At 72.5% G+C, this 86029-nt stretch carries 88 protein-coding genes, 1 tRNA gene, 1 rRNA gene, 1 pseudogene and 1 riboswitch (1 of these 92 only partly in view); of the genes and pseudogenes, 57 read left to right on the top strand and 34 right to left on the bottom strand.

Annotated features, from left to right (window positions below):
- Together rrf and ASG94_RS18665 are read left to right on the top strand one after the other, a co-directional pair.
- Nucleotides 1-101, top strand: a 5S ribosomal RNA gene (gene rrf, locus ASG94_RS18670); the annotation flags it as partial.
- A 208-nt stretch (nucleotides 102-309) separates the two neighbouring features.
- A complete protein-coding gene (locus ASG94_RS18665; RefSeq protein ID WP_056928003.1) occupies nucleotides 310-678 on the top strand; it encodes a single-stranded DNA-binding protein in 369 nt (122 codons plus the stop codon).
- Here ASG94_RS18665 and ASG94_RS18660 read toward each other — a convergent pair.
- Nucleotides 638-1768, bottom strand: coding sequence for a DUF1015 family protein (locus ASG94_RS18660; RefSeq protein WP_056927968.1), 1131 nt, complete (start codon nucleotides 1766-1768; stop codon nucleotides 638-640). The genes ASG94_RS18665 and ASG94_RS18660 overlap by 41 nt on opposite strands.
- A 47-nt stretch (nucleotides 1769-1815) precedes the next feature.
- Between ASG94_RS18660 and ASG94_RS18655 the strand changes: the two genes are divergently transcribed.
- The 8 genes from ASG94_RS18655 (at nucleotide 1816) to ASG94_RS18620 (ending at nucleotide 10499) form a co-directional block, all read left to right on the top strand.
- Nucleotides 1816-2838, top strand: coding sequence for an HAD-IIA family hydrolase (locus ASG94_RS18655; protein WP_056927967.1), 1023 nt, complete (start codon nucleotides 1816-1818; stop codon nucleotides 2836-2838).
- Nucleotides 2839-2848: 10 nt separating this feature from the next.
- Entirely contained in the window at nucleotides 2849-3034 is a 186-nt protein-coding gene (locus ASG94_RS18650) for a hypothetical protein (RefSeq protein WP_156411700.1), read from the top strand.
- A 5-nt stretch (nucleotides 3035-3039) separates the two neighbouring features.
- On the top strand, nucleotides 3040-3879 hold the full coding sequence (locus tag ASG94_RS18645; RefSeq protein WP_056927965.1) for a TlyA family RNA methyltransferase: 840 nt from the start codon (nucleotides 3040-3042) through the stop codon (nucleotides 3877-3879).
- On the top strand, nucleotides 3876-4868 hold the full coding sequence (locus ASG94_RS18640) for an NAD kinase (RefSeq protein WP_056927964.1): 993 nt from the start codon (nucleotides 3876-3878) through the stop codon (nucleotides 4866-4868). The genes ASG94_RS18645 and ASG94_RS18640 overlap by 4 nt, the downstream gene beginning before the upstream one ends.
- Nucleotides 4861-6612: a DNA repair protein RecN gene (gene recN / locus ASG94_RS18635; RefSeq protein ID WP_056927963.1), complete on the top strand. Its 1752-nt coding sequence runs from the start codon at nucleotides 4861-4863 to the stop codon at nucleotides 6610-6612. Before ASG94_RS18640 ends, recN begins: the two co-directional genes overlap by 8 nt.
- A 100-nt stretch (nucleotides 6613-6712) precedes the next feature.
- The gene (steA, locus tag ASG94_RS18630) at nucleotides 6713-7912 is read left to right on the top strand and encodes a putative cytokinetic ring protein SteA (protein ID WP_056927962.1); all 1200 of its coding nucleotides are present in this window, start codon (nucleotides 6713-6715) and stop codon (nucleotides 7910-7912) included.
- A complete protein-coding gene (locus tag ASG94_RS18625) occupies nucleotides 7912-8787 on the top strand; it encodes a copper transporter (RefSeq protein WP_056927961.1) in 876 nt (291 codons plus the stop codon). Before steA ends, ASG94_RS18625 begins: the two co-directional genes overlap by 1 nt.
- An 11-nt stretch (nucleotides 8788-8798) precedes the next feature.
- A complete protein-coding gene (locus tag ASG94_RS18620) occupies nucleotides 8799-10499 on the top strand; it encodes a CTP synthase (RefSeq protein ID WP_056927960.1) in 1701 nt (566 codons plus the stop codon).
- 44 nt (nucleotides 10500-10543) lie between these two features.
- On the opposite strand, the gene pepN is transcribed toward ASG94_RS18620, so the two are convergent.
- On the bottom strand, nucleotides 10544-12991 hold the full coding sequence (gene pepN, locus ASG94_RS18615) for an aminopeptidase N (RefSeq protein ID WP_056927959.1): 2448 nt from the start codon (nucleotides 12989-12991) through the stop codon (nucleotides 10544-10546).
- Nucleotides 12992-13017: 26 nt separating this feature from the next.
- Here pepN and ASG94_RS18610 point away from each other — a divergent pair, with 26 nt between their 5' ends.
- The 4 genes from ASG94_RS18610 (at nucleotide 13018) to ASG94_RS18595 (ending at nucleotide 18400) form a co-directional block, all read left to right on the top strand.
- Nucleotides 13018-13662, top strand: coding sequence for an NUDIX domain-containing protein (locus tag ASG94_RS18610; RefSeq protein WP_056927958.1), 645 nt, complete (start codon nucleotides 13018-13020; stop codon nucleotides 13660-13662).
- A gap of 81 nt (nucleotides 13663-13743) precedes the next feature.
- Nucleotides 13744-14859 carry an alanine dehydrogenase gene (gene ald, locus ASG94_RS18605; protein WP_056927957.1) on the top strand — a complete coding sequence of 372 codons (1116 nt, stop codon included), beginning with the start codon at nucleotides 13744-13746 and terminating at the stop codon, nucleotides 14857-14859.
- 41 nt (nucleotides 14860-14900) lie between these two features.
- The gene (xerD, locus tag ASG94_RS18600; RefSeq protein ID WP_200958196.1) at nucleotides 14901-15803 is read left to right on the top strand and encodes a site-specific tyrosine recombinase XerD; all 903 of its coding nucleotides are present in this window, start codon (nucleotides 14901-14903) and stop codon (nucleotides 15801-15803) included.
- The gene (locus ASG94_RS18595; RefSeq protein WP_056927956.1) at nucleotides 15800-18400 is read left to right on the top strand and encodes a DEAD/DEAH box helicase; all 2601 of its coding nucleotides are present in this window, start codon (nucleotides 15800-15802) and stop codon (nucleotides 18398-18400) included. The genes xerD and ASG94_RS18595 overlap by 4 nt, the downstream gene beginning before the upstream one ends.
- Nucleotides 18401-18508: 108 nt before the next feature.
- Here the strand turns inward: ASG94_RS18595 and ASG94_RS18590 are convergent, their stop codons facing one another.
- Nucleotides 18509-19033, bottom strand: a complete 525-nt coding sequence (locus ASG94_RS18590) for a gluconokinase (protein ID WP_235537327.1) — start codon at nucleotides 19031-19033, stop codon at nucleotides 18509-18511.
- A gap of 24 nt (nucleotides 19034-19057) precedes the next feature.
- Here ASG94_RS18590 and ASG94_RS18585 point away from each other — a divergent pair, with 24 nt between their 5' ends.
- Nucleotides 19058-19744: a FadR/GntR family transcriptional regulator gene (locus ASG94_RS18585; RefSeq protein WP_056928000.1), complete on the top strand. Its 687-nt coding sequence runs from the start codon at nucleotides 19058-19060 to the stop codon at nucleotides 19742-19744.
- Between the two features lie 26 nt (nucleotides 19745-19770).
- Here ASG94_RS18585 and ASG94_RS18580 read toward each other — a convergent pair whose 3' ends face one another.
- Nucleotides 19771-21159 carry a GntP family permease gene (locus tag ASG94_RS18580; RefSeq protein ID WP_056927955.1) on the bottom strand — a complete coding sequence of 463 codons (1389 nt, stop codon included), beginning with the start codon at nucleotides 21157-21159 and terminating at the stop codon, nucleotides 19771-19773.
- 410 nt (nucleotides 21160-21569) lie between these two features.
- Here ASG94_RS18580 and ASG94_RS18575 point away from each other — a divergent pair, with 410 nt between their 5' ends.
- The 12 genes from ASG94_RS18575 (at nucleotide 21570) to der (ending at nucleotide 32456) form a co-directional block, all read left to right on the top strand.
- On the top strand, nucleotides 21570-22496 hold the full coding sequence (locus ASG94_RS18575) for a ParA family protein (RefSeq protein WP_327152785.1): 927 nt from the start codon (nucleotides 21570-21572) through the stop codon (nucleotides 22494-22496).
- Nucleotides 22481-22828 (top strand): hypothetical protein, encoded by a 348-nt coding sequence (locus tag ASG94_RS22245; RefSeq protein WP_056927954.1) that lies wholly within the window; start codon nucleotides 22481-22483, stop codon nucleotides 22826-22828. The genes ASG94_RS18575 and ASG94_RS22245 overlap by 16 nt, the downstream gene beginning before the upstream one ends.
- Nucleotides 22825-23745 (top strand): segregation and condensation protein A, encoded by a 921-nt coding sequence (locus ASG94_RS18565; RefSeq protein ID WP_082624348.1) that lies wholly within the window; start codon nucleotides 22825-22827, stop codon nucleotides 23743-23745. Before ASG94_RS22245 ends, ASG94_RS18565 begins: the two co-directional genes overlap by 4 nt.
- Nucleotides 23742-24494 carry an SMC-Scp complex subunit ScpB gene (scpB, locus tag ASG94_RS18560; protein ID WP_056927953.1) on the top strand — a complete coding sequence of 251 codons (753 nt, stop codon included), beginning with the start codon at nucleotides 23742-23744 and terminating at the stop codon, nucleotides 24492-24494. Before ASG94_RS18565 ends, scpB begins: the two co-directional genes overlap by 4 nt.
- Nucleotides 24491-25291 (top strand): pseudouridine synthase, encoded by an 801-nt coding sequence (locus ASG94_RS18555; protein ID WP_056927952.1) that lies wholly within the window; start codon nucleotides 24491-24493, stop codon nucleotides 25289-25291. Before scpB ends, ASG94_RS18555 begins: the two co-directional genes overlap by 4 nt.
- Before the next feature lie 53 nt (nucleotides 25292-25344).
- Nucleotides 25345-25779, top strand: coding sequence for a Fur family transcriptional regulator (locus ASG94_RS18550; protein WP_056927951.1), 435 nt, complete (start codon nucleotides 25345-25347; stop codon nucleotides 25777-25779).
- A gap of 29 nt (nucleotides 25780-25808) precedes the next feature.
- A complete protein-coding gene (gene katG, locus ASG94_RS18545; protein WP_056927950.1) occupies nucleotides 25809-28082 on the top strand; it encodes a catalase/peroxidase HPI in 2274 nt (757 codons plus the stop codon).
- Nucleotides 28083-28204: 122 nt separating this feature from the next.
- The gene (aroH, locus tag ASG94_RS18540) at nucleotides 28205-28591 is read left to right on the top strand and encodes a chorismate mutase (RefSeq protein ID WP_056927949.1); all 387 of its coding nucleotides are present in this window, start codon (nucleotides 28205-28207) and stop codon (nucleotides 28589-28591) included.
- Nucleotides 28581-29654 (top strand): prephenate dehydrogenase, encoded by a 1074-nt coding sequence (locus ASG94_RS18535; protein WP_056927948.1) that lies wholly within the window; start codon nucleotides 28581-28583, stop codon nucleotides 29652-29654. Before aroH ends, ASG94_RS18535 begins: the two co-directional genes overlap by 11 nt.
- Nucleotides 29655-29665: 11 nt before the next feature.
- The gene (cmk, locus tag ASG94_RS18530) at nucleotides 29666-30340 is read left to right on the top strand and encodes a (d)CMP kinase (protein ID WP_056927947.1); all 675 of its coding nucleotides are present in this window, start codon (nucleotides 29666-29668) and stop codon (nucleotides 30338-30340) included.
- Complete coding sequence (locus ASG94_RS18525; protein ID WP_235537326.1) at nucleotides 30337-31098, top strand: lysophospholipid acyltransferase family protein; 762 nt, start codon at nucleotides 30337-30339, stop codon at nucleotides 31096-31098. Before cmk ends, ASG94_RS18525 begins: the two co-directional genes overlap by 4 nt.
- Nucleotides 31095-32456 carry a ribosome biogenesis GTPase Der gene (der, locus tag ASG94_RS18520; protein WP_056927946.1) on the top strand — a complete coding sequence of 454 codons (1362 nt, stop codon included), beginning with the start codon at nucleotides 31095-31097 and terminating at the stop codon, nucleotides 32454-32456. Before ASG94_RS18525 ends, der begins: the two co-directional genes overlap by 4 nt.
- A 130-nt stretch (nucleotides 32457-32586) precedes the next feature.
- Here the strand turns inward: der and ASG94_RS18515 are convergent, their stop codons facing one another.
- Both ASG94_RS18515 and ASG94_RS18510 read right to left on the bottom strand, forming a co-directional pair.
- Complete coding sequence (locus ASG94_RS18515; protein ID WP_056927945.1) at nucleotides 32587-33282, bottom strand: M23 family metallopeptidase; 696 nt, start codon at nucleotides 33280-33282, stop codon at nucleotides 32587-32589.
- A 133-nt stretch (nucleotides 33283-33415) separates the two neighbouring features.
- Complete coding sequence (locus ASG94_RS18510) at nucleotides 33416-33631, bottom strand: hypothetical protein (protein WP_056927944.1); 216 nt, start codon at nucleotides 33629-33631, stop codon at nucleotides 33416-33418.
- Nucleotides 33632-33759: 128 nt separating this feature from the next.
- Here ASG94_RS18510 and ASG94_RS18505 point away from each other — a divergent pair, with 128 nt between their 5' ends.
- Together ASG94_RS18505 and ASG94_RS18500 are read left to right on the top strand one after the other, a co-directional pair.
- On the top strand, nucleotides 33760-34587 hold the full coding sequence (locus ASG94_RS18505; protein ID WP_056927997.1) for a universal stress protein: 828 nt from the start codon (nucleotides 33760-33762) through the stop codon (nucleotides 34585-34587).
- A 147-nt stretch (nucleotides 34588-34734) separates the two neighbouring features.
- Nucleotides 34735-35235, top strand: a complete 501-nt coding sequence (locus ASG94_RS18500; RefSeq protein WP_056927943.1) for a hypothetical protein — start codon at nucleotides 34735-34737, stop codon at nucleotides 35233-35235.
- A gap of 45 nt (nucleotides 35236-35280) precedes the next feature.
- Here ASG94_RS18500 and ASG94_RS18495 read toward each other — a convergent pair whose 3' ends face one another.
- Together ASG94_RS18495 and glsA are read right to left on the bottom strand one after the other, a co-directional pair.
- Nucleotides 35281-36792: a leucyl aminopeptidase family protein gene (locus ASG94_RS18495; RefSeq protein ID WP_162260841.1), complete on the bottom strand. Its 1512-nt coding sequence runs from the start codon at nucleotides 36790-36792 to the stop codon at nucleotides 35281-35283.
- 117 nt (nucleotides 36793-36909) lie between these two features.
- The gene (gene glsA, locus ASG94_RS18490) at nucleotides 36910-37902 is read right to left on the bottom strand and encodes a glutaminase A (RefSeq protein WP_056927942.1); all 993 of its coding nucleotides are present in this window, start codon (nucleotides 37900-37902) and stop codon (nucleotides 36910-36912) included.
- Between the two features lie 253 nt (nucleotides 37903-38155).
- Here glsA and ASG94_RS18485 point away from each other — a divergent pair, with 253 nt between their 5' ends.
- Complete coding sequence (locus ASG94_RS18485; protein ID WP_056927941.1) at nucleotides 38156-38647, top strand: DUF1269 domain-containing protein; 492 nt, start codon at nucleotides 38156-38158, stop codon at nucleotides 38645-38647.
- Nucleotides 38648-38682: 35 nt separating this feature from the next.
- Here ASG94_RS18485 and ASG94_RS18480 read toward each other — a convergent pair whose 3' ends face one another.
- The 5 genes from ASG94_RS18480 to ASG94_RS18460 form a co-directional block, all read right to left on the bottom strand.
- Entirely contained in the window at nucleotides 38683-38955 is a 273-nt protein-coding gene (locus ASG94_RS18480) for an SHOCT domain-containing protein (RefSeq protein WP_056927995.1), read from the bottom strand.
- A gap of 1 nt (nucleotide 38956) precedes the next feature.
- On the bottom strand, nucleotides 38957-39424 hold the full coding sequence (locus ASG94_RS18475) for a DUF6325 family protein (RefSeq protein ID WP_056927940.1): 468 nt from the start codon (nucleotides 39422-39424) through the stop codon (nucleotides 38957-38959).
- A gap of 42 nt (nucleotides 39425-39466) precedes the next feature.
- The gene (locus tag ASG94_RS18470) at nucleotides 39467-40069 is read right to left on the bottom strand and encodes an HdeD family acid-resistance protein (protein ID WP_056927939.1); all 603 of its coding nucleotides are present in this window, start codon (nucleotides 40067-40069) and stop codon (nucleotides 39467-39469) included.
- A 94-nt stretch (nucleotides 40070-40163) separates the two neighbouring features.
- Entirely contained in the window at nucleotides 40164-42851 is a 2688-nt protein-coding gene (locus ASG94_RS18465; RefSeq protein WP_056927938.1) for a helix-turn-helix transcriptional regulator, read from the bottom strand.
- A 102-nt stretch (nucleotides 42852-42953) separates the two neighbouring features.
- Complete coding sequence (locus ASG94_RS18460) at nucleotides 42954-43157, bottom strand: hypothetical protein (protein WP_056927937.1); 204 nt, start codon at nucleotides 43155-43157, stop codon at nucleotides 42954-42956.
- 281 nt (nucleotides 43158-43438) lie between these two features.
- Here ASG94_RS18460 and ASG94_RS18455 point away from each other — a divergent pair, with 281 nt between their 5' ends.
- Genes ASG94_RS18455 through ASG94_RS18445 form a run of 3 tightly spaced genes read left to right on the top strand, consistent with a single transcriptional unit; the run spans nucleotide 43439 to nucleotide 46121 of the window.
- Complete coding sequence (locus tag ASG94_RS18455) at nucleotides 43439-44515, top strand: M4 family metallopeptidase (RefSeq protein ID WP_056927936.1); 1077 nt, start codon at nucleotides 43439-43441, stop codon at nucleotides 44513-44515.
- A gap of 1 nt (nucleotide 44516) precedes the next feature.
- Nucleotides 44517-45278, top strand: a complete 762-nt coding sequence (locus ASG94_RS18450; protein WP_056927935.1) for an MBL fold metallo-hydrolase — start codon at nucleotides 44517-44519, stop codon at nucleotides 45276-45278.
- Nucleotides 45279-45308: 30 nt separating this feature from the next.
- Nucleotides 45309-46121: an LLM class flavin-dependent oxidoreductase gene (locus ASG94_RS18445; RefSeq protein WP_056927934.1), complete on the top strand. Its 813-nt coding sequence runs from the start codon at nucleotides 45309-45311 to the stop codon at nucleotides 46119-46121.
- An 11-nt stretch (nucleotides 46122-46132) separates the two neighbouring features.
- On the opposite strand, the gene ASG94_RS22575 is transcribed toward ASG94_RS18445, so the two are convergent.
- From ASG94_RS22575 to ASG94_RS18410, 8 genes and pseudogenes are all read right to left on the bottom strand, one after another.
- Complete coding sequence (locus ASG94_RS22575; protein WP_268788630.1) at nucleotides 46133-47101, bottom strand: amidase; 969 nt, start codon at nucleotides 47099-47101, stop codon at nucleotides 46133-46135.
- Nucleotides 47102-47186: 85 nt separating this feature from the next.
- Nucleotides 47187-47627, bottom strand: a pseudogene (locus ASG94_RS22680) (amidase family protein); the annotation flags it as partial.
- A 72-nt stretch (nucleotides 47628-47699) separates the two neighbouring features.
- The gene (locus ASG94_RS18435; RefSeq protein ID WP_156411698.1) at nucleotides 47700-48137 is read right to left on the bottom strand and encodes a DUF6069 family protein; all 438 of its coding nucleotides are present in this window, start codon (nucleotides 48135-48137) and stop codon (nucleotides 47700-47702) included.
- Nucleotides 48130-49119, bottom strand: coding sequence for an RNA polymerase subunit sigma-70 (locus ASG94_RS18430; RefSeq protein ID WP_235537325.1), 990 nt, complete (start codon nucleotides 49117-49119; stop codon nucleotides 48130-48132). Before ASG94_RS18430 ends, ASG94_RS18435 begins: the two co-directional genes overlap by 8 nt.
- A gap of 112 nt (nucleotides 49120-49231) precedes the next feature.
- Nucleotides 49232-49897 carry a Type 1 glutamine amidotransferase-like domain-containing protein gene (locus tag ASG94_RS18425; RefSeq protein WP_056927932.1) on the bottom strand — a complete coding sequence of 222 codons (666 nt, stop codon included), beginning with the start codon at nucleotides 49895-49897 and terminating at the stop codon, nucleotides 49232-49234.
- 136 nt (nucleotides 49898-50033) lie between these two features.
- Nucleotides 50034-50315 (bottom strand): hypothetical protein, encoded by a 282-nt coding sequence (locus tag ASG94_RS18420; RefSeq protein ID WP_156411697.1) that lies wholly within the window; start codon nucleotides 50313-50315, stop codon nucleotides 50034-50036.
- Nucleotides 50316-50331: 16 nt separating this feature from the next.
- Complete coding sequence (locus ASG94_RS18415) at nucleotides 50332-50559, bottom strand: hypothetical protein (protein WP_156411696.1); 228 nt, start codon at nucleotides 50557-50559, stop codon at nucleotides 50332-50334.
- Between the two features lie 133 nt (nucleotides 50560-50692).
- On the bottom strand, nucleotides 50693-51667 hold the full coding sequence (locus tag ASG94_RS18410) for a DMT family transporter (protein WP_056927929.1): 975 nt from the start codon (nucleotides 51665-51667) through the stop codon (nucleotides 50693-50695).
- Between the two features lie 76 nt (nucleotides 51668-51743).
- Between ASG94_RS18410 and ASG94_RS18405 the strand changes: the two genes are divergently transcribed.
- The 6 genes from ASG94_RS18405 (at nucleotide 51744) to ASG94_RS18380 (ending at nucleotide 58336) form a co-directional block, all read left to right on the top strand.
- Nucleotides 51744-53405 (top strand): bifunctional 3'-5' exonuclease/DNA polymerase, encoded by a 1662-nt coding sequence (locus ASG94_RS18405; protein WP_056927928.1) that lies wholly within the window; start codon nucleotides 51744-51746, stop codon nucleotides 53403-53405.
- 137 nt (nucleotides 53406-53542) lie between these two features.
- Complete coding sequence (locus ASG94_RS18400) at nucleotides 53543-54625, top strand: ABC transporter ATP-binding protein (RefSeq protein WP_056927927.1); 1083 nt, start codon at nucleotides 53543-53545, stop codon at nucleotides 54623-54625.
- Nucleotides 54610-55830: an ABC transporter substrate-binding protein gene (locus ASG94_RS18395; protein WP_056927926.1), complete on the top strand. Its 1221-nt coding sequence runs from the start codon at nucleotides 54610-54612 to the stop codon at nucleotides 55828-55830. The genes ASG94_RS18400 and ASG94_RS18395 overlap by 16 nt, the downstream gene beginning before the upstream one ends.
- Nucleotide 55831: 1 nt before the next feature.
- Nucleotides 55832-56713, top strand: a complete 882-nt coding sequence (locus tag ASG94_RS18390; RefSeq protein WP_056927925.1) for an ABC transporter permease — start codon at nucleotides 55832-55834, stop codon at nucleotides 56711-56713.
- The gene (locus ASG94_RS18385) at nucleotides 56710-57519 is read left to right on the top strand and encodes an ABC transporter permease (protein WP_056927924.1); all 810 of its coding nucleotides are present in this window, start codon (nucleotides 56710-56712) and stop codon (nucleotides 57517-57519) included. The genes ASG94_RS18390 and ASG94_RS18385 overlap by 4 nt, the downstream gene beginning before the upstream one ends.
- An 85-nt stretch (nucleotides 57520-57604) precedes the next feature.
- Nucleotides 57605-58336, top strand: coding sequence for a class I SAM-dependent DNA methyltransferase (locus tag ASG94_RS18380; RefSeq protein WP_056927993.1), 732 nt, complete (start codon nucleotides 57605-57607; stop codon nucleotides 58334-58336).
- Nucleotides 58337-58343: 7 nt separating this feature from the next.
- Here ASG94_RS18380 and ASG94_RS18375 read toward each other — a convergent pair whose 3' ends face one another.
- Nucleotides 58344-59594 (bottom strand): sulfatase-like hydrolase/transferase, encoded by a 1251-nt coding sequence (locus tag ASG94_RS18375; protein ID WP_162260840.1) that lies wholly within the window; start codon nucleotides 59592-59594, stop codon nucleotides 58344-58346.
- Nucleotides 59595-59619: 25 nt separating this feature from the next.
- On the opposite strand from ASG94_RS18375, the gene ASG94_RS18370 reads away from it, so the two are divergent.
- Entirely contained in the window at nucleotides 59620-59961 is a 342-nt protein-coding gene (locus ASG94_RS18370) for a DUF2200 domain-containing protein (RefSeq protein ID WP_056927992.1), read from the top strand.
- An 18-nt stretch (nucleotides 59962-59979) separates the two neighbouring features.
- On the opposite strand, the gene ASG94_RS18365 is transcribed toward ASG94_RS18370, so the two are convergent.
- Complete coding sequence (locus ASG94_RS18365; RefSeq protein WP_056927922.1) at nucleotides 59980-60636, bottom strand: SDR family oxidoreductase; 657 nt, start codon at nucleotides 60634-60636, stop codon at nucleotides 59980-59982.
- Between the two features lie 34 nt (nucleotides 60637-60670).
- On the opposite strand from ASG94_RS18365, the gene ASG94_RS18360 reads away from it, so the two are divergent.
- Complete coding sequence (locus ASG94_RS18360; protein ID WP_056927921.1) at nucleotides 60671-61597, top strand: NAD-dependent epimerase/dehydratase family protein; 927 nt, start codon at nucleotides 60671-60673, stop codon at nucleotides 61595-61597.
- A 27-nt stretch (nucleotides 61598-61624) separates the two neighbouring features.
- Here the strand turns inward: ASG94_RS18360 and ASG94_RS18355 are convergent, their stop codons facing one another.
- A complete protein-coding gene (locus tag ASG94_RS18355; RefSeq protein WP_056927920.1) occupies nucleotides 61625-62227 on the bottom strand; it encodes a hypothetical protein in 603 nt (200 codons plus the stop codon).
- A 198-nt stretch (nucleotides 62228-62425) separates the two neighbouring features.
- Nucleotides 62426-63040, bottom strand: coding sequence for a maleylpyruvate isomerase N-terminal domain-containing protein (locus tag ASG94_RS18350; protein WP_056927919.1), 615 nt, complete (start codon nucleotides 63038-63040; stop codon nucleotides 62426-62428).
- 64 nt (nucleotides 63041-63104) lie between these two features.
- Here ASG94_RS18350 and ASG94_RS18345 point away from each other — a divergent pair, with 64 nt between their 5' ends.
- On the top strand, nucleotides 63105-63863 hold the full coding sequence (locus ASG94_RS18345; RefSeq protein ID WP_056927918.1) for a DinB family protein: 759 nt from the start codon (nucleotides 63105-63107) through the stop codon (nucleotides 63861-63863).
- 4 nt (nucleotides 63864-63867) lie between these two features.
- On the opposite strand, the gene ASG94_RS18340 is transcribed toward ASG94_RS18345, so the two are convergent.
- Complete coding sequence (locus ASG94_RS18340; RefSeq protein WP_056927917.1) at nucleotides 63868-64170, bottom strand: MmcQ/YjbR family DNA-binding protein; 303 nt, start codon at nucleotides 64168-64170, stop codon at nucleotides 63868-63870.
- Nucleotides 64167-64676, bottom strand: coding sequence for a GNAT family N-acetyltransferase (locus tag ASG94_RS18335; protein WP_200958188.1), 510 nt, complete (start codon nucleotides 64674-64676; stop codon nucleotides 64167-64169). Before ASG94_RS18335 ends, ASG94_RS18340 begins: the two co-directional genes overlap by 4 nt.
- A gap of 83 nt (nucleotides 64677-64759) precedes the next feature.
- On the opposite strand from ASG94_RS18335, the gene ASG94_RS18330 reads away from it, so the two are divergent.
- Together ASG94_RS18330 and ASG94_RS18325 are read left to right on the top strand one after the other, a co-directional pair.
- Nucleotides 64760-65965, top strand: a complete 1206-nt coding sequence (locus tag ASG94_RS18330) for an acyltransferase family protein (RefSeq protein ID WP_056927916.1) — start codon at nucleotides 64760-64762, stop codon at nucleotides 65963-65965.
- A gap of 27 nt (nucleotides 65966-65992) precedes the next feature.
- The gene (locus tag ASG94_RS18325; protein WP_056927915.1) at nucleotides 65993-68884 is read left to right on the top strand and encodes an ATP-binding protein; all 2892 of its coding nucleotides are present in this window, start codon (nucleotides 65993-65995) and stop codon (nucleotides 68882-68884) included.
- Nucleotides 68885-69362: 478 nt separating this feature from the next.
- Here ASG94_RS18325 and ASG94_RS21465 read toward each other — a convergent pair whose 3' ends face one another.
- Nucleotides 69363-69887: an Ltp family lipoprotein gene (locus tag ASG94_RS21465; RefSeq protein ID WP_082624342.1), complete on the bottom strand. Its 525-nt coding sequence runs from the start codon at nucleotides 69885-69887 to the stop codon at nucleotides 69363-69365.
- Nucleotides 69888-70370: 483 nt separating this feature from the next.
- Here ASG94_RS21465 and ASG94_RS18315 point away from each other — a divergent pair, with 483 nt between their 5' ends.
- Entirely contained in the window at nucleotides 70371-70727 is a 357-nt protein-coding gene (locus tag ASG94_RS18315; RefSeq protein WP_056927914.1) for a hypothetical protein, read from the top strand.
- Between the two features lie 388 nt (nucleotides 70728-71115).
- Here ASG94_RS18315 and ASG94_RS18310 read toward each other — a convergent pair whose 3' ends face one another.
- The 5 genes from ASG94_RS18310 to ASG94_RS18290 form a co-directional block, all read right to left on the bottom strand.
- On the bottom strand, nucleotides 71116-71298 hold the full coding sequence (locus ASG94_RS18310) for a hypothetical protein (protein WP_056927913.1): 183 nt from the start codon (nucleotides 71296-71298) through the stop codon (nucleotides 71116-71118).
- 282 nt (nucleotides 71299-71580) lie between these two features.
- Nucleotides 71581-71654 (bottom strand) — tRNA-Pro (locus tag ASG94_RS18305).
- A 100-nt stretch (nucleotides 71655-71754) separates the two neighbouring features.
- Nucleotides 71755-73005: a DUF1501 domain-containing protein gene (locus ASG94_RS18300; protein ID WP_056927990.1), complete on the bottom strand. Its 1251-nt coding sequence runs from the start codon at nucleotides 73003-73005 to the stop codon at nucleotides 71755-71757.
- A 5-nt stretch (nucleotides 73006-73010) separates the two neighbouring features.
- Complete coding sequence (locus tag ASG94_RS18295) at nucleotides 73011-74492, bottom strand: DUF1800 domain-containing protein (RefSeq protein WP_082624340.1); 1482 nt, start codon at nucleotides 74490-74492, stop codon at nucleotides 73011-73013.
- A gap of 64 nt (nucleotides 74493-74556) precedes the next feature.
- On the bottom strand, nucleotides 74557-76086 hold the full coding sequence (locus tag ASG94_RS18290; protein WP_082624339.1) for a sulfatase family protein: 1530 nt from the start codon (nucleotides 76084-76086) through the stop codon (nucleotides 74557-74559).
- A gap of 209 nt (nucleotides 76087-76295) precedes the next feature.
- Here ASG94_RS18290 and ASG94_RS18285 point away from each other — a divergent pair, with 209 nt between their 5' ends.
- The 11 genes from ASG94_RS18285 to ASG94_RS18235 all read left to right on the top strand — a co-directional run bounded on the left by ASG94_RS18285 (nucleotide 76296) and on the right by ASG94_RS18235 (nucleotide 84561).
- Nucleotides 76296-77687: a hemolysin family protein gene (locus tag ASG94_RS18285; RefSeq protein ID WP_056927910.1), complete on the top strand. Its 1392-nt coding sequence runs from the start codon at nucleotides 76296-76298 to the stop codon at nucleotides 77685-77687.
- Nucleotides 77680-78744 carry a hemolysin family protein gene (locus ASG94_RS18280; protein WP_056927909.1) on the top strand — a complete coding sequence of 355 codons (1065 nt, stop codon included), beginning with the start codon at nucleotides 77680-77682 and terminating at the stop codon, nucleotides 78742-78744. Before ASG94_RS18285 ends, ASG94_RS18280 begins: the two co-directional genes overlap by 8 nt.
- Nucleotides 78745-78801: 57 nt before the next feature.
- Nucleotides 78802-79422: a CDP-alcohol phosphatidyltransferase family protein gene (locus ASG94_RS18275; RefSeq protein ID WP_056927908.1), complete on the top strand. Its 621-nt coding sequence runs from the start codon at nucleotides 78802-78804 to the stop codon at nucleotides 79420-79422.
- On the top strand, nucleotides 79415-80293 hold the full coding sequence (locus ASG94_RS18270) for a DUF881 domain-containing protein (protein WP_056927907.1): 879 nt from the start codon (nucleotides 79415-79417) through the stop codon (nucleotides 80291-80293). Before ASG94_RS18275 ends, ASG94_RS18270 begins: the two co-directional genes overlap by 8 nt.
- Entirely contained in the window at nucleotides 80290-80622 is a 333-nt protein-coding gene (locus tag ASG94_RS18265; protein WP_056927906.1) for a small basic family protein, read from the top strand. Before ASG94_RS18270 ends, ASG94_RS18265 begins: the two co-directional genes overlap by 4 nt.
- The gene (locus ASG94_RS18260) at nucleotides 80615-81424 is read left to right on the top strand and encodes a DUF881 domain-containing protein (RefSeq protein WP_082624338.1); all 810 of its coding nucleotides are present in this window, start codon (nucleotides 80615-80617) and stop codon (nucleotides 81422-81424) included. Before ASG94_RS18265 ends, ASG94_RS18260 begins: the two co-directional genes overlap by 8 nt.
- Nucleotides 81425-81460: 36 nt before the next feature.
- Nucleotides 81461-81847, top strand: a complete 387-nt coding sequence (gene gcvH, locus ASG94_RS18255; RefSeq protein WP_056927905.1) for a glycine cleavage system protein GcvH — start codon at nucleotides 81461-81463, stop codon at nucleotides 81845-81847.
- A gap of 133 nt (nucleotides 81848-81980) precedes the next feature.
- Nucleotides 81981-82508 (top strand): FHA domain-containing protein, encoded by a 528-nt coding sequence (locus ASG94_RS18250; RefSeq protein WP_056927904.1) that lies wholly within the window; start codon nucleotides 81981-81983, stop codon nucleotides 82506-82508.
- 3 nt (nucleotides 82509-82511) lie between these two features.
- Nucleotides 82512-83273, top strand: a complete 762-nt coding sequence (gene ftsR, locus ASG94_RS18245; protein ID WP_327152784.1) for a transcriptional regulator FtsR — start codon at nucleotides 82512-82514, stop codon at nucleotides 83271-83273.
- Between the two features lie 43 nt (nucleotides 83274-83316).
- Nucleotides 83317-83790 (top strand): bifunctional nuclease family protein, encoded by a 474-nt coding sequence (locus tag ASG94_RS18240; protein ID WP_082624337.1) that lies wholly within the window; start codon nucleotides 83317-83319, stop codon nucleotides 83788-83790.
- A gap of 204 nt (nucleotides 83791-83994) precedes the next feature.
- Nucleotides 83995-84561, top strand: a complete 567-nt coding sequence (locus ASG94_RS18235; RefSeq protein WP_056927988.1) for a MerR family transcriptional regulator — start codon at nucleotides 83995-83997, stop codon at nucleotides 84559-84561.
- 65 nt (nucleotides 84562-84626) lie between these two features.
- On the opposite strand, the gene ASG94_RS18230 is transcribed toward ASG94_RS18235, so the two are convergent.
- Nucleotides 84627-85487, bottom strand: coding sequence for a carbohydrate kinase family protein (locus tag ASG94_RS18230; protein ID WP_056927987.1), 861 nt, complete (start codon nucleotides 85485-85487; stop codon nucleotides 84627-84629).
- Nucleotides 85488-85550: 63 nt separating this feature from the next.
- Nucleotides 85551-85651, top strand: a riboswitch (glycine riboswitch).
- A 70-nt stretch (nucleotides 85652-85721) separates the two neighbouring features.
- Between ASG94_RS18230 and gcvP the strand changes: the two genes are divergently transcribed.
- Nucleotides 85722-86029, top strand: partial view of an aminomethyl-transferring glycine dehydrogenase gene (gcvP, locus tag ASG94_RS18225; protein WP_056927901.1) — the 5' end (the start) only. It continues 2542 nt past the right edge of the window; 308 of the gene's 2850 nt are visible here — the first part of the coding sequence; it begins with the start codon at nucleotides 85722-85724; the stop codon falls past the right edge of the window.

Below are 86029 nucleotides of genomic sequence, written 5' to 3'. Positions count from 1 at the left end.
ACGCTCTTCCGATCTGTCCCATACCGAACCCGGAAGTTAAGCCTTTCAGCGCCGATGGTACTGCAACCGAGAGGTTGTGGGAGAGTAGGACGCCGCCGGACATACATTGGGAGAGGGGCCGCCACCAGGCGGCCCCTCTTTCCCATTTCGCCACCCTGTCAGCTCTGCCGGTCCGTTGCGCGGTGTCGCGGCCCGCGGGCCACTTCGCGTCCACAAGCGTGCGTGTGCGCGGTGTCGTGCACAGGGCGCGGCGCCACACCTTCGCGTCGTCGGTGGGTTGCTCCAGGCTGAGTGCTGGAGGTGATGTGCATGTCGAAACGTGCAACGAGCGGGTCCGGTGCGGTCCGTGAGGACGACGTCAACGTCGTCCGGCTGGTGGGGCGCCTGTCGGCGCCGCCGGAGGAGGTCGTGCTTCCCAGCGGGGACAGGCTGTGTTCGTTCCGGGTGGTCGTCGGACGTCCCGAGACGCATCCGTCGTCCCAACGGGTCGACGCCCTCGAGTGCTCCACGTCGGTGGCGCGGGTGCGCCGCTCGGTCCTGGCGTGGCAGCGGGGAGAGGTCGTCGAGGTCGAGGGTGCGATCCGCAGACGCTTCTTCCGCACCGCCACCGGGAGCGCCTCCCGGGTCGAGGTGGAGGTCAGCTCTGCTCGACGGGTGCGACGTTCAACGACCGCATGAGCACGCCGAGGCTCGGCTTGGGCTGGAAGGAGGTCGCCTTCTCCGGCAACAGTCGGCCACGGTTGATGACGCGGACCACGTCGGCGAAGTCGGGCGCCGGCAGCAGCACCGCACTCGTGCGGGCCTCCGCGAGGAGCAGCGCCTCCTCGACGCTGTGGTGGTAGGCCACCTGCGACGCGGGGAGCGTCGGCACCAGGTCGAGGTGCAACCACTCCACCGGCAGCAGCCCTCGCTCCGGGACCTCGATGACGGCCCACTCGTCGCCATCGGTGACGGTCAGCCTGCCCGGGGCGAGCGCGCCGAGCGCCGTACCGGCGTGCACCGTCCGCACCGACCCGCCCGCAGCCCGTGCGGCCGAGAGGAGGTCGTCGAGGGCGACACCCCGCAACGTCCGGTGGATCGCGCCCAGGAACAGGCCGGTGTCGCCCTGGTCGACGAGCATCGCGAGGCCGCTGTCCCAGGCGGTCCCGGGGCGCTCCTGCTGGAGCCGGAGGTAGGCGGCGTACCGGTGGTGACCGTCGGCGATGAGGGCGGAGCTCGGGGCGAGCGCGTCGTTGAGCATCTCGACGTCCTCGGGTGCATCGATGCGCCACAGTCTCTGGTGCTGACCGGCGCGGTCGGTGTACTCGCGGTGCGGCGGTGTGGTGACCAGGCGGCGGACGAAGGCCCGCACGGCCGCCGGGCCGTCGTGCACGAGCAGGATGGGAGCGGGGTTCATCTCCATCTCGAGCATCCGGTCCGCGAGCTCGTCCACCTGGACGGGATGGATGCCCTCGTGGGGCCAGATGGCCCGGTCGTCGAGGCGGGTCGCGCGGCGCGACAGGTCCAGCGCCCCGACGAGCCCACGGACGGTGAGCCCGCCCGCGGTGTACTCGTGCAGGTACAGCGCCGGGTCATCATCCGTGACGACGTGTCCGCGGCGCTCCCACTCCTGCAGCCTGCCGGCGACCGAGCGATAGGGTCGCGCGAAGGCGCGGGCAGACGCCGGGTCGCCGATGCGTGCGGGCGACAGCATCATCGCCCTGAAGGCAGAAAGTCGGAGCGGCTTCGCGACGTACGGCGGCGTGACCACTGTGGCGTCGAAGTCCATCGAAGCATCGTAGGGGCCGGGAGCACCCGGTCCGCGGGAGGGTGAGAGTGCTGAAGTCCTGTGACGGCTCGCTGCTGGAGTCGTACGACCTGGCCATGTTCGACCTGGACGGTGTGGTCTACGTGAGCGGGGCTGCCATCGACGGCGTGCCGGACCGGTTGCGTCGGGTGCGCGAGGCCGGGGTCCACCTGGCCTTCGTGACCAACAACGCCAGCCGCACCCCCGAGAAGGTCGCCGCCAACCTGGACAGGCTCGGCATCGAGGCACAGCCGACCGACGTGGTCACCTCGGCGCAGGCGGCCGCGCGGGTGGTCCGCGAGCGCTTCGGGGCAGGCGCGCACGTGCTGCTGCTGGGTGGGGCGGGGCTCGAGGCGGCGCTCGAGGCCGAGGACCTGGTGGCCCAGTCCGAGCCGGACGACGACACCGTCGTGGTGGTCAGCGGCTACGGACCGGACGTCCTGTGGAAGGACATCATGCGGGCTGCGACCCTGGTCAAGGGCGGCCTCCCGTACGTCGCGAGCAACACCGACATGACCATCCCCACCGACTACGGCCAGGCGCCGGGACACGGGATGCTGGTCCGCGCGATCTCCGAGTTCGCGGGCATCGAGCCGGTCGTCGCGGGCAAGCCCTCGCGCCCGCTCCTGGACGAGACGGTACGCCGGGTGGGTGGGCAACGGCCGCTGATGGTCGGTGACCGGCTGGACACCGACATCGAGGGCGCGCACGCGGTGGAGGTCGACTCGCTGCTGGTGATGACCGGGGTGACGCACCTCGCCGAGCTGGTGGCGGCCGGCCCGGGGGAGCGACCGACGTACGTCTCCGCCGATCTGGAGGGCCTCTTCGAGCCCCACCGGGTCCCGGAGGCGGCGGACGGCACCGTCGAGCTCGGCGGGTGGACGGCCCGGGTCCTCGACGGGCGGCTGCAGGTCGACGGCGACGGCGCGGCGTCGGACTTCTGGCGTGCGGTGGCCGTCGCCGGGTGGACGCACCTCGACGAGACCGGGGAGGCGGCGTCGGTCGATGGTGTGTCGGTGCCGGAGGTCCCCGGCCCGGGGGAGCACCGGTAGCGTGCGCGGCATGAACCAGCAGCACACGGACGAGCCCGGCACGGACGGCACGGACGGCACCACCGGCGTGGCCGAGGTCGACGCGGTGCTCGCCTCGCTCGACGGCCTGGCGGACCTCCCGGTCGCCGAACACGTCGCGGTGTTCGAGCAGGCCCACGAGCGACTCCGGCGTGCGCTCGACGCGCCCTCGGGCTGAGGGCAATGCCTCCCCGCCGGCTCCGGCTCGACGCCGAGCTCGTCCGTCGTGGTCTCGCCCGTTCGCGTGAGCACGCCAGCGACCTGATCGCCGCGGGACGGGTCAAGGTGAGCGGTGTGGTGGCCACCAAGCCGGCCACCGGGATCACGACCGACGTCGCGATCGTCGTACGCGAGGATCCCGACCGACCCGAGTATGTCTCCCGAGGTGGGCACAAGCTCGCCGGGGCGCTGGCGGCGTTCGCTGCGCACGGGGTGGACGTCGCGGGCAAGCGGTGCCTCGACGCCGGTGCCTCCACGGGAGGCTTCACCGACGTCCTGCTGCGACACGGCGCGCGGGAGGTGGTGGCGGTCGACGTGGGCTACGGCCAGCTCGCGTGGTCGCTGCAGAGCGACGACCGGGTGGTCGTGCACGACCGCACCAACATCCGCGAGCTGACCCTCGACCTCGTCGGCGAGCCCGTCGACCTCGTGGTAGGCGACCTGTCGTTCATCTCCCTCGAGCTCGTCCTCGACCCGCTCATCGCGGTCACCTCGCCGCAGGGAGAGCTGGCACTGATGGTCAAGCCGCAGTTCGAGGTCGGTAAGGACCGGGTCGGCAAGGGCGGTGTGGTGCGGGACCTGGCACTGCGTGCCGAGGCGGTGACGACGATCGCCGAGGCCTCGGCGCGCCGGGGCTGGGGGGCCGTCGCGGTCACCACGAGCCCGCTGCCGGGACCCTCCGGCAACGTCGAGTTCTTCCTCCTGCTGCGCCAGGGCCCGGCGGCCATCGGCGGCGACGAGATCGCTGCGGAGGTGCAGCGCTCCGGCTCGCTGGGGGTGCCGGGTGAGAGGGTGGACGAATGACCGAGACCACCGCCCCCGCGCCGACCACGGACGACGTACGCCGGGTGCTGGTGCTGGCCCACACGGGCCGGCAGGAGGCCCGGGAGGTGGCCCGTGCGTGCATCGCTGCCCTGACCGCCCACGGCATCGTGGTCCGGCTGCTGGCCGAGGAGGCCGCCGACCTCGACCTGCCCCCGGGGTGCTGTGAGCCGGCCGTCGAGCGCGTCGACGCCGCCCAGGAGGCCGGGGAGGGCTGCGAGCTGGCCCTGGTGATCGGCGGTGACGGCTCCATCCTGCGCGCGGCCGAGATGACGCACACGAGCGGCACCCCGCTGCTCGGCGTCAACCTGGGCCACGTCGGCTTCCTGGCCGAGGCCGAGCAGGACGACGTGGAGTCCACCATCGACGCGATCGTGGCCCGGCGCTACGCGACCGAGGAGCGCCTGACGATCGACGTCAGCGTCTACCGCGACAACCAGCTGGTCGCCCAGACCTTCGCGCTCAACGAGGCCAGTGTGGAGAAGGCCTCCCGGGAGCGCATGCTCGAGGTGGTCGTCGAGGTCGACGGCCGCCCCCTGTCCCGTTGGGGCTGCGACGGGGTCGTGTGCGCGACCCCGACCGGCTCCACGGCCTACAACTTCAGCGCTGGAGGACCCATCGTGTGGCCCGGCGTCGAGGCCCTGCTCATGGTGCCGATCAGCGCCCACGCGCTCTTCGCGCGGCCGATGGTGGTCTCACCCACGAGCGTCCTGGCGGTCGAGCTGGTGGGCACGACCGACGGCGCCGGCGTGCTGTGGTGCGACGGACGACGACCCGTGGACCTCCCGCCGGGGGCGCGCATCGAGGTCCGGCGCGGCAAGCGTGCGGTCCGCCTCGTGCGGCTGCACCAGGCTCCCTTCACCGATCGCCTGGTCGCGAAGTTCGACCTGCCGGTCGAGGGGTGGCGCGGTGCGGCCGAGCGTCGCCGGCGCGACGGGATCCCCCTCGAGGAGGGCAGCGTCGATGTTTGAGGAGATCCGCATCAGCTCGCTCGGGGTGATCGAGTCCTCGACCCTGGAGCTCGGTCCCGGGCTGACCGTCATCACCGGGGAGACCGGTGCGGGCAAGACGATGGTCGTTACGGCGCTCGCGCTGCTGCTGGGAGGCCGCGCCGACACCGGCGCCGTGCGCTCGGGCTCCCCGCACGCCCGGGTGGAGGGCGTGGTCGACGCGAGCACGCTGCCGGGCTTCCTCGCCGCCGTCGACGAGCTCGGGGGCGACACCGAGGACGGTCGGGTCGTCGTCGCGCGCAACATCGCCGCGGAGGGACGCTCCCGCGCCTGGGTCGGAGGCGCGTCGGTGCCCGTGTCCCGGATGGCCGAGGTCACCGAGCCGCTCGTCGCCGTGCACGGTCAGTCCGACCAGCACCGGCTGCTGCGGGCGGGCGCCCAGCGCGACGCCCTCGATCGCTTCGCCGCGGACCGGGTCGACCCGCTCCTGGCCCGGTGGCAGCGCCTGCACGCCGAGCTGGTCGCCGTCGAGCGCGACCTCGACGACGTCGTCACCCATGCCCGTGAGCGCGCCCTCGAGGCCGACCGGCTCCGCTTTGGCCTCGGGGAGATCGAGGCGGTCTCCCCGGAGCCCGGGGAGGACACCGCCCTGGCTGCCGAGGAGTCGCGGCTGGGCTACGCCGACACCCTGCGCACCGCGGCAGAGCAGGCGCGCGAGGCGCTGTCCAGCGACGAGGACGCCCCTGACGCGCTGGCCACCACCGCCACGGCGCGCACCCTCCTCGAGGGCGTCCGCGACCACGACCCCGAGGCGGGGGAGCTGGCCGACCGGTTGGCCGAGCTGACCTACCTGCTGTCCGACGTGGCGGCCGACGTGGCGTCGTACGCCTCCCGGCTCGACGTCGACCCCGCGCGCCTGGCGGCGGTCAGCGAGCGCAGGGCGGCGATCACCGCCTTGATGCGCAAGTACGGCGAGACGGTGGAGGACGTGCTGGCCTGGGCCCAGGAGGGCTCGCTGCGGCTCCTCGACCTCGACGACGCCGACGGCCGGATCGCGACCCTGCGGGCCGAGCAGGAGCGCCTGCGCGGCGAGCTGGCCCGCACGGGGGCCGACCTGTCGGCCGCCCGGACGGCGGGAGCCGCCTCGCTCGGCACGCAGGTGAGCGCCGAGCTCACCCAGCTGGCGATGCCGCACGCCGTCGTCACCGTCGCCGTCACCCAGCACGAGGTGCCTGAGCCCGAGCGCCTCACCTCGGGTGCGCTGCAGGTGGGGGACCGCTGGCTGCGGGCGACGGCGAGCGGGCTCGACGAGGTCGAGTTCCTGCTGGCCGCCAACACGGGGGCCGATCCGCGCCCCCTCCACAAGGGTGCCTCCGGCGGTGAGCTGTCCCGGGTGATGCTCGCGCTGGAGGTGAGCCTTGCCGGGTCCAACCCGGTGCCCACGTTCGTCTTCGACGAGGTCGACGCCGGAGTCGGGGGCAAGGCGGCCATCGAGATCGGCCGACGGCTGGCGGTGCTCGCCAAGCGGGCCCAGGTGCTCGTGGTCACCCACCTCCCGCAGGTCGCGGCGTACGCCGACCGGCACGTGGTGGTGCACAAGCAGAGCGACGGGACGGTGACGACGTCGGGGCTCGTCGTGCTGGACGACGCGGCCCGCGAGCAGGAGCTGTCCCGGATGCTCGCCGGGGTCGAGGAGTCCGACGCTGCCCGGGCGCACGCGCGCGAGCTGCTCGAGAGCGCGGCGCCCGCCCGCGCCGGCGCCTGAGGCGCGGATCGTGCCGGTGACGGGGCTCACCCGGCCGGCCTGACACGCCGCGTCCGGCGTCCCGCGAGGGGTCCCTCCCGGCTGACACCATGAGTCGGTCATGAGGATCACCACGCGGCAACGCTCCGCCCCCGCCCTGCCGGGCCTGTCCGGCACCGCCCGCGTCGACCGTCGTACCGTCCACCTGCTGTCGCGGGTGCGGCCCGGCGACATCGCCGTGGTCGACCACCAGGACATGGACCGCTCGACGGCGCAGGCCCTCGTCGACGCCGGCGTCGGCGCGGTCTTCAACGTCTCGCCGATGATCTCCGGGCGCTATCCCAACCTCGGGCCCCAGGTGCTGGCCGCGGCCGGCGTCGTCGTGGTCGACACGTGTGGTCCCGACGCGCTGAGCGCCGTCAAGGACGGCTCCCAGGTCCGGCTCCACGAGGGGGCACTGCACGTCGACGAGCGGCAGGTGGCCGCCGGGCGCGAGGTCGACCTCGACCTCGTCGAGTCGGAGATGGAGTCCGCCCGGCTGGGCCTGCGCGCCCAGCTGGAGAGCTTCACCCACAACAGCACCGAGTTCCTCCGGCGCGAGCAGGACCTCCTGCTGCACGGCCGCGGGGTCCCGCGCACCGCCACCGAGATGGCGGACCGTCCGGTCGTCGTGGTCGTGCGCGGCCACGACTGGGAGGCCGAGCTCGCCGGGATCAAGGCCTTCATCAAGGAGCAGAAGCCGATCCTGATCGGAGTCGACCTCGGCGCCGACGCGCTGCGCGACGCCGGTCACCAGCCCGACATCGTCGTGGCCAGCGCCGCCGCCGCCGACCTGCCCTCCCTGGAGGTGCTCCGTCGCGCCACCGACGTCGTCGCCCTCGTCGAGCGGGGTGCTACGCGGGCGGCCACCGAGCGGTTGGACCGCTCGGGCATCCGGCCGTTGCGCTTCGAGACCGGCGCCACCACCGAGGACGCCGCGCTGGTCCTCGCCGACACCGGCCGGGCCAGCCTCATCGTGGGCGTGGGCATGCACGCGACCCTGGACGAGTTCCTCGACCGGCGCCGTACCGGCCTCGCCAGCACCTACCTGACCCGCCTCAAGGTGGGGCCCCGGCTCGTCGACGCCGCCGCCGTGCCGCGTCTGTACGACGGCGCCGTGAGGCCGCGGCACCTGCTCGCGCTCGCCGTGGCCGGCCTGGTGGCCCTCGGCGCCGCGATCGGCGTGACGCCGGTCGGCCAGGAGTGGGCCGACGCCCTCGTGACCGCCGCCGGTCCCACCACCACCGACCTGATCGACACCCTGCAAGGACTCTTCCGTTGATGACGTTCCGCCAGCACCTGACCACCCTCGTCGCCGTCTTCGTGGCCCTCGCCGTCGGGATCGTCCTCGGCGGCGGGCTCCTCTCCGACGTCACGGACGCCGCGCCCGCCGAGGTGAGCGCGCCGACCGAGGCGGCGCCCGAGGCGGCGTACGCCGACAGCTTCGCCGGCGCCGTCGCGCCGACGCTCGTCGCCGGCAAGCTGACCGACCGCGCCGTCGCCGTGGTGACCGTGCCCGGCGCGGACGAGCAGGTGGTCACCGCGCTCGCCGACCAGGTGAGTGCCGCCGGGGGAGCGGTCTCGGCCCGCTACGACCTCACCGAGACCATGGTCGGTCCCGACCAGAAGACGCTGGTCGACACCCTCGGCAGCCAGCTGATGACCCAGCAGAAGGACGCGGTCGCTGCCGACGCGACGACGTACGACCGGATCGGTCAGCTCCTGGGCCTGGCGGTCGCCACCCCCACGGCGGAGGGGGAGTCCACCAACGGCAAGTCGCGGGCGATCCTGGAGAGCCTGGTCGGCGCCGACCTGGTGGCCGCGCCGGCCGAGGTCGAGCGTCGCGCACCCCTCGTGCTGGTCGTCCTGGGCGACGAGCCGGCCGCCGAGGGCGGCGACGCGATCCTGGCGGGCCTCGTGACCGGTCTGGACCGTGCCGCCGCGGGCGTCGTGGTCGTCGGCGACACCGCCGACGGGGGCGAGGGACAGCTCGGGCGGCTGCGCGCCGAGCCGGTGTCGGCCCAGGTGGCGACCGTCGACGGGGTCGAGACGAGCGCCGGCAAGGTCACCTCGGTGCTGGCCCTGGCCCGGGCCCTCGCCACGCCCGGTGGCGCCTTCGGTGTGTCCGGTGCCGACGGCCCGGTCCCGCTCGGGTAGGCTAGAACCCCGTGAAGAACCGGACGCCGACCAAGCACGTATTCGTGACCGGAGGCGTCGCCTCCTCGCTCGGCAAGGGGCTCACCGCCTCCAGCCTGGGAGCGCTGCTGAAGGCGCGCGGTCTGCGCGTGACGATGCAGAAGCTCGACCCCTACCTCAACGTGGATCCGGGGACGATGAACCCCTTCCAGCACGGTGAGGTCTTCGTGACCGACGACGGCGCCGAGACCGACCTGGACATCGGTCACTACGAGCGATTCCTCGACACCAACCTCAACCAGATCGCCAACGTGACGACGGGGCAGGTCTACTCCACGGTCATCGCCAAGGAGCGCCGCGGCGACTACCTCGGCGACACCGTCCAGGTGATCCCGCACATCACCAACGAGATCAAGGACCGCATCCTCGCCATGGGGGGCGACGAGATCGACGTCGTCATCACCGAGGTGGGCGGCACCGTCGGCGACATCGAGTCGCTGCCCTTCCTCGAGGCCGCGCGCCAGACGCGGCACGAGATCGGCCGGGAGAACTGCTTCTTCATCCACGTGTCCCTGGTGCCCTACATCGGCCCCTCCGGCGAGCTCAAGACCAAGCCGACCCAGCACTCGGTCGCGGCCCTGCGCTCCATCGGCATCCAGCCCGACGCCATCGTCTGCCGCGCGGACCGCGAGCTGCCGGAGAGCATCAAGCGCAAGATCGCGCTGATGTGCGACGTGGACGACGAGGCCGTGGTGACCGCCGCCGACGCGCCGTCGATCTACGACATCCCCAAGGTGCTGCACCGCGAGGGCCTCGACGCCTACGTCGTGCGCCGCCTCGACCTGCCGTTCCGCGACGTCGACTGGACCGCGTGGGACGACCTGCTGCGTCGCGTGCACCACCCGCAGGAGGAGGTGACCGTCGCCCTGGTCGGCAAGTACATCGACCTGCCCGACGCCTACCTGTCCGTCGGTGAGGCACTGCGTGCCGGCGGCTTCGCCCACGAGGCCAAGGTCAACATCCGCTGGATCGCCTCCGACGAGTGCGAGACCCACGAGGGTGCGCACAAGCACCTGCACGACGTGGACGCGGTCTGCGTTCCAGGCGGCTTCGGCATCCGTGGCCTCGAGGGCAAGCTCGGGGCGCTCACCTACGCCCGGACCAACGGCATCCCCACGCTCGGGCTGTGCCTGGGCCTGCAGTGCATGGTCATCGAGTACGCGCGCAACGTCGCCGGCATCGAGGGCGCCGGCTCGACCGAGTTCGAGCCCGACACCCCCGCGCCGGTCATCTCGACGATCGAGGAGCAGAAGCAGTACGTCGAGGGCGCCGGCGATCTGGGCGGCACCATGCGCCTGGGCCTGCAGCCGGCGGTGCTGACGCCCGGCAGCCTGGTGCGGGCGGCGTACGGCGCGGACCGGGTCGAGGAGCGGCACCGGCACCGCTACGAGTTCAACGACGCCTACCGCGCACAGCTCGAGGAGGCCGGCCTGGTCTTCTCCGGCACCAACCCGGACAACGGCCTCGTCGAGTTCGTGGAGCTGCCCGCCGACGTGCACCCCTACTACGTGGCCACCCAGGCGCACCCCGAGCTGCGCTCGCGCCCGACGCGCCCGCACCCGCTCTTCGCCGGCCTGGTCGGCGCGGCGATCGAGCGGCAGCGCGAGCTGCGCTTCCCGATCGACGAGGAGCTGCGCCGCATCGACACCGACGAGGAGGTCCCCGCCCCGTAGTCGGGGCGGGGCCCCCTCGCGGGGCCTCCCTCGGAGGCGGTCCCTCAGAGCTGCCGGGCCTGCAGGATCCGCGCCTGCACGAAGGTGTTGGACGCGAGCTGGTTGCGGGCGTAGGCGCTCAGCGACTCGTCGGCGGCCGCGATCCGGGCGGCGGCCAGGAACTCCTCGTCGCCGACGCCGAGCGGGTACATGGCGCGGATGACCAGTCCCTGGTTGAGCAGCCCGCCCTTGAGCGTGCGCAGCTCCTCCAGGTAGCGCATGGCGAAGGGCGCCAGCAGCTCGGCCTGGCCGGGGCGCCAGAACGTGGCACCCAGCACCAGCGTCTCGCGACTCGCCGGGACGCTGTAGTCGACGAAGAAGGCGTCCCAGACCTGCTGCTTGGACTCCACGTCCGGCCGGGCGGCCAGCACGTTGAGCCGACGGGTCGGGGCGTCGGGGTCGGGGTCGGAGTCGAGGAGGCGCTGCACCGCGTCGGCGTCGTAGTCGCCGAGCTCGGCGCGGCGCACGGCGATCCGCCACGCGAGGTCGTTGTCGGCGGAGGCCGCAGCGGCCTCGTCGAGGACCTTCCAGTGCTCGTCGGTGGACGCCGAGCCGGCCAGGGCCCGCAGCGCCGGCTGGCGGTGCAGGTCGGAGTCCGCGAGGGCCATGGCCGCGTCGGCGAAGTCGGCCAGCAGCCCGGGCGCCTCGTCGCGGGGAGCCCAGCGGTCCGCGAACTGCATGCCCATGGCCAGGAAGGCCTCCACGAGGGCCGGGCTGGTCTCCGCGGCCAGGCCGCGGGTCATCGCGCCGGCCGCGACGCGCGGCGCCAGCTCGCCGAGGAGCAGCAGCTGCGACGCCGTACCGACCACCAGGGCCCGTGAGAGCGGGTCAGGAAGGTCGGCGACGTGCTCGAACATCAGGCGCTGCGACTGCTCGTCGGGGCGCACGGCCGCGAAGGTGAGGTCGCCGGCGTTGACCAGCCGCAGGTCACCGCGGGGGAGGTCGACGTCCGCACTGGCGGTGGTCAGCTGGACCGGGGTGGTGCCGGTGCCCTGCAGCGCACCGTCCACCACGGCGTACGACGCGATGTCGACGCGGTGCGGCCGCGGCGGCTCGGCGTCGGGGGAGGTTGCGGTGAGGACGCCGTCCTGCAGGCTGAGGACGTCGGTGCCGGCCCGGTCCAGCCAGGCCCGGGTCCAGTCGCCCAGGTCGCGGCCGGCGGCCTCGCCGAAGGCGCCCATCAGGTCGGAGAGCACCGTGTTGCCCCACGAGTGGCGCGCGAAGTAGGCCTGCAGCCCCGCGACGAAGGCGTCCTCGCCGATGAAGGCGGCGAGCTGGTGCAGCACGCCCTGGCCCTTGACGTAGGTGATGGCGTCGAAGTTGGCCATCGCCTCCGAGACGTCCGCGACCTCGCCGCGGATCGGGTGCGCGGCCGGGCCCATGTCCATCTCGTAGGCGGTGCGCTTGAAGAGCGCGAGGAAGCTGGACCAGATCTCGGTGAACTCGCTGGCGTTGGCCAGGCCCCAGTTGGCCGCCCACGACGCGAAGGCCTCGTTGAGCCACAGGTCGTCCCACCACCGCATCGTCACCAGGTCGCCGAACCACATGTGCGCCATCTCGTGGAAGACGAACTCGGCCCGCACCTGTCGCTGCTGGTGGGTCGGCGGGGTGCGGAAGAGCTGTGCGTCGCCGTAGGTGACGCAGCCCCAGTTCTCCATCGCGCCGCCGAGGTTGGGCACGAAGACCTGGTCGTAGCGCTCCTGCGGGAACGGCACGCCGAACTTGTCGCCGAAGAACGCGAGGCCCTGGCGGGTCAGGGTCACCAGCTCCTCCAGGTCGCGCTCGAGGTGCGGGCGCAGCGACTGGCGGCAGTAGAAGCCCAGGTCGTAGCCGTCGTGCTGCCGGCGGACCTCGTGGAAGGGACCCGCGTTGACCACCACGACGTACGTGGACAGCGGGGGAGTGTCGGGGAAGTGCCACACGCGGACGTCGCCGGCCTCGGCGTCGTCGACGGAGTCGGGCGCGGAGTTGGAGGTGACGGTCCAGCTGGCGGGCGCGTGGACGGTGAAGCGGTGCGGTGCCTTCAGGTCGGGCTGGTCGAAGCAGGCCCACAGCCGCCGCGCCTCGTCGGTCTCCAGGCTGGTCCAGACGTAGACGAGCTTGTCGGTCGGGTCGACGGTGCGCAGGATGCCCTCGCCGGCGGCCGTGTTGGTCGTCTCGACCTCGACCACGAGGACGTTGTGCTCGGCCAGGTCGGCCAGCGGGAGGCGGCCGTCGGCTGCGGTGGCCACGTCGAGGTCGACGCCGTTGAGGCTCGCGGACAGGACGTCGGCGGCGATGTCGACGAAGGTCGACGAACCGGGCGACGAACAGGTGAACGCCACCGTGCTGGTGGAGGCGAAGCGCTCTCCCTCCAGCAGGCCGGTCATGTCGACGTCGATGTCGTAGCGCTCGACGGAGATCAGCGAGGATCGGCTCGCGGCCTCGTCGCGGGTCAGGCTCAGGAGGGTCATGCGCCCGACCGTATAGCGTCGGTCACATGACCACCGAGGACCCTCAGTCCCCGCCCCCGCCGCACGGCGCGCACGACCGGGGTCTCGCCGACCGGCCGGCCGAGTGGCCCGTGCACGAGTCTCGCGACCTGCACCGCGACGACTGGATCGTGGCCCTGCGCGAGGACGTGGTGGCTCGGCCCGGTCACCCGGAGGACCGGTTCCGCCGCATCTCCCTCGAGCACCCCGGTGCCGTCGTGGTGCTCGCCGTCGACGACGAGGAGCGGGTGCTGTGCCTGAGGCAGTACCGCCACACCAACCGCCAGGACTTCATCGAGCTGCCGGCCGGCCTGCGGGACGCCGGCGACGAGCCGCCCGTCGAGACGGCGAAGCGGGAGCTGCGCGAGGAGGCGGAGCTGGCGGCCACGTCCTGGCAGCGCCTGCTGTCGACGTACGCCAGCGCCGGGATCACCGAGGAGGTGCACGAGATCTTCCTGGCCCGCGGCCTGTCGGCGGCCTCGCGCGGTGACTTCGAGATGCACGCCGAGGAGGCCGAGATGGAGGTCCTCTGGGTCCCGATGCCCGAGCTCCTGGACGCCGTGCTGGACGGCCGTGTCCGGCAGGGGCCGCTCGTGCAGGCGGTGCTGGCCTACGACGTCCTGCAGCGGCGCGGGGGGCTCGACGCGCCGTGAGCACGGCGGACGATATCGTCGGCCTGCTGTCACGCGTTGTGACCCGCATCACCGAATGAACGTCCTGGTCGAGGAGAGATCGTGAAGGTCGGCGTACCGAAGGAAGTCAAGAACCACGAGTACCGGGTGGCGCTCACCCCCGTGGGGGCCCACGAGCTGGTCGAGCACGGCCACGAGGTGTTCGTCGAGGCCGGTGCCGGCGTCGGGTCGAACATCCCCGACGAGGAGTACGTCGCGGCCGGGGCCACCATGCTCGACGCCGCCGACGACGTGTGGGGCACCGCCGAGATGGTCCTCAAGGTCAAGGAGCCGGTCGCCGAGGAGTACCACCGCCTCCGCGAGGACCTGACCCTCTTCACCTACCTCCACCTCGCCGCCGACAAGCCGCTCACCGAGGAGCTCCTCGCGCGCGGGACCACCGCGATCGCCTACGAGACGGTCCAGCTGCCCTCGGGCGGGCTGCCGCTGCTCTACCCGATGTCCGAGGTCGCCGGCTGCCTGGCTCCCCAGGTGGGCGCCCACTCGCTGATGCGCGCCCAGGGCGGCCGCGGGGTCCTGATGGGCGGCGTGGGCGGCGTCGCCAACGCCAAGGTCGTCATCATCGGGGCGGGCGTCTCGGGCCAGAACGCCGCCAACATCGCCCTCGGCATGGGCGCGGACGTCACCCTGCTCGACACCGACCTCGACAAGCTGCGGATGTCGTTCTGGCGCTACAACAACCGGGTCCACGGCCTCGCGTCCTCGGCCCTGGCCATCCGCCAGCAGGTCATGGAGGCCGACATGGTCATCGGCGCCGTCCTCATCCCGGGTGCGGCCGCGCCCAAGCTGGTGAGCAACGAGCTGGTCTCGCAGATGAAGCCCGGCTCGGTGCTCGTCGACATCGCGGTCGACCAGGGCGGGTGCTTCGAGGACACCCGCGCGACCACGCACGCCGACCCGACGTACATGGTCCACGACTCGGTCTTCTACTGCGTGGCCAACATGCCGGGCGCCGTCCCCAACACCTCGACGTACGCCCTGACCAACGCGACCATGCCGTACGCCGTAGCGCTGGCCGACAAGGGCTGGGCGCAGGCCTGCCGGGACGACGCGAGCCTGCTCAAGGGCCTCAACACCCACGCCGGCACGCTCACCAACGTGCCGGTCGGCCAGGGCGTGGGCATCGACGCGGTGGACCCGGAGTCGGTGCTGCCCTGAACGCACCGAGTCCCGACGGCCCGGGAGGCCTGACCCGGGCCATCCGGACCTACCTCGACCACCTCTCGGTGGAGCGCGGGCTGGCCGCCAACACCCTGTCGTCGTACCGCCGTGACCTGCGCCGGTACGCCGCGCACCTCGAGGAGCAGGGCATCGGCAGCCTCGAGGAGATCAGCGAGGCGACGGTGTCGGGCTTCCTGGTCCGGCTGCGGGAGGGCGACGCCGACCACGCGCCGCTCAGCTCGACGTCGGCGGCGCGCACCGTGGTGGCGGTGCGCGGCTTCCACAAGTTCGCCGTGAGCGACGGGCTGGCCACCGTCGACCCGGCCAGCGCCGTCAAGCCGCCCACGCCGGCCAAGCGGCTGCCCAAGGCGCTGCCGCTCTCGGACGTCGAGGCGATCCTGGAGGCCTCGGGCGCGGCCGGGACCCCGCTCGCGCTGCGCGACCGGGCGCTGCTGGAGGTGCTCTACGGGACCGGCGCGCGGATCTCGGAGGCCGTGGGCCTCGATGTCGACGACCTCGACACCGTCGACGCCACCGTGCTGCTGCGGGGCAAGGGCTCCAAGGAGCGGCTGGTGCCGATCGGTGGCTACGCGCTGGAGGCGGTCGATGCCTACCTCACGCGGGCCCGTCCCGACCTGGTCGCGGCCAGGACCCCCGGAGGGGCGCTGTTCCTCAACTCACGGGGCGGGCGGCTCTCGCGCCAGAGCGCGTGGGCGGTGCTGGTCAAGGCCGCCGACGCCGCCGGTGTCACCCGCGACGTCTCGCCGCACACGCTGCGCCACTCCTTCGCCACGCACCTGCTCGACGGGGGTGCGGACGTGCGCGTCGTGCAGGAGCTGCTGGGGCACGCGTCGGTCACCACCACGCAGGTGTACACACTGGTGACCGTGGACAACCTGCGCGAGGTCTTTGCGACCGCACACCCCCGGGCCCGAGAGTGACGCGGCTCGACGAGCGCCTCGGGTCCACGACCGACCCCGACGGCGTGTACGACGCGTTCACCGGCTGGGTGACCGAGCAGGGGCTCGAGCTCTACCCGCACCAGGACGAGGCGGTCATCGAGCTGCTCGGCGGCAACCACGTCATCCTGGCCACGCCGACCGGGTCCGGGAAGTCGCTGGTCGCCCTCGGGGCCCACGTCGCCGCGCTGGCCCAGGACAAGGTCAGCTTCTACACCGCACCGATCAAGGCGCTGGTGAGCGAGAAGTTCTTCGCGCTGTGCGAGGTCTTCGGCGCCGACAACGTCGGGATGCTCACCGGGGACGCGGCGGTCAACGCCGACGCGCCGATCATCTGCTGCACCGCCGAGATCCTGGCCAACATCGCGCTGCGGGAGGGACGCTCCGCCGACGTCGGCCTCGTCGTGATGGACGAGTTCCACTTCTACGCCGAGCCGGACCGCGGCTGGGCGTGGCAGGTGCCGCTGCTCGAGCTCCTCGACGCCCAGTTCCTGCTGATGTCGGCGACCCTCGGCGACGTCTCCTTCTTCGTCGAGGACCTCACCCGTCGTACGGGCAGGGAGGTCGCGGTCGTCGCGGACGCCGAGCGCCCCGTGCCGCTGCACTTCTCGTGGTCCATGGAGCACCTCGACGAGACGCTCAAGGAGCTCGTCGAGACCGGGCAGGCGCCCGTCTACGTCGTGCACTTCACCCAGGCCGCGGCCGTGGAGCACGCCACGTCGCTGCTCAAGGGGACCAAGGTCAAGGTCGACAAGGAGGCGATCGCGGACCGCATCGGTGCCTTCCGCTTCGGGGCAGGCTTCGGCAAGACCCTGTCCAAGCTGGTGCGCAACGGCATCGGGGTCCACCACGCGGGGATGCTGCCCAAGTACCGCCGGCTGGTCGAGCAGCTCGCGCAGTCCGGCCTGCTGACCGTCATCTGCGGCACCGACACCCTCGGCGTCGGCATCAACGTGCCGATCCGCACCGTGCTCTTCACCGGCCTCGCGAAGTTCGACGGCAACCGGCAGCGGGTGCTGCGGACCCGGGAGTTCCAGCAGATCGCCGGACGGGCGGGCCGGGCCGGCTACGACACGGCCGGGTACGTCGTCGTACAGGCGCCCGAGCACGTCATCGACAACGAGCGCGCCAAGAAGAAGGCCGAGGCCAAGAACGCCGCACCCGGGGCCAACGCCAAGCGCAAGTCCAAGGCCCAGCTCAAGAAGCCGCCCGAGGGCACGGTGGTGTGGACCGAGCAGACCTACGACAAGCTCGTCGCCGGCGTCCCCGAGCAGCTGGTGTCGCGGATGCGGGTCGACAACGCGATGCTCATCAACGTCGCCACCCGCGAGGAGGACGCCTTCGCGGTGATGCGGCGGCTGCTCACCGACAACCACGAGGACCGCCGCCAGCAGCTGCGGCTGTCCCGTCGGGCGCTGCGGCTCGGCCGGTCCCTCGTGCGCTCCGGCGTGATCACCCGACTCGACGAGGTCGACCAGCACGGCCGGCGCTACGTGCTGACGGTCGACCTCCCGGCGGACTTCGCGCTCAACCAGCCGCTGGCGCACTTCGCGCTGGCCGCCCTCGACGTCCTCGACCCGGAGTCGGACGGCTACACCCTCGACATCGTCTCGGTCATCGAGTCGGTCCTGGAGGCGCCGCGCCAGATCCTGATGGCCCAGCAGTTCACCGCCCGGGGCGAGGCCGTGGGGGAGATGAAGGCCGACGGGCTCGAGTACGACGAGCGGATGGCGCTGCTCGACCAGATCACCTGGCCGCAGCCCCTGGCCGAGCTGCTCGGCGCGCTCTACGAGACCTATCGCCAGCGGCACCCGTGGCTGCCCGAGGACGCGCTCGGTCCCAAGGCGGTCGTGCGCGAGATGTGGGAGCAGGGGATGGGGTTCACCGACTTCGTCGGCCGCTACCAGCTCGCCCGCTCCGAGGGGCTGGTGCTGCGCTACCTCACCGACGCCTACCGGACGCTGCGGCAGACCGTCCCCGACGTGCACCGCACCCCCGAGCTCGAGGACCTCGTCGAGTGGCTGGGGGAGACGATCCGCCAGACCGACTCCTCGCTGCTCGACGAGTGGGAGGCGCTCGCCGACCCCGAGCACGTGCCCGGCCGCATCGCCGCCCACGAGCCCCCGCCCCCGCCGCGGCCGATCAGCAGGCAGGCCCGTCCCTTCACGGTGATGATCCGCAACGCCATGTGGGCGCGGGTGGACCTGGTCTCCCGCGACGACCTGGACGGGCTGCTGCGCCTCGAGCGGGCGGCCGCGGACCGGCTCGACCCGCCGCGGCAGGTGGTGATGGGTCGCTCGGTGTGGGACGAGGCGATCGAGACCTACTACGCCGACCACGACTCCGTGGTGGTCGACGGCGACGCCCGGGGTCCCGACCTGCTCGACATCGGCGAGGAGCGCTCGGGTGAGCCCCTCGGCGCCGAGGAGGGCACCACGGCCCGGCTGCGCGACGTACGCCAGACGATCCACGACCCCGCGGGCGACCACGACTGGGTCATCGACGCAGTGGTGGACTGCGACGCCTCGGACGAGGCGGGCGAGCTGGTGCTCGCCACGGCGGCGATGCACCGGCTCTGAGGCCGACTGGCGGACGCACGGCGGGACGTAGACACGCGGACCTTGGTCCCCGGGCGCCCGCCGCGCCCCGCGTGACGACGGCCGCCGGACGGGGTTGTGTCCGCGTGTCTACGCGTCGCGCAGTGCGGCCACCGCCGCGCGGACCACGTCGTCGAGCGGCAGCGAGACATCGACGACGGTGCCCTGCTCGTCGGCGCCGAGCGGCTCGAGGGTGTCGAACTGCGACTGGAGCAGGGACGGGGGCATGAAGTGCTCGCGGGCCTCCATCCGCTCCCGCAGCACCTCGAACGGGGCGTCGAGGTGGACGAAGTGGACGGAGCCGTCCGGTACGCCGCCGCGCAGCACGTCGCGGTAGGCCCGCTTGAGGGCCGAGCACGTCAGCACCGTGGAGATCCCGTCCGCGTGGTGGAAGGCCTGGAGCGACGCCAGCGCCTGCAGCCAGGGGCGCCGGTCGTCGTCGTCGAGGGGGATGCCGGCCGACATCTTCTCGATGTTGGCCGGCGGGTGCAGGCTGTCGCCCTCGACGAAGGTCCAGTCGAAGCGGTCGGCGAGCTCGGCGGCCACCGTCGTCTTGCCCGTGCCCGAGACGCCCATGACCACCACGTGGCGCGGCTGCGCGCCGTCGGTGGCCACCGGCTCGCGGCTAGGGTGCTGCTCGTGTCGACCGCCCACAGCACCGTCCTGGCCGAGGTCGGACCGCGCATCGTCCGCGGCGACCTGGCCGAGGGGACCGTCCTCACCCTGGACTCCCTCGGGGAGGCCTACGGCGTCTCGCGCACCGTGGCCCGCGAGGTCGTGCAGGTCCTCGTCTCGATGGGCCTCGTGGAGAGCCGGCGTCGCACCGGGATCCGGATCCTGCCCCGCGAGGAGTGGGACGACTACGACCCGGCCGTCATCCGCTGGCGGCTGGAGGGCGAGGACCGGGTCCGACACCTGCACCAGCTCGGCGAGCTGCGGGCCGCCGTCGAGCCGGCCTCCGCCGCCCTGGCCGCCCGGCACGCCGACGACGCCCAGCGCGCCGAGATCGTGCGCATCGCCGAGCAGATGGAGACCTCCGGGTCCGCCGGCGACCTCCGCACGTTCCTCGAGCAGGACGTCGCCTTCCACCGGCTGCTGCTGCGCGCCTCGGGCAACGTGATGTTCTCCGGGCTCTGCGACGTCGTCGAGGAGGTCCTGCGCGGCCGCACGGACCACCACCTCATGCCTCCCGAGCCCAAGCCCGAGGCCCGTCGGCTGCACCAGGTCGTCGCGGAGGCCGTCGCCGGCGGGGAGCCCGAGGTCGCCCGCCACGCCATGACGGCGATCTGCGCCGAGGTCGTCTCCGACCTCGGCCATCCCCGCTGACGCGCTGCCGAGCTCTGGGGCCGGCCTCATACCAGTCCCGCGACCGGCCACAGGATCACGGCGAGCGCGAACGCGCTGACACCCAGGGTGGTCTCCATGACCGTCCACGTCTTCAGTGTGGTCTTCTCGTCCATCCCGAAGAAGCGGCTCACCAACCAGAAGCCCGAGTCGTTGACGTGCGAGAGCACCGTGGCACCGGCGGCGATCGCCACGACCAGCAGCGCGATGTGGAGGTCGTCGTACCCGGACGCCTGCGACGCGATCAGCCCGGCCGTGGTGGTCAGGGCGACGGTGGCGGAGCCCTGGGCGACCCGCAGCGCGGTCGCGATGAGGAAGGCCTGGAGCAGCAGCGGCAGCCCGAGGCCGGACAGCGACGAGGTGAGGGCGTCGCCGATGCCGCTGATGCGCAGCACGCCGCCGAACATGCCACCCGCGCCGGTGATGAGGATGATCGAGCAGATCGGGGCGAGGGCCTGGTCCAGGACCTCCGTGGTCCGGGCCATCGAGCCGACGCGGCGACCGAGCACCGCGATGGCCAGGAGCAGGGTGATGAGCAGGGCGACCGGGGTGTTGCCGAGCAGCTGAAGGGCCTCGACCCAGGCCTGGCCCTCCTCGAGGGTGCCGCCCGCGACCAGCGTGGTGAGGACGGTGTTGAAGGAGATGAGCACCAGCGGCACGAGGAGCAGGCCGAGCACGGTGCCGAAGCCCGGGGGAGCGACGTCCGGGCGGTCGTCGCCGCCGTCGAGCTCGCCGAAGATCATGTCGGAGACGGGGATGTCGAAGCGCTTGCCGAGCACGCGCGACACGAGGTAGACGCCGACGTACCAGGAGATGACCGCCACGGGGAGGCCGACGAGCAGGATCACGCCGATGTCGCCACCGAGCGCCGTACCGGCCGCGACCGGGCCCGGGTGCGGCGGCACCAGCGCGTGCATGGCCGCGAAGGCACCGGCGGCGGGCAGGGCGTAGAAGAGCACCGAGCCGCCGAAGCGGCGGGCGACGGTCAGGATGATCGGCAGGAAGACGACCAGTCCGGCGTCGAAGAAGATCGGGAAGCCGAAGAGCAGTGCCGCGACGCCGAGGGCGAAGGGAGCCCGCTGCTCGCCGAAGCGGTTGATGAGGCTGTCGGCCAGCACCTGGGCGCCGCCGGTAACCTCCAGCAGCCGGCCCAGCATGACGCCGAAGCCCACGAGCAGGGCCACCGAGCCGAGCGTCGAGCCGAAGCCGGTGAGCATGGCGGTGGGGACCATCGCCAGCGGGATGCCGGCGGCGACCGCCGTCAGCAGGCTGACCAGGACCAGCGCGAGGAACGCGTGGAGGCGCACCTTCATGACGAGGAAGAGCAGCAGCGCGACGGCCGCGGCGGCGATGAGGAGGAGGACGGTCGTGCTGTACGCCGGCTCGAGGTTTTCCATCAGTGGGCTCCGTTGTGAGGGGGGTCACGTGCTGCCGAGCATGGTGCCCGAAAGGTAGTACCTTTGCAACGTCGCGAGTGCACAGGTTTGTGCACAGGCGGGCCTCGCCTGTGCAGGGGAACGGGGCCGAGTGCACAGATCCCGGCCGGGGGCTGGGGGTTGCCGACCACGTGTTGTGGCTGCTCCCGGGCCGCTCTAGAGTCGCCCGGAACTCTCGGGAAAGTGTCGCCGTGTCGACAAAGTCCAGCAGGGTCCGGCGTGGTCCAATCGGTAGCAGTCGACAAGAGGAGATGTCCATGAGCGGTGGCGGTTTCGCAGGTCTCCCGGGCCAGTCCGGCACCAGTGCGTCAGAGATGCCCCCGCTCGTGCGCACCCCCGTTCCAGCACCTTCCCCCGAGGACAGTCATCCCGTGAGCGACCCCCTTCCCTTCCCGCGCCCCGAGGCCCGTCCCCAGCCCCGGTCCCAGGTGGCCACCGAGGCCCCCGAGGCGGTGGTGCCGCTGGGTCCGACCGGTCGCCCGATGCCGACGTTCCCCGAGCCTCGCCCGGTCAGCGGCACGACGCGGGCCCGCGTGGTCTCGATGTGCAACCAGAAGGGTGGGGTCGGCAAGACCACGACGACCATCAACCTCGGGGCCTCGCTCGCCGAGTACGGCCGGAAGGTGCTCCTGGTCGACTTCGACCCGCAGGGGTCGCTGTCGGTCGGCCTGGGCCTCAACCCGCACGAGATGGACCTGACGATCTACAACCTGCTCATGCAGCGCGACGTCACCCTCGACGAGGTCGTGGTCCCCTCCGGCGTGCCCGGAATGGACCTGCTGCCCTCCAACATCGACCTCTCGGCCGCCGAGGTCCAGCTGGTCCACGAGGTCGCCCGCGAGCAGACCCTCCAGCGCGTCCTGGCCCCCGCCCTCGACCAGTACGACGTCATCCTCATCGACTGCCAGCCGTCGCTGGGCCTGCTGACGGTCAACGCCCTCACCGCCTCCGACGGGGTCATCGTCCCGCTGGAGTGCGAGTACTTCGCGCTGCGCGGGGTGGCCCTGCTCAAGCAGACCATCGACAAGGTCTGCGAGCGGCTCAACCCGCGCCTGGAGGTCGACGGGGTGCTCGGCACCATGTTCGACGGCCGCACCCTGCACAGCCGCGAGGTCATGGACCGCCTGGTGCAGGCCTGGGGCGACACGGTCTTCCACACGGTCATCCGGCGCACCGTCAAGTTCTCCGACTCGACCGTGGCCGGGGAGCCGATCACGTCGTACGCCTCGTCCTCGGCCGGGGCCGACTCCTACCGCCAGCTCGCCAAGGAGGTGCTCGGCCGGTGGCCCGCCGAGTGAGCCTGCCCGCGGCCGACGACCTGTTCCGCCCCACCTCGCCCGGGGGCGAGGCGGAGCCGCAGCGCGCCGTGCGCGCCGTGAGCGACGACCCGGAGCCCGAAGCCGCGCCTCGCAGGCCGAGCGGACGGGTGCGCCACGACGAGAAGATGACCGTCTACGTCACCTCCGACGAGCTGCTCGACCTCGAGCACACCCGTCTGTCCCTGCGCCGCACCCACGGGCTCGCCGTCGACCGCGGCCGCGTGGTGCGGGAGGCGCTGGCCCTGGTGCTGGCCGACTTCGAGGCCCACGGCGCCGACAGCGCGCTCGTGCGACGGCTGACCGAGGAGTGAGCACCACCGCCGCGACCTCCGGATCCATCGGCGGCGAGGTGGCCGGTGGCGAGGTGGCGCCCGCGTTCGCGGTCCGTCTCGACAACTTCGAGGGCCCCTTCGACCTGCTGCTCTCGCTGATCGCCAAGCACAAGCTCGACATCACCGAGGTCGCCCTGTCCCAGGTGACCGACGAGTTCATCGCCTTCGTCAAGGCCGGGGGCAAGGTCTGGGACCTCGAGCAGACGACGTCCTTCCTGCTGGTCGCCTCCACCCTGCTCGACCTCAAGGCGGCTCGGCTGCTGCCGCAGGGCGACGTCGAGGACGAGGAGGACCTCGCCCTGCTCGAGGCCCGCGACCTGCTCTTCGCCCGGCTCATGCAGTACCGCGCGTTCAAGCAGGTCGCCGGCGTGCTGGAGCAGCGGCTCGCCGCCGAGTCCACCCGGCACCCCCGCCAGGTGGGGCTCGAGGAGCGCTTCGCGACGCTGCTTCCCGAGGTGCTGATCGGGATCGGGCTGGAGGAGTTCGCCCGACTCGCGGCGCGCGCGATGGAGCCCAAGCCCGTCCTCGAGGTCTCCCTCCAGCACATCCACGCCGCCAGGGTCAGCGTGCGTGAGCAGGCGACGCTGGTGGTCGACCGGCTGCGGCGCAGTGGCACGATGACCTTCCGCGCGCTGTGCGGCGACTCGCCCGACAAGCTCACCACCGTGGCACGGTTCCTGTCGTTGCTCGAGCTGTTCCGCGAGGGCATGGTGGGCTTCGAGCAGATGACCCCGCTCGGCGAGCTGACGGTCCGCTGGACCGGCGCGGAGGACGGCGAGGTGGAGATCACCGACGAGTTCGACGGCGACGATCCCGAGCTGGACATCCCCGACACCGACCAGAACGACACCGACGAGAACGACACCGACCAGGACGACGCGCAGGAGACCCCGTGACCGAGAACGACCCGTCGCCGGAGACCCTCGACGTCGCTGTCGCGGCGCTGCACCCCTCGCTCGAGGCGATCCTGATGGTGGCCGACGAGCCGCTCGACAAGGTGCGCCTCGCCTCCGTCGTCGGGCACCCCGTCGCCGACGTCGAGGCCGCCCTCGACGAGCTGGCGGCGTCGTACACCGAGCAGGGACGCGGGTTCGAGCTGCGCAACGTGGCCGGCGGGTGGCGCTACTACACCCGCGACGAGTACGCCGCCGTGGTGGAGGGCTTCGTGCTCGAGGGCCAGCAGGCGCGCCTGACCCAGGCGGCGCTGGAGACCCTGGCCGTGGTCGCCTACAAGCAGCCGGTGTCGCGTGCGCGGGTCTCGGCGATCCGCGGTGTGAGCGTGGACGGGGTGATGCGCACCCTGCTCACCCGAGGGCTGGTCGAGGAGGCGGGCCAGGACGGCGAGACCGGCGCCAACCTCTACCGCACGACGACCTACTTCCTCGAGCGGATCGGCATCTCCTCCCTCCACGACCTGCCCGAGCTCGCGCCCTACCTGCCCGACATGGACGACCTCGAGGACGAGCTGGCCAGCGTGACCGGCACGAGCCCCGAGCCGAGCCCCGAGCCGAGCCCCGAGCCGAGCCCCGAGCCGGCTCCCGAGCCCGCACCCGACCACACGTCCCAGCCGCACCAGCCGCACCAGCCGCACTCGCCGCACAGCGGCGCCGGCACCGAGCCCGACGGGGGCACCGAGCCCGCATGAAGCCGCACGACGAGAAGGATACCCACCCCGCCTCCCAGCGGCCCGACACCGACGAGGACGGGCTGATCCGGCTGCAGAAGCTGCTGGCCCAGTCCGGCGTGGCCAGCCGCCGCAAGTGCGAGGAGCTGATGCTCGAGGGCGCGGTCGAGGTCGACGGCGAGGTCGTCACCCGGCTCGGCACCAAGGTCGACCCACGCACCGCGGTGATCCGCGTCGAGGGCCGCCGGCTGCCGCCGATCTCCCCGCACGTCTACCTCGTGCTCAACAAGCCGAGGGGCGTGGTCTCCACGATGTCGGACCCCGAGGGCCGGCGCTCGATCGGCGACCTGGTCGCCGACCGTCCCGAGCGGCTCTTCCACGTCGGCCGACTCGACACCGACACCTCGGGCCTGCTGATCCTGACCAACGACGGTGACTTCGCCCAGCGCCTCGCGCACCCGTCGTACGAGATCGAGAAGACGTACGTCGCGGAGGTCGAGGGTCAGCTCCACCGCGGGATCATCAAGCAGCTGCTCGCCGGGGTCACCCTCGACGACGGCCCCGTGGCGGTCTCCCGCGCCCGCGTCGTGGAGGGCAGCCACGGACGGACGTCGCGTGAGCGCACCATCGTCGAGCTCGTCATCCACGAGGGACGCAACCGCATCGTGCGCCGCCTGCTCGAGCACGTGGGGCACCCCGTCACGCGGCTCACCCGGACCTCCATCGGCCCGATCGAGCTGGGCACCCTGGCGGTGGGGGAGATGCGCGAGCTCAGCCTCACCGAGCTCGGCGTGCTGATGGACAGCGCCGACCTGTAGACCCTCCGCGCGTCAATCTTGACTCGATCAAGACTGGGCGCGAGAGTGGGGCCATGGCCGTCGAACCCGACCTCCGCGAGGCGCTCAAGGGTGCCGACCTGAGGGTCACCCAGCCCCGCCTGGCGGTCCTCGGCGTGGTGCACGCCCACCCGCACGCGGGCACGGAGACGATCATCCGCGAGGCGCGCCGGTCCCTGCCGGACGTGTCCCACCAGGCGGTGTACGACGTGCTGCGGGCCCTGACCGACGCGGGCCTGCTGCGTCGCATCCAGCCCGCCGGGTCCCTGGCCCGCTACGAGGCGCGGGTGGGGGACAACCACCACCACGTCGTGTGCCGGCGCTGCGGCGCGATCGCCGACATCGACTGCGCCGTCGGCGACGCCCCCTGCCTGACCGCCTCCCACGACCACGGCTTCGAGGTCGACGAGGCCGAGGTCGTCTACTGGGGCACCTGCCCCGCCTGTGCGACCGACCGCAACCACCAGTGACCAGTGACCATCCCTCCGGAAGGAACCAGATGAGCGACAACCAGGACAACGCACCCACCAGCCCGCAGGGGGTGGACGAGAAGGCCGCCGCCGGCTGCCCGGTCGCGCACGACTCGCTGACCGCGCAGGGCAGCGAGAGCGAGAACCCGGCGATCGACTCGCCGACGCCCACGACGGGCGGTCGTCCCCACACGCTCAAGGACTGGTGGCCCAACTCGCTCGACCTGTCGGTGCTGCACGCCCACTCCTCGAAGGGCAACCCGCTCGGGCCGGACTTCCGCTACGACCAGGAGTTCGCGAACCTCGACGTCGAGGGGCTCAAGCGCGACATCACCGAGGTCCTCACGACCTCCCAGGACTGGTGGCCGGCGGACTTCGGCCACTACGGCGGCCTGATGATCCGGATGAGCTGGCACTCCGCGGGCACCTACCGCATCTACGACGGCCGCGGTGGCGCGGGCGACGGCGGCCAGCGCTTCGCCCCGCTGAACAGCTGGCCCGACAACGCCAACCTCGACAAGGCCCGCCGCCTGCTGTGGCCGGTCAAGCAGAAGTACGGGCAGCAGGTCTCCTGGGCCGACCTGCTGGTGCTCGCCGGCAACGTGGCGCTGGAGTCCATGGGCTTCGAGACCTTCGGCTTCGGCTTCGGCCGCGAGGACGTCTGGGAGCCCGAGGAGATCTTCTGGGGTCCCGAGGACACCTGGCTGGGCGACGAGCGCTACACCGGCGAGCGCGAGCTGAGCGAGGCCCTCGGCGCGGTCCAGATGGGGCTCATCTACGTCAACCCCGAGGGCCCCAACGGCAACCCGGACCCGCTGGCCTCCGCGCGCGACATCCGCGAGACCTTCGCCCGGATGGCGATGGACGACGAGGAGACCGTCGCGCTCATCGCCGGCGGCCACACCTTCGGCAAGACGCACGGTGCGGGCGACGCCGAGCTGGTCGGCCCGGAGCCCGAGGGCGCGCCGCTGGAGGAACAGGGCCTCGGCTGGACGAGCTCCTTCGGCTCCGGCAAGGGCGCCGACACCATCACCAGCGGCCTCGAGGTCACCTGGACCGACAAGCCGACCCAGTGGAGCAACCGCTACTTCGAGATCCTCTTCGGCTACGAGTGGGAGCTCTCCGAGAGCCCCGCCGGCGCCAAGCAGTGGGTGGCCAAGGACGCGGAGGACATCATCCCCGGCCCGACGGCGGACTCGCCGAAGCGCAAGCCCACGATGCTCACGAGCGACCTCGCCCTGCGCGTGGACCCGACGTACGAGAAGATCTCGCGGCGGTTCCTGGAGAACCCCGAGGAGTTCCGCCTCGCGTTCGCCAAGGCCTGGTACAAGCTCCTGCACCGTGACATGGGCCCGGTCAGCCGCTTCCTCGGCCCGTGGGTGCCCGAGGCGCAGCTGTGGCAGGACCCCGTCCCCGCCGTCGACCACGAGCTCGTCTCCGACGAGGACGTCGCCGCGCTCAAGGCCACCGTGCTGGACTCCGGGCTCACCACCGCCCAGCTGGTGTCCACGGCGTGGGCCTCGGCCGCGACCTTCCGCTCCACCGACAAGCGCGGCGGCGCCAACGGCGCCCGCATCCGCCTCGAGCCCCAGCGCGGCTGGGAGGTCAACGAGCCCGAGCAGCTCGCGACCGTGCTCGAGACGCTCGAGGGGATCCAGCGCGACTTCAACGCCGCCGGCGGCGCGCAGGTCTCGCTGGCCGACCTCATCGTGCTGGCCGGCTCGGCCGCGGTCGAGAAGGCGGCCCGTGACGCGGGTGTCGAGGTGACGGTGCCGTTCCACGCCGGTCGCACCGACGCGACGCAGGAGCAGACGGACGTCGACTCCTTCCGGGTGCTGGAGCCGCGCGCGGACGGGTTCCGCAACTACCTGCGCCCCGGCGAGAAGACGCAGCCCGAGGTCCTGCTCGTGGACCGCGCCTACATGCTCGACCTCACCGCGCCGCAGATGACCGTCCTGGTGGGCGGCCTGCGCTCGCTGGGGGCCAACCTCGGCGGGACCGAGCACGGGGTCCTCACCGACCGGCCGGGCGTGCTCACCAACGACTTCTTCTCCCACCTGCTCTCGCCCGGCACCCGCTGGCGTGCCTCGGAGTCGGAGGAGAACGTCTTCGAGATCCGCGACCTCGCGACCGACGAGGTGCGGTGGACGGCGACCGCGGTGGACCTGATCTTCGGCTCCAACTCGCAGCTGCGGGCCCTGGCCGAGGTCTACGCCGGGGACGCCGCCCGGGAGAAGTTCGTGCACGACTTCGTGTCGGCGTGGGTGAAGGTCATGGAGCTGGACCGCTTCGACCTGCGCTGAGCGCACGACGACCTGAGTGCCGACCCGAGCGGGGTCGGCCCCCGGACCGGTGAGACACGGTGCGGGGGCCGGCCCCGTCGTCGTTAGCCTTGCCGGGTTGACCGACGAGGAAGGGCAGGGACATGGCCGTGCGAGCCGTGCGAGGCGCGACGCAGCTCGACGAGGACACGCGTGAGCACATGCTCGACCGGGTGGCTGAGATGGTGCTCGACGTGATGGAGTCCAACGCGCTGGAGGTCGACGACTTCATCTCGGTGATCTTCACCGCCACCAGCGACCTGGTGAGCGAGTTCCCGGCGTACGCCGCCCGGCGCCTCGGCTTCGGCGACGTACCCCTCATCTGCGCCCGCGAGCTCGAGATCGCCGGCTCCATGCCGCGCGTGGTGCGGATGATGGCGCACGTGGAGACCGACCTGACCCGGGGCGAGGTCACCCACGTCTACCTGCACGGTGCCGCCAACCTTCGCCGCGACCTCACCAAGACCCGCGACGTCCCCGATGAGCAGTGAGCTGACCGGCCCGGTCGAGGTCGTCGGCGCCGGGCTCCTCGGCACGTCGATCGCCCTGGCGTGCCGGCGGGCGGGGATCGAGGTCCTGCTCACCGACGTGGCCCCGGAGCACGTCCGCACCGCCACCGGGCTCGGCGCCGGACGGGTACGCCGTCCGGACGACCGGCCGCAGCTCGTCGTCGTCGCCGTTCCGCCGGACCACCTCGCCGGCGCGATCGTCGCCGCGCTCGACGCCTCGGACGCCGTCGTCACCGACGTCGGGTCGGTCAAGGCCGCCCCGCTGGCCGAGGTGGCGGCGCGGGTCGCGCCCGCGTCCCTGTCGCGCTACGTCGGGTCCCACCCCATGGCGGGCAGCGAGCGCTCGGGGCCCCTCGCGGCCAGTGCGGCCCTCTTCGACGGGCGACCCTGGGCGGTGACGCCCCACCCCGGCGCCGACGACGACGCGGTGGCGCTGGTCTCGGCCCTGGTGCGGCTGTGCGGGGGAGTCGAGGCACGCCTCGCCCCGGAGGACCACGACCGGGCCGTGGCCCGCACCTCCCACCTGCCGCACCTCGCGGCCGTCCTCGTGGCCGGCCGGCTGGCGGGCGCGCCCCCCGAGCACCTCGCCCTGTCCGGCCAGGGGGTCCGGGACGTCACCCGGGTCGCCGCGAGCGACCCGGCCCTGTGGCAGCAGATCCTCGGCGCCAACGCGGACGCCGTCACCGACCTGCTCGGCGAGGTGCGCGAGCAGCTCGACGTGCTGATCGCCGCCGTCCGCGACAGCGACCGCGAGTCGCTGGAGGCCATCCTCGGCGCCGGCGTGGCCGGCACGCGCGTGATCCCGGGCAAGCACGGCGGACCGGTGCGGCCGATGCGCTCGGTCTTCGTCTCGGTCCCCGACCACCCGGGGGAGCTGGCCCGGCTGTTCGGCGACGCCGGCGAGATCGGGGTCAACGTCGAGGACGTCCACATCGACCACGACCCCGGTCGTCCGGTCGGCCTCACCGAGCTGCTCGTCCTCGAGGACGACGCCGAGCACCTGCTCGGTGCTCTGGAATCTCGCGGGTGGACCACTCACCGGTAGTCTCAGCGCCCGTGAGATCTCTTGTCGTCGCCGTCGACGGTCCCTCCGGCTCCGGCAAGTCCAGCACGTCGCGCGGCGTGGCCGCCCGTCTCGGCCTCGCCTACCTCGACACCGGGGCGATGTTCCGGGCGATCACGTGGTGGATGCTGCGCCAGGGCGTCGACGTCCACGACCCGGCCGCCGTCGCGGCCCGCGTCCACGAGCCGGTGATCCGCTCGGGCACCGACCCGCTCGGGCCGACCATCGCCGTCGACGACGTCGACGTCGCGGTGGGCATCCGCTCCGACGAGGTCAACGCCGCGGTCAGCCCGGTCAGCGCCGTGCCGGAGGTGCGCGCCCTGCTGCTGGACCTCCAGCGCGAGATCATCGCCCGGAGCCTGGCCACGGGCGGGATCGTGGTCGAGGGCCGCGACATCGGCTCGGTGGTGGCGCCCGACGCGGCCGTCAAGGTCTACCTGTCCGCCGACCCGCAGGCCCGGGCGCTGCGTCGCGCGGCCGAGGCCGGCGGCGACGTCACCGCCACCCAGGAGTCCCTGCTGGCCCGGGACCGGATCGACTCCGGCCGCGCCACCGCGCCCCTGGTGATGGCCGACGGGGCCGTCCACATCGACACCACGCCGTACACCCTGGACGAGGTCGTCTCCCAGGTCGTGGCGCTGGTGGAGGCGGTCGAGGCGGAAGCGTGACCGCCCTGCCCCGACCCGGCCGGAGGCACCCCCGCCGGGTCATGCTGCACGGCCTCCGCCCCCTCGCGCGCGCCGGGGCCGGCGTCTGGTGGGACCTCCACGTCCACGGCACCGACCGCGTCCCGACCGGGGGGCCGGTCGTGCTCACCAGCAACCACGTCGGCTGGATCGACGGGCCGCTCCTCGCCATCTGCACGCCCCGCCCGGTGCACGCCCTCAGCAAGCAGGAGATGTTCGACGGAGCGACGGGCGCGTTCCTGCGCGGCGCCGGCCAGATCCCGCTCGACCGCTTCGGCGCCGATCCCGGCGCCGTCAAGACCTGCCTGCGGGTGCTCGCCGACGGGGGAGCGGTCGGCGTCTTCCCCGAAGGGACGCGCGGAGCCGGGACCTACGACACCTTCCACCACGGAGCGACGTACCTCGCGCTCGTCACCGGGGCCCCCGTCGTCCCCGTGACGATGATCGGCACCCGCCCGCCCGGCGGTGGCACCAGCTCGCTCCCACCGCGCCGCAGCCGCATCGACGTCGTCGTCGGCGAGGCGTGGCGGACCACACAGACCCCGTGGCCCCGCACACGGGAACACACGCTGGCCACCTCCGCGTTGTTGTGGCAGCACCTGCGCGACGAGCAGTCGCGCGCGCTCGCCCTCACCGGGCGAGCCCTCCCCGGCCCCCTGCCGGCGGGAGACATCGAGGACGACCCCGACACCGGGTTCGTCGAGCACCACCGAGTCCAGCACGACCAAGGAGTGTCATGACCGAGTACGACGCCGCCAGCGCCCCCGAGGGGCAGGTCACCGGCCCCACGCCGGTGCTCGCCGTGGTCGGGCGCCCCAACGTCGGCAAGTCGACGCTGGTCAACCGGATCATCGGTCGCCGCGAGGCCGTCGTGGAGGACCGCCCGGGGGTCACCCGGGACCGCGTCTCCTACGACGCGCACTGGAACGGTCGCGCCTTCACCGTCGTCGACACCGGCGGCTGGGACCCTGACGCCAAGGGGCTGGCCGAGCGCATCAAGGCCCAGGCGGAGGTCGCCGTCACCCTGGCAGACGCCGTGCTTTTCGTGGTCGACGCGACGGTGGGCATCACCGACGCCGACGAGGCCGTCGTGAAGATCCTGCGCAAGAGCGGCAAGCCGGTCGTGCTGGCCGCCAACAAGACCGACGACCAGCGCACCGAGGCCGAGGCCCACGGCCTGTGGAACCTCGGCCTGGGCGAGCCGTTCCCGGTGTCCGCCCTGCACGGTCGCGGTTCCGGCGACATGCTCGACGCGATCCTCGACGCCCTCCCGGAGACGCCCGAGCAGTCCTTCGGCGAGGTCGGCGGTCCGCGCCGCATCGCGATCGTCGGCAAGCCCAACGTCGGCAAGTCCTCCCTGCTCAACAAGCTCGCCGGCGAGGACCGGGTCGTCGTCGACAACGTCGCCGGCACCACCGTCGACCCGGTCGACGAGCTGGTCGAGCTCGGTGACCGCACGTGGCGCTTCATCGACACCGCCGGCATCCGCAAGCGGGTCAAGGAGGCGTCGGGCCACGAGTACTACGCCTCCCTGCGCACCTCGACGGCCATCGACCGCGCCGAGGTCGCCGTCCTGGTCCTCGACGCCGGCCTGACCGTCTCCGAGCAGGACATGCGGATCATCCAGACGATCCGCGACGCCGGACGCGCCATGATCATCGCGTTCAACAAGTGGGACCTCGTCGACGACGAGCGCCGGTACTACCTCGAGCGCGAGATCGAGCGCGACCTCGTGCAGGTCCAGTGGGCGCCGCGCATCAACATCACCGCCCGCACCGGGTGGCACGTCGACCGGCTCGTCCCGGCGCTGGACAAGGCGCTCGAGGGCTGGGAGACGCGGGTGCCGACCGGTGCCCTCAACACGTTCCTCGGTCGCCTGGTGGGCGAGCACCCGCACCCGGTGCGCAGCGGCAAGCAGCCCAAGATCCTCTTCGCCACCCAGCCGTCGACGTCGCCGCCCACGTTCATCCTGTTCACGAGCGGCAAGCTGGACGCGTCGTACGAGCGGTTCGTCGAGCGTCGCCTGCGCGAGCAGTTCGGCTTCGTCGGCACGCCGATCGTCATCCAGCAGCGCCCGCGCGAGAAGCGCAAGCGCTGAACCATGGGCCGGGAGCGCAAGCGCTGACCCGGTCGTCTGGCTGCCGTCCTGGCGTAGTCCCTGACGAACGGACCCCTCGGGACCTCGATCCGGGGTCCGTTCGTCACGGACTACCCAGCGCGGCGGGTCGTCAGGGGGTCATCCCGGCTGCGGTCAGCCAGGCGGCGGGGTCGGTCGCCGCACCCCCGGCCGGGTGCACCTCGAGGTGCAGGTGCGGCCCGGTGGTGTTGCCGGTCGTGCCGACGAGGCCCAGGAGCTCGCCGATCTCGACGGACTGGCCGGGGGAGACGAGGGACACCATCTGGTGGCAGTACCAGACGTCCGTGCCGTCCTCGAGCGTGAGCACCGTGCGCAGGCCGTAGGGCCCGGCGTACGCCACCTCGCTGACCGTGGCGTCGGCGATCGCCACGAGGTCGGTGCCCGAGGGCGCTCCGAAGTCCAGGCCCGTGTGGTCCGCCTCCCACAGCGGACCGGCTGCGCCGAAGCCGGCGGACAGGTGGTAGCCGCCGAGGGGCAGGATCGTCTCCAGCGCCGGGAGGTCGCCGGTGTAACCCAGCGCCCGGAGCCGGTCGGAGCGCACCTGCTCGACCCGCGCGTGCTGCTCGGCGACGGCGAACATCGCCGTCAGCGCGTGCTCTCGACGCTCGACCTGCTTGTCCAGCGCGCTCTCGCGCGGAGCCGGAGCAGGTGCCGGAGCGACCGTCAGGGGCCCGGTCTCCGGTCCGGCGTACGACGGCGCGGCGCCGAGCGGGCCGAGCAGCAGCAGGAGCGTGCCGAGCAGCAGGGTGGCGCCGGCGGCTGGGCGCGCGGCAACGAGGTACGACATGCGGATCCCCCCGGACCGTGGACGAGCGTCCATGGTGCGTTCGCACCCGGGGTGGCCTCAGCCGAACGCCGACATCACCGCCGCTGGTCTGGACCTCGGCGGCGTCCGGACCGGTGGAGCCGGGCTCCTCGGCCTACTGGGACGGCTCGGGGACGTCGACGTCGACGTCCGAGCAGTCCACCTTCGGGTTGACGCCCAGGTAGTTGAGCGGGCCCGCCACGACGGTGAGTGCGATGTTGCCCGCCTCCGCACAGTTGGTGTCGGTGTCGGAGAAGTAGTCGCGCTGGTAGGCCGCGAAGGCCCCGATGACGAGCCACACGACGATGAGCAACGACAAGATCCTGGCCATCCCCGGAACCTAGGGGTCACGGGCATGGGGTGTCCAGACCCCGCGGGGTGAGGTGGTGTCCTACGCCCGACGGACGCGGGACCATCGACCCTGCACCCCCGCTGGCCGGCGGGTGGACGGTGGAGGGCATGACGACCGAGCGATCCGTCCTGGTGGGGTACGACGGCTCCAGCGATGCCCATCGGGCGCTGCTGTGGGCCGCTGACGAGGCCGCGCGCGACGGCGCACCGCTGCGGGTGGTGGTGGTCGACCACGCCTCCGCCTCACCGTGGGGAGGCGACGTGCCGCCGGCCCCGGACCGGGTGGAGCAGGCCGAGAAGCTGCTCTCCGGGCTGGGCGTCGAGGACTACGTGGTCGAGCAGCACTCCGGGCACGTCGCGGGCACGTTGCTGGAGCTCGGCGAGTCGGCGGCGATGATCGTCGTCGGCAGCGAGGGCCACGGACGGGCCGAGGCCGCCCTGGGCTCGGTCAGCCAGCACGTCGCCCGTCACGCCTCCTGCACCGTCGTCGTCGTACGTCCGCCGAAGCGGCCCGAATCCGCACGCATCGTCGTGGGCGTCGACGGGTCGTCGACGAGCCACGGGGCGCTGGAGTACGCCTGCCGGCGCGCCGAGCGGACCGGGGAGGTCGTCGTGGCCATGCACGGGTGGAAGGAGCACACGCCGTCCTCCGACGTGCTGCGCGCCGAGCCACGCTCGGTCACCGACGACGTCGAGGACAAGGAGGTGCTGCTCGGTGAGAGCGTGGCCGGCCTGCGCGAGGCCCACCCGGACGTGGTCCTGGCCACCGAGGCCGTCCCGGTCGCCCCCGGGACCCTGCTCGTGGACGCCTCGGCGGACGCCACGCTCGTGGTGGTGGGCGCGCACGGTCACGGCTGGTTCAGCGGCCTGCTGCTCGGCTCGGTCACCCAGGACCTGCTCCACCGGGCCCAGTGCCCCGTGGCGGTCGTGCGCTGACCCTCACGACACGGAGGACACCGTGCCGGAGCCGCACCGACGACCTCACGGGATTCGGGTGAGGCGCCGTCGGGACCGGGTGCCTAGCGTGCCGGTGGGGCCGCGGACCTCCCGTGGCCGGACGCCAACGCCTCGCCGGGAGTCCTCGTGAACAAGGCCGTGCTGCACTCATTGACCGAGCAGGAGGGCGAGCTGGTCCGGGAGACCGAGCCCGCCGTCCTGCGTGACCTCGACGAGGACCAGCTCCTCGCCCTGCACACCCGCGTCCAGCGGGCGCGCACCAAGCACGTCAAGGTCTACCGCCGCGGGGCGAGCGCCTCCGTGGAGAGCACCGGCGGGCGTGGCAAGTCCTTCGCCCGCAACCAGCGTGCGCGTGACAAGGCGGAGATCTTCGAGGCGGTGCTGGCCCGCGTGAGCCGGCAGCTCTCCGTCGTGGCCAAGCGCGCCTCCGACGAGCTGAAGGCGGAGCGGATCGCCGAGGCACGGGCGGCCGGTGGCGGTGGGCCGACGGCTTCGGTCGGGACGCAGGTCGACGGGGCCGTGCCCAGCCCCCGGCGTGCGGCCACCAAGACCACCGGCGGCCTCAAGAAGGACGCGTCCTCGCGGGCCCAGGGCGTCCGGCGGCAGGCGGCCCGCGACGCCCGCTGAGCTACAGGCCCCACACCAGCGGTACGACGACCAGGGCCACCGCGCTCATCGCCGGGCGCCGGTCGCCTCGAAGCGGTTGGCGAACTCGACGAGGAACAGGGCGCCGAAGCCGCTCGCGCCCTTGTTGCGCCAGGTGCGTACGGCCGGCTGCCAGGCCGTGCTGGCGATGTCCACGTGCGCCCACGGGACGTCCTCGACGAACGCCTCGAGGAACAGTGCGGCCGTGATGGACCCGGCGTTCAGTCCTCCCATGTTGGTCGTGTCGGCGATGGCGGACTCCAGCTGGGAGCGGTAGGGCCGGTGCAGCGGGAGCTCCCACAGCGGCTCGTCGGTGGCCGTGCCCGCCCGCACCAGCTGCTCCACGAGCCCGGCGTCGTTGCCCAGCACGCCGGCGAGCTCGATGCCGAAGGTGCGCAGGCAGGCACCGGTCAGGGTGGCCACGTCGACGACCGCGTCGACGCCGTCCTCGACCGCGAGGCACAGCCCGTCCGCCATGACCAGGCGGCCCTCGGCGTCGGTGTTGAGCACCTCGACGGTCGTGCCGTTGCGCATCCGCAGGACGTCGCCCAGCTTCATCGCCGAACCCGACGGCATGTTGTCGGTGCAGCAGAGATAGGCGGTGACGGCCGTCGTGCACCCCAGGTCGCGCAGGGCGGTCAGCGCGCCGAGTATCGCCGCCGCCCCCGTCATGTCGTTCTTCATCTGGGCGTGGGACTCGTCGCTGGGCTTGAGGCTGATCCCGCCGGAGTCGTACATGATCCCCTTGCCGACCAGTCCCAGGTGCCCGGTGGGGGAGTCGGGCCGGTAGGACACCTTGATGAGCCGGGGCTCCTCGACGCTGCCCTGGTTGACGCCGAGGATGCCGCCGCAGCCCATCTCCGCCAGCTCGGCCCTGCCGAACACCTCGACCTCCAGGCCGGCGAGCGGGGCGACCTGCTGGGCCACCTCGCCCATCCGCACGGCCGAGAGGGTGCTGGCGGGGCAGTTGGAGAGGTCGCGGCTGATGGCGGCGGCCCGCGCGATGACCCGTCCCCGCTCCGCCCCCGCGCGGACCTCGTCCACCGCCGCTGGCGCCACGATGGTCAGCCTCGTCAGGGTCGGCTCGTCCCCGCCGGCACCCACGAAGAAGCGCCAGCGGGCCAGCAGGACGCCCTCGACGACCGCTCGGGCGAACGCGGCGGCGGAGACCGACAGGTCCCGTCCGGCCAGCTCGACGGCCAGGGTCGCGTGGTGCGGCACGGCGTGCGCGAAGGACGCCGCGAGGTCACGGATCCCGGTCACGTCGATCATCGTCGGGTCACCCACGCCGAGTGCCACCAGGGCACGGCCGTCCGGCCCGGCGAGCACGGCGGTCTGGCCGACCGCACCGGTGAACCCGACGACGGCCAGCTGCGCCCAGTCCGTGCCCAGGTCCGCCGGCAGGTCCTCGCCCTCGACGACCGGTACGGCGAGCGCCGCGGCCTCCGCCACGGGCGGCAGCTCCTCGGTGACGTGGATCGTCGCGGGGTGGCGCAGGGAGGGGACGGGATCGATGTCGCGGGCAGCAGGGTTGTTCACGGGACGCTCCCTCTCGAGGCCATGGCACTCACGCCGAGGATCTCGGCTCCCGACCATGCGGTGATCCCCCGATTCGGGCGATCTGCCGGGCTCGCGCTGCCTGCACGACCCTCGCCGTCATACGCCCTGCGGGGCTGCCTCGGAGGCCAACAGGTCGAGCCCGAGCCGACGGGACAGGTGCCGGGCGGCGAGCTGCCCGCGGACGCTGTTGCCCGCGGGGTCCAGCAGCGGTGAGAAGGTGCCGAGGGCGCCCTTCCCCGGGGACACCGTCACCAGTCCGCCCCCGATGCCGCTCTTGCCGGGCATCCCGACGTCGAACAGCCAGTCACCGGAGGACTCGTACATCCCCGCGATGGTCATCACGGCCAGGGCGGCGTGCGCGACCTCCGGGTCCACCACCTGCACGCCCGTCAACGGGTTGGTGCCCCCGTCGGCCAAGGTGGCACCCATCACCGCGAGGTCGACAGCGGTCACCGCCAGGCAGCTCTGGCGCGTGTAGACCTCGACCGCCTCGGCGGGGTCGCCCTCGACCGCACCCGCGGCGGCGAGCATGGTGGCCAGCGCGCGGTTGCGGTGGTTGGTCGCCAGTGCCGATCCCAGGGTCGGTCCGTCGAGTCCGAGGCGGCGACCGGCGAAGGCGCACAGCCCGGACTGGACCGCCTCCCACCGCTCGTCCACGTCCCGGCCGGTGACCAGGCTGGTGGTGGCGATGGCGCCGGAGTTGACCATCGGGTTCGTCCGGCCACGCGGGTCGCGCTCGACCGGGACGGTGGAGCTGAAGGGCATCCCGGTGGCGTTGACGCCGACGACGGCGCGCACGTGCTCGATGCCGCGCAGGCGGCACGCCAGGGCGAAGACGAACGGCTTGGACACGCTCATGAGCGGGAACTGCACCCGGGCGTCACCGGCGACGACGAGGTCGCCACCGGTGGTGACGACCGCGAGGCCGAACAGGTCCGGGTCGACCGTCGTCAGGGCGGGGTAGACGGTGGACAACGACCCGTCCGCCACCGGCCCGAAGAGGGCATGGGCCTCCTCGACGTGGGCGCGGGTGTCGGCACGGGCGGGCATCCCGCCGGCCGAGACGAAGCGGTCGTCGTACGACGTCATGTCACCGACCCCCTGCCGGGCGGGAACCTCGCCATGGGTGCGCGCCCTCCCCCCCCGGGAAGGGCCGGCCCGGTGCCGGCTCCGGGTCCGGTGTGCAGGACACGTTCCCGGACCCATGCGTCTCAGGGCACCCCTGAAACGGGTGAGTGCGGGCTCGCGACACCGACACGTTCACCCGTCTCGGGGGAGTCCCTGACCCGCTCGCCGAGGTCACGATGCCCACGACGCCGACCGCCGACGAGAGGAACAGCCCATGGCTACGCTCACGGTCTGGAAGTTCGACACCGCCACCGGTGCCGAAGCCGCGACCAAGACCCTGCACGACCTGGCCAGCCAGCACCTGATCACCATCCACGACGCCGCGACGGTGAGCTGGGAGGCCGGGAAGAAGAAGCCCAAGACCCGTCAGCTCAACAACCTGGCCGGCGCCGGGGCCCTCGGAGGTGCCTTCTGGGGGATGCTCTTCGGGCTGATCTTCTTCGTGCCGCTCCTGGGCGCCGCCATCGGCGCCGCCACGGGCGCGCTCGCCGGCTCGCTGGGGGACGTCGGCATCGATGACAGCTTCATCAACCGGGTGCGCGACGAGATCACCCCCGGGACGTCGGCACTGTTCGTCATGACGTCCGACGCCGTGATGGACAAGGTGCACGACGCGTTCGCCGACGCCCGCCCCGAGCTCATCTTCACGAACCTGAGCGATGCGCAGGAGAGCGCGATCCGCGAGGTCTTCTCCGAGCAGGACTGACCGCGTGCCGTCGGGATCGACCCCGCGCCGGGCGGTCAACCGGCCAGGATCCTGGCCTTCTGGGCCTCGAACTCCGTGTCCGTGAGCACCCCGGCGTCGCGCAGCTCGCGCAGGTGCCCGAGCAGCGCCCCCGGGTCCCGGGGCGCGGGGACGGTCGCTGCCGGCGGGCCCGGCGCGGGCTCGGCCCGTGGGGGCGCCGCGGTCTGGTCCGCCCAGGCGCCCTGCTGACGCGCGGCGACCCGACCGTGCACGCGGGTCGCGGTGCTGGCCACCACGGCCGTGCGAGCGGCGCTCCTCAGCAGTCCCATCTCACCCTCCCCGGCGATCGTCGGCAGGACCATCGAGGCCGGTGTCGAGGGCCGCGTCGAGGTCGCGACCGTCCACCTGGCCGCTGGCCACCAGCCGGCAGCCGTGCCGGCGGAGTGCAGTGGCCAGGGTCGCGGTCCAGACGTTCTCGAAGACCAGCACCAGGGCGTAGCTGCCCGGCGTGACCATCTCGGCGACGGCGCCGACGTCCTCGGCGTCCAGCAGGCCGGACGTCGCCCCCGCGAGCGCCGCGAGCCCGGACAGCCGTGGCGTGGTCGACCCTGCGCCGTCCACCAGCACCGGGGGCGAGCCGTCGGCGGGACGGTGCACCACCTCGGCGTCCAGCAGCCGGATCACGTCGCGTCGGGCGAGGTCGAGCAGGGGCTGCAGGTCGTCCGCGGCGAGTGCCCCCGACCTGGGGAGCTCGATGACGAGGTACTCGACCACGCCCAGCGCCGTGTCGAGGCTCATGGCCCGGCCTTCCCGGGGCTCATGTCACAGCACCCTCGGGGCTCATGGCGCGGCCGCCCGGTGCTCGGCGCGCCGGCGGCTCAGGGCCACCAGGATCGCGATGCCGCCCGAGGCGAACAACCAGGTGCAGGCCAGGACGACGAGGACGCCGAGCGAGAGCTCCGGGTTGACCAGCAGGATGCCGCCGACCAGGACGCTGACCGCGCCCGACGCGAGGTCGCCCGCGCGGCGCGACCGCTCGGCGTACAGGGCGGCCTGGAGGAGGTCCAGCACGCCGGAGACCACCAGCCAGGCGCCCAGCAGGATGCCGAGCGCGAGCAGGCTCTGCAACGGCTCGCGCAGGCACAGCAGGCCGACGATGAGGGCGAGGGCCCCGGAGAGGGCGAGCAGCGTGCGTCCACCGGTGTCGAGGCCGGACGAGACGAGGGCCAGGAAGATCCGGTAGCCGCCCACGAGCAGGAGCTCGATGGCCACCAGCACGGCGCACACGACCAGCGTCTGCTCCGGCCACACGGCCAGGACCAGTCCCAGGGCGACCGAGACGATCCCGAAGGCGAGCAGCGCCTGCCACATCTCGGGCAGGCCACGGATCGTGGGAGGGGCGGTCGGCTCGGTGCCCTCGGCCACCGTCGGGCGCTGCGTCACGACAACCTCCTCGGACGTCCTCGGGACCATGGTGCCGCGGACGCCGTCGTGGCGGCATCGCCCGTTTCGGGTGGCTCGCGGGCCCGGTGCGCGATCAGAGCAGCTCGAGGCGCCTGGCGATCGAGAGCGCCTCGCTGCGGCGCGTGGCTCCGAGCTTGCTGTAGAGGCTCGAGACGTGGGTCTTGACGGTGTTCTCGGTGACGAACAGGCCGGCCGCGATGTCGGCGTACGTCGCGCCCCGCGCGAGCTCGCGGAGCACGTCGCGCTCGCGCGGGCTGAGGGCGGTCGGGCCGACGAGGTCCGAGCCGGTCGAGCGTTCGCGCACGGTCGGGGTCGAGGGCGCCAGCGACGTCACGATCCCCGGTTGCCGTCCGGTGAGTGCCTCGAGCTCGTCCAGCCACCGGTTGGAGCCGCCGAGGTCGAGGCGCCGGAGCAGCAGGTGCACCGGCGTCCCGTGCCGGCTCCAGCCCAGGAAGGGCACGAAGTTGCCGCGGATCTCGGTGATCGCCACCGCGGTCCTCAGCGAGTGGTGGGCCAGCTGCTCGTCCCCGAGGGCGTCACCCAGCTGTGCCTGGCAGGTGAGGGCCAGGGCACGGCACGGCGGCTGGTCCAGCATGCTCGCCTCCGTGGCCTCGGCGAAGTGCTCGACGGCCCGGCGCAGCTCGCCCACCATGTCGGCATGCACCCCGCGGAGCAGGGCGGCCTCCCCGGACCAGCCATGGGTCGCCAGCTCCTCGGCCAGGTCGTGCAGCGTGCGGTGGTCGTCGCACAGGGCCGCGAGGAAGGCCCGCTCGATGAGGAGCACGGCCCGGAGCCGGGACGGGAGGAGCGGCGCGGCCAGCAGTCGCTGGAGGGTCCGCTCGGACCGCACCACCGAGCCGCGCGCCAGCCACACGCGGGCGTCACGGATGCACTGCCAGAAGTGGGTGGTGGTGTCACAGGGGTGGGTCGTGGACTCGGCGGGCCGAGGCTCGTCCGGCGGGTCCGCGGAGTAGCGGGTCGACAGGGCCACCAGGTCCAGGCTCGTCCGGGCGCGGTGGCCGGCGTAGGGCGGTGTCCAACCGTGGGGGTCGGACGCCTCCTGCGCCAGGACCTCGAGGGTCCGCGCCGCGAGCGGGCCGGCCACGTGCTCGCGCCCGTCCATCCAGTACAGGCACGACAGGTGGCTCATGGCGGAGAGGGCGTGGGCGGGCATCCGCAGGTCCTCGCTGAGCCGGACGGCGCGGATGAGGTTGGTCTCGGCCTCCCGCAGCCGGCCCATCCCCATCTGGCTGGTGCCGGTCTCCCGGAGCAGGTGCGGGCGCAGCTCGGTGGGGACCGATCCGAGCTCGGGCGAGTCGATCAGCACCTGGGCCTCGTCCACCACGGGCTCGGCCGGCTCGAGACCGACGCGGGCGCCCAGCAGCCGGGCGCACAGCTGCTGCGCCGCGAGCCGCTCCGTCCCGCCGTCCCCGTCGGTCGGGTGCGCCACCAGGCGTTCGATCCAGTGGACGGCCGCAGGCACGTCGGCGTGTGCCCATCTCTCGAGGGCCAGGACGAACCAGGTCTCGGGGTGTGCCTCGACGACGTCCGGCCAGCGCTGGGAGAAGGCACGCACGTCCTTGCTCCGACCGCGTACGACGAGGAGCGGACCCTCGACGGCGAGCTGCTCGGCGGCGGCGTCCGCCAGCCCCAGGTCGACGAGCCTGCGGAACGCGTCGTCCCGCACCCCGCGTGCGACGTCGAGGTGCACGGCGCGCAGCACGGTCGCGCGGGCGAGCTCGACGTCCACGCCGCCCGACACGATCCGCCGGCGCACCACCTCCACGAGGAGCGGGTGCACCCGGTAGCGCACCTCGGGCGGGTCCGGACGCTCCAGCAGGGAGCCCTCGGTCGCGTCGACGGCCTCCACGTCGGCGCGGGTGACCAGCACCCCCGTCGACTCGAGCCCGTCGAGGACCTCACCCGCCGCGGGGTCCCGGGTGAGGTGCCGGGCCGTGGCGGCGGTCACGACGCCCTCGGCAGCCGTGCACAGCAGCAGGTGCCGCTCCTGGGCGGAGAGGGTCGCGAAGACCTCGCTGGCCACCTGGTCGGCCACCCGGGAGTTGCCCCGGGAGACCCGGTGCACCGCCGCGACCGGGTCGGGCGAGGCAGCCACCAGGCGGGCGGTCAGGACGACGGCGGCGCACCAGCCCTCCGTGCGGACGCTGATGGCCGAGAGCACCTCCGGGTCGGTCGTCCCGGCGTGCACCTCGACCAGGCGGGCGCACTCGGAGTCCGTGAGGCGCAGCACGTCCCCGCGCAGGGTGGTGAGGTGGCCCAGCATCTGGGGGGCCAGCCGGACGAACGGGAGGTCCCAGCGACTCAGGAGCAGCACCTGCATGGTGTGCGGGGCGTCGTTGAGCCGCTCGTCGAGGAGGCGCACGACCGAGGCGGGCAGCTCGTGGGCGTCGTCCACGACGACGAGCGGTGGGCGGGCCCCGTCGGCGGCCCCCAGCGCGTCGGCGCCCCGGTCGAGGGCGTCACGGACCCGCTCCTGGGCGCGGTCGTCGTCGGCGCGGATCCACAGCACGTCGGTTCCGGCCGTCGTTGCGTCGCTGCGCAACCACCCGGCGACGGCGAGCGTCTTGCCTGCCCCGGCCGGCGCCACCAGCAGGGTCATCGGCGCGCCGGTCGCCGCGTCGAGGCGCTCCCACAGCGCGGACCGCGGGACGTAGGTGCGCGGCAGGCGGGGGATCCCGGCGGCGACGGGCCGGGTCAGGTCCGTCGCGGCTCGGCGCCGCCCTTCCGCGTCACTCGCCATGGCCCTGCGTCCCCGTCCTGCCGGAGTCCCGAGAGGAGCTGCACCCCGGTGGACCCGGCGCACACCCTCGAGAGTAGGGGCCCCCGGGCCCCGCCGCACCCCTCAGGGGTCGGGGATGGTCAGCACCTCCACGACGTCGATGCCCAGCGTCGACAGCAGGTGGAGCACGCCCTGGAGCTCCTCCTGGTCGGCCATGTCGCCCGACAGGGTCGTCTGCGGCCGTTGCCTGCGGGCCGTCAGGTGCGGGAACGCGCTCAGGACGCCCTCGGACAGCTCGGCGTCCACGCGGATCATCATCCTCGCCATGGGGGTCCCTCCCTGTCCGTGGAGCGCGGCTCCGTGGAGCGTGGATCCGTGGAGTGCGGGTCCGTGGAGCGCGACCCCGAGTGACGGCGTGCACCGAGCGTAGGGATCCCCACCGGCGCCCGGCTCACTCGGAACGGGTGAGGTCGCGGGTGCCCGGTGCCGCGAGACTGGCCGCGGTGCGGGCGCGCGGCGTACGACGTGGACGCCCGGGGCGTGTATCTCCCGGAGCGTCCGCGGGTCCTTCCAGTAGGCCGTCCGGCCACCACAACCGGGGAGGGACCATGAGGACCAGATCCACCAGCAGGGCCGTCACGCCGAGAATCCGGTGCGCCTTCGTGCCGCCGTACGTCGAGGCGGCGCTCGCCGACAACGCGGCGGTGTCGTCGGTCGACGACGCCCAGCTCGACCTCTCCGAGGCCGCCCGCCGGCGTCGGGCCGAGGCGATCACCCGCGACACGGGCGCAGGGACGACGCCCTCGCTCGCCCCGCCGCCGACCGGCTCGGCGCGGCGCGAGGTCTACGACAGCGGCGGCTCGACGAACCAGCGGGTGACCCTGGTGCGACCGGAGGGCGGCCCGGAGACCAAGGACTCCGACGTCATCAACGCCTACGACAGCGCCGGTGTCGTCCGCTCGTTCTTCCGCCAGATGCTCAACCGCGACTCCATCGACAACCGGGCGCTGGACCTGGTGCTCAACGTCCACTACGGCGCGCAGTACAACAACGCCTTCTGGGACGGCGACGAGATGACCTTCGGCGACGGTGACGGGGTCATCTTCTCCGGCTTCGCCCGTTCGCTCGACGTGGTGGGTCACGAGCTCGCGCACGGCGTCACCCAGTACGCCTCCGGTCTCGTCTACCAGGGGGAGTCCGGGGCGCTCAACGAGCACTTCAGCGACGTCTTCGGCACCGCCATCACCCAGTGGTCGGCCGGCGAGCGACCCGAGGACGCGGACTGGCTGATCGGCGACGAGATCATGGCGCCGGACCTGTACGGCGAGGCGCTGCGGTCGATGCGCAACCCCGGGACGGCGTACGACAACCCCATCCTGGGCAAGGACCCCCAGCCGGCGCGCTACGCCGACCGCTACACCGGCACGGCCGACAACGGGGGAGTCCACATCAACTCCGGCATCCCCAACCGGGTGTTCTACCGGGTGGCGACCGAGCTCGGGGACACGGTCGTCACGGCGCGCATGTGGTACCACGCACTCCACTTCCTGCCCCCGACCGCGACCTTCGCCCAGGCCGCCGTGCAGGTGGCCGAGTCCGCGCGCGTGCTGGTCAAGGCCGGCATCGTCGAGAAGGGTGCGGCGCAGGTCGTGCGGGGGGCCTGGCGCGAGGTGGGCGTCGGCTGACGTGACCATCGAGCTGACCTGGCTGGGCCACTCCACCGTCGTCCTGGACCTCGACGGGGTGCGGCTCGTCGCGGACCCGCTCCTGCGCCCGCACGGCGGGATCCTGCGTCGACGGGGCTCGCAGCCGGAGGAGTCCTCGTGGGCCGGGGCGCACGCGGTGCTGCTCTCGCACCTGCACCACGACCACGCCGAGGTCTCCTCCCTGCGGCTGCTCGGCCAGGTGCCGGTCCTCACCTCGACCGAGAACGCCGCCTGGGTCACCGGCAAGGGACTCCTCGGTCGCGGGCTGGGCGAGGAGGAGTGGGTGGAGGTCGGGGGCGTCGAGGTGCGGCTGGTGCCGGCGGTCCACCACTCCCGCCCGATGCCGCACCGGCCCAACGCCGCGCACGGCCACCTCGTGCGGGGTCCGTCCGGGGTGGTCTGGGTGGCCGGCGACACGGGCATCCACCCCGCGATGGAGGACCTGGCCGCGATGGCCGGCGCCCCGGTCGACCTGGCCGCCGTACCGGTCGGCGGGTGGGGCCCGCGACTCTCGCCCGGCCACCTCGGCCCGGACGAGGCCGCGGTCGCCTGCCGGATGAGCGGCGCCTCGTGGGCCGTCCCGGTGCACTGGGGGACGCTGCACCTGCCGGGCGGCTCGAGGCGTCCGCGGGGCTGGATGGATGCTGCCGGGCCGCACTTCGAGCGGGCCCTGGCCCGGGAGGCCCCGGACTGCAAGGCGGTCGTCCTGGACGTCGGCGGCTCGGTGCGCGTGGCACGCTGAGGTCTCCGTCCCCGCACCCAGGAGAGCGCCGTGGTCACCGTCGGTGTCGTGTTCCGTCCCCAGCAGCCGCCCGAGGAGCTCGAGGCCGTCGTGCGTCACGTCGAGGCGGCCGGGGTGCCCGAGCTGTGGCTGTGGGAGGACTGCTTCCTCGAGGGCGGGCTCACCACCGCGACCGCGGCGCTGGCCTGGTCCACGCGGCTGCGTGTGGGCATCGGCCTGCTGCCGGTGCCGCTGCGCAACCCCGCGCTGGTCGCGATGGAGCTGGCGACGCTGGAACGGCTGTGGCCCGGACGCGTGGTCCCGACGCTGGGCCACGGCGTCCTCGACTGGATGCGGCAGGTGGGAGCGGGTGCGGAGTCGCCGATGACCCTGCTGCGCGAGCACGCGAGTGCCGTGCGCGACCTGCTCGACGGCGAGCGTGTCGACGTCGCGGGCCGCTACGTCCGGTTGTCCGACGTCGCCCTCGACTGGCCCCCGCGTGTCCGGCCCCGGCTCCTCGTCGGCGCCCGCGGCGAGAAGACGATCCGGCTGGCGGGCGAGGTGGCCGACGGCGTGCTGCTGGACTCGGTGACCGATGCGCAGACCGTACGGCGGGCCCGGGCGCTCGTGGACGAGTCCCGCGAGGCGTCGGGGCGCTCGGGCCGCGCGGTGGTGACGGCGTACACGCAGGTCGATCCCGCCGCGCCGCCCGGTGCCCTGGTCGACCAGGTGGACCAGCGCGTCGCGCAGCTGGGCGAGGCGGGGGCGGACACCGTCGTGCTCCAGGGGACGGGTGAGCGACCCGACCCGCGACCGGTCGTCGAGGCGCTGGCCTCCGCCGGGCTGGTGACCGGCACGGCCTGAGGCCTGAAGGATCAGGCGGCCCGGACGGGAGCCGGGTGGCGCCAGGCCCAGGGCTGGGCATCCTCGAGCTGGGCCGCGACCCGCAGGAGGTCGCCGTCGGAGCCGAGCGGTCCCACCAGCTGCACGCCGAGCGGCAGCCCGGCCTCGGTCCAGTGCAGCGGGACGCTGATGGCCGGCCGGCCCGTGAGGTTGGCCAGCTGCGTGTAGGGCACCCAGCCGAGGTTGTCGTGGATGATCTCGTCAAGCATCCCGGTGGCCGTCAGCACCCGGCCCGCCCGCAGCCGGCTGACGACGCGCGCGAGCTTCTGGAGACGGTCGGGCGTCCGGGTGGCGTGGACGGGCAGCGGCGGGCGCGCGAGCGTCGGGGTGAGGAACACGTCGTACGTCTCGTGAAAGTCGGCGAGCGCGTGCACGTAGCCGTTGACGTTCTGCATGGCCCGCAGCATCGGGAGCAGCCCGGCGGCGCGGCCGATCTCGGCGCTGGCCAGCGTGTCGGCCTCGAAGGCACTGTCGGGTGCGCCCAGCCGCTTCCTGGCGTCGCTGACCTGGCCGTACAGCTGGGCGAACCAGATGGTGAGGAAGTCCCGGGCGAGGGCCTCGTCGTCGTGCGGCGGGGTGACCTCCTCGACGTCGTGGCCGAGCTCGATCAGCAGCTGGGCCGCACGCTCCACGGCCGCGATCGCCTCGGGGTCGGGGTCGGCGTTGATGGCCGAGGAGACGGACCAGCCGATCCGGAGCCGCCCGGGCCGGCGCAGGATCTGCTCCGCGAAGGGCACCTCGTGCGAGGCCGAGCGGTAGCCTGCCCGCGGGTCGTGGCCGATGATCGTGTCGAGCAGGGCGGCACTGTCGCGCACGGTGCGCGTCAGCACGCCCTGAGTGACCATCCCGAACATCACCTCGCCGGTCTGCGGCCCGTAGGGACCCAGGCCGCGGCTGGTCTTCAACCCGACGAGGCCGTTGCAGGCCGCGGGGATCCGCACGGACCCGCCCCCGTCGTTGGTCGCCGGCGGCCGGGACGATGCCCGCGGCCACCGCCGCACCGGAGCCGCCCGAGGAGCCGCCGGGGGTGTGCTCGGTGTTCCACGGGTTGCGGGCCGGTCCCCAGAACTCGGACTCGGTGACGCCCTTGGCGCCGAACTCGGGGGTGTTGGTCTTGCCGAAGACGACCAGCCCGGCGTCGAGGAAGCGCTGGGTCACCAGGGCGTGCCGGTCGGCGACGTCGTGGGCCAGGGCGCGTGATCCGTTGGAGGTGGGGAACCCGGCGTACTCCTGGCCGAGGTCCTTGACGAGGAACGGGACGCCGGCGAAGGGCCCCGTCAGCGCGGGGTCGGCCGCACGGTCGTCGGCGACCGCGCCGAGGTCGGCGACGACGGCGTTGAGCCGGGGGTCGACCTCGTCACGCCGCGCACGGGCCAGCGCCAGCAGCTCGGTGGCCGTGACCTCCCCGCGGGCGACCAGGTCGGCGAGGGCGGTGGCGTCGTGGGTGAGGTACTCCTCGGGGGTCATGGCCGGAGGCTACCGGGACGACCGACCGTCCGGCAGGGATCGCGGACCACCCCGGGACGCCCGTGCCCCGGCTCACCGGTCGTGGGCACGGAGGCTGCGCGACAGGGCGGGGACCACGACGCCTGCGGCGACGAGGTGCAGCGCGACGAGGGCGGTGACGGTGGCGGAGCCCGCCCCGGACACCAGGGGCGGGACCAGCGAGATCGCGGTCAGCGACAGGGTCGTCCGGACGAACCGTGCGGCAGGCCGGGCGCTCCAGCGCTGGAGCCCGGCGGCGATGACGACGCCGACCAGCGAGAACAGCCCGGTCATCGTGGCGAAGCCGGGCAACGGGATCGCCTCGCCACCCTCGGGGACCTCGAAGTCCACACCGGCGGCCCCGGCCAGAGCCGCCGCCAGGGTGGTGGCCGCCATCGCTGCGAGCGTGGCGAGCACACCCGTGACCAGGAGCGAGCGCAGTCCGCCCGTCCGGCGCGAGGGCGGCGCGGCGAGGACCCGACCCTCACTCACGGCCGGTGCCGTCCACACGGTCCGTGCCGTCCGCGGGCAGGCGCTCCGGCAGTCCGAGCCGGGGGAACTGGTCGGCGTGGAAGATGGTGACCTCGGTGACCTTCCCGCCGCTGATGCGCAGGACGTCGAGGGTGAGCGGCAGGTAGGCGTCCTCCTGCGGGCTCCACAGGTAGAAGCCGAGAGCCGGCTGCCGGTTCACGGAGGTCGGGACGCTGCGAAGCGTCCCGAGGTCCGGGAAGCCGCCCTCCACCCAGTCGTCCACGACGGCGTCGCGACCGACGTACAGCCCCGGCGTCGGCGGCATCGAGCAGCGGACGTCGTCTCGCAGCATCGTGGTGATCGCCTCCATGTCCTTGGCCACGCTGGCCTCGGTGAACCGGCGCACCAGCGCACGCGTCCCGGCGTCCTCCTCGCCGCCGGTCCAGTCCTGCCGCTCGGCGGGGAGGTGCTCCCGCATGCCCGCGCGGGCGCGCTGCAGCGCACTGTTGACAGAGTGGACGCTGTCCCCGAGGAGGTCTGCCACGTCCTTGGCCGGCCAGCCGAGCACGTCGCGCAGGACCAGCACGGCGCGTGGACGCGGCGCGAGGTGCTGGACCGCGACCAGGTAGGCCAGCTCGATCGTCTCCCGCGCGACGGCGACGCTCTCCGGTGCGTCGGCGTCTCCTGCGGGCAGCTCGTCGAGCAGGCGGTCCGGGTAGGGCTGCAGCCACGGCACCTCACCGCCCGAGGCGGGGGCCGGGCGACGCCGGTCGAGCAGGTCCAGGCAGGCGTTGGTGGCGATGCGGTAGAGCCAGGCGCGGAACGTCGAGCGCCCCTCGAAGGTCTCGCGCCGCCGCCAGGCGCGCAGGAACGTCTCCTGCACCGCGTCCTCGGCATCCTCGAACGACCCGAGCATCCGGTAGCAGTGCACGTGCAGCTCGCGCCGGTGGCGCTCGGCCATCTCCGCGAACGTCGTCTCGTCCACCTCGCCCAGACTGCTCACGCCCGGCTCCTCCACTCGCACGTCCGCACCCATCACGTCATCCCTCTCGTCGCATCGTGTCGTAGGTATGACTGGTGCGGAGCGGAGAACTCATCACCGTGGGCACGGGACGTCACGCGGGGATGAAGGTCCAGCGTCCCTCCGAGACGACCTCGACGGTGCCGTCGGTCACCGCCAGGGCGGTCTGGTCGTCGATCGCGTACGCCGGCACAGCGAGGTCGGCGGCCCATCTCTGCGCCTCCACCATGGTGTTCTCCGGCATGCTCGGGTGGTCGAGGTGCGGGAAGATCGAGAAGTCGACGACCCCCAGGGTCCTGTCGTCCCCACCGGGCTGCCTCCAGCTGACGAAGTCGTCACCGATCCGCGGCGTCATCACCATGCTTCCGGCACTCATCCCCACCCAGACCGTGTCGGTCAGCGACGGGAGGATTCCGGCCAGGCCTGAGTGGCGCAACCAGTGGCACAGGTACGCCGCGTCGCCCCCGTCCACGAGCAGCACGTCGGCCTCCCGGACCCAGGGAACCCACCGCTCCTCGCCGATGCTCGACAACGCGGTGAGCTCGAGGACACCCACGGACCGCCACCCGAGTCCGGCCATCGTGCCCTCCTCGTCGAGGAGCCAGCGGCGCACGGACGTGGGCCCGCACATCGGATGACCCCACTGTGCTGTCGGTATGCACAGCGCGGTGGCCTCGGAGAGCGGCTTGCCCAGCATCTCGACCAGCGCGTCGCGGATGCTGGGGTTCGTGACGCCGCCCGACGTGAGGAGGAGCCTCACGACGACCGCCCGGTCTCGCCGGTGGGGTGCGTGCGGTGTGCGGAGGCGTGGAGTGTCATGGCCTTGCTCCTTGTCCAGGGTCGGTCTCGGGTGTCATTCCACCTCTTCCACGAACGGCCCGCAGCCGATCCGACACTCACTCGCAGATCGGGCGAGCCGGGCGGTCCAGCACGGCCTTGAAGGTGAGGTGCCCCATGAGGTGCGGGCTGTGCAGCCGGTACGCGGTGCGGCTCCACCCGGTCGCGAGCCCCGTCAGCCTGTCGGGGAGGTAGGGCTCGTACATGCGCGGGAGGTCCCACATCCGAAGCTCCACCTCGGAGAAGCCAGCGCGTGCGAGGTGTCGGGTGACGGAACGGATGCTGTTGATCCGGTACTCCGTGTGGCAGTGGTACTCGTCGACCTCGCGGGGATCGCGCACCCGTCGGAGCACCCGCTCATCGAGACCGAGCCGGGACGTGGCCCATCACGAAGACCGCGAACACCACGTCGAAGCGATCCGGGTGCTCGACGGAGAAGTCCTCCAACGTCAGCTGGTGGTGCTCGTCCGCGGCCCGGTCGGCGGGCACCCGCGGGCTCGGGTCCACCGCGACGAGCCACCCGGCGCGACGTCTGATCCGGGGAAAGTCGCCCGAGGCGTTGCAGCCGCCCCCGACGTTCAGCACCGTGGCACCGCGTGGGGTGGATGCGGCGACCCAGCGCGTGAAGTGGCGGACGGGAAGCGGTGGGGGCGCGACCACCTGCACCGTTGCGGCTATCGCCCCACGGCTGGGATGCCTCGACCTGCCGGTGACCACCTCAGCATCGTGCGCCGTCGGAGGGGCTCCCAGCCAGAGCCAGGTGGCCGTCCTGCCCCGGCCGCAGCGCGACGACGGCGGTCAGGATGAGCGCCCCACCCAGCAGGCCGGACGCTCCGAGGCGCTCGCCCAGGACCAGCGCGGCGAGCACGGCCGCCGACAGCGGCTCGACCAGGGTCGCGACGGTGGCCGCCGAGCCGGACGTGGTGCGCAGGCCGGCGTACAACAACCCGTAGGACAGCGCCATGGTCGCCACGCCGAGGTAGACGAGCAGTGCCGCCGAGGCCGCACCGGTGGGCAGCACGGGAGCACCCGTCATCACCGCGACGACGAGGAACGGCGCCAGCAGCAGCGAGCCCGCAGCCGTGGCGCAGGTGGTGAGCGCGATCGGGTCCACGCTCTGCGCGAGGCGGTGGCCCAGCACGGTGGTCGCGGCGTACGTCGCCCCGGAGGCGACCGCCAGGACCAGCCCCAGCACCGGTCGCCCGCCGGCCGGGGCGGCGCCGTAGCCCGGGTCGACGCTGATCAGGACGAGGCCCACCAGGGCGGCGGCCAGCACACCGACCTCGCGGTACGTCGGCCCCGTCCGGGCGGCGAGGTGCTCCCACGCCGCCGCGAGGACGGGGGCGAGGCCGAGCGCGACGACGGTGGCGACGCTGACCCCCACGAGCAGCACGGACACGAAGTACAGGCCCTGGTAGACCGCGGTGCCACAGCCGACCGCGACGGCCGCGACCGGACGGCTGCGCATCGCCTGCACCACGCCGCGGGACCGGCCGGTGAGCGCGGCGAACGCGACCAGTGACACGGCGGCCAGGGCCATCCGCCAGGCGCTCACGGTCAGGGCCCCGAGGCCGTCGCGCTCGCGCACGACGCTGACGACCAGCCCGCCGGTGCCCCACAGGACCCCGGCCGCACACACCTGGAGGAGCCCGAGCCGCGCGCTGCGAGGCACGGTGCCGGCGCTCGTGCTCACCGGGTCAACCTAACGCGCCGCTCGCCCGTCGTGCCGTGCGTGCTCGGGTGTCCGTGCCCGGTGCGAGGCTGTCCCCATGTCCCGGATCCAGGTCTCCCGCTTGCCGGGGGAGCGGGTGCTCGTGGTCGAGGGCGGCACGGAGAGCACCGTGGCGCTGGGCGAGCTGCCGGCGTACGTCGCGACGCGCGAGGGCGACACGCCCCGGTGGGTCTGGGACGACACCGCCCGGTGGTACCCACCCCTGCTGGCCGCCGGGGTGCGCGTGGCGCGCTGCCACGACCTGCGGCTGGGCCGCCGCCTGCTGCGGCGGGCCCCCGCGGTGGACGCGCGGCTGCTCGAGGGGGAGCAGTCCGACCACTGGGACCGCCTCGGGCCGAGCACGCAGACGGACCCCGCCCTCTTCTCCGTCGACGACACCGCCGAGCACCTGCGCGCCGACCTCGAGGACGCGCGACAGGAGGTGGCCGTGGCGGCCTCGCCCGAGCCCGGCCGCCTCGGTCTGCTGCTCGCGGCCGAGTCGGCCGGCGCGCTCGTGGCGGCCGAGATGACGTACGCCGGCGTGCCGTGGCGGCTCGACGTGCACGAGCGCCTGCTCACCGAGCTGCTCGGACCCCGCCCGCCCCGCGGCGCCCGCCCCCAGCTCCTGGAGGCCCTGGCCGACGAGGTCCGCACCGCGTTCGCGGCGCCGGGGCTCAACCCCGACTCGCGACCCGAGCTGCTGGCGGCGCTGCGCCGGGCCGGGCTGGAGGTGGCCGACACCCGGGCGTCGTCGCTGCGGGCCCTCGAGCACCCGGGCATCACCCCGCTGCTGCGCTACAAGCAGCTCGCGCACCTCTTCCAGACCAACGGCTGGGCATGGATCGACCAGTGGGTCAGCGACGGCCGGTTCCGTCCGTCGTACCAGCCGGCGGGCTCGGTGACGGGCCGCTGGTCCTCCAACGGTGGCGGTGCGCTCTCCTTCCCCGTCCAGGTGCGCCCCGCGGCCGTCGCCGACGACGGCTGGGTGCTGGTGGTGGCCGACGTCGCCCAGCTCGAGCCTCGCGTGCTCGCGGGGATGAGCCGCGATCGCGCGCTCGCCCACGCGGCGCGGGGCGCCGACCTCTACCAGGGGATGGTCGACGACGGCGCCGTGCGGAGCCGCCAGGACGCCAAGCTCGGGCTCCTCGGCGCGATGTACGGCGCGACCAGCGGCGAGAGCGGCCGCATGGTGGCCGGGCTGACCCGCCGCTACCCCGAGGCGTTCGGGCTCGTCGAGGAGGCGGCGCGGGCCGGTGAGCGAGGACAGGTCGTTCGCACCCTGCTGGGACGCGGGTGCCCGACGCTGGGCGAGGCCTGGGAGCACGAGCCGGACGACGACGCGCGCCCCGACCCCGAGCGCCAGGCCCGGCGCCGGCGGGCCTACGGGCGCTTCACCCGCAACTTCGTCGTCCAGGGGACGGGTGCCGAGTGGGCGCTGTGCTGGATCGCCGAGCTCCGCAACCGGCTGTGGCGGCTCGGCGGCACCGCCGACCTCCTCGCCGGCCCGCACCTCGTGTTCTTCCTGCACGACGAGGTGGTCGTGCACACCCCGGCAGGGCTTGCCGACGAGGTCGCCGCCCACGCCGGCGCTGCGGCGGCCAGCGCGGGACGCCTGCTGTTCCGCGACGAGGCCATCGACTTCCCGCTCAACGTCTCGATCGTGAGGTCGTACGCCGACGCCGGCAAGCCGGGCGCCCCGCGTGTCGATGTCGCACCGTAGACCTGCGGAATCCGCGGTCCAGGAGCCTTCGCGTCACGGAATCGTGATCCAGACAGGCGTGGACGCAATGGTTCCGCATCCCCTACCGTGCTGAGGGCGAGGTCTCGGGCGAACCTTCGAGCGTTGAGGAGTCCCCGATGGGCACACCCGCCGTCGAGATGAGCTCCTTGGCCAAGTCCTTCGGCAGCGTCCGGGCCGTCGACGGCATCGACCTCGCCATCGAGGACGGGGAGTTCTTCTCGATGCTGGGCCCGTCCGGCTCGGGCAAGACGACGGTGCTGAGGATGATCGCCGGCTTCGAGGAGCCGACCAGCGGGCAGATCCGCCTCGACGGCCAGGACGTCACCGGCCGGCCCCCGTTCGCGCGCGACGTCAACACGGTGTTCCAGGACTACGCGTTGTTCCCGCACATGGACGTGCTCACCAACGTCGAGTACGGCCTGCGGGTGAAGAAGGTGCCGGCCGGCGAGCGTCGCCAGCGGGCGCTGGCAGCGCTGGAGTCCGTCCAGCTGACCGACTACGGCCGGCGCCGGCCCACCCAGCTCTCCGGGGGGCAGCGCCAGCGGGTCGCGCTGGCGCGGGCCCTGGTCAACCGGCCCAAGGTGCTGCTCCTCGACGAGCCGCTCGGTGCGCTCGACCTCAAGCTGCGCCGGGCGATGCAGCTGCAGCTCAAGCAGATCCAGCGCGAGGTGGGCATCACCTTCGTCTTCGTGACGCACGACCAGGAGGAGGCGTTGACGATGAGCGACCGGATCGCCGTCTTCAGCGCGGGCCGCATCGAGCAGGTCGCCACCCCGGCCACCCTCTACGAGAGCCCGTCCTCGGCCTTCGTCGCGGGCTTCGTGGGCACGTCCAACCTGCTGGAGGGGGAGGTCGCCACGTCCGTGCTCGGCCGGCAGGGCGTCTTCAGCATCCGGCCGGAGAAGATCCACCTCGACGACGAGGTGGCCGGGGGTGACACCACCACCGGGGGTGTCGTGCGCGACGTGGTCTACCTGGGGTCGGTCAACCACTACCTCGTGGAGCTGGACGCGGGACCGACGCTCACGGTACTGCGCCAGAACCTGCGAGGGACCACGGACCAGGCGATGGCCATGCGCGGACGCCGGGTCACCGTCGGATGGGCTCCGGAGCACGTCATCGAGCTCGCCCGGGAGCGGGACAGGGAGCGGCACCAGGAGCGACACGACGAGAAGGAGCAGACATGGACAAGTCAGTGATCACACGTGCGGCCGTCGCCGCGGTGCTCGCCCTGGCGGTGGCCGGGTGCGGGACCACGAGCGGCGACGGGGACGACGACAGCGGCAGCAGCGGCTCGGAGGGGCAGAGCGCCTTCACCGCGCCGGACGTCCCCATGGCGGAGTCCCTCGGTGACAACGAGGGCGAGCTCAGCGTGCTCGCCTGGCCCGGCTACGCCGAGGACGGCTCCACGGACCCGTCGGTCGACTGGGTGACGCCGTTCGAGGAGCAGACCGGCTGCGACGTGTCGGTGAAGTACTTCACCACCTCCGACGAGGCCGTCACGCTGATGAAGTCGGGTCAGTACGACGTCGTGTCCGCCTCGGGGGACGCCTCGCTGCGCCTCATCGCCGGTGGGGACGTGGCGCCGGTCAACACCGACCTCGTGCCCAACTACGCCGACATCTGGCCCTACCTGAAGGACCGCGACTGGAACTCGGTCGACGGACAGATGTACGGCGTCCCGCACGGGTACGGCGCCAACCTGCTCATGTACAACACCGACGTCGTGACGCCGGCACCGACGAGCTGGAGTGCCGTCTTCGACGACGCGGACAGCAACGCCGGCAAGGTCACGGCGTACGACTCGCCCATCTACATCGCCGACGCCGCCCTCTACCTGATGAAGACGCAGCCCGACCTGGGGATCGAGAACCCCTACGCCCTCGACGACGACCAGCTGGCGGCGGCCGTGGACCTGCTCAAGGCGCAGCGCGAGAACGTGGGGGAGTACTGGTCGGACTACCTCAAGGAGGTCCAGTCCTTCAAGACCGGCGACTCCGTCGTGGGCACGACGTGGCAGGTCATCGCCAACCTCGCCCAGGACGAGAAGGTCCCGGTCGAGGCGATCCTCCCGGAGGAGGGCGCCACCGGCTGGTCGGACACCTGGATGGTCTCGTCGGAGACCGACCACCCCAACTGCGCCTACGCCTGGCTCGACCACATCGTCAGCCCGGAGGCCAACGCGGCCGTCGCGCAGTGGTTCGGGGAGGCCCCGGCCAGCGCCAAGGCGTGCGACGTGGCCGAGAAGGGCTTCTGCGACACCTACCACGCGGGCGACGAGGCATACGCGGAGCAGATCTACTACTGGACCACCCCGATCGAGCAGTGCCTGGACGGCCGCACCGACGTGTCGTGCACGACGTACCAGGACTGGACCCGCGCCTGGACCGAGATCAAGGGCTGAGGTGGCCGAGGAGCAGCAGTCGCCGAGTGGCGGTGGGGCCCTGCTCCACCGCCACCCGCGCCTGCGGCTCGGCCTGCTCCTGGGGCCGCCCATGCTCTGGCTGGGGGTCCTCTACCTGGGCTCCCTGGCCGCGCTGTTCATCACGTCCCTGTGGACCGTCGACGCCTTCGGCGGCAACATCCAGCGCGTCTGGAACCTCCAGAACTACCGCGACCTGTTCACCATCGACGTCTACCGCACGATCACGGGTCGCACGATCGCCACGGCCGCAGCCGTCACCGTCATCGACGCGCTGCTCGCCTTCCCGGTCGCGCTCTACATGGCCAAGGTCGCGTCCCCGAGGCTGCAGCGCGTGCTGGTCGTCCTGGTGCTGACGCCGCTGTGGGCGTCGTACCTGGTCAAGGCCTACGCCTGGCGGGGCATGCTCTCCAACGACGGACCGGTGGAGTGGCTGCTGGCCCCGCTGGGGGGCGGCACCCCGGGCTACGGCCTGGTCGCCACCGTCATCACGCTGGCCTACCTGTGGCTGCCGTACATGATCCTGCCGATGTACGCCGGTCTGGAGCGGCTCCCGGACTCGCTGCTCGAGGCGTCGGCGGACCTCGGCGCCTCGAGCGCCACCACGGTCCGGAGGGTCGTGCTGCCCGTGCTGTTCCCGGCCGCTGTGGCGGGGTCCATCTTCACGTTCTCGTTGACGCTCGGCGACTACATCGCGGTGCGCATCGTGGGCGGGACCAACCAGATGCTCGGCAACGTCGTCTACGACTCGTTCCTGACCGGCAACAACATGCCGTTCGCTGCCGCGGTCGCGACCATCCCGGTCGTCGTGATGCTCCTCTACCTCGCCGCCGTACGACGTACCGGAGCCTTGGAGAGCCTGTGACCTTCTCGCGCGCCACCCGGGCGCTCCTCCTCGGCATCACCGGCCTGGTGCTGCTCTTCATCCACGTGCCGCTGGCGCTGGTGGTCGTGAACTCCTTCAACGTCTCGCGCACCTTCGCGTGGCCGCCCCCGGGCTTCACCACGCAGTGGTGGTCCGCCGCCGCCCAGTCGGCCGGGGCGCGCAACGCGATCGTGGTCTCGCTCGAGGTCGCGCTGCTCGCGACGGCCGTGGCGCTGCTGCTGGGGACCATGGCGGCGCTCGCGCTCCAGCGGTTCAGCTTCTACGGGCGGGACACGATCTCGCTGCTGATCATCCTGCCCATCGCGCTGCCCGGGGTCGTGACCGGCATCGCGCTGGCCAACGCCTTCCTCACCGTCATCGGGATCGAGCTGGGCATGCTCACGCTGGTCGTCTCCCACGCGACCTTCTGCATCGTGACGATCTTCAACAACGCGATCGCCCGCCTGCGGCGGGTGGGCGGCAACCTGGAGGAGGCCTCGATGGACCTCGGTGCCGGCACCTTCAGGACGTTCCGGTCGGTGACCCTGCCCATGCTGCGCTCGGCCCTGCTGGCCGGCGCGCTGCTGTCCTTCGCCCTGTCCTTCGACGAGATCATCGTGACGACGTTCACCGCCGGCCAGGGCATACAGACGCTGCCGATCTGGATCTACCAGAACCTCTTCCGGCCCAACCAGGCCCCGGTCGTCAACGTCGTCGCCGCGGCGCTGATCGTGGTCTCGATCGTCCCCATCTGGCTGTCTCTCAAGCTGGCCGGGCCCGACGAGTCCGTCGCCGCGGTCCGCTGACGGCGGCAGCGCCGGGGGCGTCCTCGGCCGGGGCTGGGCGACAAATGGGTGTCCGGGAGCCGCCCCCATGGTCGAGGCTGGCCCGATGACGAGCAGCGACCTGTGGGACGTGGAGACGGCCGAGCGCTACGACGAGGCCTCGGCGTTCATGTTCGCCCCCGACGTCCTGGACCCCGCGGTCCGCCTTCTGGCCGATCTCGCGGACGGCGGTCCGGCGCTCGAGATGGCGATCGGCACGGGACGGGTGGCCATCCCGCTGGCCGAGCGCGGCGTCCCGGTGAGCGGGGTCGAGCTCTCCCAGCCGATGGTGGACAAGCTGCACCAGAAGCGGGCCGACATCCCCGTCGTGGTCGGTGACATGGCGACCAGCACGGTGCCCGGCATGTTCTCGCTCGTCTACGTCGTGTGGAACAGCATCGGGAACCTCCGGACGCAGGACGAGCAGGTCGCCTGCTTCGAGAACGCCGCCCGCCACCTCGCACCGGGTGGCCGTTTCGTCGTCGAGCTGTGGGTCCCCGGCATCCGGCGCCTCCCGCCCGGCCAGGACGCCGTCCCGTTCCACGTGGGGCAACGCCACGTCGGCTTCGACACCTACGACATGACCACCCAGCAGGGGACGTCCCACCACTACCGGCGCCATCCCGACGGCTCCGTGACGTACGGCGCCAGCAACTTCCGCTACATCTGGCCGGCCGAGTGCGACCTGATGGCACGGCTCGCCGGGATGGTCCTCGAGCGACGGAGCGCCGACTGGGACGGCGCTCCCTTCACCGAAGACTCCGAGAGCCACGTCTCGGTCTGGCGCCGCCCGGCGTGAACGGCGGCTAGTCCTCGAGGGCGCGCAGCTCCGTGCCGCGGGCGCGCCGCATCGCCGTGACCCGCGCCGACAGGTCGGCGACGTCGGCGTCGCGACGGCTGGACAGCTGGTGCGGGTCGAGGGACAGGTCGTACAGCTCCCACTCGTCGCGCTCGTGGTGCTCGATGTAGGCCTGCGAGCCCTCGCGCAGCATCGCCCAGCCGAGGTTGGTGTTCTCGACGAGCAGGCGGCGACGCCACGACGACCAGTCACCGCTGCGCAACGGACCCAGCATCGAGCGGCCGGAGAGCTCGCGGCCCGCGTCGGGGTCGAGACCGGCGATCTCGAGCGTGGTGGGCATCAGGTCGACCTGGGAGACGAAGGCGTTGCCGGTGCCCGGCTCGACGCCCGGTCCGCGCACGACGAACGGGATGCCCGCGGACTCCTCGTAGGGCTGTTCCTTGCGGAAGAGCCGGTGCTCGCCGAGGAGGTAGCCGTTGTCGGAGACGAAGAAGATCCAGGTGCGCTCCAGCTGGCCGGTCCGCCACAGGACGTCGAGCAGCAGACCGACCTGGTCATCGAGGTCCTGGAGCTCCTCGAGCTTCCCCTCGAGCACCCGCCGCATCAGGGCCCGGTCCTGCGGGGGCAGGTCCCGCATCCAGGTGGGCTTGTCGGACAGGTCGGCCTCGTTGAGGGCGGGCGGGTCCCACGTGGCGTCGTCGAAGTCGTGGCGGTGCTCCGCGCTCGGTCGGTAGGGGTCGTGCGGGATCGACGGCGCCCACGCGGCGAACCACGGGCCGCTGTCCTCGTGCCGCTCCACGAACCGTCGCAGCCGCTCGGCGGCGAAGGTGTCGGCGGCCGCCTGGCCGTCGAGCTGGCGCACGTCGCCGTCGACGTTCACCTGGCCCCGCTTGCCGACCGTGGCCACCCACCGGCCCCAGCCGGGCGCGACGTACTCCGGGTCCTCGCCGAGGCCGTTCATGTACTTGCCGAAGTAGCCGGTGTCGACGTCGGCGCCGCGCATCCGGGTGGCGACGGTGTCGCGGTCGAGGCCCTGGTCGACGAACGGGCGGTGCGTGCGGTTGTCGTGGCAGCCGTGGTCGTGGGGGTAACGGCTGGTGAGCATCGAGGCCCGTGCCGGCCCGCACCACGGCATCGCGGTGTAGCCGCGACGGAACCGGACACCCTTCTCCACCAGCCGCTTCCACGTCGCGTCCATGGTCGGGAGCGTCGAGCGCATCTGGTCGTCGGTGATGATCCACAGGACGTTGTCGGCCATGCGGCCCGACACTACGCTCGCCGGGATGAGCCGCATCTTCGCCACGAGCTTCGCCTCGGTCTATCCCCACTACGTCACCAAGGTGGAGCGCAAGGGCCGCACGAAGGCAGAGCTCGACGAGGTGATCGAGTGGCTCACCGGTTTCGACGACGCCGCCCTGGGCCGGCACCTCGCCGGCGGCACCACGATCGAGGACTTCTTCGCCGACGCCGCCCTCAACCCCCTCGCGTCGCACATCACCGGTGTGGTGTGCGGCGTCCGCGTCGAGGACGTCGAGGATCCGCTGATGCGCAAGATCCGCTACCTCGACAAGCTGGTCGACGAGCTGGCCCGCGGCAAGGCCATGGACAAGGTCCTGCGGACGTAGCCTCGACCGGGCTGCGAGTCACCCCGGATAGGGGACCTCGCTGGCCCAGGCGTCGCCGGCGGTCGCGACCGCCCGCCAGATCGCGTCCGCCACCCGGTCGGGGGTGAAGGCGCCCTCCCGGGCCAGCGTGCCGCGGACGGTGACGGACACCGCGCGGATCCCGTCCGGTGCGAGGGCGGCGTCGAGGCTGTGGACGAGGTTGCGCACCCCGGCCTTCTGCACGCCGAGAGAGGCCGCGCCGTGCCATGGCTCGTCGGCGGCCATGCTGCCCGTGACGCTGATGCGGCCACCGGACAGCAGGAACGGTCGAGCCGCCTGTACGGCGGTCAGAAGCGCGCCGACGCCGAGCGCGACGTCCTCGAGCAGCTCGGGGACCGTGAGGTCCAGCGGGCCCTTCTCCCGGTAGGCGCTGGGGTTGAAGTGCAGGACGTCGATACGTCCCCACGCCTGACCCAGCTGCCGCACGGCCCCGGTCGCGGCTGCCGTGTCGGTGAGGTCGACGGCCACGGACCGGACGGTGGCGCCACGCGGCTCGAGGTCGGCGACGAGTGCGTCGAGGGCCGGCCGGTTCCGGCCGACCAGCCCCACGTCGTACCCCTCGTCGACGAAGCGGCGAGCCAACGCGCCGCCCACGCCAGGACCTGCACCCACCACGACGACGACCGGCCTCACCATGGGGCCTTTCTACCCGGCCTGCCATGGTGGAGCCATGACCTCACCGACGCAGCCGTCGTCCGCACCCGTCGTCGTCACCGGGGCCAACGGCCTGGTGGGGAGCCGCGTCGTCGCGGCGCTCAGCGAGCGAGGGGCCGCCGTGCGTGCCGTCGTACGCCGTCCCGGCACGGCCCCGGCCCTGACCGGGGTCGAGGAGCTGGTGGGGGACTTCGCCGACCCGACCTTCGCGGCCGCCGCGGTCTCGGGTGCAACGGCGCTGGTCACCACCGTGCACCCGCTGGGCGGGGACGCGGACAGCCAGCGCACGGTGGGCCTCGACGGCACGCTCGCCATCGCCCGGGCGGCTGCCGGGGCGGGCGTGGAGCGCCTCGTGCACGTGTCGACGGCCGCGGTCTACGACCGTAGCCCGGGGCTCGGCGACGTCGACGAGCACTCGGCCCTGGCGGGCGACGACGCCGGGGACTACGCGGTGATCAAGCGGGACGTGGACCTCGCGCTGGCCGAGGTCGACGGGCCCACCCGGGTCCTGGTGCGGCCGCCGGCGATCCTGGGCGCGGGGGAGACGTCGGTGTGGAACACGGTGCGCCCGGCCCAGGTGCGCGACGACGAGCGCGCGCGCCGGGCGGTCCCGGAGCAGTCGTTCAACTGGGTCCACGTCGACGACCTGGCCACGCTGACCGCCGACGTGGCGCTCGGTGCTGTCGCCACCTCCGACGACCCGGAGGCCGGTCCGGTGGCGGGCGGGTGCACTGCCGTGAACGTCGCCGGCGAGCCGGCGACGCAGCGCGACTACCTGGGCGCGGTGACCGACGCCATCGGCCTGGAGCCGGTGTGGGAAGAGGGGTCCGCCTGGACCGGGCAGATCCGTGCCGACCGCGCGCGCCGCTGGGGCTGGGAGCCGCGCGTCGGCCTCGACCGGGCGCTGGCCGAGCTCCGGGCGGGGCTGCGGGCCCGCGCCTAGCGGCCCCGGCCGGCGCGGCGGCGCCGCTCAGGCCATCTCGGGGACGTGCAGGTGGGCGTAGGCGAGCTCGTACTCGTGGACGTCGACGATCTCGCCCTTCGACTCGCTGGCGGTCCGGCTGCGCATGTCGTCGGCCGAGGCGCGGCTGGCCTCCATGGCGGCCCGGTCCTGCCACACCGTGCTGGCGCAGCCCATGCCGGTCGACGAGTTGACGAGCAGGCTGGCGCCGCAGAACCCTGCGGTCTCCTCGAGGTCGCGCAGGATGCTGGTCCGGAACGTGTCGGTCATGGCGTCGAGGTCGCCCTGCAGCCAGCTGACCCGGCAGCACTGACCGTGCTGGTCCCGGTGCATCACGGCGATCTCCCACTCGTCGATCTGCAGGGAGGCGCCCAGGATGCCCTTCCCGCGGTCCCGCATGGCCCGCAGCTGCCCGTCGCTGGCGCGCATCGCCTCCTCGCTCTCCCAGGAGCTGGTGGCGATGCACTGCCCGTCGTGGCGATCGACGATGAACGAGAGCCCGCGCGAGCCCGTGATGTCGTGGAGCATGGGGGCGACCTCGTTCTCGACGAAGGCGATGCCCGCGTCCACCTGGTCCGGCCTGCCGTGGAAGGTGCTGGAGCGTGCGTACACGGTCCACTCCTCTCTGGAGGGGCGGTGCCCCGTCCGGCACCGCCGGTCCCTCCTGCCTACTCCGATCGGGGCGGGGTCGCCATACCCAGTTGTGCGGCCCCTGGTCCCGGGGACCTTGTCCCCTACCCGGCCTGCCTCCGGGTCACGATGCTGGGCCGTACGTCGGGCCGGCACCGCTGGGTGGGCGCGCGGGGCGGGTCAGAGCACCGAGAAGCCCGGCGGGAGTCCCGCCCTGCCGGTGAGCGCGAGCAGGAGCGCGCCGGCGTCGCCACGGGCGACGGCGAGCTCCGCCGCGATGGACAGGGCCTGCGCCGCCGCGGTGCCCGGCACGTCCACGGGCTCGCCCAGGGCGGTCGCGAGATCGGCGGTGTGCACGGCCAGCTCGAACGTGCGGGTCGGGAGGTAGTCGCCCAGCAGCATGCCGCCCACGATCGTGGTGACCGGCTCCGTACCGTCCTGGTCCTCGACGAGCGCCAGGACCCGGGTGGCGATCTGTGCGACGGCGGTTGCCGGGTCCGGACCCAGCGCGGTGCCGGCGTCCCGGCCGCGCTGGGCGACGTCCGGCCCACCGGCGATCGCACCGGCAGCCCGGTAGTAGTCGACCGGGGAGCCGAGCTCGACCACGGCGGCAGGACGCCCGAGGTAGGCCTCGACGGTGAGGAACGCACGGCTCGTGTGGCCGACCAGGGCGCGCACGTCCCACTCGCCCAGCGCCGCCCGGTCCCAGCGGTCACCCACCCGCCCGGCCACCTGCACGAACCACTGCGCGGCGTCGGCGAACGCCCGCCGCGACCCGGCCCAGGAACCTGCCATGCGTCGAGGCTAGACGCCCGTGCGGGCCTTCACGGCGCGACGGCGGGATGTCAGGCTCTCGGTCGTGCCCACCTTCTCCGGCTCCGACGACCTCCAGGAGGCGGAGTTCGTCGACGTCGACCTCCGTCGCGCCCGCTTCGTCGGCGCCGACCTCTCCGGGGTGGTGATGCGCGGGGTCGATGTCCAGGGCGCCGACATCGACGCGCCCTGGCTGTCCGAGGACGGCGGCAGCCTGCTCATCAACGGCGTCGACGTCGCCCCGCTCGTCGACGCGGAGCTCGACCGCCGCTTCCCGGGTCGCGCCGGCCGCAGGGCCGAGGACCCAGACGGCCTGCGCGCCGCGTGGGCGGGGCTCGAGGAGACCTGGGCGACGACCCTCGAGCGTGTCGCGGCGATGCCGGCGGGCACGGTCGACGTCTCGGTGGGCAGCGAGTGGAGCTTCGCGCAGACGCTGCGCCACCTGGTGATGGCCACGGACACCTGGCTGGGACGCGCGGTCCTCGAGCTCGGGGCGCCGTACCACCCGCTCGGCCTCCCGCACGGCGACTACGAGACCGACGGCCACGACATGTCGGTGTTCGCGACGCATGTCCCGTCCTGGGCGGACGTCCTGGAGGCACGGGCGGACCGGGTCGCCCTGGTGCGCGACCACCTCGCCGCCGTCACGCCCGACGAGCTCGCCGCTCCGCGCGCCGACGCGTGGGACCCGGACCACCAGGTCACCGTGCTCCACTGCCTGCACGTGATCCTCAACGAGGAGTGGGAGCACCACCGGTACGCCGTGCGCGACCTCGACGCCGTCGCCGCAGCGTCCGGGGACTGACCCGTCACCGACGCTGCATCTCCCACGCCAGGTCGATGGCCGCGAACACGGCAGCGGGCTGCGCCCGGTCGAGGTAGGCCTCGACCTTGTGGTGCGCCTCCATGCGGGGTGGCACTCCGAAGGTGTCGGGGTAGGTGTCCAGGAGCGCCTCCCGCTCGCCGAGCGGGACCCGGATCACGACGGTCCCCGGGTCCTGGAGGCGCACGACCAGGCGGTCGCGGACGTACCACGCCGGACGCGACGGCGTCCCCTTGCGCTTGACCTCGGGCAGCGCCTCCGCGTACCGGCCGACCTCTTCGGGGGTCATCCGGGCAGCGTAGGCCCGCCGGTACGCCGCGTCGACGAGACGTCGGTCGTCTCCTGCGGGGCGCTCGTCCCGCTGTCCGGGGCGCCCAGGACCATCAACATCTCGGGATGGGGCATCGGCTCGAACCCGACGCGCGCGTAGACCTCGTGGGCGTCGCGCGTCGAGAGCAGGACCCGCTTCAACCCCATCGGGCGGAGCGTGGCGACCACGACCTCTGCCAGCCAGGAGCCCAGCCCACGACCGCGGTGGGCGCGGTCGACGTACACGTCGCACAGCCAGGCGAAGGTCGCGCGGTCGGTGATGACGCGTGCGTAGGCGACCTGGCTGCCGTCACCGGCGAACACGCCGAAGTTCAGCGAGTTCCGCGCGGCGTCGGCGACGGTGTCGCGGGTGCGGCCGATGGCCCAGAACGCATCGGTGGACAGCCAGTGATGGATCCGGTCGACGTCCATCCGCCCGGGATCCGAGTCGATCTCGTAGTCGTCCCTCACGCGTTCCGTGGTCACCCCGGCATCGTCCCAGCCGACCCGGCCGGTGCGCCCGGAGCACGGATGCCGCGGGCGCGTCGGGCGGACCTTAGGGTTCCGCCATGCGCGTGCTTCTCGGTCCGACGTTGTCCCACGAGTCCTTCCGTGGTGGCCGGCACTTCGGGGGCCTCGACGGCACCCGCGCGATCGCCGCGCTCGCGGTCGTCGGGTTCCACTTCAGCGGGCCGGCGCCGATGTTCGCCGGCGGCTGGCTCGGGGTGCACATGTTCTTCGTGCTCTCCGGCTTCCTCATCACCACCCTGCTGCTCCGCGAGGAGGCCACCACGGGCCGCATCTCGCTGCTGGGCTTCTGGGTGCGTCGCATCTTCCGCATCGCCCCGGCCTACTACGCGGCGTTCCTCGGCTCCTACCTGCTGCTGCGGTGGAGCGGGACGTGGGAGGCCGCCGGCGGACCCGGTGCGGTGCGCTACTTCCTCACCTTCAACCCCGAGTTCTCGCCGAGCTTCATCAACTTCGAGCAGGCCTGGACGATCGGTGTCGAGCAGAAGTTCTACCTCGTGTGGCCGCTGCTGGCGTTCGTGCTGGTGCCGCTCCTGGGTGCCGTGGCCGGCGGCGCCGGCCGCGCCCGCGCGGCCGCGTGGGCGGTCCTGGTCCCCGCCCTCGTGTGGCTGATCTGGCACCACAACATCTCGTGGGTCCACTACGTCGCGATCCTGCTCGGCTGCGGGGTGGCGCTCGCCATGCACTCCGGTACGACGTTCCGGATCCTCGCCCCGCTGTCGTCGCGCGTCGTCCAGGTCGCCCTCGCCGTCGCGATCTACTACGTCCAGAGCCACTCGGCCGAGCTCACGGTGCGCGGCGGGGGACCGGCGCCACTCATCCTCGGCTTCGCACTGCTGTGCGCCCTCAGCCTGCCCAGCCTGTGCGGGCGCACGGAGATCAGCAGGATGCTGTCCCTGGCGCCGTTCCGCTGGCTGGGGGAGCGCTCCTACTCGATCTACCTGTTCCAGATCATCGGCGGCTACTTCGTGGCGATGGCGCTGCCCGACTGGCGCAACGACCTGAACAAGGCGCTCGTGGTCACGATCGTCACGATCATGATCGCCGACTTCGTCTACCGGTTCGTCGAGCGTCCCGGCATCGAGGTGGGTCGACGCCTGGCGCGCTGGCTGGCCGCCCACCCGGTCCGGGGCACCGCGCCGGCCGCGACGGCGCAGACGCCGATCGGCGACCTGCCCGCCGACGGTCCCGCCACGGCCGCCGCTGGTCGTCGACGTGGACACCCTGCTCCCGGCGGAGGATCCTGACGTCGGAGGCGACGGACCGGAGGCCACGTGGGTGCACTGCCACGACCCGACCTCCCGCCCGGACCGCGGCGGGAGCTCAACGACGCCCTGCACGACCTCCACCACCTGGCCGGGTGGCCCTCCCTGCGCACCCTGGCCCGCGAGACGGGCGTCTCCCACACCACCGTCTCCCACGTCCTCTCCACCCCCAGGCTCCCCACGTGGGGAGTCGTCGAGCTCCTCGTCGAGGCCCTGCACGGCGATCGCGACCACCTCCATGTGCTGTGGCTCGACGCCTCCACCAGCGGCGACGACGTCGCTGGGTCCGCACCCCGGATCGCCGGGCGCCGAGCCGAGGTGGCCGCCGTACGCCGCCACCTCGAGACCGGAGCCGGCCTCCTTCTCGTCACGGGCGAGGCCGGCATCGGCAAGACCACCCTGGTGACCACGGCCGCCGGGCAGGCGGGGTGCTTCGTGGCCGTCGCCCGCTGCCTCCCCCTGTCCACGCAGGTGCCGCTCATGCCGATCGCGGACGCGCTGCGCAGCGTCCTCACCCACGAAGGTGGCGAGTGGTTCGAGGACGCGCTGAGGGCGTGTCCCGCCTACGTCGCGCCGACCCTCGGTGTCCTCCTGCCGGAGCTCGACGTCGCTCCGCCTCCGCCGATGGGTGGCGGCTCGGACCGCCAGCGGTTCTTCAGTGCCGTCGCGGCCGTGCTGGAGGCGCTGGGACACCTACGGCCCTGGGCGCTGGTCATCGAGGACGTGCCGTGGGCGGATGCCGTGACCCTCGACCTGCTCGAGCGCCTCGTCGCCGGCACCCACCTGCCGCCCGTCGTCGCCACGTGGCGCACGGAGGATCCCGACCTACCGGACGAGCACCTCGCGTGGCGGGGTCGGACGTCCCGCCGGGCCGCGACGCTGCACCTGGAGGCGTTGACGCTGGCCGAGACCACCGAGCAGCTGCGGCTGCTGGGGGTCGACGCCGCGACCGACGCAGAGGCCATCCATCGCAGGAGCCTCGGTCAGCCGCTCTTCACCGAGCAGCTCGCTGCCGCAGGGTCCGACCGGGTCCTCCCCGGCGAGCTCCAGACCTTCCTGGCGCGCAGGATCACCGACCTCGACGAGGACGCGTGGGTCCTCGCGCGCACCCTCGCCGTGGCGGACCGGCCACTCACCGCGTCCGAGCTCGCGACGGCGGCCGGTCTCGACGCCGATCCCACCCCGGCGCTGCGTTCCCTGGACTCGCGCCGGCTGCTGGCCGAGGACCGCGACGTGGTGCGGCTGCGCCACCCCCTGGTGGCCGAGGCCATCCGGCATCGGCTCGTCCCGGGGGAGGGGGACCACGCCCACCGCGCTGTGGCGCGCCTGCTGGCGGAGCTGCCGGACCCTGCGGAGAGCGAGATCGCGGACCACCTGAAGGCCGTGGGCGACAGCGCAGGAGAGCTGGTCTGGAGGATCCGCGCAGCCCGCTCGGCAGAGCGACGATTCGCTCGTGAGGAGGCATATCCGCTGTGGAAGCGGGCGCTGGAGCTGTGGCCTCGGCCGGACACCGACCTCGACAGCGCCACGACGCTCACCGAGGTCCACGTGCGGGTCATCGAGACCTCGATCGCCGCCGGCGCCGGCGAGGTCGTCGTACGCCGCCACGTCGAGGACGCGATGGCGGCGTCCCTGCCCGACCAGGGCCGGGCGGAGGTGCTCATGCGCGCCGGCGACCTCGAGTGCGCCGTCGGTGACGAGGACGAGGGGCTGCGACTGATCGAAGAAGCGGTCGCCATCAGCGACCGGTACCCGCCGACCGCGGACGCCGTGCACATCCTGGAGGTCCGGGCCAACATCCTCGGCTCCCTGGGTCGCCACGCGGAGGTCCGCGCCGTCGTCGAGAAGGGCCTGGTGATGGCCGAGTCGGTGGGCGCGGTCGCCCTCCACCGGGTGATGCTCGCGCTCAAGGCGTGGACGCTGGCCGAGCAGGGCAAGGACGAGGAGGCCGTGGCACTCGCCGCCGAGGCGCGGCTCATGGCACCAGCGTCCGAGGACCCGGCGTGCGCACTGCGGGTCGCGGCGTGGGAGACCGACGTCCTCCTGGCCACCGGGGCTCCACGGGAGACGGTCGCCGCGGCCGCCGCGGGCGCGCTCGCCGAGGCAGACCGGTGGCACATCCCCAACCTCTTCACCGACTCGGTGGTGGCCGCCGTCGCGCTCGCGCACCTCCGGGCCGGCGACGTCACCGCCGCTGCGGCAGTGGTCGATCCGCGTCTCAGGGACCACACCCGTGCCGGGCTCGGTGCCACGCAGGATGCGCACTGCGCGATCCTCCTCCGACGCGGGCGGCTGGACGAGGCGCAGGCCCTGCTGCGCACCCAACCCTCCCAATACGACTACAACTACAACGTCAGCTCGTCGGAGCGCGACGTCCTCGAGGCGGAGCTCTGCCTGTGGGCAGGACGCTTGCACGACGCACGCGAGCCTATCGACCGGACCGCCGACTTCCTGCTGTCCGGTGGTTACGCGGCGACGTCATCACGGGTGCTGGCGCTGCACGCCCGGATGGAGGCGGACCTCGGGTCCTCCGACACGCGGGACCGCGAACGCGCCGAGCGGCGCCGACGTGTCACGGCTCGACGCAGCTCGGGCCACCTGGACCCGCTGGGCCCCGATGCGCGTGGGCCGGACCTCGTGGCGAACCGGCTGCTCTGGTGCGCGGAGCTGGACCGCATCGACTCCTCCGACCGGCTCGAGCAGTGGGTCGAGGCCGCCGCAGCCTGGGACCGGGTCACGCGCCCGCACGACGCGGCGTACTGCCGGTGGCGCGGCGCCCAGGTCGCGCTCCGGGAGGGTCGGGCCACGCTCGCGGCGCGGCTGCTGAAGCGCGCGGCCGCGGACGCCCGTGAGCACGTTCCGTTGCTGCGCGCCATCACGGCCACCGGAAGCGGCCGCTGACCGCCCGCCCGGTCCGGTGCGCGTGAACCAACCGGGCCTCCCGGCTGGCGGACCCGGAAAATCCCGCGCGACGGCGCCTCAGCCCCCAGTGCGAGCTGCTGCGCGGGACGCAGCAGCTCGCACTGCGTCCGCGCCCGAGCCTCGCGGTGTGACCTGCTGCGCTGGGCGCAGCAGCTCGCACCACGTCCCCGGGGGTGCTCCGCGCCGAGCGCGCGGGCAGCGAGGGTCGTAGAACGCAGAAACCCCTCCGACCCGCGAGGACGCCGGTCGGAGGGGTTTCGGTTCGGTCGGGCTGACAGGATTTGAACCTGCGACCCCCTGACCCCAGTCTTGCCGAGCTCACGCTCCGACTAGCGGTTTCACGCTCAAACGGGATCAAACGGTGTGATCTCAGTGCTCTCAGATGCCGTCATACACCCCAGGTTCTCCCGCTTTGCACCCCAAGACGCACCCCAAGAACCCGTGCTGTGGGAGAAGCTCAGAGGCCCGTCTGGTTGACGCCGTAGGTGGCCTGCTCGGGGGTGTAGCCCTCGAACACGAGCTGGTCGATGAGGCCCTGACGCGAGAACGCGGTCATGTCGAGGTAGTTCTTCGCGGACTTGGCCGCCTGCTCGTTCCAGTCGACCTTGATGTGGTTGACCGCGTAGATGGCGTCAGCCTCCGAGTAGTCCTCGAACACCAGCTGCTCGACGAGGCCTTTGTGGGAGAAGGCCGTCATGTTGATGTAGTTCTCGGCCGAGGCCATCGCGTTCTCCTGCCCCGGGGTCAGGACGGGCTCAGGCTTAGGCGCCTTGGTGGGCTTGGTCTTCGCGGTGGCCGCCGTGGCGTCCGCCCCCTCCTCGGAGGTGACCTTGTCGCGCTTCTCGGTGGCCTTCTCCGCGAAGGTCTTGTCGGTATCGGTGTCGCTGTCGGACATGGCCACTCCGACGACAGCGGCGCACCCACCGACGAGCAGGATGAAGCCGAAGACGATGCCGAGGCCGATCTTGACGATGCTCTTCATGGTGTCTCTCTCTGGTGTGTGTGGGCGTGCGCGTGGGCCCCGAAAGAGAGCCCCCCGTACGTGCCCGACGAGTGTCTATCGGACAGTCGTGGCTGTCAGGTGATTCCTGACATTGGTGAACGTTCGTTGTGCTGGTTCGTCAGGCGCACATCTCATGCTCGACCTCGTTAAGGAGGCGCTCTACGAGGCCGATCACGGCGGCCTCCAGCTTGTAGCCGTGCACGCTGAGCGTGAGTCGCGGGTCGCCCTGGACGTTCGCGGGCACGTGTCCGTTTTGTCCTCGCCGTCGTCGCTCAGGTGGTCGAGTGGTTTCGGGGATCGCTCCGGCCCAACGCCGCCATCTACCGCCAGTGACCTCGCTTGGACGACGGGTCACCAATCTGTCGTTGCTCGCAATTACAGTCGGACGGGCGATCAGCAGACTTTCCCTGGTTGCCGATCTCGGCCGCAACGACAGGAAGCACATGCCCCAGCAGATGACCGGTGTCCTTTGCCGGTGCCGAACTTCGTTGGGAGCATCAGCGCGACCGCGAGGCAAAAGGCCTGGACCGCAAGGGCAGGATGACCTACCGGACGACGTGGAACCACCTCATCGTTAGCAACGAGGGCAGAGCCGCTGCCGAGGGGCTGACGTTCACCGTCGAACCCGTTGGAGACACCGAGTTCCACTTTGAAGCCGTCGATGCGCCCTTCGACCTCCGGCCCGGTTCGGAGATGGCTTGGTCGCTCATACCCTTCGGCGGTTGGGGCACTACGGGAACGAACGTCCTTGTGAAGGCGCAGTGGCATGAAGGAGATCAGGTCAAGGAGGGTGAGTGGACCGTCACCCTGATGTCTTGATGCGCTTGAGCGGTGGACTCGCCGGCCAAACGGTCGGAGTTTTCGCAGCGTTGGCCTTCGCCTCCAGTCTCATTGCGTCCGTGACATATCGCGCCGGGCAATCACGACCGCCCACCCTTCGCCTCGTTGGTGGGGGTGGATCTTCTTCGGCTATCTCATCCCCTGTCGCGCGAAGGTCCAGCAACGTCATGGTGAGCGCCTGCACGGCCTCCTCGCTGCGGTCCACCCATGCACCGGTCCGTGGGTGCTGAAACAGCGTGGCGGTCCCGCACGTGTTACAGCGGTTCAGCGCGACGGCGTGCGTCAAGGCGTTGCGCTCGTCCGCCGCGTCAAGCACGTCGCCCAACCACTGGACGGCGTCGTCCGGCACCAGACGCGGGTATTTCTCTCAGAACTTGAGCACTGCTTTCGCGGCTTGCTTCGTGGTGAGTCCAGGGTCCGGCGACTTTGGCATCGACGACAGGTGTCCGTAATCCAGCATCCGCAGCATGTCGATCAGCAGTTCACTAAGGGCCGTGTCTGCCAGCGTGAGGTGGCCGAAGTCGCCAACCCAATCCCCGTCTCTCGTCATAGCGTCCACCGTAGATCGGGGTATGCCGCTGGCGCGGGCTTCTGACGGGCCAGTCTGGGTGTGCACCCCGATTCTGCGGTTCGGTGCTGCCCCTTTCGCTGACCTGCGAGAACGAGGTTGACTATTGGGAGCACTTGACTCCGGGTCATGTGCGCCTAGGTTCCAAACTGTGGGGCGGGTGTTGCACCCCAAGTTGCACCCCAAGAGCCCGTTGTCCACAACCCTCGAAATCGAACAACGCCCTGACCTGCAGTGATGCAGATCAGGGCGTTGATTGTTCGGTCGGGCTGACAGGATTTGAACCTGCGACCCCCTGACCCCCAGTCAGGTGCGCTACCAAGCTGCGCTACAGCCCGAACACCCATCACCTCAGGTGATGGGCGAGCGAAACCTTACCCCAGCGCTCACCGCGATCGACAATCAGGTCGCGCACCCCGGGGAGCGTGCCGTCCGGCGTCAGGCCATGGTGCCGAGCGAGGCCCCGACGAAGCCGGGGAACACCCGGCTCGAGTCGACCCCGAACCGGCTCCGCACGACCTCCGAGAGCACGCTGCGGTAGTCGGTGGTGACCGTCAGGTCGGCGTCCGGGCTGTTGGTCAGGCCGGGCCAGCTGCCGTGGTAGCGCCCGCCCTGGACGCCGGCACCGGCCAGGAACATCACGTTGCCGTGGCCGTGGTCGAGGCCGTAGTTGGCGTTCTCGGCCACCCGTCGGCCGAACTCGCTCAGGCAGACCACGGTCACCTTGTCGCCGAAGGAGCCGATGTCGGCGAAGAACGCCGCGAGGGCGGACGCGAAGGTGGCCGCGTTGTCCTTGAGCTTGCCCCACTCCAGCGTCCCGAGACCCGTGTGCATGTCCCAGTCGCCCTGGTCGACGGTGATCACCTGGACGCCCACGTCACCGCGGATGATGCGGGCGGCGTGCGCGAGGGCGTCGCCGAGGTCGCCGCGGGGGTACGTCGCGCCGCCCGCAGGCGTGTCCGGACCCGCGACGACCGGAGCCAGGATGTCGACCGCGGTGAAGGTGTCGCGGGCGGCCTCGCCCAGCACCGACCTGTCCGATCCCCAGAGGGTCTTGAGGCTGCTGCGGCGACGGGCCGCGTGCCCGTCCTCCTCTCCGGGGATCGAGAGCCGGTCGAGCGACGACGCGGCCATGGCGGGGGACGGACCGGCCAGCGACGTGGGGACGACGCCGCTGCCGAGGCCGATGCCCTGCACCGGGCTGGTCAGGGCGTCCAGCCCGATGAGCCGGTTGAGCCACCCGACGCGGGTCGCGGAGCCGGCGCTGGCGTCCTCGATCTCCTCCATCGCCGAGAAGTGCGAGCGGTTGGCGGCCGGAAGCCCGGTCGCGTGGACGGCCGCGAGTCGCCCCGACTCCCACATCGGGAGCAGCGGAGCCAGCGCGGGGTGCAGGCCGAACATCCCGTCGCGGGCGAGCAGGCGCTCGGCAGCGATCGCGATGCCGGGGCGGGCGGCGTAGTAGACGGGGTCCGCGTGCGGCACGACGAGCGACAGGCCGTCGGCGGCACCTCTCAGCGACACCACGACGAGCACCGAGGGCGCCGGGGTGGCGGCCGCAGCCGAGGCGCGGACCTCCGCGCCGCCGTACACGACCGACAGGCCGGCGACGCCGGCCGCGGTGCCGAGGAGGGTGCGGCGTGACAATCGGGCGCGCGTGAACTCGGCGCAGCAGTCGTCGGCAGTCGTCATCTCGGTCACCGGGTCATGTGGGCGGGGGAGTCGAGCAGGGTCACGATCAGGCGGGGCATGCCCCACTCCACGAGGTCGTGGGACTTCGTGATGGTGGTGCCGGGCTTCAGCCCGGTGGCCTGGCAGCAGGCCTTGAGGAGCTGCTTGCTCGCGGGGCGGAAGAGGATCCGCGCGGAGAGATGGTCCACCAGGTCGTCGAAGCGCACCTTCTTGGACGGCAGCCAGGACGCGGGGGAGCGGTAGTGGATGTCCTTCTCGGGCCACCAGCCGCCGGCCATGGACCAGTGCATCCCGAAGGACGCGGCCATCCGGCCAGCCGAGGCCCAGGCGGCGTTGGTGATCGGTGCCCCGTCGGGGCGGCTCCAGGAGAACGGTCGCCCGCCGAGTCCGTCGGTCTGCCACAGGATCGCCTCGGCGGCGGAGTCCGGGGCCGCCGGGCGCCGGACCTTCACCCCCAGCGCACGGTAGGTCGCCACCACGTCCTCGGCGGGGTCGCGGACCTTGGTGCCGCGCGAGGCCCGGAAGACCGGTGAGGCCACGAGCGCCTTGAGCACCGGCACGATGGCCGTGTCGTGCTGGAGGTAGACCTTGGCCAGCTGGTCGACCAGCGCCTGCGGCGGCTCGTCGCGGACGAACTTCGTCGCCAGCCGGCGCGCCACGCGTTTCGCGGTGGCCGGGTGGTGTGCCAGGTAGTCGGTGTAGCGCCGCGTCAGGTCACGGCCGTCGGCGGAGCGGTTGTCGTCGCCGAAGCCCATCACCCGCACCGGGCCGGTCGCGTGGTCGTCCGGCGAGTACGCCGCGGCGAAGGTCTTCCACACGTCCACCCTCCACCCGGTCAGGATGCGGGCCGAGTCCTTGACGTCGGCCTCGGTGTAGAGGCCGCGGCCCACCGTGTGCAGCTCGAGGAGCTCGCGGCCCAGGTTCTCGTTGGGGTGCACCGCGGTGGAGGTGGCGTTGTCGAGGTAGATCCCCATCGCCGGGTGCGTCGTCACGGTGAAGAGGAGGTCGCTGAAGCGGCCCAGCGCACGCGCGCGGATCGCGTCGCCGTACGCCACGCGGTGGGTGAAGACGCCGTCGGCGCCGACGGGGACGTGGAAGTGGTTCTCCCACAGCTCGGTCATGACCTCGAGCACCTGCCGGCGGGAGGTCACGCGGCGCACCAGCGCGCGGCGCATGTAGTCCTCCATCACCATCCACCCGGGCTCGACCTCGCTCTGGGTGCGCTGCCACAGGTCCAGCGGGCTGCGGTGCAGGGACGGCCACCAGTCGTCGGAGACGCCACCCGGGCCGTCGGAGACCTTGCCGGGGGAGAGCTGCTGGGCGAACCAGGCGTCGGCCCCGTGGCGGCGTACGTCGCGCACCAGGTCCTTCGTCAGCCCGTAGGAGAACCGCGTGACGAGATGGCGATCGGCGCCGGGGAGCACGCCCGAGGACGGCTTCTTCCGGCGCTTGTCTCCCCAAGGCTCCCGCCCCTTCGTCCCAGGCACGGGAGGAGCCTAGAGCTCTTGTTACCAAGGTAACGAGGCGATGGCCACGGATGGCCCGAAAGGACTACCCGGTGGGAGCCCCGGGCTCGGGGAGCGGACCGAACGTCTGGTTGCAGGCCGCCCCGCCGCAGGTGATGAGCTGGCTGCGGCGCTCCTCGAGGGCCGCGGCGATGGCTGCGTACGCCGGGTCGTCGATGCGGTTGACGAGCTGGTCGGGGTCGAGGTCGTCGTCGTAGAGGAACGCGTCGGCCCCGTTGACGCCGTACAGGTAGCGATCGGTCCGCACCCCGCGGTAGGCCCACCCGTCCCCGCCGTCGTCACCGGTCTGCACGAGTGTGGTGTCGCGGAACGGCTGGTCGAGGCCGCGCAGGGTCGGGACGAACGACGAGCCGTCCACCGGCCACTGTGCCGAGGCGCCGGCGATGGCGGCGAGGGTCGCGGGCAGGTCGACGAGGGTGACCGGCAGGTCCGACGTCGTGCCCGGCGCGATCCCGGGGCCGCGGACCAGCAGCGGGACCTGCAGGACGGGCTGGGTGAGCACGTTCTTGCCGATGAAGCGGTGCTCGCCCAACGAGTAGCCGTTGTCGGAGGTGAAGACGATGACGGTGTGGTCGAGCTCGCCCGTCTCGCGCAGCGTGTCCACCAGCGAGCCGACCGCACGGTCCACCGACTGCAGCGCGCGCAGGCGTGCCCGGTGCTCCTCGATGACGACCTGCGGGTCGGCGTCGCGCCGGTTGCGGAACGGGCGCGGCTGGTCGAGGACCGCACGCTCGTTGAACGCCGGGTCCTGCAGCGACGGCGGCATCGCGTGCGCGAACCGGTCCGCGTCGCGCGGGGCGCTGGGCGGGGGCACCGGCTTGCCGTCGTCGATGCGGTAGTGCGGGGCAAGGTGCCAGGAGAAGAGGAGGAACGGTTCGTCCTTGCGGGCGAAGCGACGCACGGTGTCGTTGGTGCGCTCGGCGATGACGTCGGTGACGTAGCTGTCCTTGAAGGCCTCGGGGCTGTCGTCGTCGTCGGCGAAGGAGAAGTCGAGGTAGTCGTAGACACCGGCGACCAGCGCGTCCCAGTGCGTCCAGCCGGACGGGCGGGTGTCCTGCGCGGTGTAGCCGTTGAGGAACTTGCCGACGAAGCCGGTCTGGTAGCCCGCCCTGCCGAACCAGGCGCTGACCTCGTGGGTCGGGTCCAGGGCCTGGAAGCCGCCGAACGGGCCGGCGTTGTGCTGGACGCCGTTGTTCTGGGCGTACTGCCCGGTGACGAGCTCGGCCCGCGCCGGGCAGCACAGCGGGTGCGGCGAGATCGCATCGGTGAGGTCGAGGCCCTGGTCGGCGATCAGGCGCTGGGTCTGCGGCATCCACCGGAGGTCGTCGTCGCGCATGTCGTCGGTCATCACGAACACGACGTTCGGGCGGGCGTCACGGGCGGCCCCGCGCGAGACGGTGCCGTCGTCGGCGGGCATCGGGAGGCCGGCGGTCCCGGAGGCCACGGGGACCACGGTGGGGCTCGGCTCGGACGGCCGCGCGAGGCCCGCGGCCGCGGACCCCACCACCAGCACGGCGGCCAGCGCGGCCGTGCCGCTGCGCATCCACCCGTGCATCGTGTTCCCCTGCTCGCCCCGACCGAAGGGCCCAGAGTAGGGGGCCCGGACACCGGCGCCCAAAGCGACGCGGTGATGTGGACGAGTGTCCTCTACTCTGGTGCGCGAAGTACTGCCAGCACCCGAGTGGAAGGGCCTCCCCAGACCCCCATGGACGGCTATCAAAGTCGCCGCACGACCGTCTCCCTGACCAATCGAGGAGCCGCGTCGTGACCCCGTGGCTCCTCCTGCTCGTCTCGTTCGCCCTCATCGCGGTCTGTGGCGTGTTCGTCGCCGCCGAGTTCTCCTTCGTCACCGTCGACCGGTCGACGGTGGAGCGTGCCGCCAGCGGCGGGGACGCCTCCGCGGCGGGCGTGCAACGCGCCCTCAAGTCGCTCTCCACCCAGCTCTCCGGCGCCCAGGTGGGCATCACGGTGACCAACCTCGCCGTCGGTTTCCTCGCGGAGCCGGCCATCGCCACCCTGGTGCGCGACCCGTTGACCGCGGCAGGGCTGCCGGACGGCTGGGTGCCACCGATCTCGGTGGCCATCGGCCTGACCCTCGGCACCATCCTCACGATGCTCTTCGGCGAGATGGTCCCCAAGAACCTCGCCCTGGCCAAGCCGCTCGAGACCGCTCGGGCCACCCAGGGCTTCATGCGCGGCTTCACCGCCGCGTCGCGCTGGCCCATCAAGGTGCTCAACAACTCCGCCAACACGCTCGTACGCCGCCTCGGCATCGAGCCGCAGGAGGAGCTCCGCTCCGCGCGCAGCTCCGAGGAGCTCGCCTCCCTCGTGCAGCGCTCGGCCGACCAGGGCACCCTCGACGCCGAGACCGCCGAGCTCATGGAGCGCAGCGTCGAGTTCGGCACCCGTACCGCGGGCGAGATCATGACGCCCCGGGTGCGCACCACCACCGTCGAGGAGGGCGACCGGGCCAGCACGGTCATCGAGCTGGCCCGCCAGACCGGCCTGTCCCGCTTCCCGGTGCTGGACCAGGAGGACGCGGTCGTCGGCACCGTCCACGTCAAGCACGCCGTCGCGCTGCCCGTCCACGAGCGCGCCACCACCCGGATCAAGCACATCATGGTCAAGCCCACCGTCGTCCCCGACAGCCTGCGGCTCGACCCCCTGCTCGCCCTGCTGCGCGGCGACGGCTTCCAGATGGCCATCGTGCTCGACGAGTACGGCGGCCACGCGGGCATCGTGACCCTCGAGGACGTCGTGGAGGAGATCGTCGGCGACATCTCCGACGAGCACGACCGGCTCGGTGCCCGGGCCCGCCAGCGCCGCGACGGCGCCTGGAGCCTGTCGGGGCTGCTGCGGCCCGACGAGGTCGAGGACGCCACCGGCATCGAGCTGCCCGACCACGAGGACTACGACACCATCGGCGGGCTCGTCATGCAGCGCCTCGGCAAGATCCCGCACGCCGGCGACCGCGTCGAGGTGCCCGTCCCGGACCGTTCGGACCCGGACGAGCCGCGCGAGGACCTCGCCACGCTCACCGTCGAGCGGATGGACGGCCTGCGCATCGACCGCCTCGAGCTGAGGCTGGTGACGCTGGACGAGCTGTCCGTCGAGCCGACCGACCCGGCCTCGGGGGAGGGGGACGACCGTGGGTGACCTGACCGGCGTCGTCGTCGCCGTCGTGCTGCTCGTGCTCAACGCCTTCTTCGTGGGCGCCGAGTTCGCGCTGCTGTCCGCGCGACGCAGCCAGATCGAGCCGCTGGCCCAGTCGGGGTCGCGCCGGGCTCGCACCGCCCTGCGCGCCATGGAGCAGGTCTCGCTGGTGATGGCGGGCGCCCAGCTCGGCATCACCGTCTGCTCGCTGGGCCTCGGTGCCGTCGGCGAGCCCGCCGTGGCGCACCTGCTCGAGCCGCTGTTCCACGCGCTGCGGGTCCCCGAGGGGGCCCTGCACCCGGTGTCGTTCGTCGTCGCGATGTCGATCGTCGTCTACCTGCACGTGGTGCTCGGGGAGATGGTCCCCAAGAACATCGCCCTGGCCGGCCCCACCCGGGCCGCGCTCCTGCTCGGCCCGCCGATGATGGTCATCGTGACCGTGCTGCGACCGGTGATCCTGCTGCTCAACCTCGCCGCCAACGGCATCCTGCGACTGCTCCGGGTAGAGCCCAAGGAGGAGGTCAGCTCCAGCTACACCCGCGAGGAGGTCGCGGCCCTTGTGGAGGAGTCGCGCGGCGAGGGCATGATCGCGGCCGACGAGTACGACCGCCTCGCCGGCGCGCTCGGCTTCACCGAGAAGACCGTCTCCACCGTCCTGATGCCCGTCGAGGGCCTCTCCACGGTCCTGCGGGGGTCGACGGCGGCCGACGTCGAGGCGCTGTGCGCGGCCACCGGCTTCAGCCGCTTCCCGGTCGCCGACCCGGACGGCACGCTGGTGGGCTACCTCCACATCAAGGACGTGCTGGAGAGCGACGAGGAGCGTCGTCAGCGCCCGATCGACGACAAGTGGGTGCGCCCCTTCGCCACCGTCGGGCCCGACGACCTCCTTCATGAGGCCCTCGAGAGCCTGCAGCTGCGCGGGGCGCACATGGCCCGCGTCGTACGCCGCGACGGCGAGGTGCTGGGCCTGGTCACCCTCGAGGACGTGCTCGAGGAGCTGGTCGGTGTCATCCGCGACGGCTCCCACCACGAGGCCGGCACGAGTGCCGCCGAGTCGTGACCGTGCGTGCGACGCCCGCTGGATAGGGTGAGCGAGACGTTGATCCCGACTCACCCGATGGCAGGCGATTCCGTGCAGGAGCAGACCCACCGCTCACGCGTGTGGACGATCCCCAACCTGCTCAGCATGGCTCGGCTCGCCGGTGTGCCCGTCTTCCTCTGGCTCGTGCTCGGCCCGGAGGCCGACGCGCTGGCGCTGGCGCTGCTCATGGTCTCGGGAGTGACCGACTGGCTCGACGGCTACCTCGCCCGCAGGCTCGACCAGCACTCCAGCCTGGGGGAGATCCTCGACCCGGTTGCCGACCGCCTCTACATCCTCGCCGTCGTCGTGGGGCTGGCCCTGCGCGACATCATCCCGTGGTGGGTGGCGATCATCCTGCCCCTGCGGGACCTGCTGCTGTGGGGACTGGTGCCGCTCCTGCGCACCCGCGGCTACAGCGCGCTGCCGGTGCACTTCCTCGGCAAGGCCGCGACCTTCAACCTCCTGTACGCGTTCCCGTTGCTGCTGCTCGGTGAGGGCGACGGGGCGATCCCGACCCTGGCCCGCGTCTTCGGGTGGGCCTTCGCCTTCTGGGGCATCGGGCTCTACTGGTGGGCGGGCGTGCTCTACGCGTGGCAGGTCCGCGGACTGTTGCGCGACACCGAGCCACGACCACGGACGAGGGCCGGCGATGCCTGACCTCTCCGCCCCCGAGCGGCCCCGTGACCTGCCCGAGCACGTCACCACCCCGCTGCTCGCCCTCATCACGACGCGGTCGATGGACGAGGACTACGCCCACGTCGCCCGGCGCAGGACCGAGCGTGGCGAGTCGTCACCCGCACGTCGCCGCGGCTGGACCACGCTGGCCGTCGTGGGCACCTTCGGGCTCCTGGTCACCGTGGCCGCGGTCCAGACGTCCCGTGACGCCGACGTTCAGGAGCTCGGCCGGGCGACGCTCATCTCCAAGATCGACGACGGGCGCGACGAGGTGGCGGCCCTCCAGCGCGAGATCCGCACCCTCAACGACGCGCGGATCGCCGCCCAGGACCGCAACGACGTCCTCGCCGCCCAGTCCGAGGACCTCGAGGCGCGCGTGCGCCGCGTCGAGGTCCGCACCGGCTTCGTCCCGGTGCGCGGCGAGGGGGTGCGGATCACCGTGACCAACCCGCAGAGCGACGACCCCAACGACGAGATCCGCGACGAGGACCTCGCCACGCTGGTCGACGGGTTGTGGCAGGCGGGTGCCGAGGCGATCGCCATCAACGGCATCCGGCTCACCGCGCTGAGCGGGATCCGCAACACCGGTCGGGCCATCCTCGTCAACAGCCAGCCGCTGACCCCGCCGTACGTCGTCGAGGCGATCGGCGACAACGCGACCCTGCAGGCGAGGCTCCTCGAGAGCAGCCAGGGCCAGGACTGGTTCGGCCTCGTCAACGGCTTCGGCTTCGGCTACGAGCCCGAGAATGTCACCATGGTCCGGCTCCCGGCCAGCACGCTGCGTCCCCTGCGCGACGTCACCGAGGGCTCCGCGCAGGACCAGTCCACGAAGGAGGAGGGGGTCACACCGTGATCGCAGCACTCGGACTCCTGCTCGGCGTGCTCGCCGGCCTCGTCTTCGCCCCCGACGTCCCGCTGGGCCTCGAGCCCTACCTGCCGATCGCGGTGGTCGCGGCCCTGGACGCGGTCTTCGGTGGCCTGCGCGCCTTCCTCGACGGCATCTTCGACGACAAGGTCTTCGTCGTCTCCTTCATCAGCAACGTCGTCATCGCGGCGCTGATCGTCTACATGGGCGACAAGCTCGGGGTCGGCAGCCAGCTCTCGACCGGCGTCATCGTGGTCCTCGGCATCCGCATCTTCTCCAACGTCGCCGCGATCCGGCGCCACCTGTTCCATGCCTGAGCAGACGCCGGGCCACCCCGAGCCCCACCAGGAGCCGCACCACAAGCGCGCCGCAGTGCCGCCCGCCCCCGACGAGGAGGACGCCGGCCGCAAGCGGCTGGCCTTCACCCTGCGCCACGGGTCGCGGGCCCAGGTGGTCGTGGCCGTGCTCCTCGCGGTCCTCGGCTTCGCCTCGATCGTGCAGGTGCGCAACAACGAGCAGGACAACACCTACGCCGGCCTGCGCGAGCAGGACCTCATCGAGATCCTCAACGCCCTCACCGGGACCGCGGAGCGCGCGCGACGCGAGCGGGACCGGCTCGAGCAGACCCGCGACGAGCTGCGCTCGGAGAACACCAGCCGCGAGGCGGCACTGTCCCAGACCCAGGAACGCGCCCAGACCCTCAACATCCTGGCCGGGCTCGTGCCGGTCACCGGCCCCGGCATCCGGATCACCATCGAGGAGGGCGACGGCCCGGTGAGCGTGGGCTCCCTGCTCGACGTCGTGCAGGAGATGCGCACGGCCGACGCCGAGGCCATCGAGTTCAACGACCAGTACCGCGTGGTCGCCCAGAGCTCCTTCAACCTCGCGGTCGGCGGCATCGAGCTCGACGGCAACTTGCTGGAGCCGCCGTACGTCATCGACGTCATCGGCGACCCGCACTCGCTGCACGGCGGGCTCACCTTCGCGAGCGGCCCGATCGAGACGATGGAGAAGTACGAGGACGCCACCGTGGAGGTCGAGGAGTCGGAGTCCATCGAGATCACGAGCGTCCGCGACCCCGTGCGACCCGTCAACGCCGAGGCCGACCCCGACCAGTAGCCTGCCCACGCACCGACCAGCAACCGAGGAGACACCGTGTATCCCGAGGACCTGAAGTACACCAGCGAGCACGAGTGGGTGCGCACGCCCGGCGAGGCCGAGGGCTCGGTCCGTATCGGGATCACCCACTTCGCCCAGGACGCGCTGGGCGACATCGTCTACGTCTCGCTCCCCGAGGTGGGGGAGCAGGTGACCGGTGGCGACACCTGTGGCGAGCTCGAGTCGACCAAGTCGGTCAGCGACGTCTACGCGCCCCTCACCGGCGAGGTGGTGGCCCGCAACGAGTCGCTCGACGCCACCCCCGAGCTGGTCAACACCGACCCGTACTCCGCCGGCTGGCTCTTCGAGCTCGTGCCCTCCGACGCCTCCCAGGTCGACGGCCTCCTCGACGCCGCCGCCTACCAGGCTGGGCTGGAGGGCTGAGGCTCCGGCCGCCCGGCTGGTAGGTTCGTCACAACCGTCAACCTCAGGCCCCACCTGAGGGTTGTCGGGTGTTCGTGCACCATCGTCACAGCACCATCGTCACCGCCCGAAGTCACCGCCCTGAGGAGGGTTCATGCCGTTCTGCACCGCCTGTGGCAAGCAGAACCCGGACGACGCGCGCTTCTGCGCGCAGTGCGGCACCCGCCTGGCGTCCGCCGACGACGCGGGCGCCACCACCGGGAGCAACCGGGCCGCGAGCGACTCGACCGCGACCATCACGTTCGGGGTCCCGAGCGCCGAGTCGTCGGACCGGCAGCTCAGCCCGGTCGACGCGGCCGCCGTCGACGCCCTCCCCGAGGGACACGCGCTCCTCGTGGTCCAGCGGGGCCCCAGCGCCGGCAGCCGCTTCCTCCTCGACGCCGACCTCGTCGGTGCCGGACGGCACCCGGACAGCGAGATCTTCCTCGACGACGTCACCGTGTCCCGTCGCCACGCGGAGTTCCGCCGCAGCGGCAACGAGTTCACCGTGAGCGACGTCGGCAGCCTCAACGGCACCTACGTCAACCGCGACCGCATCGACTCGGTGCGTCTCACCGACGGCGACGAGGTCCAGATCGGCAAGTACCGCCTCGTGTTCTTCTCCGGCGCCTCGGGCAGCTGATCGGTGTCCGTCCCCTCCTCGCCGGCGTCCTCGGGACCAGCGTCCGGGTCGGTCTCGCGCGGCCGGATGAACATCGGCCAGGTCCTCGAGCAGCTGCGCACCGACTTCCCGGGCGTCACGATCCCCAAGATCCGCTTCCTCGAGGACAAGGGCCTGATCAAGCCCGAGCGCACGCCCGCGGGCTACCGCAAGTTCTCCACCGACGACGTCGACCGGTTGCGCTACGTCCTGCGCATGCAGCGTGACCACTACCTGCCGTTGAAGGTGATCGGCGAGCACCTCGACGCCATCGACCGTGGCCTCGCGCCGCCGCCGATCGAGGGCGTCGTCCCCACCGTCCCGCAGGTTGCCCTGGCGGCCGACGGCCTGCCGTCCCCCGAGTCCTTCGCTCGCACCAGCGACGTGCGGCTGTCGCGGATGGAGCTGCTCAAGATCGCGGAGGTCTCCGACGACCTCCTCACCCAGCTCGAGCAGTTCGGCCTCATCGCACCGCGCACCGGCACCCGGCACTACGACACCGATGCCCTGGTCGTCGCGCAGACGGCCCGCGAGTTGGCCGACTTCGGCTTCGAACCGCGCCACCTGCGAGCCTTCAAGACCGCCGCCGACCGCGAGGTGGGGCTGGTCGAGCAGGTCGTGGCGCCCCTCGAACGGGGCCGCGACGCGGCCGCCCGGGGGCGTGCGGCGGACGCCGTCAGCGAGATCGCCGCACTGTCCGTGCGCCTGCACGCCACCCTGGTCAAGACCGGTCTGCGACGTCGCTGACCGTCCGTGCCGGACGGCCTTGGCCCGGGAGTAGGGTGAGGACGTGCGCGAAGTAGACGTCATCGGAGTCCGCGTCGAGATGCCCTCCAACCAGCCGATCGTGCTGTTGCGGGAGGCCTCCGGCGAGCGCTACCTGCCCATCTGGATCGGGGCCGTGGAGGCCACGGCCATCGCCTTCGCCCAGCAGGGCGTCGTGCCGCCGCGACCGCTCACCCACGACCTGATGAAGGACGTGCTCGAGGCCACCGGCCAGTCGCTGAGCGAGGTCCGGGTGACGGACGTGAAGGACGGCGTCTTCTACGCCGAGCTCGTCTTCGCCTCCGGCCAGGTCGTGAGCGCCCGTCCCTCCGACTCCATCGCGCTGGCCCTGCGCACCGGCACCAAGATCGTGTGTGCCGAGGGGGTGCTCGACGAGGCCGGCCTGGCCGTGCCGGCCGAGCAGGAGGACGAGGTGGAGGCCTTCCGGGAGTTCCTCGACCACGTGTCCCCCGAGGACTTCGAGCGACCCGAAGCCTGACCCTCAACCTGAGGTTGAGGGTTACGACACGCCGCGGAGACGTTTGACCACCCTCCACCACAGGCATACGGTGAAGTTCTCCGCTGTAACTCCACCCGTGTGGTTGCCCTTCCCCGCAGCCGCCTTCCCCCGGAGCTACGCCCAGCGGTTGAAGAAGACCGTTGGAGGGTCGCCGTGGCTGTGAACGAGAACGAGCAGGATCGCGTGGGTGCCGAGGCAGCCCAGGCCGCCGAGATCGCCGACGAGCAGGGCCTGCTCTTCACCGACGACGTCTCCCCGCTGCCCAGCGACACCGGCTACCGCGGGCCGACGGCCTGCAACGCGGCCGGCATCACCTACCGCCAGCTCGACTACTGGGCCCGCACCGGCCTGGTCGAGCCCACGGTGCGCGGGGCCTCGGGCTCCGGCTCGCAGCGGCTCTACTCCTTCCGCGACATCCTGCTGCTCAAGGTCGTCAAGCGTCTGCTCGACGCCGGCATCTCGCTGCAGCAGATCCGGACGGCGGTCGCCCACCTGCGCGAGCGCGGCACCGACGACCTGACCCGCGTCACGCTGATGAGCGACGGCGCGAGCGTCTACGAGTGCACCAGCAACGACGAGGTCATCGACCTGCTCCAGGGTGGCCAGGGCGTCTTCGGCATCGCGATCGGCGGCGTGTGGCGCGAGATCGAGGGGACGCTCGCCGAGCTGCCCAGCGAGCGCACCGCCCAGGACGCGCCCGCCGCCAGCGACGAGCTCGCGGCTCGCCGCGCCGCCCGCCAGACCGGCTGAGCGCAGCACACGGACACAGGCACGACGACGGGCCCGGAGCACACGCTCCGGGCCCGTCGTACGTCTCAGGGATGCGGCTCGGCGGGTGCTAGCCCGGGGGAGCGCAGCGCCACGGCGGCCTGGCGATGGCCGGCCTCCATGGCACCGCGCAGGTCCTGCCCGGCCAGCGTCGCCACCAGGACGCCGGCGAGGAAGGCGTCCCCGGCCCCGTTGGTGTCCACCACGTCCGTCACCGGGCGCACGCGCACGTGCAGCTCGTCGGTCGCCGTCACCGCGACCGCCCCCTGCGCGCCCCGCGTGCAGATCGCCAGGGACGTGCCGGCCGCGACGCGGCTGCGCATGAAGGGCAGCGGGTCGTCCATCCCGTCGTCGTTGAGGAACAGCACGTCCGCGGCGTCCACCCAGTCGCGGTGGAAGGCCGCGGTGCCGTCGTAGTCGTGGACGTCGCACCACACCGGCCGTCCCGCGGCACGTGCCCGGGCCAGCAGGGGTCGGGAGCCCTCGGCGAGGTCGACGACCGCGACGTCGCAGGCGTCCAACGCGGCCCGCAGGTCGTCCTCGTGCGTCGTCTCGGCCGGTACGTCGGGCAGGTGCAGGTAGATCGACACCCGGCCGCCCCGGTCGTCCATGAGGTTGAGGTGCTGCTCGGTGCCGCTGGGGGAGGGGGCCGCGAGCAGGGTGATCGCATCGTGCCGCAGCGCGGCCCGGGCGAGCCCGCCCTCGGGGTCCTCGCCCAGGACGGTGGACAGCGTGACCCGGGCCCCGAGCGCGGCCAGGTGGAGGGCCTTGCCGGCGGACGTGCCGCCCAGGGTGTCGACGTGGCTGCGGGCGAAGACCGTGTGGGGGCGGGCGTCGGGGAGGTCGTCGAGCCGGACGACGCGGTTCCACGAGACGGGACCGGCGACCAGGACCTGGAAAGTCGACACGACCACATCATGGCGTGCTCGTCGGGCACGGGCTCGGGGCGCTGGTAGATTCAGGGCTGCTGACGATCCCGCGCGGGAGAGTCTTCGCCCGGTCCCGGCCGGGCAAGCGCCGAAGGGGCAATTCCTCCCCGGAACCTCTCAGGCACCCGGACCGCGCAGACCAGGCAGCTCTGGAGACCCCCGTCGGGGGACGACAGAGGGGGAGGCCCGCTGACCGCGACCCAGGGAGCCTCCATGCCGGACCCGTCCGACCTCACGACCGCCCCGTTCGTCGAGCGCCACATCGGCCTGCGCGAGCCCGACGTCGAGGCGATGCTCAAGCAGCTCGGCTTCGACGACCTCGACGCCCTGATGGAGGCGGCCGTCCCCGGCGGCATCCGGGCCGGCGCGGACCTCGACCTGCCTGCCGCCCTCACCGAGGACCTGGCGGCGCGGGAGCTGCGGCGCATCGCCGGGCTCAACCGTCCTGCGGAGGCGATGATCGGGCTGGGCTACCACGCGACGATCACCCCGCCGGTCATCCGTCGCAACGTCCTCGAGGA

It is taken from the genome of Nocardioides sp. Soil805 (genome assembly GCF_001429625.1).
In the GTDB taxonomy this organism is placed as follows: Bacteria; Actinomycetota; Actinomycetes; order Propionibacteriales; family Nocardioidaceae; genus Nocardioides.
Note: the sequence above shows the minus strand (reverse complement) of the source record. Positions and strands in the feature narration are given on the sequence as shown.

Bases quoted from the DNA above. Each gene is read 5' to 3' on its own strand.
- ASG94_RS18665 (WP_056928003.1), top strand. From the start codon at position 310: ATGTCGAAACGTGCAACGAGCGGGTCCGGTGCGGTCCGTGAGGACGAC.
- ASG94_RS18660 (WP_056927968.1), bottom strand. From the start codon at position 1,768: ATGGACTTCGACGCCACAGTGGTCACGCCGCCGTACGTCGCGAAGCCG.
- ASG94_RS18650 (WP_156411700.1), top strand. From the start codon at position 2,849: ATGAACCAGCAGCACACGGACGAGCCCGGCACGGACGGCACGGACGGC.
- ASG94_RS18645 (WP_056927965.1), top strand. From the start codon at position 3,040: ATGCCTCCCCGCCGGCTCCGGCTCGACGCCGAGCTCGTCCGTCGTGGT.
- ASG94_RS18640 (WP_056927964.1), top strand. From the start codon at position 3,876: ATGACCGAGACCACCGCCCCCGCGCCGACCACGGACGACGTACGCCGG.
- recN (WP_056927963.1), top strand. From the start codon at position 4,861: ATGTTTGAGGAGATCCGCATCAGCTCGCTCGGGGTGATCGAGTCCTCG.
- steA (WP_056927962.1), top strand. From the start codon at position 6,713: ATGAGGATCACCACGCGGCAACGCTCCGCCCCCGCCCTGCCGGGCCTG.
- ASG94_RS18625 (WP_056927961.1), top strand. From the start codon at position 7,912: ATGACGTTCCGCCAGCACCTGACCACCCTCGTCGCCGTCTTCGTGGCC.
- pepN (WP_056927959.1), bottom strand. From the start codon at position 12,991: ATGACCCTCCTGAGCCTGACCCGCGACGAGGCCGCGAGCCGATCCTCG.
- ASG94_RS18610 (WP_056927958.1), top strand. From the start codon at position 13,018: ATGACCACCGAGGACCCTCAGTCCCCGCCCCCGCCGCACGGCGCGCAC.
- ASG94_RS18580 (WP_056927955.1), bottom strand. From the start codon at position 21,159: ATGGAAAACCTCGAGCCGGCGTACAGCACGACCGTCCTCCTCCTCATC.
- ASG94_RS18555 (WP_056927952.1), top strand. From the start codon at position 24,491: ATGAAGCCGCACGACGAGAAGGATACCCACCCCGCCTCCCAGCGGCCC.
- ASG94_RS18550 (WP_056927951.1), top strand. From the start codon at position 25,345: ATGGCCGTCGAACCCGACCTCCGCGAGGCGCTCAAGGGTGCCGACCTG.
- katG (WP_056927950.1), top strand. From the start codon at position 25,809: ATGAGCGACAACCAGGACAACGCACCCACCAGCCCGCAGGGGGTGGAC.
- aroH (WP_056927949.1), top strand. From the start codon at position 28,205: ATGGCCGTGCGAGCCGTGCGAGGCGCGACGCAGCTCGACGAGGACACG.
- ASG94_RS18535 (WP_056927948.1), top strand. From the start codon at position 28,581: ATGAGCAGTGAGCTGACCGGCCCGGTCGAGGTCGTCGGCGCCGGGCTC.
- der (WP_056927946.1), top strand. From the start codon at position 31,095: ATGACCGAGTACGACGCCGCCAGCGCCCCCGAGGGGCAGGTCACCGGC.
- ASG94_RS18515 (WP_056927945.1), bottom strand. From the start codon at position 33,282: ATGTCGTACCTCGTTGCCGCGCGCCCAGCCGCCGGCGCCACCCTGCTG.
- ASG94_RS18510 (WP_056927944.1), bottom strand. From the start codon at position 33,631: ATGGCCAGGATCTTGTCGTTGCTCATCGTCGTGTGGCTCGTCATCGGG.
- ASG94_RS18505 (WP_056927997.1), top strand. From the start codon at position 33,760: ATGACGACCGAGCGATCCGTCCTGGTGGGGTACGACGGCTCCAGCGAT.
- glsA (WP_056927942.1), bottom strand. From the start codon at position 37,902: ATGACGTCGTACGACGACCGCTTCGTCTCGGCCGGCGGGATGCCCGCC.
- ASG94_RS18485 (WP_056927941.1), top strand. From the start codon at position 38,156: ATGGCTACGCTCACGGTCTGGAAGTTCGACACCGCCACCGGTGCCGAA.
- ASG94_RS18480 (WP_056927995.1), bottom strand. From the start codon at position 38,955: ATGGGACTGCTGAGGAGCGCCGCTCGCACGGCCGTGGTGGCCAGCACC.
- ASG94_RS18475 (WP_056927940.1), bottom strand. From the start codon at position 39,424: ATGAGCCTCGACACGGCGCTGGGCGTGGTCGAGTACCTCGTCATCGAG.
- ASG94_RS18465 (WP_056927938.1), bottom strand. From the start codon at position 42,851: ATGGCGAGTGACGCGGAAGGGCGGCGCCGAGCCGCGACGGACCTGACC.
- ASG94_RS18460 (WP_056927937.1), bottom strand. From the start codon at position 43,157: ATGGCGAGGATGATGATCCGCGTGGACGCCGAGCTGTCCGAGGGCGTC.
- ASG94_RS18455 (WP_056927936.1), top strand. From the start codon at position 43,439: ATGAGGACCAGATCCACCAGCAGGGCCGTCACGCCGAGAATCCGGTGC.
- ASG94_RS18405 (WP_056927928.1), top strand. From the start codon at position 51,744: ATGTCCCGGATCCAGGTCTCCCGCTTGCCGGGGGAGCGGGTGCTCGTG.
- ASG94_RS18400 (WP_056927927.1), top strand. From the start codon at position 53,543: ATGGGCACACCCGCCGTCGAGATGAGCTCCTTGGCCAAGTCCTTCGGC.
- ASG94_RS18395 (WP_056927926.1), top strand. From the start codon at position 54,610: ATGGACAAGTCAGTGATCACACGTGCGGCCGTCGCCGCGGTGCTCGCC.
- ASG94_RS18380 (WP_056927993.1), top strand. From the start codon at position 57,605: ATGACGAGCAGCGACCTGTGGGACGTGGAGACGGCCGAGCGCTACGAC.
- ASG94_RS18375 (WP_162260840.1), bottom strand. From the start codon at position 59,594: ATGGCCGACAACGTCCTGTGGATCATCACCGACGACCAGATGCGCTCG.
- ASG94_RS18370 (WP_056927992.1), top strand. From the start codon at position 59,620: ATGAGCCGCATCTTCGCCACGAGCTTCGCCTCGGTCTATCCCCACTAC.
- ASG94_RS18365 (WP_056927922.1), bottom strand. From the start codon at position 60,636: ATGGTGAGGCCGGTCGTCGTCGTGGTGGGTGCAGGTCCTGGCGTGGGC.
- ASG94_RS18360 (WP_056927921.1), top strand. From the start codon at position 60,671: ATGACCTCACCGACGCAGCCGTCGTCCGCACCCGTCGTCGTCACCGGG.
- ASG94_RS18350 (WP_056927919.1), bottom strand. From the start codon at position 63,040: ATGGCAGGTTCCTGGGCCGGGTCGCGGCGGGCGTTCGCCGACGCCGCG.
- ASG94_RS18340 (WP_056927917.1), bottom strand. From the start codon at position 64,170: ATGACCCCCGAAGAGGTCGGCCGGTACGCGGAGGCGCTGCCCGAGGTC.
- ASG94_RS18330 (WP_056927916.1), top strand. From the start codon at position 64,760: ATGCGCGTGCTTCTCGGTCCGACGTTGTCCCACGAGTCCTTCCGTGGT.
- ASG94_RS21465 (WP_082624342.1), bottom strand. From the start codon at position 69,887: ATGAAGAGCATCGTCAAGATCGGCCTCGGCATCGTCTTCGGCTTCATC.
- ASG94_RS18310 (WP_056927913.1), bottom strand. From the start codon at position 71,298: ATGACGAGAGACGGGGATTGGGTTGGCGACTTCGGCCACCTCACGCTG.
- ASG94_RS18300 (WP_056927990.1), bottom strand. From the start codon at position 73,005: ATGACGACTGCCGACGACTGCTGCGCCGAGTTCACGCGCGCCCGATTG.
- ASG94_RS18290 (WP_082624339.1), bottom strand. From the start codon at position 76,086: ATGCACGGGTGGATGCGCAGCGGCACGGCCGCGCTGGCCGCCGTGCTG.
- ASG94_RS18275 (WP_056927908.1), top strand. From the start codon at position 78,802: ATGGCAGGCGATTCCGTGCAGGAGCAGACCCACCGCTCACGCGTGTGG.
- ASG94_RS18270 (WP_056927907.1), top strand. From the start codon at position 79,415: ATGCCTGACCTCTCCGCCCCCGAGCGGCCCCGTGACCTGCCCGAGCAC.
- ASG94_RS18260 (WP_082624338.1), top strand. From the start codon at position 80,615: ATGCCTGAGCAGACGCCGGGCCACCCCGAGCCCCACCAGGAGCCGCAC.
- ASG94_RS18250 (WP_056927904.1), top strand. From the start codon at position 81,981: ATGCCGTTCTGCACCGCCTGTGGCAAGCAGAACCCGGACGACGCGCGC.